This is a genomic window from Agrobacterium sp. SUL3 (genome assembly GCF_001263295.1).
In the GTDB taxonomy this organism is placed as follows: Bacteria; Pseudomonadota; Alphaproteobacteria; order Rhizobiales; family Rhizobiaceae; genus Agrobacterium; species Agrobacterium tomkonis.
Genome location: NZ_KQ414513.1, coordinates 1 through 113306 on the forward strand (window position 1 = coordinate 1; position 113306 = coordinate 113306).

The window sequence follows — 113306 nt, forward strand, 5'->3', positions numbered from 1 at the left end:
TCCGGGCTAACCGCTTCAATCCAAACAACTTCAAATTCCCTTAGCGTGTATTAATGTAGAAATGCCCACGGAGCCCCCTTTTCAACGTCATCACTGGACAGCCGGTCCACACCCGCGCGCATTCGATGCTTCGAGCGGCTCGCAGTGCGACCGCGTGATTGGCTGACTGGTTGACGATGACGTCGTGGTCGCACGCCGGCTGCGGAGCTATCTGCCCTGCTGAGAACGCGTGCACGGATGATGGAAGGTCCTCGGTGGCGGCGAACTGACCACAAGGCTAGAGGCGTTGAGGATGAAAATAGCTGCGGAAGGTCCGGATGAAGATCTGATCAGACGTTGTCTGCTACCGTCTCTGGTCTTGCAAGCGGAGGCTTAACCATGAGCTGGATGCGAAAGAAGGCGAGCGCACTGATCACCCCAACCGCAGCCACGAGCTACTGCGACGAGCCGACACGGGCCTTTGTGGCACCCGTAAGGACCGCAGCGTGAACGTCATGCCCACCTACGGGCTAGAACTTTGGCCTCACCGCCTGGTAGAGTGTGCTAGCGCCGTACTTGCTAATGGACATGACGTCGTACGAAGCGCTGGGGCTTTCTCCCATTCCCAACGACCCTGAAGGCATGCCCGGCACGGCGAGGCCCGCGATATCAGGCTTCTCCGCGAGCAGTCTCATCACCGCCTCCAGCGGAACGTGGCCCTCCAAGTAGTATCCGGCAACGACTGCGGTGTGGCAGCCCCGCAGGTCGCCAGGGACTTTAAAGCGTTCCTTCACGACAGCGGTGTCGGACACGTTTTCGGTCTTCACCGAAAACCCGGCATTCTTCATAGCGTCGGCCCAAGCATGGCAACAACCGCAGTTGGGGTCCTTGTATACGAGCATGTTTTCGCCTGTCGCCTGCGCCGATCCGGCGACGGGAAGCGCTCCTATGGCGGCCAGGGTGCAGAGGAATTCTCTTCTTTTCATCAAATTTCTCCTTCTCAAATCGATTGTCCGGCAAAGGACTCGGTGACACGTGTCTCCTCGTGCGCCGCCTTCAATCCGATGCCTTTGGCCAGTCCGTAGACGGCGGGGATCACGACCAATGTCAGCAGCGTCGATGATACCATGCCGCCAATCATTGGTACTGCGATCCGTTGCATAATCTCCGACCCCGCACCCGTACTCCAGAGGATCGGCACCAAGCCCGCCATGATCGCTACGACTGTCATCATCTTGGGACGCACCCGCTCGACAGCTCCGAACATGATGGCCCTGTTGAGGTCTTCCCGTCCGAATATCCTGCCTTCGGCCTCGCACTTTGCCTGCTCGTCCCTGAGCGCGTGGTCAAGATAGATGAGCATGATCACCCCGGTCTCGGTCGCCACTCCCGCGAGCGCGATGAAACCAACGGCGACGGCGACCGACGCGTTGAATTCAAGCCACCACATCATCCAGATGCCACCGACCAGAGCGAACGGTAACGACAGCATCACGATGAAGGTCTCGGTCAACGCCTTGAAGTTCAGATAGAGCAGCAGAAAGATCAAGGCGAGCGTCAGCGGGACGACGATCATCAGCCGAGCCTTCGCCCGTTCGAGATACTCGAATTGCCCGCTCCAAGCGACGGAATAGCCAGCGGGCATCTCGACGCTTGCCGCTACGGCAGCCTGGGCTTCTGCCACGTAACCACCGAGGTCGCGGTTGGCGATATCGACGAAGATGTAGACGGCGAGCTGGCCGTTCTCCGTCCGGATGGTCGTGGCACCGCGGGTGAGCTTGATCTCCGCGACCTCGCCGAGCGGGACCGTGCCACCTCCCGGCAATGACACCTGGACATCGCGGGCAATGGATTGCGGATCGCTTCTGAACGCTCGTGGGTAACGGATGGCGACCCCGTAGCGCTCCCTACCCTCTACCGTTGACGTCACCACCTCCGAGCCTAGAGCCATCCCGATCACGTCCTGGACGTCGTCGATGGAAAGCCCGTAGCGTCCGAGAGCCATGCGATCGGGAATGATGTCGAGGTAATATCCGCCGATGACCCGTTCGGCATAGGCGCTCGACGTTCCAGGCACCGCCTTGAGGACGGTCTCGATGTCACGCGCGACCTTTTCCACATCGTTGAGGTCGGTGCCATAGACCTTGACGCCGACGGGCGTCCTGATCCCGGTCGAGAGCATGTCGATACGGGCGCGGATGGGCATGGTCCAGGCGTTGGAGACACCGGGGAACTGCAGGGCGGCGTCCATTTCCTGCTTCAGGCTGTCAGACGTGACCCCCGCCCGCCATTCGGATTTCGGCTTCAACGTGATGATGGTCTCGAACATTTCGGTCGGAGCCGGATCGGTTGCCGTCAGCGCCCTGCCCGCTTTGCCGAATACCGTTTCGACTTCCGGGAACGATTTGATAATCCGGTCCTGCATCTGCATCAGCTCGGCGGCCTTCGTCACAGACAGGCCAGGCAGCGTTGTCGGCATGTACATCAGCGTGCCCTCGTCGAGGCTAGGCATGAATTCGCTCCCAATGTGCTGGACAGGCCACATGGTCACACCAAGGATCACGATGGCTGCCAGGATCGTCAGGCTCTTGGCCTTCAAGACGCCGGTGATGACCGGACGGTATATCCAGATCAGCAGTCGGTTGAGTGGGTTCTTGTGTTCCGGAACGATCCGGCCCCGCACGAACAGGATCATCAGCGCCGGAACAAGCGTGATCGACAGCAGCGCGGCCGCGGCCATCGCGAATGTCTTGGTGAAGGCGAGCGGCCCGAACAGGCGGCCTTCCTGTGATTCCAGGGTGAAGATCGGCAGGAACGACACGGTGATGATCAGCAGGCTGAAGAACAGCGCCGGACCGACCTCGCTTGCCGCTTCGATCAGGACTTCGGTTCGAGGTTTGTCCGGAGGCGCGCGTTCCAGGTGCTTGTGGGCGTTTTCGATCATGACGATGGCCGCGTCGATCATCGCGCCGATGGCGATGGCAATACCGCCTAGGCTCATGATGTTGGAGCCGAGGCCCAACGCCCGCATCGCCATGAATGCCATTAGGATACCGATTGGCAGCATGATGATGGCCACAAGCGCGCTGCGGACATGCAGAAGGAAGGCGATGGTCACCAGCGCGACGACGATCGATTCCTCGATCAGCGTCGTTTTAAGGGTCTCGATCGCCGCTTCGATAAGTTTTGAACGATCATAGACGGGCAGGATTTCGGTGCCAGCCGGGAGACTGCTTTGAACAGCCGCCAGGCTTTCCTTGGCGTTCTCGATGACGGTGAGCGCGTTGGCTCCGTCGCGCTGAAGGACGATCCCGCTGGCGACCTCGCCCTCGCCGTTCAGTTCGGTAATCCCGCGGCGTTCGTCCGGCACCAGTTCGACCCTTGCGACGTCCGAGAGACGCAGAGGGACGCCAGCATTCGTTTTCAGGACGATGTTCTCGATGTCCTTGATGCTCTGCAGGTAGCCTTTGCCCCGAACCATGAACTCGAACTCGGCAAGCTCGATTGTGCGGCCGCCGACGTCGCGGTTGCTGGACCGGACTGCGTCGGCGATATCCGACAGCGAAACGTTCTGCGCCTTCAGGCGGGCCGGATCGACGACAATAGAATACTGTTTTACGAAGCCACCGACGCTGGCCACCTCGGCCACGCCTTCGGACTTGGAGACGGCGAAGCGCACCACCCAGTCCTGAAGCGACCGAAGTTCAGCCAGCGACAGTTCCTTGGCGACGACGGCATACTGGTAGACCCAGCCCACGCCTGTAGCATCTGGGCCAAGACTCGGCGACACGCCGTCTGGCAGGCGGCTTGCGGCCGCGTTCAGATATTCGAGCACGCGGCTGCGCGCCCAGTAGGGATCGGTCCCGTCCTCGAAGATTACATAGACGAACGACACGCCGAAGAACGAGAAGCCACGCACGACCTTCGACTTCGGCACGGTCAGCATGGAGGTCGTCAGCGGATAGGTGACCTGGTCCTCGACGACCTGCGGAGCCTGTCCAGGATAGTCAGTGAACACGATGACCTGAACGTCGGAGAGATCGGGGATCGCATCAAGGGGCAGCGTACGAAGTGCATAGATTCCACCCGCGATGGACAGCGCCGCACCGACAAAGATCAGGACAAGGTTACGGGCCGACCAGGCGATGACGTTGGCAATCATGGTTTGACCTCGCCCGCCATCAGAGCGCTCAAGGCAGCATTCAGGTTGCTTTCGGCATCCAGAAGGAAGTTGGCGGAAACAACCACGCGATCTCCCGCAGCGATACCTTGTGTAATCTCCGTCATGTCTTCGCCTCGCACGCCCAGCCCGACATCCAATGGCTCAAACCTGCCCTCGCCCTTGTCGAGAAACACAATCTGGCGGTCGCCTGTATCGATCACAGAACTGTTGGGGACGGCGACGACCGGATTTCCCGCTCCTGCTTCGATCTCGACCTCTGCGTACATGTTGGACAGTAGCTGCCCGTCCGGGTTCGGAAGCTCTATCCTGACCTTTGTGGTCCGTGTCTTCATCTGGACCTCCGGATAAATGAGGTCGACCGTTCCGTTGAACATCGTGCCGGGCATATTGCGAACGGTGACGGAGACAGCGGCTCCCATACGGACGGCGCCAAGCTCGTATTCGGGGACGTCGGCGATCACCCAGACCTTCGAGATGTCGGCGATGCGGAAGAGAATGTCGCCAGCCTCGGCCATCATGCCGCTCACGGCCATGCGCTCCAATACGACACCGTCGCGCGGCGATGTGTAGGCGATACTTTGGGGTACTTTTCGGTCAATCGCGATGCTGGTGATCGTTGCCGTGGGCACACCCAGATTTTTCAAACGAAGTGCCGCGCCGGAGTCAGGGGTGGACTTTGTCCCATTGCGCATCTCCGCTGCATATTCCGCTCCGGCGGTGGCGATCTCCTTCGAATAAAAGTGGAAGAGGTCCTCGCCCTTGATGATCCTGTCGCCCGTCGTGACGTCCGCGACCTCTTCGACGAATGCGTCTGCCCGCATCGAGACGATACTGACCATGCGCTCGTCGAGCGTGACGGTTCCAGGCACCCTTATTTTCCGGCTGACAGTTGTATTTTCGGCCAGCGCGGTCTTCACTCCCGTCCGCTGAAGTTTACCGAGAGGGACCTTCACCGTTGAACTATCGCTGACGTCGCCGTCGTAGACGGGGAGATAGTCCATCCCCATTGAATCCTTCTTCGGAACCTTGGAGGTGTCGGGAAGACCCATGGGGTTGCGGTAGTACAAGACTTTACGTTTGAGTGAGACGGATGCCATGTCAGGCGCGACCGCGCCGGTCGCGCCGAAGCTGATATCTTCGCTTGCCCGGACGGGCGCGAACGGCCGCCCGTCGTCGGTGTTTTTCAGCTTGGCGGAATACTCAGCCAACCCGTCCGGGTGTCGGTAATAAATCACCGCTCCCGTTCCTTCGCGCCACGGCTCCGTCTTTATGGCCATACCGTGGGGATCGACGAAACGCCGCAGGAGTGCACCGACATCGTTTTTCCCGGCCCAATAGCCTCCCCCGCCGACAACTGCGGCGAGGGAGAGCGTGGCAATGATGCGTGAGACGCTCACGGGATTGCCTTCAGGACGACTTCGCCTTTGACCGTTTCAGGCTCACCTTGAACCTTGGCGGCGACCTGGAAACGCCATCCGCCTTCCATGGAAAGGTTCGTCGTGAAAGCGTATACGCCCGGCTCCTCGGAAGTAATTGACTCCACCGTCGTGGTCATCGTCTCCATGCCATCGGGAGCCATGTCCATCCGCGTCGTGAAGATGACGGCGTCGGGGACAGTCTTGCCCGTTCGCTTATCGACCAGCCGTATCGACACGGTCGAACCCGGCCCCTGCTTGATCGCGGTCTGGACGGCCTGGAATTCGTAGTCCTGCGCTCCGGCGAAGGAAGCCGTGGCGGTGCTGAACAGCAGTGCGCTGGCGAGGAGCGCGATCCTCGCGTCCAAGGTGATCTGTTTCATGGTTCAATGTCTCATCCGGACGGGTTCATCACCGCGTCCTCAGTCAAAATGGATCGCTGTCAGCTTCGCATTGACGCAGAACTGCGCTCTTGCGGAAACGACGACGTGCTTCGATGACTTGGGATCAGGCTTTGGGAGGTCGCGCCGGAGGATCGACCAGCAAGGATGCCAGTTCGGCATGAGGTGGGATCAGAAACCTATGGGCTACCCAGCCAGGGTTGAGGGACCATCCGTATTGGGGTGCCGATTGGCCGACGATGACCGTCGTGCACACCAGGGTTAGAGGACATGACTTGCTGCCGCAGTCGGGCTTGATCGGTGTTTCGTCGGGACAGCATGGCATGTCGCCTGACATGTCCATGCCGGACATCTCGTCCATTGCAGCAGGTCCCGAAGACGCCATGACGCTGTCAGCCGCCCCGATGCTGATGGGACCGACGATGATCCCGAGCATGGCGGTCACGACCAGCAGCCGATGGATGACCTTTATGAAACTCATGATATCAGTTTGGCATGCCACCGCCGTGCAGGAAAGAGGTCTCACGAAAATATGCGATCATGCCTTATCCGAGCGATCGCTTGAAAAGCGGTGCGATGGGGTCCAATCAGTAACCCGCTGTTTCCAATCATGATGTTCTACGATCCGGCAAAAGGTTACATCGGCGATGGAGGGACCGGAATTTTATACTCCACCGACAATCCTGCGTCTAACCATTCCGGAAAACCATCCTCGAGGCGGCGGACGCGATATCCCTTTTCCCGAAGCGTCGCCACGGCCTCGAAGGAAAGAACGCAGTATGGCCCACGGCAGTAGGCGACAATCTCAGTTTCGAGGGGTAGTTCGCTCAGGCGTTTCTCAATCTCGTCAAGGGGGACGTTGACCGCGCCGGGAATGCGTCCGAGGTCAAACTCCTCCTTAGGTCGGACATCCAGAACAGTGATGTTGTCTTCACGCAACCTGGCAACAAGGTCTTCGCGGGAGATCGGTTCCAGCCGATCCAGACGATGCAAGTAGTCGGAGACGATGTCACGTACTGCCGCTCGACTGTGCTCGGCGTAATGCCTGAGGGCGGTCAACAACGGAACCACTGGACCATCGCCGAGGCGGTAGAGAACGCGCTTCCCGTCTCTGCGCGACTGGACAAACCCCGAGCGCCGGAGGTGCTTGAGATGTTGGGACGTGTTGGCCATCGACTGTCCGATCAACACCGACAATCGCTCCACCGACCGCTCCCCTTGCGAAACTTGCTCGATCAACTCTAGGCGAAGGGGATGCCCGATTGTACCGGCTATCTCTGCCAGTTCCGCGAATATCAGGCTCTTTGCAGACGCCATTGACAACACTCCGGCTTCATTTAAACATTCAATGAAATAATTGAATAAATAATCGCGATTGTCAAGAAGGGGTGGAATTGGATGACTGACAGGAACATGCATCGGCAGGTCCTCATCCTTGCAAGCGCGCAGGCGCTATTCCAGACCGCGTCTGTCCTCGTCATGACCGTCGGCGGTCTAGCAGGGGGCCAGATCGCTTCGTCGCCTGAATATGCCACGATGCCGATCGCGGCCATGTTCCTCGGTACGGCAGCCGCCACGTTCCCCGCCTCGATCTGGATGTCGAAGGTTGGGCGGCGCGTCGGGTTCGTTGCTGGTGCATTGGCTGGAGCGGCAGGAGGACTGGTTGCTGCACTGGGCATTTGGCACGGCTCCTTGTTGATCCTCTGCATGGGGACGTTCCTGGTTGGCGCATATCAGGCCTTCGCCCAGTTCTACAGGTTCGCGGCGAGCGAGGTTGCCTCTGACGCCTTCCGCCCAAGGGCGATCTCGCTTGTGCTCGGCGGCGGCATTGTCGCGGCGCTGGCAGGCCCGATGCTCGGCCGTTTCGGTGGGCCGCTGCTGGAGCCGCTTTACGTCGGATCGTTCCTTCTGCTCGCCGTCGTTTCACTCATCGGCGCGAGCGTCTTGCTGGGGCTGCGGATGCCGCAGTCCCGACCGAGCATATCCGAACAGGAAGATGCCAGACCTTGGCGGACGATCGTCTCACAGCCTGCATATTTGGTGGCTTTGTTCGGCGCAGCGACGGGCTACGGCATCATGATCCTTGCAATGACGGCCACGCCTATCGCCATGGTGCATCACAATCACGGCTTGGCTGCGGCAGCGACGGTTATCCAGCTCCATGTCCTCGGCATGTTTCTGCCGTCCTTTTTCACGGGGTCGCTCATCGCGCGTTTCGGTGTCGTCCGCATCATGTTCGCGGGTGTCGGACTGTTTGTGGCGCATGTGGTGATGACGTTGACAGGTACGGGCTTCGGGTCGTTCGCGGGTGCGCTCGTTTTCCTGGGGATCGGTTGGAACTTCCTCTACATCGGCGGAACGACCCTGCTCACATCCACCTATGGCCCCGCTGAAAAGGGGCGCGCCCAGGCGACCAATGACATGACGATCTTCGCAGTCGGACTGGCCTGCTCCCTGGGTGCGGGCGCGCTGTTGCAATCGTTCGGATGGCAAACGCTGAACCTGCTTCTTCTGCCTTGGCTTGCGGTTGCGGCGGGCACAATCGCCTGGTTCGGCGTCCATCGGCAGCGTTCGCAGGCAGCCGTGACAAAGTAGAGTTCGCACTCACGGACTGCAAACCGGTACGCCGATAAAAACGGCAATCGCACACTTGACCCTCCCATCGTTGGAAGCCCCATATCAAGGCAACCACCTCGAAAGGAGACATCAAGATGTATGAGTTCGAAATCCAGAACATGACCTGCGGCCACTGCAAAGGCACCGTCGAAAAGGCCATCATGGCCGCCGATCCGGCTGCTGTTGCGACCGTTGACCTTGCTTCCAGGAAGGCGACCGTCGAAACGACGCTGGACCCGGCCGTCATCGGCCGGGCGATCGAGCACGCCGGATATCCGGTGTCTTACGCCAGACGTTAACATGCCATAACGGCCGCCGCTGCTTCCTTCGGGGCGGCCGTTATTTGGCCTCTTTATAGCCGCGCAACCTGTTGTAGGTGTCGATCTGGGGCACAGTCAAAATGTCGAGCAGCATCAGATGCGCCGACAGGTGGACAAATCGCAGCCGTGCGCGACTTTCCTCGATCTCGGCGAGGTCCGCGTTCAGTTCTCTCGCCGAGACGTCTCGTTTGCGGAACCTCGCTTCAAGGTCTTCTTCTAACGAAATGTAGCGCGCACCTTCCACGATCGCTTTGCGCTGCATGTCTTCGAATACGATGCGAACGCGGCTTTTCTGATCGTCGTCGAGTACTATTTGTTCCGCCATTTTCAAGACATGAGAGGGGCCCGGCATTCCATTGAGTTCGGCAGCCTTAGCAAAGCCCCAACCACCTCCGCGGCGTAGTTCAGAGATGTCCTCGTCGGACAGGCTCTTGATCGGCCTTGCCTCTTCCCCTGCATAGGCGGACTTGTGGTCGTGATGGGCGTCTTGTGCGCCAACGGCTGTCGACAGCAGGATGCTCAATGCGAGCAATACAGGCAGTTTCATTGGCTGATCTCCCAGACAGTTGCCGGAAAAACGTTGAACCTTCTCGCCGAGACGTGACATGATAGCGATCATGTCTGATCTCATTTATCGGCTCGCTTCGATCTCGATGTCCGAAAAGACCATCGATGCAGGCGCGTTTCTCTTCCTACAGGGAGACCCTGTGCACGTGCTGCACATCGTCAGGGCGGGGACGGTTCATCTTGTTCGCCATCAGCCCGACGGAGCAACGGCAGTGCTTCAAAGAGCCACCGAGGATAAAATTCTCGCCGAGGCATCGGTCTATTCGGACACCTACCATTGCGACGGCTTGGCGGTGTCGCCCACAACGGTATTCCTGGTTCCCGTTGTCCATGTCAAAAGGCTGCTTGAGGCCGACAGGTCTTTCGTCATCGTCTGGGCTGCCTACCTCGCACGCGAGCTTCAGGCGACCCGAAAGCGCGCAGAAATCATGTCGTTGAAGACCGTCAAGGCAAAGCTGGAGGCATGGCTCGTCTGGAACGACGGCGCTCTTCCTGCAAAAGGCGCGTGGAAACAATTGGCCGATGATATCGGGGCATCGCCAGAGGCTTTATACCGGGAGGTCGCTCGGCGGCGCAACGAGGTCAACACAAACGTAGGACGGAAATTTCCTTAGAACCGCCCTTGACCTTCCCATCATTGGAAGGACTACCTATATGAGCAGTTAAGCGAAAGGATCGCCCAATGACTGCCATGCCGAAGATCGAAACTTCCAAATCCCTGCCCGTTCCGACCGATTTCGGAATTGAAGGCATGAGCTGCGCGTCCTGCGTGGTGCGGGTCGAAGCGGCCATCGCAGCTGTTCCGGGAGTCGCATCAGCCACCGTCAACCTCGCCACTGAGCGCGCAACCATCACGTACAATGAGGTGGTGACAACCGAAGCCGTCCTCCAGGCTATCGAGAAGGCTGGCTACGAACCCAAACTTGAAACCCGCGAATTCGGCATCGAGGGAATGACCTGTGCCTCGTGCGTGTCCCGCGTCGAAAAGGCCCTGAACTCTGTTCCGGGTGTGAGGCAAGCAACGGTCAATCTGGCGACCGAGATGGTGACCGTCCGCATTGTATCCGGAACGCCGACCTCCGCTCTGGAGAACTCCGTGCTTGCCGCAGGCTATGGGGTGCGCCGTATCGCAGCAGACAGCCCCACAGACGATAACGAGTCTCGCCGTAACCGCGAGGCTAAGGGCTTGAAGATGTCCCTCGCCTTGTCGGCCGCGCTGACGCTCCCTCTGTTCGTCCTTGAGATGGGATCGCATTTCATCCCGGTCGTTCATGACTGGATCATGGCGAACATCGGTATGGAAAACAACCTTGTCATCCAGTTCGTGCTCGCCACCGTTGTCCTGTTCGGACCTGGCCTCCGCTTTTTTAGAAAGGGTATTCCAAACCTGCTCCGCTGGACACCCGACATGAATTCGCTGGTCGTGCTCGGCACCTCGGCCGCCTGGGGCTATTCGGTAGTCGCTACGTTTCTCCCGACGGTCCTGCCCTCCGGCACCGCCAACGTCTACTACGAGGCGGCCGCCGTTATCGTCACGCTGATCCTGCTCGGCCGCTACCTTGAGGCGCGCGCCAAAGGCAAGACCAGTCAGGCGATCAAGCACCTCATCGGCCTTCAGGCGAAGACCGTGCATGTCAAGCGAGGCGAAGATTTCGTCGAGATCGAAATCGGAGACGTGGTCCTGGGCGACATCGTGCGCATCCGCCCCGGCGAGAAAGTCCCGGTCGATGGTCGCGTCACCGAAGGCGGTTCTTACGTGGACGAGTCCATGATCACCGGCGAACCGGTTCCGGTGAAGAAGTCCGCTGGCGACGATGTCGTTGGCGGCACGGTCAACAAAACGGGGTCCTTCACGTTCGAGGCGACGAAGATCGGTGCGGATACGCTTCTCGCCCAAATCGTAAAGATGGTCGAGGCCGCGCAGGGCTCAAAGCTGCCGATCCAGGCGCTCGTCGACCGGATTACGGGATGGTTTGTCCCGGCTGTCATTGCTGCCGCTGCCCTCACTTTCCTGGCTTGGCTACTGTTTGGCCCCTCACCGGCACTCACCTTTGCTCTGATCAACGCCGTCGCCGTGCTGATCATCGCCTGCCCTTGCGCCATGGGCCTTGCGACTCCGACGTCCATCATGGTGGGAACTGGGCGCGCGGCCGAACTCGGTATCCTCTTTCGCAAGGGCGAAGCACTTCAGACCCTGCGCGACGTCGTCGTCGTAGCATTGGACAAGACTGGCACATTGACGAAGGGCAAACCGGAATTGACAGACTTCGTTGTCAGCGATGGCTTCGACCGCGCCGAAACGCTGCGGCTCGTGGCCAGCCTGGAGACGCAGTCCGAACACCCGATCGCCGAAGCCATCGTCGCAGCAGCGAAGGCCGACGGCCTTTCACTCTCCGACATTACCGATTTCGAGGCTTCTCCCGGCTACGGTGTAAACGGTCGGATCGACGGCCGGACAGTGCTGGTCGGCGCCGACCGATCCATGACCAAGAACGGAATCGATGTCTCGTCTTTCACCGACCAAGCAGCCAACTTGGGCGATGCCGGCAAGTCACCGCTCTATGCCGCCATTGATGGCAGACTGGCCGCGATCATCGCGGTGGCCGACCCATTAAAGGACACGACGCCACAAGCCATCAAGACCCTGCATGGCCTCGGTCTCAAAGTCGCGATGATTACGGGCGACAATAAGCGCACGGCCCAGGCCATCGCCCGCCAGCTCGGCATCGACGAGGTCATCGCCGAAGTGCTGCCGGACGGCAAAGTCGAGGCGGTTCGCAAACTGCGGAGTGGCGGGCGCAAGGTGGCGTTCATTGGTGACGGCATCAATGACGCGCCTGCCCTAACGGAAGCTGACATCGGTCTTGCTGTGGGAACCGGAACCGACATCGCCATCGAGAGCGCCGATGTCGTGTTAATGTCGGGTGATCTTAATGGGGTGCCGCGGGCGATCGCCATCAGCAAGGCAACAATCCGCAACATCCGGCAGAACCTGTTCTGGGCCTTCGCCTACAACGTCAGCCTCGTTCCGGTAGCCGCGGGCGTGCTTTATCCGGTCTACGGCACGCTTCTTTCACCGATCCTCGCCGCTGGCGCGATGGGGCTATCGAGCGTCTTCGTGCTGGCCAACGCGCTGCGTCTGCGGCGCTTCAAAACCGTTTGATGGAAGGAAACCACGATGAACATCGGTGAAGCATCCAGGGCTTCGGGCGTATCGACGAAAATGATCCGCTACTACGAGCAGATCAAATTGATCACGCCTGCGCATCGGACCGAGTCGAGCTACCGAACCTATGGCGAGAAAGACGTCCACACACTGCAATTCATCCGCCGTGCCCGTGATCTCGGGTTTTCCGTCGAGCAGATGAAGACGCTGCTGGCCCTATGGCGGGACCGTTCGCGCGCAAGTTCCGACGTCAAGGCGATCGCGCTTGAACACATCGCGGAACTCGAGCGCAAGGCTGCGGCGATTGCCGCGATGACAAAGACGTTGAAGCATCTGGCCAGCCATTGCCACGGCGATGAGCGTCCGGACTGCCCGATCATCGAAGGATTCGCTGAAACGCTTGGTAATGGTCCAGGCGTGCCGTCCAAGTTCGGCTTGGCAAACGTTGTCTGATTAGTCCGCCTCAACACGAAACCGAGCATGGCACGATGTGCACGTTTGAAGCATCAGATGAAATGAATGCTCGGCGGGGATCGATTCCACTTCTCGCGCGGCATCGATCATCTTGGCCAGGGGTCCGCCCATCATGGCCTCACCTCCCTGCATCCGCGTTTCGGGCCCGAGAGTATGCGGATTTCGATCAGCGGCCACAGACAGCGCGGATGCATAGATGCGAAGATCGTCTGCCAACTTGTCAAACTGTTGGCGCTCGGTCTCGATGCTCGGGCTGGCTTTTGAGCCAGCCTTGGTGACGGGACCGTCGAACAGCGCGGACATGGCAGCTCCCGAGTGGCCGCGAATGGTCTCTGCGGCCGCTTTGAACGTTTTGGCCTCGTAGGGAGACGTAGCCTTGAACATGGCGTTGATGGTCTTGGCGGCATTTGCCATCGCCTTCATGCCTTCCTGTCTCTGGATAACGCTTTCGGACGCGGCGGTTTGGACCGCGGCTATAGGCAGCACGATGGCGAATACGGCTATCGGAAGCATAACAGCTGCAAGTTTCGCCACGCTCGCACTCATCCTCATGCTACACTCCAGTTTCTGCAAGGCTGTGCCTCCCGGTTTTGACCGTCCAGCAGATTGGACCGGACCCCGGGTAAAACGTCCGCGTTTGATTGAGGTCAACGCACCGACTGCAATCGCACCGCACTTTGCAAGAATACGATAAATGGGTCCAAGCGAAACATGATCGCCTTAAACCGAACCATTGGGAGACACGCGAGAGAATTGCTGGCCGTTTTGGTCGCAATTATGGTCCTCGTCGCTCCGATGGCCAAGGCCGCTCCGGAAACATGCGATAGTCACTTGCGTCAAGTCGCACATGTCAAAGCGTCCATGGACGACGTAGCTGGGCGAGGTGATCGCCATGGTATCGAGCAGACGCCCTGTTGCAAAACCGAATGTAGCCTGTGCAACGCCATTCTTCCGGCTTCGAGCCCTGCCAATTTTCGCCTGGATTCAGGCGCTCAGCGATACCTTGATCCTCAGCGATCTGTTAGTAGCCTCAGCTTTCGGCCTCGCCTCGGTCCTCCCTGATCGATCTTTTGACCAATTCCGCTCGACGATGGGGTGAATTTTGGTTGCCTGCGATACCCGCACGGAGACCATTTTCGTGGCGCGTGCCGACAGCGCCGTACCGCATTCCTTTCGAAGTCTTGGGCGAGCCTGGGACCCCCCCCGGGCTAAACGAACCAACACGGAGTTCAATTCAATGGACGATCAAAAGGACCATAGAGGTCACCACCACCATCCTCACGAGCACGATGCTCAGACCTCGCTGAAAGCTGAAAAAATCCGGTCGACGATCAGACGGAGGGCGTGATTTACACATGTCCTATGCATCCGCAGGTAAGGCAGATAGGACCCGGGAACTGCCCAATCTGCGGGATGACACTGGAACCGGAAGTGGTTACAGCAGAAACCGGGCCAAGCGCCGAATATCTCGATATGAGACGCCGCTTCTGGATCGGGCTCGTACTGTCCGTGCCTGTGTTCATGCTGGAGATGGGTGGCCACCTCACCAATCTCCACATGGTGCTTGGTGCCCAGTATTCGAACTGGATTCAGCTTGTTCTTGCTACGCCTGTCGTCCTGTGGGCAGGCTTTCCATTCTTCGAGCGAGCATGGAAGTCTCTCGTCACGATGCGCCTCAACATGTTCACGTTGATCGCGATGGGGACGGGTGTTTCATGGACTTACAGCGTCGTTGCAACCCTTGCATCTGGTCTGTTTCCCACCACGTTCCGATCCGCAGACGGGTCAGTCGCCATTTATTTCGAAGCTGCAGCCGTCATCACGGTACTGGTACTACTTGGACAAGTGCTGGAGCTGCAAGCCCGTGAACAGACCGGTGGTGCCATTCGTGCACTTCTTGACCTTGCGCCTAAGATAGCACGCCGCATCCGCGATGGTGTCGATGAGGACATTGGCCTGGAAATGGTTGTCGTCGGGGATCGGCTTCGGGTTCGCCCCGGTGAAAAGGTACCGGTCGATGGCAGCCTTATCGAAGGTCGCAGTTCGGTCGATGAATCGATGATCACAGGCGAATCGATGCCCGTCACCAAAGAGGTCGGTGCAAAGCTGATCGGCGGCACGATGAACCAGACCGGTGGCTTCGTCATGGAGGCGGGAAAAGTCGGTCACGACACCATGCTGGCCCAGATCGTCCGCATGGTTGCGGACGCCCAGCGCTCGCGGGCGCCCATTCAGCGCCTGGCTGACCAAGTATCCGGTTGGTTCGTTCCCGTGGTGATCGGGATTGCCATCGCGGCGTTTGCAGTATGGATGATATGGGGTCCAGAACCGCGCTTTGCTCACGGTCTTGTAGCTGCCGTCGCGGTGCTCATCATCGCATGTCCCTGCGCATTGGGCCTTGCGACCCCAATGTCAATCATGGTTGGCGTCGGCCGGGGTGCAGGTCTTGGTGTCCTGATCAAGAATGCCGAAGCCTTGGAGCGTTTCGAGAAAGTCGACACGTTGGTGGTCGACAAGACCGGAACCCTGACCGAGGGTAAACCCAAGGTAACATCGATGGCCGCGATAAACGGGTTCACAGAATCCGAACTGCTGCGCCTGGCGGCAACACTGGAGCGGGCGAGCGAGCATCCACTGGCAACTGCCATTGTTAACGCGGCGACAGAACGGAAGCTGGTTCTCGGGGTCGCGGAAGACTTCGATAGCCCGGTTGGCAAAGGGGTCACGGGAAGTGTCGATGGACGAGGGCTCATTATTGGCAGCCACCGTATCATGGAGGAAAATCATATCGATGTCTCTGCCCTTACCAGCCAGGCGGAAATAATGAGGGGCGAAGGCGCAACAGTTATCTTCGTCGCAGTAGACGGCCGTGTTGGAGGCCTTCTGGCGATCTCAGACCCGATTAAAGGAACAACTCCGGATGCGGTTCAAGCTTTGCTAAAAGCAGGCGTGCGGGTTGTCATGCTGACCGGCGATAACAAGACGACGGCCAACGCGGTCGCGCAAAAACTCGGGATCACGGAGGTCGAGGCCGAAATCTTGCCGGAAGACAAGAGCAAGATCGTCAAGCGTTTGCGGGAAGAAGGACGGATCGTCGCCATGGCCGGAGATGGGGTAAACGACGCCCCCGCCCTGGCTGCTGCAGATGTCGGAATTGCTATGGGAACCGGCACGGATGTTGCGATTGAGAGTGCGGGCGTCACACTGCTGAAGGGCGACCTTCAGGGAATTGTGCGGGCTCGCGAACTTAGCCACGCGACCATGAGCAATATCAGGCAGAACCTCTTTTTCGCCTTCATATACAACGCGGCCGGCGTACCCATTGCCGCGGGCGTTCTGTATCCGTCATTCGGGCTTTTGCTGTCGCCCATCATAGCAGCGTCAGCCATGGGACTTTCGTCAGTCAGCGTCATTGGCAACGCGCTTAGACTGAAGCGCGTTCGACTATGAAATGGGATTATTCCTGAACTCTTACGCGCCACGCGTTTTAGCACATACACACTGTCTCAGTCGCTTGAAGCCTTCAATTCGTTCATTGCGCCTTGGACTATAATCTCGAGGACAATGAGATAATTTCAGCATAATAGGTGGCCGCGTGCTGTCTACATTTGATCCGACAAGAACTGGGAGTCTGGGGGGAGTGACGTTGAGCCAATCCCCCCAGACACTATGTAGCGCGTTTGTTAAACACTTCTATACCGTCGACACGTGCGCAATCCTTTGCATACAGGCTACGGAAAAGGCCGGTTTGCGGCGGAGATACAAGGTATCGCGTTCCTACTTCGCTTCCTTGTCGAGCCATTCGGTCATCTCCGCAATTTCCTTGGTCTGCGCATCGATGATCTTCTGAGCGGTCATTTTGGCCCATTCGTTGTCACCATATTTCAGCTCGACCTCAGACATATTGATCGCGCCCATGTGATGGGCGATCATCCCGCAGACGAATGCGACGTCGGCGTCCTTTTGCATCATGCCCTGCATCATGTTCATGTGCATCGACTTCATGCCTTCCATTGACGCCTTCTGCTCGTCCGTCATCATGTCTCCCATGCCCATATCGCCAGACATCATGCCCATTTTTGACATGTCCATCCCTGACTTGCATTTATCCGGATAGGCCATCTCCGCAAAAGAGGTGGCTGGCATTATCGTGAGCAATGACAACGCGCCTGCAGCGGCGAGCGAAATTCGTACGAAAGTTTTCATTTACAGATCTCCTGATTGGATTCGTTTTCGTAGATCGTCCACTCAGTCCAGGAGCTTTGGAGGGGGATAGTCCGGCTGCAGAGAGAGGGACTTGCCTGGTTGTTCGACAGCAACCGACACCGCAATCTTCGGTCTATCCGGAGCGACAAACACGTCGCCCAGCGTTGCGATGGGACAGCAAGCCATGCTGGAACAGCAAGCGCGTCCTATAGAACCTTCGGAATAGCGATTGGAAGACGATGAAGTAATCGTGGGGCAGGGATCGGCAGATGAGCGGGCCGCTACCGCCATTCCATGGATATTGGACAGCATGAGAATTATCGCAAGAACTCGACACGTTACGTCTATTACGTTGCGACCGCACATTGATAAGTTTCCCCTGGGCTTACGATTGAAACCGACTCTGATGCCCGGTGTATGACCTCGTGTAACACCCGAGCTCTGAATAGGTTCCCCGTCACGATCCATGCGGCAACGGCCAGATATAATGTCCGAGCAATCGCTGCGGCCCTTGACCTTACAAGCGTTGGAACCCTTAAAGTTAAATCAGGTAAAAATCATCGCCACATAAACGACGTGAATTTCCTGACATATTTGTTCTATTGAACTTTTGCTCCGCAAAAGGTAGCTGTTGAAAAATGGGCGCGATGTATCGAATCACATGCAAGAAATTGCTGATTCTGATCAGACTGGTGATCGTTGTATCACTGGCCGGGTACTCTCTGTCGACTGCCACAGCAGCCATGCACGGCCAGGCACTCACTGCTACGACGGTTATGGCGGAGAGCATGGACCATACCGACGCTCAAATGGGCGAGTACGATCATCACGGTAAAGTTTCTGCCGATGACGCTGCATCAAAAGTCGTAAAGCAGGACTGTTGTAGCGACTTCTGTGTAAGTTTCGCAATTGTCGGAAACACGGACACGCTAAACGGCCCTGTGGTTTCGTTTGTCCACGAATTCATTGACGATCGGCACTCGTTCGGCGAAATCCCGACCCTTCATCGCCCACCGAACATCTGAATAGGCTCAACCCGTCCTTGCGGGTTTGAACGTGCGTCTACGAGCATGATTGGCTCGTTGCGCCGATGACACCTCCTATTCGGATTACACCATGAACCTCAAAATTCTGGTGGCTGCCTTGCCGCTTTTCGCGAGCGGTTGTGCTGCCACGTTGCCTCCTGAAGTCATTGCTTCGGGCGACCTTGCCGACCTCCCGGTCGATGTTCGCCCCGTCCACTATCATAGCCCTGTTGCGGGCTACACACACCGCGTCCCGGTCGATCCCAAACCGTGGCGCAATCAAAATGACGCGCAGGCTCCGGACGGAGGTGCGTCATGAGGTTTTTCACTCTCAAATGTGCCGTGACTGTCGCACTTCCTCTCGTTCTCGGGGGATGCGTATCCTCTGTGGAATACTCCGCGGCGACCGCCGGGTTTTCCAATGTTGCGAACAAGACAGCCGAGGCAACAGGGAAAGAAACTGTCTGGGTGCAGAACCTCCAAGACGCGCAGATAGTCTCCAGCCGGGTAAAGACGCTCCTCACCAAAAAGAACGTCGACGTCGAGACGGCGGTGCAGATAGCCCTCCTCAATAACAAGGGTCTGCAGGCGGCCTATGCCGATCTCGGAGACTCCTCGGCCGAGGCGTGGCAGTCCACCATGATGGTTAACCCGACCGTCGGTATCGGGCTAACTGGAATCGGTACGCCCGGTCTCGAAGCCTACAAAGCCATAGAAGGCGCGATCGTCGCTAACATCGTGGCACTCGCTACCCGCAAGCGGAATATTGAGATCGCCGACGCCGGATTCCGAAAGGCACAGCTCGCGGCGGCCGTCCGGACACTTCAGCTGGCGACGGAAACCCGGCGCGCTTGGATTACCGCCGTCTCCTCCTGGGAAACGGTTACCCAGCTCAACCAGGCACAAGCCGCCGCAGACGCAGCCTCGGAATTGGCCAAGAAGCTTGGCGAAACAGGCTCCATGACGAAGGGCGGCCAGGCTCGTGAATATGTTTTCTATGCTGAACTGGCAGGCCAGACCGCTAAGGCAAGACTCGAAGCTCGCCTGGCAAAGGAAGAATTGACGCGCCTCATGGGACTTTGGGGCTCGGACATCGACTACCAGATCCCGAACCGTCTACCCCAGCTTCCCAAGGGCCTTGTCAAACGAGACCTCATCGAAGCCGAGGCTTTGCAACGTCGGGTCGATCTTCAAATGGCTAAGCTTGACCTCGCCACCACCGCGAAATCCTACAAGTTGACGGAAGCGACACGGTACGTGACCGATCTCAATCTTTTGTCTGGATTTGAGAGCGAGCGCACCAGTGAAGGTGACAAAATCGATTCCGAAGTCACAGGAAAGGTCGATCTGGAATTCGTGATCCCCATCTTCGACAGCGGCAAGGCACGAATGCGAAAGGGCGAGTTGGCCTACATGCGGGCGGCAAACCTTCTTGCAGAAAAAGCAGTTAACATCCGTTCGGAAGCCCGCTCTGCCTATCAGGCCTACCGCGCGAACTACGACATTGCACGTCACTATCGCAACAGCGTCGTTCCGCTGCGCACCAAGATCGAGGAGGAATCCTTGCTCACATATAACGGCATGATCACCAACACGTTCGAACTGCTCGCCGACAGCCGGGAAAAGGTCAATTCGACCCTTCTTGCCGTCAATGCAAAACGCGATTTCTGGTTGGCCGAAGCCAATCTCGCGCCTGCCATCTACGGCGGCGGCGCGGGGGCAGCGGGTGCGGGAACGGAAGTCGCAGCTGCTGCCGAAAGCGGCGGCGGCGGTCACTGAGAAAGGACAAAGATATGTTCAACAGAAGACAGATGCTAGGCGCAGGCGCAGCCCTCGTTTCAACGGCCGCCTGGGCGAAGACCTCCAACATGGGCCTTCCTGAAGCGGCTATCATGGAAACCGCCGAAACACAGACGCCAGTTCGTCCATCGTCTGGGCCGGACTACACCCCGGTCGTCACCCTCAACGGCTGGACCCTTCCCCATCGCATGAACAACGGCGTCAAGGAATTCCATCTTGTCGCCGAGCCCGTGGAACGCGAGATGGCCGAAGGCATGACAGCCCATCTCTGGGGCTACAACGGCCAGTCGCCAGGACCAACCATCGAGGCGGTCGAAGGCGACCGGGTCCGCATTTTCGTCACGAACAAGCTGCCGGAGCACACCACCGTCCACTGGCACGGCATGATCCTGCCGTCCGGCATGGACGGCGTCGGCGGGCTGTCGCAACCGCACATCCCCGTCGGCAAGACCTTCGTCTACGAGTTCGATCTCGTGAAGTCCGGCACCTTTATGTACCACCCGCATTCGGACGAGATGGTGCAAATGGCGATGGGCATGATGGGCTTCTTCGTCATCCATCCCAAGGACGAAAAGTTCATGCCGGTCGACCGGGACTTCGTGTTTCTGCTCAGCGGCTACGACATCGATCCGGGCACCTATGTCCCGCGCGTCATGGAGATGACGGACTTCAATCTCTGGGCCTGGAACAGCCGCATCTTTCCGGGGATCAGTCCGCTGGTCGTCTCAAAGGACGACAGGGTGCGGGTCCGTGTCGGCAATCTGACGATGACCAACCATCCGATCCACATGCACGGCTACGACTTCGAGGTCACGTGTACAGACGGCGGCTGGGTGCGGCCCGAAGCCCGCTGGCCGGAGGTCAGTATCGACATACCCGTCGGCGCGATGCGCGCCTATGAATTCGACGCCAAATATCCGGGCGACTGGGCGATCCATTGCCACAAGTCGCACCACACGATGAACGCTATGGGCCACGACGTGCCCACCTTCATTGGCGTCGACAAAAAATCCGTCACCGAAAAGATCAGGAAAATCCAACCCGAATACATGCCGATGGGCACCGCTGGCATGGCAGACATGGGTGAGATGGAAATGGAAATTCCGGAGAATACCGTTCCGATGATGACCGGATGGGGGCCGCACGGTCCCATCGAGATGGGCGGCATGTTCTCCGTCGTGAAGGTTCGCGAGGGCATGGCGGCCGACGATTACACCGATCCCGGCTGGTACGACAACCCACCCGGCACGCAGGCCTGGGAGTGGACGGGCGAGCTGCCCGACACAACCAAGGCCAAGGATGCCAAAACCCAGATCACGCCAAAACCAGTGAAGAACGGCTGATCTACTCTCCCAACCAAACAAAGGAATACATCATGAAAACTGCAATGATCGCACTGTTTCTCGTGGCGCTCGCAACTCCCGCCTTTGCCGCAGGCTCCCACGAAGGCGGCCATGACGCTGCCATGGCTGTCGGTGAACCTGGCAAGAAGGCCCAGGCCACCCAGACCATTCGCATCTCCATGAAGGAGACCGACGACGGCAAGATGATCTTTACGCCGAACACCTTCAAGGTTCGCAAGGGCCAGACGGTTGTATTCGCCATCAAGAACGCTGGAGAACTCGACCACGAGTTTGTTCTCGACCAGGAGGACAAGGTCATGGAGCACAAGGCCGTGATGGAGAAGTTCCCTGAGATGGAACATGACGACCCGAACGCTGTCCGTCTGGAACCCGGCAAGTCCGGCGAGATCATCTGGAAGTTCACCAACGACGGCACCTTCAAGATCGCCTGCCTCGTACCGGGTCACTATGACGCCGGAATGCATGGCGACGTGACCGTGGCCAAGAAATAATCCAACGCAAGGAGACATGACATGAAATCCATCATCAAATTCGCCTCGATAGCCCTTCTCGCAGTCGCTCTCGCCTCCGGTGCGTTCGCCGCCGAATTCACCAAGGGCACCGTCAAGAAGATCGACGCCAAGGCGAAAAAGGTCACTCTCATCCACGAGGAACTCAAATCCCTCGAGATGCCCGCCATGACCATGGTATTCCGCGTCAAGGACGACGCCATGCTCGAAAAACTGAAGCAGGGCGCAAATATCGAGTTCGTCGCCGAGCGCGTTGAAGGCAAACTGACCGTCACGGAAATTAAATAAAGCGATCGGGCCGAGCCTTCCAGACGCTCGGCCCGTCCGACCTCACTCTCCGGATCGAAACTCTCGATCGGGCAGGCTTGGATTAATGAAACAAAAATCGTCGCCCTTTGGCAACAGTGTGGCCACTCTGGAAATACGATCGGCCTCGCTGCGGTTCGTGGTGCTTTCGATCCTATTCGCCAACCTCGTGTTCGGTGACGGGTTCGCCAGCTTTACGACCCATGTCATCGTCAGCTCGGTCTATCTGATCATCAGCTTGGCATCTGTCGCGGCGGCAGTCTATTTCTCTAAGCAAAAGTACCTCGGCCCAATGTTCGTGATGCTCGACGCAGCTTTGGTCGTGGTCGTTCTCTATGAACACATTCTGGCAAATCCCATTACCGAGGATCACAACCTTACGACATCAAGCCTGGTCGTGTCGTTCATTCTTCTAAACCACGTAGCCTTGAAGCTTGATCGCTGTTTGATCGTCGTATTTTCGACGATCGTGGTGTCGGCATGGGTGCTTATGCTTGCCATCATGGCGTTCCGTCATCACGCCAGCACGCCCGGAACATGGCTCACAAACTTCTTTAACCAGGACCTCGGCCTTACGATGAGTTTCGCGTTTACCGCGCTGGCCGTGTATCTGCTGGCGCGCGATCACGACCGCACCGTCAGGCAGGCGTTGAGGATCGAGGAAAAGCGCATGAACCTGTCACGCTTCTTCTCGCCAACGGTCGTCGCCGATCTTCAGACTGCCAGTGCCAGCCTTGACCTCGAGCGGCGTGACGCGGCGATCATGTTTGTCGATATCCGCGACTTCACATCATACGCGGAAACCGCTTCCGCACGCGAACTTGCACGTGTCCTCGGTGAGTATCGGCACATCGTCGCCGGCACTGTGTTCGCCTATGGCGGGACGGTTGACAAGTTCATCGGCGATGGCGTGATGGCGGTATTCGGGCAGCCAAAGCCGAAGGCGGACGATGCCCAGCGGGCATTGGCCTGCGCATTGTCTTTGACTGCGGCACTCGACGAGTGGCGCAACGACAACATTGGCAGGGGCGGCCCTTGTCTGGACGCGGGGATCGGCCTTCACTATGGCACTGTTCTGGGCGGGGTCATTGAAAGCGGTTTCCATGACGAGTTCACCGTGATCGGTGACGCAGTCAATGTCGCCCAACGCCTCGAGTCTTTGGCGAGCCTTTTAAAATCGCCGCTGGTTGTTTCAGAGCAGATGATCGAAGAGGTCCCGAACATGTTCGGGGCGAATGATTGGGTGTACGCAAACAGTGTCAGCATCCCAGGCAGGAAAGCATCGCTCAACATCGCCTACATTCGTCGCGCTCCCGATTTAGCTTCGCCTGCCGGCTACGAGACCGGTAACATGCAGACCGATTTCAAAAGGTCCTCTTTCCAGTCGCTTACGGCAACACCCTTCGTTGGAACATAAACCGCACCACCGACGAAAACCTTGCCGGGACTGTCACATTTTACGCGGACGTCGTGGCTTCCCTGGTCGATGTACCTGATCGAACCCGCGCTATCGAATTCCATAAGGCCAATGGTCACATCGAAGTCGTAGTCCTGCACGGGTGATGTCTGTAGCGAGGTCACGGTCAGATTGACGGTAACGTCGTCCTGGAAATGCGAGATATGAAATGGCAGCCGTTCTGCCGACTGGGCCTGAATGACCGAAGCGGTTATTGCGAACGGAAGTATCAAGATCGTGCGGCTCCACATTGACCCCTCCCAAGGCAAGCGAGATCCCGATCATACCACCAAGACACCGATTTTTACATCGAAAGTTATTTGCATAACCAGAGCAACCGGTCACCGTTTTCAAGTCACAGCGGAGCGAGGAACACGGCCTGGCCTGCAGCTGTCAATTTTTGCGTACCGGTCAAGCCCTCGAGGTATATCCTCTCGCCAGCTTTCGTGGAGCTCTCTTGAACGGGTACTGTAGCAAACCTAAGGGGATGAACGATCTCCTCTGACAAAATTGAAACCAGGAGGACTGGTCCCTTGCCATCCACGTCTATACCACTCCTCCATCCCCGAAGAACCAAACGTAAGTTCGGTGACGAAGCAACGTGAACCATGGAGAGCACCGACGGCCGGCCTTCATGAAAAAATGGCAAAACCGGGACCTGAACTGCTAACGGATTCGCCGTCAAAAAGTTTGACGCGGTACTCAAATTCAATGGTACGGCATCGACCCAGCCGCCAACAAGGAGGCGCTGGCGCAAGTCGTCGACTGTGCCCGCCCACTGGATCAGGAACGGCTCCTCTTCTTCGCCTTCGAAATCGGTGCGATATAAGGGTAGTGCCGCCCAGCCATCAGCCAACCAAGCTGCGCGCGCAATAGAGCGATTCGAGGAAGGCGGTACAGCGTAGGCGGCAAGTCCCCGCGCATGGGTCGTAACGGCATGCCAAGTTCCAAATGTAATGATTACCGTTGCTGCAATAGCCAAAAGCCTGATCGGCTGAACCGTGGCCAATTGCGCTCGCCTGAACACCAGACCGAAAGCAGCTGCAATTCCGAAGCCGAAGAGCAAACCGCCAGCGACGTCTGACGGCCAATGGGCGGCTAGGTAAATTCGCGAAACCGCGATCATTCCGACCAATGCGCCCAAGCCGCCAAGAATCCACGGTCTCCACGGCGCGCGAACGGACATAGCCGTCATCCATCCGATTGCGCCGTAAAGCGCAGCCGACATGGTGGCATGGCCACTTGGAAAGCTGAATACCTGAACACCTTCGTAAAGCGCTATGGGCCTTGGCACACCCATCCATCCCTTCAGGAGCGACGAGAATGCACTCGCAAGTAACAGTGTCAGCGCCAGACCGCCGGCAAGCGCCCATGCACGCCGCCAGGACAGCCAGCAGAGAACGGTGAGCGCGACTGCCGTGATCATGACTGTGTCACCCAAAGACGTGATCACAACCATGATATGATCGCCCCACCCTGTCCTTAGTCCCTGGATGAAATGGCTGATCGCCGCATCGGACAGCGCAAGTGATCCACGGTCGGCAACGGCTGCAACGAGCGTCACGAACGTCACAACGGCAAGCGCGAGAAAGATGCCTAAAGGAAGAATGTTGCGGATATGCGGGGATGGCGACAAAATTTCGAGGAGCAACTTACGGGTTACTGTCGGCGGTCGAGGCTCGAGCAACATGACGGCTCGCAAACGCAGGCCGTCAATGAAGGGCAGAAGGCGAAGCAATACAAATCTCGCCAGCCAACCGATTGCCACGGCGCCCAACAGCAGGAGAATGATCGCAATCGCAAGCCGGCTGCTGATGCGATTGAGAAAGCCCAGCGATGCGCCAACGAGTGCACCCGGTAGAATATGTGCGGGCGCCCAGGCAAGCGCCGAGGCGATATTCACGATGTAAAAGCGTTTCGCCGGCATTCCGAGGGCGCCAGCGATCATCGGTATAATGGATCGCAAGACAGGCACAAAACGGCCAATCGCGACGCTTTTGCCTCCATGTCGCGAAAAGAATGCCTCCCCTTTCGCTAGCGTTTCCGGGCTGCGGGAGAATGGCCAAACCTCGTGCAATCGCCCGCGGTAGTGTCCCCCAAGCCAGTAGGAAAAGCTATCTCCTGCAATCGCTCCGAGTGTGGCCCATACGAGAATGGGCCACAATCCAAGGTGACCGAGCCCAACAACCGCTCCGACACCAATCAGAATAGCCGTTCCGGGAATGATGGCGCCGATCACGGCTATTGATTCCGATGCAGCGATCAAAAAAACAAGGACGCCGGCCAGGTTGGGATTCTGGGCGATGAGAGACGTAATCGACTGGATGTAACCACTCATTCTTGTTTTCCCTGGAATGTCATCTCGATCGTCAATCCCGGCTGATTGTCGCTAAGGTGAATATCGATGTCATGCAACTGGGCGATAGCAGCGACAAGCGCCAAACCCAGTCCGTGACCGGAAGTGCTGCGGCTATTGTCCATGCGATAGAAGCGTCGAAATACGGCATCTCGAGCTTCAGGCGGAATGCCCATCCCATTGTCGCTGACGCGTATCGATGGATATTCCCCTTGATTGCTTTTCAAATCGATTGTGATGACAGTCTGCACTGGTGTGTGCCTCAAGGCGTTTTCAACCACATTGGCCAGCATCTGCGTTAACAGTTCACTGTCGCCATCGATCCATATCTCTGGCGTAATTGTAGCAACGATGCGACGTCCACCGTCTTCGGCAACCGCTGTATAAATGTCGGAAATGTTTTCGCAAAGGCTGGACAGGTCCACTCTGGCGAATGCAGCGCGCCGTGTGCCAGCTTCAATTTGGGCGATCCGCAACAGCGCCGCAAATGTTGCAAGAATATCGTCGGTTTCAGAAATAGCCCGATCGACGGCAGCTTGCAACGCCGGGGCATTTGCGGGCTTTCGACGAGCGAGATCGAGCCCGTGTCGCAGACGCGAAAGCGGCGTGCGAAGATCGTGCGCGACGTCGTTCGACACTTGTCGCATGGACTCCATCAAGGCCTCGATCTGAGCCAGCATTTCGTTGATGTTGGTCGCGAGGCGGTCGAATTCGTCGTTTGAGCCGCGCAGCGGAACACGCTCATTGAGATGTCCCTGCGCGAAGCGCGATGTTGCTGTCGCGAAGGTTTCGACGCGACGCAAAAATGATCTGCTGACGATGAGCCCCCCCAGAAGAGATAGGACCACCGTAATTGCAGCAGCCCATGCGAATGCTGCAAGGATAGCCGCTTTGAGCTCGTCCTCCTCGCCGGAAGGGAAAGCCACCAAGATTGCGCCTTTGCCTGGAATGGCGGTGCGCTTAGCCAGAAGGGCCTCTCCATCCTCCAATGGTTGCTGAATGCTCTGCCAGTCCGGACCATCCGCAATGAAGGCCAGACCACCAGCGAGCGAGCGCCCGCTCTCGTCGAGGATCCCATAAACCGGATCGCGGTCTCCGGGAAGCGGCCGTGATCGAACAAAAGCGACGGCAGCAGGCAGGCCCGCCGATTGAACGATCTGGATCAGCCGTGCTGATTCCACGTCTATAACGCTGCGGATCTGGCTATTGGCGTAATCCGCAAGGAGAAAAAAAACGAATGCGAAGAGAACTGCGGTCAGAAGTGTAAAAAGAGCCGACACCAGGAGCGCAAAGCGGAATGCGGTGGTTTGAAAGAGCCTAAACTGGATCACGAAGACAATATCCCGCACCGCGCACCGTTTGGATGAGGCTATTGTCGCAATCCTTATCGATCTTCGTCCGCAGCCGGCTAATGTGTGTCTCTACGATATTGGTTTTCGGATCAAAGTGGAAGTCCCAGACATTCTCAAGAAGCATGGTTCTCGTGACGATTTGCCCCGCGTGGCGCATGAGATATTCCAATAACTTGAATTCGCGCGGCTGAAGCGTGATCGGGCTCAATCCCCGTCGAACGGACCTTTTGATCAGGTCCATCTCCAAATCGGAAACCGACAGCACAGTATCGATCACAGCGATCGGCGGGCGGCGGCAAAGAGCTTCCATGCGTGCGACGAGTTCAGCAAACGCAAACGGTTTTACGAGATAGTCATCGCCACCGGCCTTCAGCCCGTCTACACGATCATCGATACCGCCAAGGGTCGTCAGAAAAATCGCCGGTGTCATGACGCCTGCTCCGCGTAAAGTTTTCAAGATCCCGATGCCATCCAGGCCCGGCAGCATTCGATCCACCACGAGACAATCGTAGTTGCCGTCGGCGGCGAGAAACAATCCGTTTCGTCCAGTATCGGCGTGATCGACGACCCAGCCGGACTCCGCAAGGCCGCCTACGATATAGGCGGCCGTTTCGGCGTCATCCTCGATCAACAGCACTTTCATGGGGATTCCCTGCGTCTTTTGTTGCGGCCCGTTAGCCGGTGGTTGCCCCGCCGCATGTGCGGCGGGGCAACCCTTATGTTTAGTTGGCGCCTTCGGCACCTTCATTCGTTTCCTGCGTCTCGCCAGCTTCCTTGTTTTCGCCGGCGGCATCGTCACCTTGGTCTTCGCCGTCGGCTTCCTTGGCCATGGCCATAGCCTTGCCGGTCATCGCGTCTACCGAGATCTTCCGCTCGCCATTGGGGCTGAGAAGTTCGATTTCGTAGGCGAGCGAGCCGTTCTCGTCATCGAGCCCGGCATCCGCCGCCTTGCCACCGAACTCCTTCTCGGCGGTTGCGATCGCGTCAGCAAGCGACACTTTCGCGCCATCGACAAGCGCAAGCTCCGAGGCATCGGTCTGTCCGGCTGTCGTTGCCTGCGCGTTCGCAGTCTGGGTGAAAACCGTACCCAAAGCGCCAGCGGCAAGCAAGGCAGCGAGAGCAGCGGGAATGAGTTTGGACTTCGTCATGTCAGTCTCCGGTGTTAGACGCAACTGCACGATGCAGGGCGTTGAAGTGACCATAGCGACCCGTCCATTGGGGCTGTATTTCCTGAACTATACGGATTTGTCGTATTCAGCCCCGTTGGCTCAACAGACGATCGTCCTTGCCCCGCAACAAAACAGGCCGAACCGGGAACACCGGTCCGGCCTGTTGCGGCATTGAACCTCAGAATGGGCGACGATACAAATCGTTGATCAATCGGCGAGTTCGGCTCCGCCTGCATCTTTCTTGAACGTGATCGAAACAGGTGCTTCACCGTTGGTAGAGAGCTGCAGCTGCAGGGTCTTCGGCGACGGAGTTGTGTAGAGCATCGAGTTTTCGTTCGCGCGAAAATGAGTCTGCACGGTCGCCCAGTCGGCGACACCTTCCAGGTCAAAATGCAGCGCCGTGGTTTTTCCCGCCGCCATGGTGAACCCTGACAGGTCACGGTAGATGCTCTCCATCTTGGCGTTCGTGTCATCGGTCAGCGTCAGATACATTTTCAGACCTTTGAGATCGGTCTTGCCGTCGTTCGAGATGGCTATTTCGAGATGATCTGAAACGTCCTTCTTTGTCGACGGATCGAAGTTGTCCTCGACTTTGGCGGAGAGAATGCGGATCGTCGCTGGCCCTCCTGTCTGGACGATCGGGTTATCGAGTTCCGTTGGTTTGGCGTCGGCCTTGTCGTTCTGGCCGTCGCCGTCCGTATCCGCGATCAGCGGATCTGTCCCAAGCAGCTTCTCGGCAAGATCGGGGATGCCGTCATTGTCGGTATCGACCGAAGCCGAAACGGCAGGTGCAGCAAAGGCCGTCAGACCGAGGAGAAGGAAGCTCGATACGAAAAGGTTGGTGTGTTTGACGTGTGTCATGGTCAGTCCTTTTTAAGATTGGTGATGTTGAAGGGAAGCGTAAACAGGCCGGCGAGAAGGGCTGTGAACAGCCCGATAAGCCAAGCGGCGTCGCTCCAGCGATCCCGCATGACGGTGACAAGGGGTTGGCCAAGGTAAATTTCCTTGATGCCGAGAGCTGCAAAGCTCCAGCGTTCAAGATGTTTGGCGGGAGACAACTGTTCGATGCCGTCACGGACCGTTTCGTAGGTCGCAAAAGACGTCATGATCTGCTTTTCCTGCGGTTTGGCGATGCCCAGTGTACGAAACACGCCGGCGCCAACCTGATTATCGGGATCCAGCGTATCTCCGATCTGCGGCGCGATTAGAACCAGACTGAGCCAGATGGCGAAGGCGGCCATGATGGCATGGGCCGGCCGGCGCATGTGGAGGGCCAGAATCAAACCGAGCAGGAAGAACGATCCGACGTAGAGGGCGGCGGCTGTAAATGTGACCAGGATTCTCGCCGTATCGGCGACCGTAAGCCCAACTCCGCCGATCAGGGTTATTCCGGCCGCACCGACGATGAAGACGACGGCCAGGATGACCACCAGCGCGGCAATGTTTCCTAGGATTTTTCCGGCGAGTAGAACCCGGAGCGACAACGGACGGGTCAGGAGGAGACCGAGCGTATTGCGACCACGCTCGGAGGCCGCCGTGCGGTGCCCGAGGATGATGCCGAGGATAGCGCCGATGATCTCCAGATACTCGATAAAGCCGCGTAAAAGCGCCAACGGCTTGAAGGACGGTGGCGCCAACGCATCCACGGCTTTTCCGAGAGAGAGCAGCAGATCACGGGAAGCAGTATAATCAGCGACCTCCGCATTCATCGCCACAGCGCCAACGATAAGAGCAGTTGCACCGCAGGCGATGAGGAGCAGACTGACGAGAGCAAAGAGTTTTCCCCGCACGGCGTCGCGGATTTCCTTTGTCGCGATGGTGGTCAGTTGAAACATGGTTTCACTCATCCGTTTGGCTCCGCGTGGGATCAAGGCGCAGCACACCGAAGCAGGCGGCGGCGGCCAATGAAAAATTGGCAATGATCAAGCTCGACAGCCCAGCAGCAGTCCCGAGCGCTGCGCTATCGGCCGGTGCGAAGCCAAGGAGGGATGCGGCAATGTCCCGGTATGTCGAAGTCAACGAAACCGGTGCCAAGGCCGGCCCTGTGAGGGCGAAGAACCAGCCCCCTGGCGGTGGCACCATCGCTTTCACCGGGTTCAACGCCGCCATCGGGTTGATGTTTGAGGTGATTTGCGGAAGAACGAAAGTGAGTGTCAGCCAGAGGGTCACTGGAACGAGCAGCCCCATGGTCTCGGAGCGAAACAGACTGGCAGTCGACATGGCAAGCCATCCAAACACCATCAGGAACAGGCCCGACAACGCGTAGAATAACAAAAAGGCGATCCAGTCCTCGGTCGTGGGAGGTAGCGCCGGCAGAAGTAAAAGCGTTATAGCGTTGGTTACCGCTGCAATGAGCAGGAGACTTGTCAGCATCACCACTAGCGCAATCATCTTGCCGAGTGCATAGGTCACGCGCGATATCGGTCGACTGGCTAGAAGCGGAAACACGCCGGTTTTCCGGTCCTCGATGATGATCTGATGACCAAGAACGATGGCAACCAGTGCACCAAGCAACGAGACATAGGTAGTCATGTTTCGCAGCAGGGCCAGCGGCGACGTTTCGTTGACGGGATTGGGTGGGACCGCCAATCCATCAGCCTGAAGCGCAAGGCTTGCCTTGGTATAGATCTGATTGATCGTATCGGTCACCGACCAACCGAGATAGGCCGAGAGCAGCACCATTGCCATGAACATCAGGGCAAGCCATACGACGGTTCGGTCGCGGATAGCGTTGCGGATCGTTGCCGTCGCGATTGTCTTCGTCGCGACGGACGGCACAATAAAAGCGCTCGAGCTCATGCCGCGATCTCACTTTGAGGTGTCAAGGACAGATAGATGTTTTCCAATGCAGCGTCGTCGCCGAAGCGCTCGGTCACAGCCGCAATAGTGTCGTGTAAAACGAGTTGTCCATTGCTGAGAACGCCGATCGAGGTGCAGGTGCGCGAAACCTCGCTGATCAGGTGCGTATTCATGAAGATCGTGGTGCCCTGCTCCCGATTGAGCCTGATGATCAGGTCGCGCAAAGTCTTGATCCCTAGTGGATCAAGACCGGAGGTCGGCTCATCGAGGAAGAGTACCTTGGGGCGATGCAGCACCGCCTGGGCCAGGCCAATGCGTTGTCGCTGCCCCTTCGACATGCTGCCGACGCGCTTTGGCCCGAGGTCAACGCAATCCAGAAACGCCAACGTCTCGCGGATGCGCGGATCCGGGTCGCGCAAGCCCGACAGGCGCCCCAGAAATCGGAGATTGTCGATCGCGCTGAGCGCGCCATAGAGCTGCACATTTTCCGGCACATAGCCGATATGGCGACGGGCGCCTATCGGGTTGGCGACGACATCGATGCCGGATACGAAAGCCCGCCCCGATGTGGGCTTCAGGAGTGTTGTCAGGATGTTGAGCGTCGTGGTCTTTCCTGCGCCGTTGTGGCCGAGGAAGCCAAAAACACTTCCCTGCTCGACGGTGAGAGAGATGGATTTCAGGGCTTCGTAGTTGTCATAGCGTTTTGACAGCCTGTCGATGGTGATAGCAGGGATCATTGTTGTTCTCCTTTGGCAGCGGGGACGAGCATCGTTCTCAGAAGGCCGTCCTTGAGCCAGAATTGGTGAAAGAGCGCTGCGCCCGCATGGAGGGCGATCAGTCCAATGAACACCGGCTTGGCCCAGGCATGGATGTCGCCAAAAGGTCCGTCGGTGTAGAACCCGAGAAGGCCGGTCACGGGAACGGCAACGAGCAGGGCGTAGAAAAACCAGTGGGTGATGCGCGAAGCCACTGCCATCCAACCAGGAATGCCGTCCGGGCTCACAGGTGCGCCATGCGTCAGGCGGACGAACAATCGCAGGACGACGAGCGCAAGGATGGAAATGCCAAACCAGTAGTGAAGGTTGGCAACAGCCTGATCAAACGTTGATGCAGTTCCGCCTTCGGCCATCGCATCGACGCTTGCGGTCATGCTTTCGCCAAAGATCAGCTGAAATGCGACAAGCGCGGCAATCAGCCAGTGAAGCGCTATTTGAATGCCGGAATATCCGCGTCCGGCCGCATTCGCGTTCTTGCTTGAATAGGTCATCTGTTCCTGGTTTCTCATTTAAGGCCGCGCTTCAGAATTGATCGCGTCCGCACCGCACCTCGCCGGACGGGCGCGATCCTGTTCGGGATCAGGCCTTGAGACCACTCACGTGGTCCGCACTCCGGCGGCTGAAGGTCATGTAGACGACGATGATGACGATGGCGGCGAGGAACAGTCCGCTGGTGATGATGGTGCCAAAGCCCATTCCGCCGTATTCGAACGGCTGCGAGAGCAGGTCGCCGAAGGACGCACCCAATGGGCGGGTGAGAATATAGGCGAGCCAGAACGACAGGACTGCATCGACCTTCAGGGCAAAATGGGCAAAGGCGATGGCGGCGATCACAGCGGCAAAGATCACACCGGTGGTGAGATAGCCAAGATCGAAGTGCTCGGCGACGAGATCACCGGCCGCGGTTCCAAGCGCGAAGGTGAACAGGATGGCAAGCCAGTAAAAGGCCTCGCGACGGGTTGTGAAGACCGCATGGATCGACAGTGTGCGTTCCGAGGCGTACCAGACTATGAATGTCGCCAGCAATGCTGCGCTGAAGGCGATGGTTGTGGTGGCCAGGGGAACTGCGAAATTATCGACAAGATTGTCGGTGATCAGCGTACCGACGATACTGATGAGCACGACGGTTAGCCAGTAAGCCCAGGGCACATACTTCTTTTGTGAAAACTGAAGCACAAGAGCCACAACCAGAATACCGCTCATGATGATGGACGTAGCGGTGAGACCGAGCCCAAGATTGACGGCGAGATAGTCGGCAGCAGTTTCACCCATGGTAACTGCCATCAGTTTGATCAACCAGAAATCGACAGTGACCTCCGGAACCCGGTTTTGAGGTAGTGTCTTGGAAGTATTCGCTGCCTGCAGCATGGCGCAGTCTCCTGTTGCCTCATTGGTCATGAAGGCGCGCCCGATCGGGCGCGCTGGACGGTTTTGACGTTCAGGACTTTATTTGCCGAGCAACTTCATCGCGTCCGCGAAGAACACGTCTGCGCGTTTGTCGTCGTCGGCGTTGCACCGCTCAACACCCTTGGCTTCAAGGTCGGCCACAGCCTTGGCGTCGGCAGCATTCAATGTTGAGGCGGATGTTGCTGTGCGCAGTTCCTTCAACATGTCTTCGCAGGGCACAGGCGCTGCATAAGCCGATGACACAAAACCGGTGATCGTTGCGATCGCGGCAGCAAGAAGAATCTTTTCCATTGGATAATCCCATCAGGTTCAGACGGCGCACCGACCCGGCACGTCAAGCCTGATGAACCTTTAAGGCCTCAGACTTAGGACTGAATTAGGGGATCAATGCTGTTAGGCGGGCGCGTGTCCGTGCATTCGGGAACGTAAGTATAGCGATCAGCCCGGATCGATCCCGTCGGTTTGAGATCTGTAAATGGACGCTGTAGCGATCGGCCACTGTTCTAGCGATCGCCAGACCAAGGCCGCTGCCTTCCACTCCCGTATCTATCAAGCGATAAAAGCGATCGAAAACACGGTCCTTGAGCGCATCTGGAATGCCAGGCCCGGTGTCTGTGATCGTCAGCAGCGCAGTTTCACCGTCAAAGGACACGGAAACATCGATTTCACCGCCAGGCTGAGTATATTTAATCGCGTTGTCCACCAGGCATTCTATCATCACACGAAAATCGTTGGCGTAGCCTGCCACATTGACGGCATCCACGCGAACAAAACCCAGATCGACGCCCTTGGCGTCTGCAACGGGTGACAAAGCCCCAGCAACTTCGAGCGCCAACGTATCGAGCGCGACCCCATCGTCGTGTGCCGGGCGTTCTTCTGCCTCCTGGCGTGCAAGGCGCAGCAGCTGGTCCGTTACCATCACAGCGCGGCGAACACCGCGCTCCAGCTCACCAACGCGGTCCGCAGCTCCCCGGTCGGTCATGTGCGCCTTCAGGTTTCCTACTTGCAGGGTAACCGCCGCAAGCGGTGTCCGCAGCTCATGGGCGGCATCGGAAAGAAAAGCCCGTTGCTGGTCAAGGACGCTGCGAAGACGGGTTAGCGCACCGTTCATGGCTTCGACAAGCGGCCTTGCCTCTGTGGGAACACGCACCAGGCTGATCGGCGTCGTATCGGTCGGTGACCGGTCCTCTACTTGACGTGTGACCTCTGTCAGCCGGCGAATGACCAACCCGACCAGCCAATACACCAGCCACCAGGAAAAAGGGATTGCGACAAGGAACGGAACGGCCGCACCAAGGGCAGCATTTGTGGCCAGTTCATCACGCACGACAGTCTGCTGCGCGACTTTCGTAACATAGTCAGCACCGGCGAGCGTCAACAACCGCCAGCGCGTGTTGCCGGTATCAAATTCGCTGAAGCCCTCGGGTGAAGGGTCGGGGATGGCGATAGCTGTCGATGATCGACGTACGTCGCGCCCGTCCGCATAAACGACTTCGATGATGTAATCTTCGTCTGTCTCATGGTCCGGCAATGCCGTCTCGCTAACACTGAGCGAACTGCCGTCGCCCACGAACCGGGCAATCTGGTGCTGTTGCAGATCGAGTAGGCCCCATGTTTCCACCTGTGCCGACCAAAATGCAAAACCGGCGGCCAGAAAGCCGATCAGGGTTAATAGCAACGAAAATGCTAGAATGAGCGAGCGGCTGAGCGACATCAGATTTCTTTCCGCACCATCCATCCGGCGCCGCGCACGTTGCGGATAACATCCTTGTCGAACTTCTTCCGGACGTAGTGGATCAAAACATCGATTGCGTTACTCTCAACTTCTTGGCCCCATCCATACAAACGCTCCTCAAGTTGCGCCTTCGACAGGATCGTGCCTGGGCGTTCTGTCAGGGCTTGGAGCAGTGCGAATTCGCGCGCGGGCAGCGCTTCCGTGATCCCACGGTAAATGACGGTATGGCTCGCCAGGTCGAGCGTAATTTCACCGGCGCGTAGGGACGACTGCGACTGGCCCACATGCCGTCGCTGCACAGCGCGGATCCGCGCAAGCAGCTCACCGATTTCAAAGGGCTTGACGACGTAGTCGTCGGCGCCGATGTCGAGGCCGGCGATCCGGCTATCGAGGCTATCTCGGGCTGTAATAATGATGATGGGGGTCTGTTTCCCGGCTTTGCGCGCGCGTTCAAGCACTTTGGTGCCATCCAGTTTAGGGAGGCCAAGGTCGAGCAGAATTAATGCATGACCGCCGACGGCAATCGCCTCTGCTCCACTTTCACCGTCCCTCACCCAATCGACAGTCATGCCCGCATCAGTTAGCGCCTGGAGCAAACTTTTGCCGATCATTACATCATCTTCTATCAACAGCATCCGCATTGAGAGCCCCTCCTGATCTCCATATCGCAAATTCTTGGCTGGACGTAGTTTGACGATTGCCAGGCGGTAAGCACCTCTGGTCACCGGTGCCACTTCAGCGGCTTTAATCGACGGATATCCAGGCAGCAGTTACATCACCTGTCACGGGATCAAAATACGCGTCAGCTTCAAGACCGAGAGCCGTCAATGCTGTCACCTTGTAGCACGAGCCTTCAAGAGAGATAGCCTTGATGACAGGGTATCCAGAAGCATGCGCTATTCGCGAGATTGCTACTCCGCTCATCCAATGGTTGCGGGGGACTTTTGTGCAATCCATTCTTGCCTGTGCGATCACCGCTGTCGCCAGAAGGAACACTCCGGCAGCACAGATCGTATGCACGGCAGCCCGCAATTTCCGTGTTGTGATGGATCTTTTCATAGCTCCTTATGAGGTTCGGGAGCTGTCGGAATTCCGTCGGGTGAGAAAGATGAAGGATCGTCGCGTATTCAAGAGACCACATTATTCCGGCAAGGTAATCCGGGCTTCGAAGCCTGTCGCTCGCCCCGCGGCAGGTGAGTAGAGCTGCAAGACACCACCCATTTGTCTAACGATCCTGTCGGCGATGGGCAAACCTAGCCCGGACCCACTGGCACCGGTCTTTCCCCGTTGAAATCTCGTCTTCAACCTATCCAGGTCGCGGCTTTCGACGACCGCGCTTTCATTCAGCACGCGGATCACCCCGTCATTATCGATGAGCACCATAACGGGTTTTGATGGGTCTCCATGCACAAGAGCATTTTCTATGAGATTACGCATGACGATACCGAACGCATCGACATCCATTGCGCGCAGCAGCGGCGCTTCCGCTTCGTCGATGTAGCGTACCCGCCCCTTGATTTCGAAGCCACGTTCGTGGTCGCGGACAATCATGCTCAGGAGAGCGCGTATATCGACCCTGGCTGTCTGTGTACCGATACCTGAATCCGCACGCGCCAACTGCAAGAGTTTTTCCGCGAGATGAACCAGATTGAGCAATGCGCCCTCGATGTTTCTCGCCCGTTGCTTCCACCCGCCGGACGGCAACTCCTCCAGAAGCCGTTGGGTCTGGGCGAGTGCGCCTGCCAGCGGCGTGCGCAGTTCATGCGCACTGTTCGCGGTGAACTCTCTTTCCGCATCGAGGGCTGCCCGCAACCTCTGAAGCAGCAGATTAACGGAATGCGTGATCGGCTTTAGCTCCTTTGGCAGTCTACCGCTCTCCAGAGGTGCGAGGTTACCGCCGTCTTTCTGCGATATCGATTCTCTCAGCTGGTCGATAGGCCGCAAGGCACGGCCGACGACCAACCAGATCGCGAGAACACTCACCGGAACGAGCACTGCCAAGGGTATCAGCATCGTGACGGCACTTTCGCGCACCGCCTCCCGTCTGTTGCTGAAACGATCGGCGGCTTGAAGGTAAAGCAGGCCATCCGCACTGACGGCAGTATAGATCCGCCGGGTTTCAGCATCATGGAACCCGGCGTTCAGAGGGACATCGAAAGGCGCGCTGGGAGCATCTTTCGAACGAAGCAGTATCGTACCGCTGGCCAGGCGAACCTGATACGTCAGATATTCACGGCCACCAGAGCTCTCTGAAATCGTGATGCTCCCCTCGTCTTCTTTTGTTCGTAGCTCCATATCGTCGGTTACGAGCGCCAGAAGGCGCTCCGCTGTTTCCTGCAACGCACTATCAAAGACTTCATCCAGTTCATGACGCATAACGACAATGCTGAGGCCAATCGCCCCCAGCCAGAAAAGGATGATCGCGCCGGTCAGAGCGAGCATGAGGGGTCGGACGAGACTGGGTTCGCGCTTCATTCCCGCTCCATCGAATATCCAAGGCCGCGCACTGTTGTGATCCTGCCCTTGCCGATTTTTTTACGCAGCCGGCTCACATACACCTCCACAGTGTTGCTCTCGATCTCGGCACCAAAGGCATAAAGCGCTTCTTCTATTCGATCCTTCGGAACGATCGTGCCAGGTCGCGCGATCAGGAGATCGAGCACAGCCCACTCACGGCTAGTCAGGCCGACTTTTTCTCCCGCCACAGTGATCCGGTGTTCAGGTCGATCGATTTCGATATCGGCAAACCGGACCAGTGGCTGCGGTTTGCCATCATAGCGCCTGCCGACGGCTGCGATGCGGGCTTGCAGTTCGCCGAGGTTGAATGGCTTTACCAGATAGTCGTCCGCACCGGCATTGAGACCCTCGATACGATCCGAAATCTGATCACGTGCGGTCAGAATGATGACCGGCGTGCTGTCTTCCTGCGCGCGCAGACGCTGGAGGAATTCAATGCCGCTGCCATCGGGCAGTTGGAGGTCAAGGAGGATCAATCCATAGTGTACGGGACCAACTGCGGCGTAAGCGTCTGCAATACACAGAACCCAATCGACCGCCTGGTTGGATGCCGCGACGTGATCCTTCACGGCCTCGCCGATCATTTTGTCGTCCTCAATCAGCAATATTCGCACTTAAAGCATCTCCGCGCAGTCCTCTTATCCGATTCTATATCATGCCTGCCTGCGATGTCTGACAGTCTGCGGAAGGGGTCCACATGAGCGATGCTCAACGCAAGTCATTGTATTGAGGGTCGCAAGATTCTGCAGCTCCGTTCAGGTAGCTGTCAGCCTCGGAGTACAAATCGCGGTCGGAGTGGATCTCTGGCAGGACCTGAGATCATTGGCGTTCAATGGCTGTTGTCCAAGGTGATGCAAAACGATGATCAAGCGAACTATACGGCGGGTGCGAAACACAGGGCTGGCTTTGATCGTAACCGCCCTCAGTCTTGGTACGTATCTTGCGTTTCTCCAACTCAGCGGAAACTTTCACACGGTCATTCCTGGCGAATTCTATCGATCCGCGCAGCCCTCGGCTTCCCAGCTTGAGAACTATGCCGATCGATTCGGCATAAAGACTGTTATTAACCTTCGCGGGAAAGACGACAAAGCGGCATGGTATAACGAAGAGATCGCCGCTGCGAAACGCCTCGGTATCCAGCATGTAGACTTCAAGATGTCTGCTTCGACAATGGTGACACATGACGTGGCTCAACAACTTGTTGAGGTGATGAAGTCCGCTCCCAAACCGATCCTGATCCACTGCAAGGCGGGCGCTGACCGCAGCGGCATAGTCTCGGCCATTTACAGTCATCAAATAGCGGGTTTTGATCAAGACAAGGCAGAGAGGCAATTGTCGATTTTCTTCGGTCACATCGGGATTCCCTACCTCTCATCAACGTTTGCGATGGACGAAAGCTGGGAAAAGCTCGAGGGTCATTTCGACGCGAAGGGGTGAACCGATACAACGATATCGCGCGTCGCTCGGATGACACGCACGTTCGAGGATGGAATTGACATGGACTTTGCGATCAAAACATTCACCGACACGACGCGCGAAGTGGCAGACCCCGGTTTCAAGACGCTTCAGCGTCGGCCGGAGAACACCACGAAGCTCAATTTTCTCCGGCTCAATCGCGCTAAGGAGACGGCTGAGCGGCTGCAAACCTCCGAGAGACCACTGGAAAGTGGTGCCCAAGGTGTCTTCGCTCCCGTTCGCGAGTATTGTTAACGTGGCCGATCAACCCCAAAGTTCAAAGGGAGAGCGGAACGTCGTCAATGGCTTGCTTGGACGCCGGTCCGGAATACCGACAGGCATTTGGGTACTTGGTTTTGTTTCAATGCTTATGGATATCTCCTCCGAGATGATCCATGCCTTACTGCCGCTGTACATGGTGACAGTGCTCGGAACCTCCGCTCTAAGCGTGGGTATTATCGAGGGCATAGCAGAGGCAACGGCATCGATAACCAAGGTGTTTTCCGGCGCCCTTAGCGATTGGCTCGGCAAACGAAAATTTCTGGCAGCACTGGGATATGGTCTTGCCGCCTTCACCAAGCCGATATTCCCCTTGGCAGCATCGCTCGAATGGCTCATCGCTGCGCGATTTATCGACCGCATCGGAAAGGGAATTCGCGGGGCTCCGCGCGACGCGCTCGTTGCTGACATCGCTCCACCGCATCTTCGGGGCGCCAGCTTCGGCTTGCGACAATCTCTCGACACGATCGGCGCATTCATCGGGCCGCTTCTCGCTATAGGACTGATGTGGCTGACAATTGACAATTTTCAAGCTGTCTTTTGGTTCGCTGTCATTCCGGCATTCCTGTCGTTCGCGCTGATCGTAATCGCGGTCAAGGAACCGGACCGGCCGAGGGGAAACACTCCGCTCCGCTTCCCGTTGCATCGCGATGCACTGCGAGGGCTTGGATCAACCTTTTGGTGGGTGGTGGCCGTTGGAGCGGTCTTCACGCTGGCGCGCTTCAGCGAAGCGTTTCTGATCCTGCGGGCACAAACAATCGGCATCTCGGTCATGATGATCCCAGGGGTCTTGGTTGTCATGAGCCTCGCCTACTCCCTGTCCGCTTATCCTGTCGGCGTCCTGTCGGATCGCGTCAATCGTACGACCCTTTTGGCCATAGGTCTTGTTCTTCTCTTCGGGGCCGATCTCGCGTTGGCCTTCGCAGACAGTATCCTCTGGCTTGGATTTGGCGTCGTGCTCTGGGGGCTGCATATGGGTTTCACTCAAGGTCTGCTGGCAACGCTGATTGCTGAGAGCGCGCCTGCCGACCTGCGCGGAACCGCCTTTGGCGTGTTCAACCTGGTGGCCGGGATCGCACTCCTCGCAGCGAGCATCGTCGCTGGCGCTCTGTGGGACATGAAAGGGCCGCTGGGCACATTTCTGGCGGGTGCCGGTTTCACGGTGATCACTCTTACCGGATTATTCGTCGTGCGCACCCGGCTTCGAAATTGAGACAAACGAGTATCCACTGCAAACCGCGTAGCACGCTGCTCGAGCCGATCAGGACACTGCGATGTATGAAATCGACGCCGCTTTAACGCATGCGATCAACGGACTGGCGGGGCAGAGTTCTACGATCGATCTTTTGATGATCTGGTTCTCAAACGTCGGTGTCTACCTGATGGTTCTGGCCGTTGTCACCCAATGGTGGCGAGGGCCCGACAGAGCGCACATACGCCATAGAGTGGTCGCGGCAGGCTTCTCGTTTCTATTGGGGCTGGGGCTCAACCAACTCATTCTTCTCGTCGTTCATCGCGTTCGGCCGTATGAAGGCGGGGTAACTAACCTGCTGATCGAACCAAGTGCCGACTTTTCTTTCCCCTCCGACCATGCGACGGCGGCCTTCGCCATTGCGGCGGCCTTTCTGCTCCACGCCTCGCGACGCGCCGGATTTGCATTCCTGGTCGCGGCATGCCTGATCGCCTTCTCCCGCATCTATATCGGTACTCACTATGCCAGCGACGTCCTCGGCGGCGCGTTAACCGGCGTCGTGGCGGCGCTTATGGTCCGAGCAACATACAAAGAAGGCACGAAACCCGACCGCCTGATCACCAGCATCCTTTGAGAGAAGTAAAATGCCTTCATGCGATTGGAGAAAGCGTTTTTTCCTGAAATGGGCTCCCCACCACACGCAGTAGGATGGCAGGGACAGACACATCCGGGGAGACGCACATGCGTAGTCTTCCCGGGCTGTCTCAAACATACACGACTTCGGACATCATACCGGCGGCCATGTGGTAGAGATTATGGCAGTGGTAGAGCCAGCGGCCCGGATTGTCGGCGTCAAAGGCCACGGTTACCCTTCCCATTGCGGGGACCATCACCGTGTCGCGCACTGCACCGGTCACCGTCTGGCCGCCGATCCCGACAACCTGGAAATGATGTCCGTGCAGATGCATCGGATGGGCCATCATCGTGTGGTTCATAAATTCCAGTTCCACACGCTGCCCTCGCTTGACCTCGATCTTCCGCCGCGTCTGCCAAGGCTGGTTGTCAATCGTCCACAGATAGGGCGACATCGACCCGGTCAGCATGACGGAATGCCGGATGTCGACCGGCTTTGCAGTTAGGCCGGACAACGCGATAAGGCGCATTTCCAGCGACATATCGAAGGGCGCAGCGGGCTTAGCCGCGAGTGATCCTAATCGGGGAACCGCGGAGCCTGGCGCCGCCAGCACGATCCCGGTCCTTGCATTGTCGCCTTCGCGTACCGCAAAGACCGGCACCACTGCTCCCGCAGGCACCTCGACGATCAGATCGATGCGTTGGGCGATAGCAAGCGGGAAGCGCGTTCCGGCTACAGGCTGGACCGGATTGCCATCGACCGCAACAACGCTTGCGGTAACACCACCAAAGTCCAGCCAGAAGGCCGTGGAAGCACCACCATTTATGATCCGTAACCGGACGCGGCCGCCGCGTTCGGTCCGGATAACCTCCGGATCGTCAAGGGTCCGGTCGTTGGCCAGGAAGGCATCGTACTGGACATCGTTCAGGTCCATGCTGCCCATTGTCATAGCGGAACTATCCATGTTCATACCGGCCATCGGCTCCGTCGATGCCATGCCGCCGTGATTCATGCCAGTCCCGCCGCCCAGACCTTGCAGGATCTCATCGGGCGAGCGGAAGGAAAAGTCGTGCAGCAGCACGACCACTTCCTGCAGATCAGCCGAGACATCTTCCCTTGTGCGCACGATAAGCGGCGCGGCCATCAGGGTCTGCTCCTGCAGCCCCTGATGGGAATGCATCCAATGGGTGCCGGGGCGCGGCATGAAGTCATAGCTTGCAGCGCCGCCGTCCTCGATCGGAGGCACATAACCGGTTTCGGTAACCCCGTCCATTTCCGGCGGTGGAACTTGTCCATGCCAGTGGATGATGGTGGGAACACCCGATTGGTTCTCAAGCGTCAGATCAAAGCGTTCGTCGGGCCCAAGAATCAGGCCAGGTTGGCCGTTCTCGTCGGTAATCCTAAAGACTGAGGCCGAGCGACCATTTACGTTGATGCTGCGTGTTCCCGCAGTCAAGCGGCGCGTATTTTGGGCAATTGCTTGCCGCGTTGGCAGGATCAGGCTGGCACCCGCAAAGGCCGCAGAGCAGGCGAGGAAACTACGGCGATTGAGGGTGTTCTGCATGATCGAAGCCTTCGGTGGGTTTGTATTTTGGTTGCATTTTCTACGCTGTGGAGAACGAGAGCAATTGGAGGCCCATGGCGGTGCGTGGCTATGCCAAGGCTCAGGAAAATCGTGGATGTTAGCCCGGACAATGGATCTTTGAGAATTTTCATCAAACGGCACAGCGAATGCGCTCGGAGAGAAAGTCAAGATCGAAGGGCTTGACCAAGAAGTCGGTTGCGCCGCACTGCATGGCTTCAAGCCGATCGGACATCTGGTCAAAAGCGGTCATGACAATGACCGGTAATTGACTGCTACGCCTAACATGGCGGAGTAGTGTGAGGCCATTTCCGTCGGGCAGCCGCAGATCAAGCAGGATCATGTCGAAAGTATAGGCCATGGTAGCGCTCACCGACTCGATGAGGCCTTTCCGCCACTCCGTATCGTGCCCCATCGCTTCGAGGTGATCGCGGAGCGCTTCTCCAAGAACCCGATTGTCCTCAACCAGCAAAATTCGCATGCCGCCTCACAAACTTCTGACGCGCCACTAGGGGCAGAGGCACTTGCGATTGTTCGAAAATAGTCCCGAGGTGGCGCGGACTCATATCAGTGCCCTGCCCACGACATAAAGCAGCAGAAGCGAGTTGGCGACGATGACGCAAAATACGGCAAGGGAACCGAGGTCCTTGGCATGCCGGCCCGTTTGGGAAATCTCTGGAGAAATGCGGTCGACGATTTCCTCAACGGCGGTGTTGAGGGCTTCCACTGCAATCAGCAGAAGAAATAGAATCGTGGCTGTGAGAGCCGTTGCGAGATCGACACCCACCCAGAAGTACACCAGAGCTAAACCGCACCCGGCAGCGACCTCCTGACGGAATGCCGCTTCCTTCCATGCCCGGGAAAGTCCCCCGGCCGAGTAGGTGGCGGCGGCCAAGAAATGCGAAACTCCGGTGAGTTTTTTATATTCGGGTGCCAGGCTCATGACGATTTCCCCCCTTTGCAATTGGAGAAGATATCGAGCTTCGGATCGTAGACACTCGTAGTGACGTTCATCATGCTCAGTACGCTGTGGAACAGGTTATCGTGTGAGCGCGGCGAACCCGCATCTTTCACAAGGCAAGACTTGTCCACGCCCATTGATCGCTGAAACTCAGAATCCATCCATAGAACAAACGGCACCTTTGTTTGGACGTCAGGCGCCAGCATGTACGGGGCACCGTGAAGATAAAGACCGTTTTCGCCAAGAGACTCCCCATGGTCCGACATATAGATCAAGCTGCCTTGTAGCCGAGCGGAGCTCGCCTTGAGCTTGTCGATGACGGACGAAAGGATGAAATCGGTATAAAAGATTGTATTGTCGTATGCGTTGACGATTTCGCTATCTTTGCAACTACCGAGCTCTGCCGTCTTACATTCGGGCTGGAAGCGTCTGAAAGCATAAGGATAGCGCAGATAATAGGCCGGTCCGTGGCTACCCATTTGATGCAAAACAAGCACGCTGTCTTTTTTCACGCTGTTCAACCAGGTATCGAGCTTGTCGAGAAAAACGCCGTCCTGACATTCGTTCATCTTGCAATAGCGGGCGTCTGATGACGATGCGAGGCTCACGAACTTAACCCTGTCAGCAACACCCTTACTGCCGGTGCTATTGTCCCACCATTCAACGTCGGCACCAGCAGTTGCAATCACATCCAGCAGCGTCTCGTTTGCCAAGCCCTTTGCATGCGAATAGTCGGAACGCGTGAACCTGGAGAACATGCACGGTAGAGACGTGGCGGTCGCTGTTCCACAGCTCGATGTGTTGGGGAAATAGATAATGTCTTGTTTCGATAGGGCCGGATTGGTATCGCGACCGTAGCCACCAAGCGCGAAGTTCTGGGCGCGGGCCGTTTCACCTGCAACGATAATTGTTACGCGCGGCATTGTTGAACCATCGACTGTGGGGGTGATTTTTGCGTCCCGGCCGACAGGCTGGATGACAATCTGTGCTTCGGCGCCGGTATCCATCAAGAATTTAATGGTACCAGCCAGTGGCGTTACGGGATTGAGCGATTTGACGATGTCCTTATGTTCTCGAATTGCTGCAGTATAAACGGCGGAATAGGAGAAGCCGGCAAAGACGAACAGCGCCAGACTTGGAAAAACAACGGCGCTGTTCCAGATGATTTTTTGAAGAAGCGGACGATGAGTGACCCGGACCCAAAGAATGACGGCTATCGGGAGCACCGCGAACAGGATTAGATGAAATGCGAAAGCTGGCGTGATCAAATGCTGCGCTTCGGCAGGGGTTGTCTCGTAAGCATTCCGGATCATGTCACTATCGACGACAACGCCGAACCGATCCGTGAACCAGGATGCCACAGCCGCAGTCAGGATAAGCAGAATAAAGAGCGGCTTCGTGAGGTACTTGACCGAGAAAGCGGTTATGGCTGCGATAAACAGGACGGTCACGGCAACATAAAGGGCTGCGACTGCTCCGGGATTACTCCCCATATTGGTATGAACCTTGGACCAGAAAGTCTGGTTGGTACCCAATACCAGGAACAGCGCGACCAGGACGCTCAGCGCAATACTGCTGATTTCGGGCCGGTAGAAGGACCGACTAACCTTGTTCTTTTCTCTAAAATTCACTCGCTGCCCCGTCATCCGCTAAAGGTTGCAAGCTTTCACGATCGAGGGGCGGTCTTCAGGGCGTTGCGCGCAACGCTACTGCATCCTGTCGTCGTTAGACTTGCAGGCTACCCATGGGGCGGATTACTGACAGTAAGCTGAAGGGTGGAGAATCTAGCGAGGACGATTTTCCTCCAGCAGCGCCCCTTCGAAATGCCGATTAGCAGGAAGGCGGAGCGGTGAATGGGGTCAGGCGCGAGGTGTTTTACAACGATCGAAGTCTGCGAGTGTACAGCCGCATGCCGTCTATACCTCTGATACCTGGCGACGAACTCGCAGATTACAAATATGTATAGTGGCCGAAATATAAATTCGAACTCAGCATCGTAAGATCAGTCTTCGTGAAGATCGAATCCACGATTGAAATGACGAAAGGGGACTAAGGTGGAAAACATTGGATAATGAGATTCTGGCGCGCCCCTATCCGTTAAGACGGAACTACAACCTATTCGTACTCCCGATTTTCTTCCTGACTATTTCCGGCCTACTTATTGCCGTCTCAAACGCTCTGTCTGTTAGTGTCGAGCGTGCCTATAGTGCTCAGACGGCTTCGCTCCATGCCGCGCTGTTTGCCCCGATCTTGGGGAACGCCAGACACTCGGAGATCGGAAGTGGAGGAAAAGTCAGCGCCGCTGACCAGACAAGACAGGCTATCGAAACGGAAGCGAAGGAGCTTGACTTGCTCTGCGCGGTTGCTTTTACCGAAGACGGCAAGATACTGGCGGCAACCAACGACACATCGTGTATGGCCTCAACGATAAGTCGCATCCCCGAAATATCTGACGGACAGACAGTCTTTCTCGAAGAAGATGGGCCCCCTGTGCATTGGACCGTGCTCAGCAGGGCTCCAGGCATGACAGGGCCTCTGTCGGTCTACATCGCCACTTCCGAAAAGGCATCCGCCCGCGAAAAACTTCTCGACAACGATACGATCATTTGGATCGTTATCCTTGGCGTGCCTCTAATAGGAGCACTTTGCCTCTCCACCTATTTCGTCTCACGGGCACAAAATGAAATCGACACACGCACAAGCGCCCTGAATGAGGCGCGAAAGTAGCTCGCACATTTTGTCTCCGACAGCACAGAGAAGCGCGTTAGTTCCGGGCGCTCGACCGCCGAGCGCCTGGCTGCGTCCATCCTGGTCCTCGATATCAGAGACTTTTCCAGTTTTGTCGAACAGGCGAGCGCCGAAGAAGCCGCTGCCCTCGTGTCTGAGGTTGCAAGCTACAGCTTTGCGGCCATCCTCGAACACGGGGGCGATATCGATCGCCTTGTTGGTGACGGGCTTGTCGCCTGGTTCGAAGGATCAGAAAGAAAGGCAAACGCCCTCAGGGCGTCGGAGGCAATTCTGACAAGTGTCTCACGGGCAAAATTGCCAAGAGGGATCGGCATAGGACTGCACGACGGCACTGTGATTGAGGCCGTGATCGGCACCGAAACTCGCAAGGATGCAACGATCCTCGGTTCGCCTGTCAACGTTACCGCGCGACTGTGTGCTGCGGCACTACCAGGTGAAATCGTGGCCTCCAGTGAATTTTTCGAGGTGGCGGCAGGGCACGAGTTCAACGTTTCGGCTAGAGGCTCACTTTTGCTGAAGGGTATTGCCAATCCTATCGAGACGATTCGGCTTTCGCTGATGAACCGACACGTGCTTGTCTAACCTGGCAGTGGCTCAAGTTCGGTTCCGTCATCTTCAACGCCTAGTTTTTCCCGCAGTTCCGGCGTTTCATTCGGGCCTATTTGCTCCTCGCTATTCGAGCCGCTTACGGATGTTAAGGCGGGCATCGTATGCTTGCCTTGTCAACGGCGACCGTATCGACCACCAACGTCCTCAGATGCTCGCGATCGCCTGTTCAAGCAAAGACCGCACCTGCGCCGCGACCGTCTTCAGTTGCTGGTTTTCGATAGCCTGCATCGACGCCACGGGGTCGATGGCGCTGACCATGATGGCGCCCCCCTCCAGCGATCGTACGATCACGTTGCAAGGCAGCATCGCGCCGACCTTCGGCTCGATCTTCATCGCCTCGAGGGCCATCTTCGGGTTGCACGCACCCAGGATGAGATAGTCCGGTATATCGACGTCGAGTTTCTTATTCATGGTCGCTCGTACGTCGATTTCAGTGAGGACACCGAACCCGTTGCTCGCGAGAGCCGCCTTCGTGGCTGCGACCACCTGATCAAATGGTATTCCGTTGGTCGTCTTATCGAGAGTGTAGGTCATGTTCTTCCTCCATATTAATCGGCTCCTGCCGATCAATCCGCCGGTGTGAGGACCACACCGTAACACTTGATCAATATTCCGCACACCTAGACGGCTGTTCCCACCAAGGCGCCTATGCCTGCTGTCAGCGCCATCGCAAAGGCGCCCCAGAAGGTTACGCGTGCCGTGGCCCTCAGCACATTTGCACCGCCTGCCTTGGCACCAATCGCGCCGAGCAGGGCGAGGAACAAAAGCGAGGCCGCAGATACCAGCATCACCAGCTGGTTCGGTGGCGCCACCCATACCATTGCGAGTGGCATCATCGCGCCAACCGCGAACGTCAGAGCCGACGTCAGCGCGGCAACGATCGGTCGGGCGGTAGTGATTTCGGAGATGCCAAGTTCTTCGCGGGCATGCGCCTCAAGCGCATCCTTCTGCATTAGTTGCACTGCTACCTGTCGGGCCAGATCGATCTCGACGCCGCGCCTGGTGTAAAGCTGTGCGAGTTCCTCGCGCTCAAGATCGGGCTGGCCGTCAAGCTCAAGCCGTTCGCGGGCGAGATCAGCCTGTTCGGTATCCGCCTGCGAGCTGACCGAGACACATTCTCCAGCCGCCATCGACATCGCACCAGCCACGAGGCCGGCGACGCCGGCGATAAAGATCTCCGAGCTGCCCGCCGCGGAGGCTGCAACGCCGACGATTAAGCTCGCAGTGGATACGATACCGTCATTTGCACCGAGAACGGCGGCTCGCAGCCACCCGATCCGGGAAACGAGATGCGTTTCGCGATGAAGGCCCCTCATGACTTCCTCCGGATTACACCATCTAAGCGGGCTGCAAGAGCGACGGTGTTGGAGATTGTGCCGTATTTGCGGACATTCCTGTGTAAAAGCTCGAGCCGTTGGTCAGTCTCATCGGTATCGACCACAAGCTGGTAATTGACCGACACAATAAGCGGCGGATCATCCTGTCGAACGGCGTGAAGGACCACCTCGACACCATCAAGAGAGAAAGCGAGGGGAGGAATGACGCGCTCAATGCCCTTGATCATACAGGCAGCGATGGACGCGAGCAGAAGTTCAGCCGGATTGAAGGCATCGGCAGCGCCGGACAGTCCCGTGGCAAGCCTGACCTCGGCAGTCTTGGTGCGTGCCACACTCTCCCTAGGATCTATCCGTTGAGCCGAGACCTTGTATTCGAGCATCACTCGTCCTCCATGGCGCAGCCATGTGTAGGAGACCACAAGCCCCACACTATGCTTTGATCACAAACAAAAATTGATCGACATCAATCGAAAAGATCAATGATGGACGTCCGCGTTCGGCTGGTTTGCGCAATAACCGGCCTTTGTTAGTTGTAAAATTCTACAAGCAAGCGGATGCGGTCGCAGCGCCGTCCTCGCCATCCTTTAATCGCTTCATGCGGCGTTTCAATTCAGTCGACAAATTTGTCCGGTGATAGGGCGACATTTTGCGCCACGCCTTGATTTCATCCGCCGTCCGGCCGCAGCCCAAGCACCATTTATTGCGCGGATCGAAGCGGCACAGATCGGTGCAAGGCGACTTATTATTCATCATGAACCTTATTTGAGATAAGCGCGAATGACATCGATCAGTTCGGCCGCGCCTTCTTCACGCTCTTTCTGACTCAGACTTTCGGCGGCCAAGTGCATGCGGATATGATCTTCGATGACTTCGCCCATTAGACCGTTGATGGCACCACGCGCACCCGCGATCGTTTGCATGACTTCGACGCACCCCTTTTCCTCCTCAAGCATCCGCTCGACACCTTCCATCTGCCCGCGAATACGACGTACGCGGTTGATCAGCTTTTGCTTTTCGCGGATGGTATGGCTCATAGGAATGCTCCTTCGGTATAGACGTTTTTGTCAAGCCGCGCGGGTTTCGACCTCCACCGTCACATGCGACAGATCGTGAATGGCCGCAAGCTTTGCGCGGTAGTAGGACGGCGCATGCGGATCATTGACGACGATAGAAACGATGGCTCCGTGGTGGCCAGGCCCGAGTTGCCAGATGTGGAGATCGGCGATTTCCGCGCCTTCCTTGACGAGGATTTCCTGTATTTCCTCGGGGAGGTCTTCGCCTTCAGGAACGTAGTCGAGCAGGACGCCGCCCGTATCTCGGATTAATCCCCAGGACCAGCGAGCGATCACAATAGCGCCGACGATACCAATAGCTGGATCAAGCCAGAGCCAGTCGTAGAGGCTTCCGAGAACCAGCGCGCCGATCGCCAGAACGGAGGTCAGCGCATCAGCCAGTACGTGGATATAGGCGGCGCGAAGGTTCTGATCCTGGCCTGCATTGTGCCCGTGTCCGTGAGCATGGCCATGATCGTTTCCGTGATGGTGATCGTCCTTGAGGAGCCATGCGCAGACAAGGTTTACGATCAATCCGACCACCGCCACGATGATGGCTTCCCTGAAATTGATCGCTACAGGCGACTGGAAGCGCAGAAAACTTTCCCAGCCGATAAGCACCGCGATTAGCGCCAGGATCACGGCGCTGGCGAATCCTGCAAGGTCGCCGAGCTTGCCAGTGCCGAATGAGAAGCGGCGGTTGCTGGCGTGCTTGCGAGCATAGAGATAGGCCAATGCCGCGATGAGCATGGCCGCAGCGTGCGTGGACATATGCCAGCCATCTGCCGTCAAAGCCATAGACCCGAACATGTTTCCGGCGACGATCTCCACCACCATCATGGTGGCGGTGATACCAATCACTAGCCACGTGCGGCGTTCGTTCCGCAGGTGGTTGTCGCCAAGGAAGAAATGTTCATGGGCGGCGTTGAGCGCACGACCATGGCTGTGATCGTGCGGATGGGGATGGTCGTGCGCATGCCCTTGAGATGAACTCATAGCCTAAACTCCATTTCATATATTATAGGGGGGTATACTATTTGTAAGACGAATACAAACGTTCTGAAATCGGCGGAGTGTTTGTTCTTACAAAGTAGATGACGTCATCAATGACTGCATGGGCGGAATCCAGACACCGCCGATTCGGCGTTGGGAAGACGCTTGACGCCAACACGCGGATTAGAGAACCGCCGGCAAAAATCCGGAAACCGCGACCGATAGCATCCAGCGCTGCCGCTGCTCATCGGCGTGTTTCGGTATGCGGCAATCGAAGCTGTTATTCTCAACAAGGCAATGAGCCTCGTTGTCGTTGCATTCGCTTTGCCGTTCCGGGCAGCGACAGTTCCACTGGATCAGATCGTCGCGCACTGGACTATTGTCGTCAACCTGTTGGCAGGAAGTCTTCTTGGTGCTTGGTTTGGCGCGGGCTGGGCGACCCGCCTCAGATCTGAAAATCTGTACAAGGTGATCGCCGTTCTGCTGGTCGTCATCGCAGTGGTCCTGTTGTTCGGCCACGATGCAACCGCCGGAGCCGGCCTCCTGACTGGCACGACGCAGATTGTCGCTGGCATTTTGGCAGGTCTGGTAATCGGTGTCGTCGCCTCGCTCCTGGGCGTTGCCGGCGGCGAACTTCTCATCCCAACGCTCGTGCTGCTGTTCGGTGCAGATATTAAACTGGCAGGCAGCCTCTCCCTCGCTGTCAGCCTGCCGACGATGCTGGTCGGCTTTACGCGCTACAGCCGGGACCAGAGCTTCTCTGTCGTCGCCCGCAACAAGACATTCCTCATCGTCATGGCGCTCGGCTCGATCGCTGGCGCCTTCATTGGAGGCCAGTTGCTCGGTGTCGTGCCGACGGCGATACTCCTTCCGGCGCTTGCCGCCATTCTGCTGATCTCTGCCGTGAAGGTGTGGCGGCATGCGTGAACCTGCAATTCATGCGTCTGCAGCTTTCGCCTTTGGCATACCCATCGACAATCGCTTCAAGCCGCAGCGGCGTGTTCCTTCCGAGCGGCTTGCCAGACCTCGCGGGCGGCATCCATGTTCATTCCGGCAATCGCCAGGCCAACGATAAGGTCTGGCCAGGCGGAATGCCAAGCGTAGGCCGTGACGATACCGGCCACGATGATTGCTATATTGGCAAACGCGTCATTGCGCGCCGAAAGGAACGCGGCCCTCGTCAGGCTACCGTTCTCGTGGCGGAAAGCTGTCAGCAGAAATGCACAGGAAAGGTTGACTGCAAGCGCCCCCGTGCCTGTGACTGTCAACAGGAACGGCTGGGGCGGAACGGGCGCCATAAGGCTCTGATAGGCAGTCCACAACGTCGCGATTCCGGGAACAAGCAAGATCAGAGCCAGAGCCATGCCAACGCGCGCGCGGTTGCGAAGCGACCATCCAAGAGCAAGCAGGATCAACAGGTTCACGGAGGCATCCTCAAGGAAATCCACACTATCGGCAAAAAGCGAAACGGATCCGATCTTGAGTGCCACCGCAAATTCGATTCCAAAGTATCCGAGGTTCAGCAAGGCGACGAGAGCAACAATTCTGCGCAGTGGCGTATCGAGGTATCGGTTCAACATGAAAGTCTCCGTATCGGTTGACATGTAACCATCGTTACATTATGAATACTCCAATGGCTACAGAAACTTGGTTCCTTCTCACATATAAAGTTCCCGCAGAGCCCAATCGGCGGCGCGTCGCACTCTGGCGCAAGCTGAAGGGTCTGGGCGCGGTCTATCTTCAGAACGGGGTTTGCCTTCTGCCGAAAACCGACGATCACCGGCGAGCACTGAAGGTCATAGAAAACGAGATCGCCGATATGACGGGCGAGTCCGTGCTGCTCGAAACAGTGGCCCTCGACAAGGCTCAGGGCGACAAGGTCGTTGCCCGCTTCCGCGCCGATCGCGACGAGGAATACAAAGAATTGCTCGGTCGATGTGATGACTTCGAGGCAGAAGTCGCCAAAGAGACGGCCGCGGATCACTTCACCTATGCCGAAATCGAGGAAAATGACGAAGACCTGAAAAAACTCAAGTCCTGGTTCGACAAAATTCGCAGGCTGGATTTTTACGGCGCCACGCTGGCAACGGAAGCTGAAGCGCGCATCGCAAAGTGCGAGTCCCTGCTTGATGGATACGCCAACCAGGTATTCGCACTGCAGGAGGAGAACCGTGGCTCCTCCGGAGAGGAGTAGATCGATGCGTGTTCTGTCCTACAATACTCTGTTCGGCGGTCTGGATGGTATAGACGATCGCCGCTATCAGGCTCAGATCGAAATCATCCAAAGCCTGTCTCCGGATATCCTCCTGTTGCAGGAAGCGAAATCCTTCACTGCTGACGGCGCAAAACGGCTCTATGAAACGGAGCGACGCCTGACGATGCGCGGTTTTGTTGCCGAAGCGCCGGCGACAGGACAGCACACTGCGATCTTCGCTCGTCCGGAATTCCGGCCAATGGCGTTCATCCCGGACAGCCAGCATTTTCATCACGCGACAGCAACACTGAAGGTGGCGCTGCCTGGGGAGGACCGTGCCCTGACGGTGGTGAGTGTTCACCTCTGTCCAAATAGCCCGCATGTGCGGGCAAGAGAGGCGAGCTACCTCTATAATCTCGCTGATCCTGAGGAACTGACCCTGATTGGCGGCGACTTCAATTCCGTCGCGCCCGATGATCCTGAGCCTGACGATCTGGCATTGCTGCCTGCACGATATCGTATGCGCTACACCCGTGAGGACGGCACAGCGGACAGGACCACGATAGCCGGGTTGTTGCGGGCCGGTTTCGTGGACGTCGGTAACAGCCTTGAAGCCACTCCGACGCCGACTGTCCCGGCACGCGGTTTCACGAATACGGAGTTCATGACTTTCCGTTCCGACTACCTGTTTGCCAGCAAGCGCCTTGCTGACTGCGCTGTGGGATACGCAGTCGCCAGCAATGACGCAACCGACGTCGCTTCCGACCACTACCCGATTTGGGCGGACTTTGCGTTGGGGCCATGAAATGCAGCTCATCACGATAGCCGGCCTGTTCACAGTCCCGGTGATCGCCGCAGTCTGTCTTGCCCTATCGGCACGGGATCACTCCGATGAGCCGGATGAGGGACCTTGACTTTAGTTACTTTCCAACGGTATTTAACCTCAACGGTAATGGATTCTGCCGGGCATTACGCCGAACCGCTTCCTCGATGAAGCTGATGACTCCTACTCAACGCGCATAACGCGAAGGAGTAGAGTCGTGTCTGGAATTCATTTTCTGTGTTTTCTCATATCTGCTGACAGTTTTGGTGGAGCGTCTTTCGCATGACGCTCGCATCAATATTCGGCCTTCGTTTTCAGCAAATTCGCAGTCTCGCAAAGTGGATCGCCATTGTCATTCCGATGGCAATAGCCGTCGGATCGCTCGTTGCTCTGTTCCTCTGGAGCCTTGATCGGGCGACAGAACTACGGTTCGAGTTGCCTTGGCTGATCTTCTGCATGCCAGTGGCTGGCTTTGCTATGGTGTGGGCCTACGGAAAGTTTGGCAAGTCCGCCGAGGGCGGCAACAATCTGATCGTCGATCAAATCCACGAGCCGGGTGGCGGCGTGCCACTGCGCATGGCTCCATTCATCCTCGTCACAACCGTGCTGACCCATCTGGTCGGCGGTTCAGCTGGACGCGAGGGAACCGCCGTGCAGCTAGGCGGCAGCCTTGCGAGCGCCTTCGGTAAGGTCTTTAAACTGACATCCGCCGACATTCGTATCCTGTTGATGGCAGGCATTGCGGCCGGGTTTGGTGCAGTCTTCGGCACGCCTATTGCCGGCGCGGTCTTTGCCCTGGAAGTCCTGACAATCGGCCGGATGCAATACGAGGCATTGCTTCCTGCCTTGTTGGCCGCCATTGTCGCAGACTGGACCTGCCACGCTTGGAGCATTGGGCATACACATTATGCCATCGCCTATCTGAGCGGCGCGGGTGAAGGCATCGGCTTTCACCTCGACGCCGTGCTGATGCTGAAGGTTGTGATTGCCTCCGTGGCCTTTGGACTGGCAGCGCACTTCTTCGCGGAACTTTCTCACCTGGCATCGTCCGCCTACAAGGCAATCCTGCCCTATGCCCCGCTGCGTCCGGTTCTCGCAAGCCTGATCCTGCTTGGCTTGGTCTACGCCCTTGGAACACGAGAATATCTGGGGCTTGGGGTATGGTCCCCCAATCCCGAGGATGCAACGATCCTCGGCTTCTTCCGCCCAGATCACATCGATTACTGGAGTTGGGCCTGGAAGGGTCTGTTCACGATCATCACTCTAAGCGCTGGCTTCAAGGGTGGTGAGGTGACGCCGCTATTCTTCGTCGGTGCGGCTCTCGGCAGTGCTGTCGCGGGCGTTCTCGGTGCGCCACCGGACCTATTTGCCGCTCTCGGTTTCGTCGCCGTCTTCGCGGGCGCGACCAACACGCCGCTCGCTTGCATGATCATGGGCATCGAGCTTTTCGGGGCGACCCACTCCGTCTACATCGCGGTCGCCTGCTTCGTTGCCTACCTCTGCAGCGGCCATTCCAGCATTTATCTTTCGCAGCGCGTCGGCGTGCCGAAGACAGCTGCAGCCAACGACATTCCTCCTGACATCTCGGTTCGCCATATGCGCGACATGAACGCCAATGCGCTCGGCGACTTTGTCGGCAAGGTCCGGCTCCGGTCCCTTGCTACCACCGCAACCCTCACCGAAAGGCCCATCATCGTGACGCAACACAGGCTGCATTCCACCGAAATCGGCATGGTCCGTATCTATATGAAACCGCGGGAGAAAACCTCAGGCAAGAGTGGCTGGTTTGGTGCCAAGCCGCTCTATCGAGAACTGGTCCTGCAGGCGAAGTCCGCAGGAATTATGAATGCCGTCGCTCACCATACACATTTCGGATATTCGAACAGCGGCAAGCTTCAGGACGAGGGTTTCGAAATCCCCAATCCGGATCTGACCATGTGCGTCGAGATGATTGCGTCGCGCGACCAGCTTGAGGAATTCTGCCGGACTCATGGCGCGCTCCTGAAAAACAAGGTGATCGTCTACAAGCACCTGGAACAGTGGGACGTCGTCCATCACGACGTGGCGGCGGCAGAAGCACTCAAAGTCACGACATCCTGAAGGAGACGATCTTGGTCTATCTGATCGTTTTCCTTGGAGCGGGTTTGGGTGGTGTTTTTCGGCACGCCGTCAATATTGCTGCCGCACGCTTGCTTGGCTTCGGCTTTCCCTTCGGCACACTCACCGTGAATGTCGTTGGTTCGATCGTCATGGGGCTGCTCACTGAATTTTTCGTTTTTCGATCAGGCCTGCCGCAAGAGCTGCGTCTGTTCCTGACCACTGGCTTGCTCGGCGGGTTTACGACCTTTTCCACCTTCTCGCTTGATGCCGTGACGCTGTGGGAGCGCGGACAATGGGGTATCGCTGCCGGCTATATCACCCTGTCGCTGGTGCTTTCGATGGCTGGACTGTTTGCTGGCCTCACGTTGATACGGCTCATTGGGCAAGGACAAGCGACATGAAAAGCCTACTTACCAGCTGGCCCCTGTGGGCTCTCATGTCAGCAGGCTTTGCAGCGCTGACAGCGATCTTCGCCAAGATCGGCGTCGAGAATGTCAACTCTGACTTCGCTACCTTCATTCGTACCATCGTCATTCTGCTCGCCGCTGGCATGATGGTCTATATCACCGGCAACTGGCAGGAGCCGTCGTCGGTCTCCAGCAGGAGCTGGTTATTCCTGGTGCTTTCAGGCCTCGCCACCGGCGCATCCTGGATTTGCTATTTTCGGGCGCTGAAGCTTGGCGACGCGGCCCGCGTCGCGCCGATCGACAAGTTGTCGGTTGTCTTCGTTTCCATCTTTGCCGTCCTGTTCCTCGGCGAACGCCTCACACTTCCGAACTGGCTCGGTGTCGTGATGATCGCGGGAGGAGCCGTGCTCGTCGCGTACAGGGCTTAAGACCGAGAGATAGCAATTGGGAGGATTGGGCCATGGTGAAGGAACAATGCTTGTGGCGCGAGTGGTACGCCTGGTTTCCAGTTATACCAATTGATGATCACGTGTTCTGGCTGGAGGAGGTATGGCGACGACGAGACCCTCAAACAGGTCGGTGGGAGTACCGGTCGTTTCGATCAGATCGGGAAAAAGAAATCGAAGATGCCAATCGCCCGATCTAAGCGCGTTATAATTGCCCCAAAAAACAGCGCCGTTCCGGCAGCAGGAGCAAGTCCATGAGAGCCTTCATCGAAAACATCGCCGCCCTGGAGATCCTCGATTCGCGGGGAAATCCGACCCTTCGCGTCAGCGTTCATCTCGACAATGGCATGGTCGGCACCTCGTCCGTTCCCTCCGGCGCCTCCACTGGCGCCAACGAGGCCGTGGAATTGCGCGACGGTGACGCCAGCCGCTATGGTGGCAAGGGCGTTCGTAAAGCCGTCGACAATGTCAATCAGCGGATCGCTCCTCTTCTGAAGGGACGGGATCCTTCACATCAAGCGGCGCTCGACGCGGCAATGATCGAACTCGACGGCTCGCCGAACAAATCCGAGCTTGGGGCCAATGCCATCCTTGGGGTTTCCCAGGCGCTCTGCCGGGCCGCCGCCGCAAGCCACGACCTGCCTCTTTACGCCTATCTGGGTGGCGTTGGGGCCGTCCATCTGCCCATCCCCATGATGAACGTGCTCAATGGCGGCAAGCACGCCGATTCCGGAATGGATTTCCAGGAATTCATGCTCTACCCGCATGGTGCGCCGACATTTGCTGAAGCCCTCCGTTATGGGGCCGAGACGTTTCATGCCCTGAAATCTATCCTGTCGAAGCGCGGTCTCAGCACCAGTGTCGGCGACGAAGGTGGATTTGCACCGAAGCTCCGAAGCAACGAGGAGGCCTGCGAGGTCATTGTGGAAGCGATCGAGGCCGCAGGCTACCGGCCAGGCGACGATATCGCTATCGCGCTCGATCCGGCCGCCAGTTCGTTCTTTGAGGACGGGCTCTATCGCCTGACGCGCAGCGGGCAAGGCAACAAGACGTCCGAGGAGATGGTCAGCCTGTTCGAGACCTGGGTCGAAAAATTCCCGATCGTCTCGATCGAGGACAGCCATGATGAGAACGATTGGGACGGCTACAAGGCCATCACCAAGGCTCTCGGCGACCGGATTCAGATCGTCGGCGACGACAACCTCGTCACCAATACCCACTTCATTGCACAGGGCATCGAGGAGAAGGCCTGCAATGCGGCACTGATCAAGCTCAACCAGATCGGCACGGTGACAGAGACGATCAGCGCGATCCAGCTCTGCCGTAAGGCCGGCTGGAACTATGTCATTTCGCACCGCTCGGGCGAGACGGAAGACAGCTTCATCGCCGATTTCGCTGTCGCCATGGGTGGCGGTCAGATCAAGACGGGTTCAGCCTCGCGCTCTGACCGGATTGCGAAATACAATCGGCTGCTGGAGATCGAGGCAGAACTTGGTGGTGCTGCACGGTTCGGGAAATGATGGGAGCACTAACATGAGAATTCTGGCTGTACTGACAAAAGGCGATACAGTCGCGGGAACGATGGATGCTGCAGTTATGGCGGCAGCATCCGTGACCTGCTCGTCGATCGAAGCGTTGAATGTCATCGTCGATCCTGCACATCTCGTCTGCCCTCCCGAGGAAATCGACATGCAGGAGCTTCGCACCCATGACGAAGGCTCGCTGCAACAGCGTGCGGACGCTATCAAATCCGCGTTCGGCGAATGGAATATAGTTTTGCGACCCGAAGCGCCTTCGATAGAATTGCGCACGATTACCGGGCCGGAGGCGCAGACCGTTTTACGGGAGACGACCGCGGATATCGCCCTCGTCGTCTTGTCGCATAATAGAAACATGGATGCCGCCGATGCTTTCCACGCTGAGATCTTCACGGCGCACCGGCCGGTTCTGCTGGTTCCGCCCGGTTGGAAAGCAGGAGCGCGCGCAAGGTTTTCGCATGTCGCCGTGGGCCTCACAGACAGCGATCTAGCTCGCCGCGCAATAGAGACTGCCGGACCATGGCTCGAAGCCGCAGAACGTGTCAGCGCACTTCGCGTAACGGATGAAAGCAACGCCGATAGGACGCTAAATACTGTGATGCAAGGCTCAGGCGTCACACCAGAAGTTCATATTCTGCCCCGTTCCGACAAAACGATCGGCGCGCAGCTCGTCCGTGAAGCGGATGCCCTGAAAGCGGACGTTCTGGTCACCGGGGCTTTTAGTCATAGCGAGTGGCTGGAATGGCTCATGGGTCACGAAACGCGGGAAGTTTTGGCTGCAGCCGATCTTCCGCTGCTTCTGGTCCACTGACGGGCAAAACACTTCTTGACGTAGCCGCAACTAACTCATAATTTCAATATTAGTTGAAATATGAAAACAAGTGGGGTGTGAAATACGATCATCCCCCGCAGGTGCCGAAGCCTTGTATATCCTGGCACCTTAGAACGCTTGTACGAGGATTGGATTTTATGAACGAGCGGCAGGTCCTGGATGCGTTTCGCGCACTGTCACAGCAGACCCGACTGCAGGTCATTCGCAAGCTCGTCGTCGCCGGTCCGGGCGGATTGGCGGCGGGTATAATTGCCGAAGCTGTGAACGTCTCGCCTTCCAACATTTCCTTTCATCTCAAAGAACTGGAACATGCTGGTCTGATTAGTGCTCAGCGGGAGTCACGCTCCATCGTCTACAGCGCGAGCTTCGAGACCCTCAACGGCCTCGCTCATTTCCTGATGGAGAACTGTTGTTCGGGTCAATCTGACGGCGGTGACGTGCCCCCAGAACTTGCCGGATCAGATTCATAACGGCCCCGGAATACAAACGCCTAAATCCTACAATACGGAGTAGCCCCAATGGCCGATCTGCCAGCCGCCTCGCTTGATCTCATTTCCCAGCCCGACCTTGACGCGCTTCGCCCGGCTTATTCGCAGCACAAGCCACGGATCCTCATCCTCTACGGATCGCTGCGAAAGATTTCGTTCAGCCGTCTTTTGGCGGAAGAAGCTGCACGGCTTCTCGAGCACCTCGGATGCGAGGTAAAGATCTTCAATCCCGAGGGTCTGCCCCTTCCCGATGGAGCGCCGGATACAGACCCAAAGGTTCAGGAACTGCGCGAGCTTTCTCTGTGGTCGGAAGGCCATGTCTGGGTCAGCCCCGAGCGGCACGGCGCGATGACCGGCATCATCAAGGCCCAGATCGACTGGATCCCCCTCACGACCGGTTCGGTGCGACCGACACAGGGAAAGACGCTGGCCGTCATGCAGGTCTCCGGTGGCTCGCAGTCGTTCAACGCCGTCAATCAGTTGCGGATACTGGGCCGTTGGATGCGGATGATCACCATTCCGAACCAGTCGTCGGTCGCCAAGGCCTGGCAGGAGTTCGACACGGAGGGTCGCATGAAACCCTCTGCCTATTATGATCGCGTCGTCGATGTCTGCGAGGAACTGGTGAAGTTCACACTGCTGACCCGCGATGCCTCCGACTACCTGACCGACCGCTATAGCGAGAGGAAGGAAGAGGCCGCAAAGCTCGAACAGCGCGTGGATCTGAAATCAATATGAGCGAGCGCCCGCCGGTCGGCACTATCCTTGCCCTGGGCCTCACCCAGATCATTGGCTATGGAACCCTCTACTACAGTTTCAGCATCCTTGCACCCGATATGGCGCGAGACCTGAACTGGTCTACGGAGTGGATTTTCGCCGCACTTTCCGCGGCACTTCTTCTAGGCGGCTTGACTGCGCCCTACCTTGGCCGGGCCATTGATCATTTCGGCGCAGGACAGGTGATGACGGCCGGCTCCGCGATTGCCGCAGCCGCGCTGATCGTCTGTGCCTATGCGCCGGGCAAGAGCGGCTTCGTCGCCGCCCTGATCGTGGTCGAAATCGCCGCCAATCTCGTGCAATATGGCGCCGCCTTCGCGCTGCTGGTGCAGGCAAGCCCCCGCACCGCCCAGCGCAGCATCACCTATTTGACCCTGATCGCCGGCTTCGCCTCAACGATCTTCTGGCCCATCACAACGGCTCTGCACGCCCATCTCTCCTGGCAGAATGTCTACCTGGTGTTCGCCGCGCTCAACTTGCTCGTCTGCCTGCCGCTCCACGCCTGGCTGTCTTACGGCCTTGCCAAGGGTAGAGCACAGAAACAAGCCGGCACGGCGCAGATCGTGGAGGGAAGTCTCAGCCCGGACGTCCGGCAGTTCGGGTTCAAGCTGATGGTGGTGGGGTTCTCGCTGCAATCTCTCGTCAGTGCGGCGATCCTGGTGCATATGGTGCCGCTGCTGTCGGGGCTTGGCCTTGGGGCCACCGCCGCCATTGTCGGCACGCTGTTTGGTCCGTCGCAGGTGCTGAGCCGGTTTGCCAACATGGTGCTCGGCGGCAATCTGCCGCCGCTCGCTTTGGCAACGATTGCCGCCACATTGATCCCCGGGGGCGTACTCATCCTGACCCTCACCGCTCCGTCGGTAGCAGGAGCCATGGCTTTTGCCGTTGTCTTCGGTTTGGGCAGCGGTCTTTTCAGCATCGTCACCGGTACCTTGCCGCTGATGCTGTTTGGCAGCGATGGCTACGGCAGGCTGCAAGGCAAGGTCATGGCCGCACGGTTGATCCTGTCGGCCACCGCACCCTTTGCGCTAGCGTTTGCCATGGCCCATATCGGCACGCTGTGGTCGCTCGTCATTACCACCACGCTGGGTGCAAGTGCAATTGTCGCATTCATCGGGATTGCGCGCCTACAGCGCCGCGACAAGTCTCGGGATCATCTCGCGGGCCGTCCGGCCTGACCCCAGAAGCGTCGCCGAGGCAGCCCCGGTCCAATTCCCATACCCGGCAAGCCAAAGGCGTGGCTGCTTAATCGAGCGCCCCTCATCCACATCAACCCTGCCATCGTCCGTGATCGAGCGCTGGCCGAAACCCGGTGCACCAGATGACGGCGTCAAGATCGCTTCTAGTATCGTCCTGCCAGACGACGCCATCCCGATCAAAGTTTGAGAATGGCCGCACCGAACCCAGCACGCCGCGATCCCGTGCGTCCCGGACCGGGGGAACCATGACAATATCACCAAGGCTGCCAACTGCTGGGCCACTCTCCCCGCCAAGCACCCGTGCGGTAGCGCGCTGAAACAGCACGTGTCCATCGACTTCATCGGGCAAAAACACCGGTTCCTGAGGCGTGACCCAGATGGTTTCGGCGACCCTTGATACTTCGGCAAGTATCTGCGCCCCGGAATTTCCGCCGCCAACGATGGCGACCCGCTGGCCCACAAAGGGATCAGCCGAGACATAATCCGCCGAATGAATCTGCACGCCCTTGAAGCCAGAGGCACCGGCATAGTCCGGAACGAAAGGATGTCGCCAAGTGCCGGTCGTGCTCAGAACGGCACGCGCTCGCCACTGTCTGCTATCGGCGACGACCTCCAGAGCGCCTTCGACGTTGCGGACCGACGTCACTGCGACCGGGCGTTCTATGGGAAAATGATACCGCTCCTCGTAGCGCGCCAGATAATCGACCACCTCATTCCTTGACGGATAGGCCGCCTCGGTCTTCGCCGGCATCATCCATCCCGGCAGCGAGCTAAAGGATGCCGGTGAAAACAGATGGAGTGAATTCCACGCATGTCGCCATGCACCACCGGGCCCTTCTTCAGCATCAAGGATCACGAATCTGACGTCGGCACGCCGCAGATAGTAAGCCGATGCGAGGCCAGCCTGGCCCGCACCGATCACGACGACATCGAAAATGTCCGAAGACATTGCGCTTCCTTACTTTTTACGCAGCCGGGTTTCCGGCCGACTTTGTAAAATACTTGCGGCCCATCCAGAGTGCCAGTTGCACCAGCAAGATCAGCACCGGAACTTCGACCAAGGGGCCAATCACCGCGGCAAATGCGACCGGCGAGGCCAAACCAAAAGCAGCAATGGCAACCGCAATGGCAAGCTCGAAGTTGTTGCCGGCCGCCGTAAAGGCAACGGCTGTCGTGCGCGGATAATCCGTGCCGACGGACTTCGCCATCCAGAAGCTGACAAGAAACATGATGAGAAAGTAGATCGTCAGCGGAATGGCGATCATCACCACATCGCCCGGCAGGCGGACCACATCCCCACCCTTCAGGCTGAACATGGCGACGATCGTGAACAGAAGGGCTGCCAGCGTCATCGGGCTGATCTTCGGCAGGAAGACGTTCTCGTACCAATCCCTGCTCTTTTTCGCAGTCAGCAAGCGGCGCGTGAGGTAACCGGCGAGGAACGGAATACCGAGATAGATCAGCACCGCTTCCGCAATCGTCCAGAACGAGACGTCGATCACACTGCCTTCAAGGCCAAACAGCGGAGGCAGGAAGGACAGGAAGAACCACGCATAGACGCTGAAAAACAGGATCTGGAAGATCGAATTGAAGGCAACGAGGCCCGCGACATACTGGTTGTCGCCCCTTGCAAGCTGGTTCCAGACGAGAACCATGGCAATGCAGCGGGCGAGACCGATCAGGATCAAACCGGTCATATATTCCGGATAGTCCCGCAGAAAAATCACCGCCAGTGCAAACATCAGCACCGGACCGATTATCCAGTTCTGCAGGAGAGAAATCGCCAGAACCCGCTTGTCGGCAAACACCTGCGGCAATTCCTCGAAGCGCACTTTCGCCAGAGGCGGATACATCATCAGGATGAGGCCGATGGCAATCGGAATATTGGTGGTGCCGACGGAAAGGCTGTCGAGCGCTGCAGGCAGGCCGGTAAAGACGGTACCGAGCAGCACACCCAGTGCCATGGCGGCAAAAATCCAGACGGTCAGATAGCGGTCGAGAAACGACAGGCGCAGTGTTGGTTCTTCGGGACGCATTGGCGCTCTCCTTGGCAGATAAACATCGTCCGCAGCCTTGCAACGAAGACTGCGGTCACACGCGTTCAGCTTGAATTGACTTACGTTAGACCACGCGACGACCGGTCTGGTCGACGACGACTTCGCCATCTTCCTTGGTAAACGCAGCCTGCTGATCGGCTGGAAGGATATCCAGCACCACTTCCGATGGTCGGCACAGCTTGACACCGGCAGGCGTGACGACGATCGGGCGGTTGATGAGGATGGGATGTTCCATCATTGCATCAACCAGTTGCTCATCCGACAAGGATGTGTCGCCCAGACCGAGTTCGGAAAACGGTGTTCCCTTTTCGCGAAGAAGGTCACGCGCAGAAATTCCCATCCGGTCGATCAACTGCTCCAGCAGCGCGCGCGAAGGCGGGGTCTTGAGATACTCGACCACATGGGGTTCGATGCCGGCGTTGCGGATCATCGCAAGCGTGTTGCGCGAAGTTCCGCAGTCCGGGTTGTGGTAGATGACGATATCGACGGGGTTGGTCATGCGACGTCGGGCCTTTTGTTTGACTGGAGAGAAAGTATGGAGGTCGAGGGCCGACGAATTAACGGCGCGCGTTTCTTCACTTCGGCCGAATCCGTCATCTGGCTTTAATTGGTCGCTTCCCGAACACCGGTCGTTCCTTCCATCGTTCCGATCTGCCGTAGCCGTGTTTCGAGGGCCAGGCGATCAATGGATTCGAGCGGAAGGCTCAGGAATGCCGTGATACGATTTTTCAGAAACCGCGCCGCCTGCGCGAATGCCCGCTGAATTTCGACTTCGGTTCCGTTGACAGATGCAGGATCCTCGACGCCCCAATGGGCTGTCATCGGGTGACCGATCCATACCGGGCAAGCTTCACCCGCTGCACTGTCACAAACGGTGAAGATGAAATCCATCTGTGGCGCACCCGGCTCGGCAAACACATCCCAGCTCTTGGACGAGAAGCCTGTTGAGGCGTAACCGAGCGCCGCGAGTTCCTTGAGCGCGTGCGGATTGACTTCGCCCTTCGGCTGACTGCCAGCGGAGTAAGCCTTGAAGCGACCGCCGCCTTCCTTGTTGAGGATGGCTTCGGCAAGAATGGAGCGTGCGGAATTGCCCGTGCACAGGAAGAGCACGTTATAGGTCTTTTCGGTCATGTCTGTGATCCGTGTGTTAAGTTAGTGGTCGGGTAGATTTCATGATCGTCGCCGATGATGGGCAGAGAGGACAGCTGCCGTGTGGCAAGCACTGCGGCTGGCAGATTTTCCCGTCAAACTTCGATGAACACGAGGCAGGCAAAAAGCGGCGATGCCCTCTTGGTAGCAAGGAACATGTCGCTGCCTGATTCGAGATCGCTCCCGTCTAATCGTTCTACCCTGAGCGCACTCATGCGAGACTTTCCTGCGGGGTCGGGACACAGCACGGTGTCAGTTCAGCGATGAGTGGCGCACACAATTCAGCGGATCCACCACAGCAGTCCTTCAGAAGGAATAGCGTCATATCGCGAAGCTGTTCGAGCTCAGCGCGGTACATGATGATCCTGCTGTGCCGTTGCGAGGTTACGAGCCCGGCCCGCGACAGAATGTTCAAATGCGCCGACATGGTATTTTGCGGCACCACGAGCGCACGCGCTATATCGCCAGCCGGCAGCCCCTCCGGCGCGTGTTTTATGAGCAACCGAAAAGTCTCAAGACGGGTTGGTTGCGCGAGCGCTGCAAGAGCGAGAATTGCTTGTTCCTGTTCCATATATCCAGATTACTGGAATTATGGACGAAGTCAACACGTTTGTTCAGCAGCGCCTGCCCTCGACTTTGAATAAGAACGCACGAACTTAGACTGCAACACTGCAGACGGCCTTGCCCGGGACCCGAAAGCCTTGACGTTAAACAGGCTCACACGAGCGCCTTGCGTACAGCTGCCGAGACCCACTCGGCCAGGATAACCGTGGCCAGAATGACGATGAAGATCGTCGTTACCTGGGGCCAGGCCAACATGTTCAAAGAGGACTGAAGCTTGAGGCCGAGCCCGCCTGCACCGACGAGGCCGAGGATCGCCGATTCCCTGATGTTGATGTCCCAGCGGAACACGGTAATTCCCAGAAACGAAGGCAGGACCTGCGGCACAATCGCGTAGTCGATAACCTGTATGCGACTTGCCCCGGTGGATGAGATAGCTTCAACCTGCTTCTGGTCGATCTCCTCAATCGTTTCGTAAAGGAGCTTTCCGACGAAGCCAATTGACCGAAGGGCGATCGCAATGATGCCGGCAAGCAGTCCAGGTCCCAGGATCGAGACGAGAAGCAATGCCCAGATCAGCGAGTTGATGGACCGTGATGCAACGATCAGGAAAAGTGCGATCGGCCGAAGGACAAGCAGGCTGGGCGTGGTGTTGCGAGCGGCAAGGAAAGCAATAGGCACCGCCAGCACAGTGCCAAAAAGCGTCCCAAGCGTCGCCATGTTGAGCGTGTCCCAAAGCGGAGTGATGAGCTCGCTTACATAAAACAGGCGAGGTGGAAAGGCGCGGCTAAGAATGTCGCCGCCTTGCCGGGGCGCATCGTAAATAAACGCCCAGATCGTATCTTTTGTCATGATCTGCCAGCAGAACATGAAGAAGGCGACGAGTAGCAGCCAACCGATCCACTGAATGAGCTCGCGGCTCGGCGTGAGCTTGCGCCATGTCTTGCTGCCATCAAGGGAATGTGAAACTGGCATTATTGAACCCGCTTGCGAATTAAGCTCGAACCGTATTCGGCGAGCATGACGATGACGATAATGAGGATCAGCACAGCACCGGCGCTATCGTACTCGTATCGGTCAATCGACGTGTTGAGCGTTGCACCGATACCTCCTGCCCCGACGATGCCGATGACGGCCGATTCACGGAAATTGATGTCAAACCGGTAGAGCGAAAGCCCTATCAGTCGCGGCATTACCTGTGGTTGGACCGCATAGTTGACGAGTTGCAGCCAAGACGCGCCGGTGGCACGGATGGCCTCTGCCTGCTTTTCATCGATTTCTTCGATAGCGTCAGCGAGGAGCTTGGCGATAAAGCCAATCGTTGCGAAGGTGAGCGTCAGGAAACCCGCGAACGGGCCGAAACCGAACATTGCAACGAGCAGGATCGCAATGATGATCTCCTGGAAGGCACGCGAAATGGCAATGATTGAGCGGCACACGTAGTAGACGGGCGCTGGCGCAAGATTGCGCGCCCCTCCGATGCCAATCGGGATGGAAACGAGGATACCGACGATAGTCGAAGTCAACGTCATCGTCAGGCTCTCTTCAAGTCCCTGTGCGATATCACGCCAGCGCGTGGTAAAGTTTGGGACCAGAAAGCCTTGAAGGAAACGCCAGCCGCGATCGAGCCCTTCGTAGGCACGCGCCCAGTTTACATCGATGGTCGCAACGGCAACGATGATATAAATCAGCGCGCCCCCATAGATCAGCCAGCGCAAAACCGCCGACCTGATGAACAGTGGTGGCCGCCGCCACACCGAAGGATAGCTCGTCGAGAGTACATGGGCCATCACAAGGCTCCTGCCAAGCGCTCTTCCGCCCGTTCTCGTTCAATAACTGCAAGGAGCTCTTCTTCGGCATCATCCTGGGCTTGCTTCTGCATGGCAACCCAGTCCTCTTCGCCATAGATGCGGGTGAGTGCAGCTGTGTCGAGTTGGTCAGGCGTGCCGTCGAAGACTACCTCGCCAGCACGCAGGCCGATAATCCGTTGAACGAAAGCCTGCGCCAACAGGACGTCATGGATATTGATGACCGCCGGCAGGTTTCGTTCTTTGCAGATCTCGACGATCAGCCTCATGATTTGCCGTGAGGTTTTAGGGTCGAGCGAAGCGGTCGGCTCATCAACCAGAAGCAGTTCAGGGTCTTGCTCCAGCGCGCGTGCGATACCGACGCGCTGTCGCTGACCGCCTGAGAGAGCATCGGCGCGTTTGTCGGCATGGGCCGTCAAACCAACGCGCTCCAGAAGTGCGAATGCGTTCTGCACGTAGCCTGCGGGGTAGCGGCGTAAAAAACTGCGCCAGAAAGGCACGTAGCCGAGCCGACCGGAGAGCACGTTTTCCATTACGGTCAACCGCTCGACCAGAGCATATTCCTGGAAGATCATGCCGATACGGCGGCGCGCGACCCTGAGATCGGACCGAGACAACGCGGTCACGTCTCGCTCGCCTAGAAAGATCTTGCCTGACGTGGGTTCGGTCAGTCGATTTACGCAACGGATGAGACTGGATTTGCCGGCTCCCGAAGGACCGATCAAACCTACCACCTGGCCGGCAGGGATTTCCAATGTGATCCCGTTCAGCGCCTTGTCGCCGGTTTTGTAGGTTTTGGTGAGCCCCGTGATCCTGAGCATTCTCGTTCCCCGCCTTTAAAACATGAGTAAGCGCCGGGTCGCGTACGACCCGGCGCTTATTGGTCAAACGTGCTTATTTGCACGCGTAGGTGACGCCGTTGGCTTCATCGATCTGGCGAACGACAGACCAGTTTTCCTTGAAGGAGATCGGGATGAAACTTTCCTGCGGCGGCTCCGATGTCTGGAATTCCTTCAGGAGCGCCGAGCCTTCCCAGTTGTAGGAGAAGAAGGCACCTTTGATCTTTTCCTGCAGTTCCGGGGTCAGATTGTGGGCCACGCCATAACCTGTGGTCGGGAACGTCTGCGACTTGAAGATTGTGACAATCTGGTCCGCCTTGACGACATCACGGGCGATCATGCGCTTCATGACGGAATTGGCGACAGCCGCAGCCGGGTAGTCCTTGTTGGCAACGCCGAGGACCGAATTGTCATGTTTGCCCGAGAAAACCGGCTCAAAATCCTTGCCCGCCTCGAGCTTGTACTCGGACTTCAGCAATGCCGATGGAGCCTTGAAACCGGAGTTGGATGTCTCGGCGGTGAAGGCGAGCTTCTTGCCCTTGAGATCCTCGATCTTCTCGACCCCGGAACCTGGATAAGTAATGATTTCCATCTCGTAGCCGAAGGCGCCGTCCTTGGAGGCCATCATTGCAAACGGCCGGAAGCCGGCACAGGCGACAGCGATCGGATTGGAACCGGTATTAAAGCCGGACACGTGCAGCCGACCGGCCCGCATGGCTTCGATCTGAGCGGCGTTTTCCTGCACCGGGAAAAACTGAACCTTCTTGCCGGTCTTTTCCGCGAGGTGATCGAGAAAGCCTTTCCAGACATCGGCGTAAACAGCCGGATCTTCGACCGGTGTATAGGCGAACACCAGCGTATCAGGGTCTGCGAGCTGGCTGGCATCCGTCGGAATGTCGGCGACCATGTCACCGTCCGCATCCGTGTAGCGGGCGTCGAGTTTGAATTCTGCCTGAGCAGGCATTGCAAATGCTACGGTTATCGCCAGTGCGGCCACGAGCTTTTTCATCAGGTTCTCCATCGATCCAAAACAGACACCCGCTTATTCGGCACTTGCGCTACAGGAATATGACAGAACTGCACATTTCCAGAAATACGGATTTATTGTCGCCCGCCAAGGGAACGCAACTTGCTCAACTAAACGAAAATCTATATATCCAGACTTATGGAAAAATCGGCTATCGTAGAGGCATTTGCTGCAATCGCGCAAACCACCCGACTTGATGCACTGCGTCTTCTCCTGGATCATTCGCCGGAGGGATTGCCCTCAGGCGACATAGGAAGACTGCTCGATGTGCCTCAAAATACGATGTCGTCTCATCTTAACGTGTTGAAGCGTGCTGGACTGGTCCAGACCCAACGCGTTGGCACCACGATAATTTATCGGCCGAACACCGAACTTGTCTGGAGGCTGGTCGAGTTTTTGGCGACGGACTTTACCCCCATGGCTGGCAAAACCTCGTCGACCAGAACCAAGCCAGACCAACAGGTACCACGCATTTTCAATGTGCTTTTCCTATGCCGCGCAAATTCTGCCAGATCGATCATGGCGGAGGCCATTCTGCGCAAGATGGCGCCGATGCGGTTTGCGGCGTTCTCTGCAGGAAATCTTCCCGCAAGCGAGGTGCATCCGATGACACTCGCAACACTTCAGAAGATGGACTGTCCAATCGAGAACCTCAGGCCCAAGAGCTGGGACGAGTTCAAAGGTCTCAACCGTGTCGCTATGGATTTCGTCTTCACCGTTTGCGATACACTGACGGGGGAGCAATGCCCCTCCTGGCCCGGTCAGCCTTTTACAGCGCACTGGGCTATCGACGATCCCACGCTTGTTGAGGGAAGTGAACTGCAAAGGCTCGCCGCCTTTCGACGGGCGGCAGACGCTATCGCCAACAGGCTCTCCGTCTTCACCGCGCTTCCGATCGAGTCGATCGACAGGATGTCCCTTCAAACGCAGTTGAGGGCAATCGGAAACAGTCTACCCTGATCGCTATTACTGCAGGCCGTAACCGCAGCCGCGCACAGTACGAATTGCGTCTTCCTTGCTTCCGATGTTCAAGGACTTCCGCAATCGCTTGATGCTGACATCAACGATGCGTTCATCCCGGCTGGTGTCGTTCCACACCATCTCAAGAATCTCGCGACGCGCAAACAGTCGCGACGGTTCTGTCAGCATCGTCTGCAGGAGACGATATTCCGTCGGACCAAGGTGGATCTCCCGTCCCTTCCGCGAAACCCTGTGCGTTTCGACGTTCAGGGATATCTCGCGATGGTTCAATATCCTGGTCGTCTTCGAGCATGAACGCTCAAGGAGCGCATTGCTGCGAGCGAGAAGTTCCTGAACGGAAAAGGGGCGCGGCAAGTAATCGTCAGCTCCGGCATCAAAAAGGGGCTTGGGCAGCGCCTCTCCGCCCAAGACGATGATCGCCAACTGCCTTCTGCGCACATGGGCTCGCATTTTCATAAACGACTGACGGAGATTGGTCGCACGGCTCACTGAATCGACAACAACCAGATCTGGTTGCCTTTCTGCTACCATACGTTCGCACTGCTCGGCCAGTCCACATACCCCGGCGATATAACCTTCCTCGCGGAAGCTTGCTTCCAGGATCGAGCCAACGCCAATATCTTCCTGTACGATAACGACGCTCGGCATGAAGTCTACTCCATCGCAACGACAGTTTCGGCGCGAGGGCGATCAGTCGAAACATCATCGCCCGTCACGATGTACTCGACGGTCTCAGCAAGATTGGTAGCATGATCTCCGACCCGCTCCAGGTTCTTGGCGCAAAAAAGGAGGTGAGCGCACAATGTGATCGAGCGCTGGTCTTCCATCATGTATGTCAGGAGTTCTCGAAAGAGGCCGTTATAGAGTACATCGATGTGCTCGTCCTGGAGTCGGACTTGAGATGCCGCCTTCGCGTCGTTGTTCTGGAAAGCATCGAGCGCGCCAGCCAGCTGCGTTTTGGCGGCTTCGGCCAATGTGCTGAACCCTGCAGAGACAACACCCCTGTTAAGTGAAGCATCCATGATTGCAGCGCGCTTGGCGATGTTCTTGGCGAGATCGCCCACACGCTCCAGGTTTGAAACCATGCGCATCGCCCCGACGATCCGTCGCAGGTCGTTCGCGACGGGCTGTCTGCGAGCAATGATCTGCACAGCCGCCGTTTCGGCGGTTCTCTGCATGGCATCGAGTTGAAGGTCGGCCCTTACGACCTCATCTGCCAGTGTCTTGTCGTTGCCGATGAGAGCATTGACGGACTTGTCGAGGAGCGCTGCAGCGATTCGCCCCATATCGGATACTTGTCCGGTCAGGTCCTGCAGTTCCTCGTCGAAAGCTCGAATAGTGTGATCCATCGTCATGTTTCCCCCTTAACCGAAGCGACCGGTGATGTAGTGCTGCGTTTTTTCGTTCTGCGGATTCGTGAAGAACTCGTTCGTTGCGTTGTACTCGGTCATCTCGCCCAGGTGCATGTAGGCGGTGTATGTCGATATCCGCGCTGCCTGCTGCATGTTGTGCGTGACGATGACGATCGTGTACTGGTCTCGCAACTCCGCGATGAGCTCCTCGATTTTCGCGGTGGCGATCGGGTCCAGAGCCGATGTGGGTTCATCGAAAAGAATGATTTCGGGATTGGGGGCCAGCGTACGGGCGATGCACAAACGCTGTTGCTGCCCTCCCGAAAGGCCATAGGCTGACTGATGGAGGCGGTCCTTCACCTCATTCCAGAGTGCCGCGCCCTGAAGAGCCTGCTCAACTCGCTCATCAAGAAGGCTCTTCTTGGTGATGCCACGGATTTTCAGGCCGGCTGCAACGTTTTCATAAATCGATTTCGGAAACGGGTTTGGCTTCTGAAACACCATCCCGATGCTCAAGCGGATCAGGATCGGATCCATGCCCTGAGCCACTAAATTTTTCTTTTCCGGCAGCAGTTCAATCGCGCCCTCGTACCGGTTGCCAGGGTAAAGATCGTGCATACGGTTGAACGATCGCAAGAGCGTGCTCTTGCCGCAGCCTGACGGGCCGATCAAAGCAGTAACCTGCTTTTCCGCAACGGGAAGGTTGACCTTCTTGAGCGCGTGGAATTCTCCGTACCAGAAATCGAGATCCCTCACTTCAGCGCGCAGGCGTTCGGGATGGATCAGAATGTTGCGCGCTGAACCTGTTTGCTGGCCCACTCTGGCAGGTTTACTGACGGTCGAAGTGTCGTTCATTTTTGGTCCGATCTCAGTTAGAGGCCAAGATTGCGTCGAAGCCTGAAGCGTATCCAGATGGCGACGGCATTCATGCCCAACGTCATGAACATCAGGACAACACCAGTCGCGGCGGCATTGATGTGAAACGCTGCCTGCGGCCGTGATATCCAGTTGAACATCTGGATGGGCATCACGGTGAACGGCGCATTCAGCCAATCAAAGTTGATAAAGGGAAAGCTCGCATCCACAGGCGCAGGAGGAAGGAATGCGATGAAGGTCAGAGCGCCGATCGTGATGATCGGGGCGGTTTCCCCGATGGCTCGGGACAAGCCGACGATCGCACCGGTAAGGATACCAGGCCGCGCAGCCGGAAGAATGTAATGCCACATGGTCTGCCATTTGTCCGCACCGAGACCGAAGGCGCCTTCGCGGATTGTCTGCGGTATCGCCCTTATAGCCTCTCTCGTCGCAACGATGACGATCGGCAGGATCAGCAGCGCAAGCACCATGCCCGCGACCAGAACCGTCCGGCCAAGATCGGCGAGATAGACAAAGAAGCCGAGCGCGAGCAAACCATAGATAATCGACGGTACACCAGCGAGATTGGTGACGTTGATTTCAATGACGTCGGTCATCCAGTTCTTTCTCGCATACTCTTCGAGGTAAAGACCCGCACCGACACCAAGCGGAATGGCCAGCAAAGCCGTGACGAACATAACCAGGCAGGTTCCGACCCAGGCCGAAAGGATGCCGGCATCTGCGGGTCGCCGTGACGGAAACTCGGTCAGGAAGGCGTAATCGATCCGGCCCAGTCCGTCGTAGAAAAGGTCGGCTATCAACGCGACCAAGAAAGCCATAACCACGAACAAGATGGTGAGACCCAAGCCGGCGAATATGAAGTCGTTGCGTCGTGCTCGATTGACGAGCGAGGTCTGGGAATCGATGTCGAGAGCCACGATTGGGCTGTCTGCTGTGATAGCCATCAGTAAGCCTCCCGGAAGCGGCGGCGAAGAAAGAAGCCGATGATGTTGAAAACAAGGGTCAGCACGAAAAGTGCGAGGCCTGCAGCGAAAATCGTTTGATATGCCAGCGAGCCATGGGGCAGATCACCGAGGCTCATCTGTACGATATAGGACGTAATCGTTGCAGCGCCTTCGCGAGGATCTGCGGTGAGATTAGGGTTCTGTCCTGCGGCAATTGCAAGCACCATGGTCTCGCCTACGGCCCGTGACATTCCGAGAAGATACGCTGCGGTGATGCCCGAGAACGCACCCGGAATGATGACCCTGAACGACGTCTGCAGCCTCGTCATGCCAAGAGCGTAAGCGCCTTCCCTCAATGAGGCCGGCACGGCACGCATCGCGTCTTCGCTGATGGAGACGATGTAGGGCATGATCATGATGCCGAGCACGATACCGGGAGCCAGAAGGTTGAAGCCGGTCAGGCCGGGAATGAACGTCTGAAGCAGTGGAGTGATAAACAGGAGAGCGAAATAACCAAAGACGACGGTCGGCACGCCGCCGAGCAATTCGAGCACCGGTTTGACGGTTTCGCGGACGGCCGGGCGCGCATACTCACTGAGGTAGACGGCGAGGCTTGTTCCCAAGGGGATTGCGATCAAAATCGCGATCCCGGCGGCCCAGAGGGTTGCTGTAAGAAGTGGCAGAATGCCGTAGCGAGGCTGCGCAAAGACCGGCGTCCACTCGGTATCGGTCAGGAACGTCCAAAGGGAAACCTCGGTGAAGAAATTCCACGACTCGCTTACAAGCACGTAAACGATGGCAGCGGTGACAAGCACCGAGAGAGCGGCGGACAAGAAAAGCAACACGCGCATCGACAGGTCGATGATACGTCGCCGTTTCAGAAAAGCGTCGCTTGGAATATAGGCGTCGAGCGTTGTTGGCATCTTGAGCTCCACTGACGGCAGCCGCGAGTACTCGCGACTGCCGGGAGGGTTGGGATGTTAGTTGGCTGCGTCGGCGACCAGGTCGGTGACCGTCACGCCGACCTTGGAACCGCCTTCGAAGTGGCTCCCGGTGACACGCTTTTCGAACTTCTTCAGAGCAAGGCCAGCGGCTTCGGCAGGCAGGGCGACATAGCCGACCTCGCTGACGAGTTCTTCCTGGTTCTTGGCATCGAAAAGGAACTCCGCGAAGGCACGCACATGTTCCTTTTCTTCGGCTGACTTCTTGGAAGCGTAATAGAAAAGCGGACGGGTGAGCGGCTGGTAAGTTCCGTCGGTGGCTGTCTCGATGGACGGCGCCACGCACGATCCATCGGCCTGCTTGATTTCGACAGCCTTCACCTTGCCAGCATTCTCGGTCAGATAGGCGAGACCCAGGAAGCCGATCGCATTCTTGTCGCCGCCGACGCCCTGGATCGTGATGTTGTCGTCCTCGGTCGCGGTATAGTCGCCGCGGCTGGCATGCTCTTTGCCGTTAATGGCGAACGTGTAGTAGTCGTAGGTTCCGGAATCCGTGCCGGCACCAAAGAGGCCGAGCTTGGCGTCAGGGAATTCGCCGCGGACCTGGTTCCAGTTCGTGACCTTCCCCTGTGCTTCAGGCTCCCAAATCTTCTTCAGTTCCTCGACGGTCATGCACGTCGCCCAGTCGTTCGCCGGGTTTACGATCGTTGCGAGAGCATCGATTGCGACAGGCAGCTCGATGAATTCAACGCCGTTCTGCTTGCACAGTTCGATCTCGTCGGACTTGATCGGTCGGGAAGCGCCGGTGATGTCGGTTTCGCCGCGGCAGAACTTCTTGAAGCCACCGCCCGTGCCAGAAGAACCGACGGTCACCAGGGTTTTGCCGGCTTGAGCCTTCTGGAACTCTTCAGCCATGGCTTCGGAAATGGGGAATACGGTGCTCGAGCCGTCGATCAGCACTGTCGGTGCCTGCTGCGCAAAAGAAGGGGCAACGAGGAGGCCGAGAGTAACGATCGAAGCTGCGGAAGAGGCGAAGGCGGCGCGCGCCGGGCGAAAGGTTTTCGTGTTGTGTGTCATGACGACCCTCTGTGAATTCAGAAAAGCTGAACGCGACATCCGCGAACGCAGGGCGGTCATAGTATTGTTGGATGACAGTTTTATGTCAACCAAGTATAGTATGGTATATCTAGATAGATTGATATTTGAGTTGGAAGTTTTTTACTTGCTTAATACATGATTTGACGAAAATATTATCCGGAATTTAACCGTAGAGATGCGTCGCTCACGATGCACCCACGATGGCGAGAGGTTTGCAGGATATCCCAAAATCCTCACGATGACAATCATATTTCCAGATTTCTAGATATTTCGCGTTTGTCACAAAACTGAAGTGTCACTGTAATAAATCGCCTGACAGCCGCGAAACTAAGGAGCGAAGCTGATGTCCCCAAAGGTCATGATCGTCGAAGACGAGGAAGCGCTGAGTGTTCTGCTCCGCTACAACCTCGAGGCCGAAGGATACCTTGTCGAGACAATCGGCCACGGCGAAGAGGCTGACATAGTTCTGCAGGAAAGCGTGCCGGATCTGCTAATTCTGGATTGGATGCTTCCCGGTGTATCCGGAATCGAACTTTGCCGCCGTCTACGCGCCAGACCAAACACGGAGCGGCTCCCCGTCATTATGCTGACGGCACGGGGGGAGGAGACAGAGCGTGTGCGGGGATTGGCGACAGGTGCGGATGACTATCTGGTGAAGCCATTCTCGACTCCGGAACTTATGGCCAGGGTGAGAGCTCTGCTGAGGCGTTCCAAACCAGCATTGATCTCGTCCATTTTGCGCTATGCTGACATCGAGCTTGACCGGGAAAGCCATCGTGTCCATCGCGAGCGCCGTGAAGTCAGGCTCGGTCCGACCGAGTTCCGTCTCCTCGATTTTCTCATGGCGTCGCCGGGGCGCGTCTTCTCCCGAGCACAGCTCCTTGACGGCGTTTGGGGTCACGATCTCTATGTAGACGAAAGAACGGTCGACGTTCATGTCGGCCGGCTCAGAAAAGCCCTTAACTTTGCCAACAAGCCAGACCTGATCCGGACCGTTAGAGGCGCCGGTTATTCAATGGATACAGGTTTGAAGTAAAATTTCACCGCTCCCGGTCTGTGTCTTCACCCGTCCCGGATAGTTGCAAAAAGGTGGTAGCGGGCGAAATCCTGAGATCCATGCAACCAGCACCTCAATCCCGGAGGAGCGGTTGGACAATCTGTCTGAAGACAGTACAATTGATTTAGGCTCTGGAGGAGAGCTGAGGGAGGTCGTCGGTGTCAAATCGAGACCACACGCGCGGTCGGCACGCCGACAAGTGTCGTATATCGCGCCGGATGGCGATAGGCGGAGCTTTGTCCGCGATATGCTTCGCCGGATCGCCTGCGGGAAGCGAGTTGCTGTCCGTGCCGCCGCGACCTGGCGTGATTCGGTTTGGGTTGACACCCGTCTTTCTATCGAATGACCTGGAAGTGCTGGACGAACTACAGGCCTACCTAGTCCGCGCTATTGGTCAAGAAGTACAACTTGTCACACAGCGTACCTACCAGGAAGTCACTGCCCTCCTGGTCTCGGGGAATCTTGAGGCCGCCTGGATTTGCGGCTACCCGTTCATGAAGTTCCGGGACGAGCTGGAGCTGGTTGCCACGCCATTGTGGCGTGATAAGCCGCTTTACCAATCCTACCTCATCGTCGGTCAACATCGTGACATCCAGGCCTTTGATGACTGTCGGGGGGATATCCATGCGTTCTCCGACCCCGATTCCAATTCCGGCTACCTCGTCACGAAAACCTATCTGGCCGAACGCGGCGTCTCCGAGGAAGGCTTCTTTCGCAAGTCATTTTTTACCTACGGCCACCGCAATGTGATCCGGGCAGTGGCTTCCGGCCTTGCCGATTCCGGGAGCGTTGATGGGTACGTCTGGGAAGTCATGAAACAGACCGAACCGGAACTGCTCTCGAAAACGAGGGTACTGGTGAAGTCTGACTGGCACGGCTTCCCGCCCATCGCAGCCGCCGCACGACAGCGCGAAAGCCAGCCGGTTGCCAGAATAAGAAACGCGCTCCTGCAAATGCACAGCGACGAGCTGGGCCGAACGGTGCTTGAGCGCCTCCAGCTTGACGGGTTCACTCAGGTTCCACCCGAAAGCTACGAAAGTATCGCGGTCAACATGGAACGGGTTCGGAGGCTGGGGTGAGCCTCATCGAGCGCGTTCGCGGCATTCCCTTGACGGTTCGGGTCCCGGTAATGGTGGCATCCCTGATGATCGTCGTCAGCCTCATCATCTCCGAACGCGTATTGGCTCGCCTTCATGACATGCAGGAACAGCATCTGAACGGCGTCGTGGGAACCTATTTCGATGGCTTGTCCACCGCTCTTATCCCGGCTGTTTTGCGGCAGGATGTATGGGAAACCTATGACCTGCTCGACCGCACCCGTACGATGTTTGCGGCCGTGTCTCCGATCGAGACGGTTGTGACTGGACGTGATGGCATGGTACTGGCTTCCAGCGATCCGCACGCTATCCCGGTACTTTCCGAACTTCCCCCGGCCTTCGCTGACCGAGGCAAAGACGATGAAATCCGCATCGAATGGCAGTCGAACACCGGGTTCGGGATCAGGCAGCTCCTTTATCAGGGAAAGTCGATCGGGACCGTACACGCCTCTTTCGACATCACCCATCTTGTCGCGGAAAGGCGCCAGGTTCTCCAGACGCTTCTTGCGACGAATGCTGTCTTGGCATTCGTGTTTGCCGCAGTTGGATACGTCTTGACCAGACGTATGGTCAGGCCGGTGGCGACATTGGCACAACACATGCGCTCTGGTGCGGCCGGACAGCCCTACACCATTCCCGCTGAAGAATTTCCGTATCGCGCGGGTGAACTCGCTGATCTGTTTCATGGCTTCAACGCTTTGGTACAAGCCGAGCAGCAGCGCAGCGCACTCACGCGTCGATTGGCCGAGGAAGAGAAGCTTGCCAGTTTAGGACGGCTCGCATCCAGCATGGCCCACGAGATCAATAATCCGCTCGGAGGACTGTTCAACTCCATCGACACGTTGAAGCGACATGGGGCAAACGAAGGCGTACGGAGCACCAGTGTGTCCCTTCTGGAACGTGGTCTCGGCGGTATTCGCGATGTTGTACAGGCAGCACTGGCAACATACCGGCCGGACCGCTCCGGAAAGCCTCTCGTCCTACAGGATCTGGAAGATGTGCGCCTACTGGCCGGCCCCGTCATTATAAGCCGCAGACAAACGATGCACTGGGTGAGCAGCCCATCCAATCTCACCATATCTGCCCTGCCCGGCTCTACTGTGCGGCAAGCACTTTTGAACCTCGTGCTAAACGCAAGCGCCGCTGCGGGCGATGACGGCACGATTTTTGTGGAGACATGCCTCGAGGAAGACGGCTCGACGTTAATCCTCTCGGTTGCCGATACGGGGCCGGGCCTGCCGAAGGCCGCAACTAATGTCCTTACATCGCCAGATCCATGGCCGGCCGCTCAGTCAGCTGGAGGGCTTGGCCTGTGGATGGTCCGGAAGCTGGTGGATGAGGCCGGTGGACATATCCGTTTGTCAAGGACCGAAGCCGGCCTGACCGTCATTGAATTGCACTTGCCGATATTGATTCCTGGGGAGGAAACTAGCCATGCAGCGTGAAACAGGGCGCATCGCCATACTCGAGGACGATCCCATCATGGGAGAGTCGCTCATCCAGCGACTTTCGCTTGAGGGCCACAAGGTGAAATGGTGGACGAAGGGAGAGCAGGCCATGCGCGAGCTCGCCAGCGGATCAGAACCGTTCGACCTCGTCGTTTGCGATATCCGCCTTCCAGACATGAATGGTGAAGAGGTTTTCCGCCAGGCCAGCCGCGATACCGCAACACCCTTTTTATTCATGTCTGGCTACGCCGATATAGACCAGGCGGTGCGTCTGATGCGCAGTGGTGCGGTCGACTTCATCACCAAACCGTTCGACATGACGGCTTTCCTCGATCGCGTCTCATCAAGCTTAAGGAGCAAGCGGCAGGATGAGCTCAATAGCTCCCTCGGCATCTCCCGCGCCATGCGCGACGCCGAACAGATGTTGCGGCGTTATGCCTCTCATCCCCTCCCCGTTCTCATTCAGGGAGAGACCGGCACTGGCAAGGAAGTCAGCGCCAGGTTTCTGCATCAGTTATCAAAGCGTGCGCTCGCCCCTTTCATCGCCGTAAACTGCGCAGCCATTCCAGCCGAACTGCTGGAAAGCGAGCTTTTCGGCCACGAGAAAGGAGCATTTACGGGTGCTCACCAACTTCATCGCGGCTACGCGGAACGTGCCGGCGAAGGTATTCTCTTTCTCGACGAGATCGGTGATATGCCGCCTGTTCTGCAGGCGAAACTTCTTCGTCTCATCGAGGATGGTTGGTTTCATCGGGTCGGCAGCGAAACATCCATCCCGTTCAAGGCACGCATTGTCTGTGCCACCCATCAGGAGATTGGCAGCGACGCCAGTTCCTTTCGAAAGGACTTGTTCTTTCGTCTTTCCGCCCTTCCAGTCATGCTTGCACCGCTGCGTGAACGACAGGAAGACATCCTGTGGCTCGCTCAGCGCTTTCTCGAGGAGATCATGCAGATCAGGGAGACTCGCGTTCGGGGCATCAGTACGCTTGCCGAGGACGCAATGCTTGAACACTGTTGGCCCGGGAATGCCCGCGAGCTCCGCAATCGGCTGGAACGCGCCGCTGCTCTGTCGGAAAATCTGCTCGTGATGCCGGCGGATCTATTCCCCGACGTCGCCAAAGTATCTGATACGCCGCGGATCGGAACACTCTCCGATGCGCGGGACGCCGCGGAGCGCCGACAGATCCTGCGGGCGCTAAGCGCAACCGGCGGACAGATTTCTCAGGCCGCAGGACATCTCGGCATTTCTCGTACGACCCTTTGGGAGAAAATGACGCGTTTCGGAATAGAAGCTAGTGAACGTTCGGCCAACTGAACAACGGTGGTTACTGGCCGTTCGGAAATCCGAACCCACACACGGAAGATTCGCGAAAAAGGCGCGATAAATCAGCCCTCTACCTGTTGGCACAGCTATTGCAATTCGACCTTCGACATTCAATGGAGGAGGATCGCATGTCACGCTGTCGAAACATGGTCGATATCGGTCGACGCCAGTTCCTACGCGGAGGGGCATTGGCCGCCGCGGGCGCTAGTGTCGTCGTCACGGGCGTCGGCGCGCCACAGGCAAGAGCCGCTACCGCTGCGGCCGGCGTGGACTATCCCGCCAATCGTCTCGCCAACATCTCGGAACTCACCCTCAACGAACCTCTCGACGTCGCCTATCCCGATGAAGATGCCTCGGGCGTTCTTCTCAAACTCGGGACGCGCGTGGAAGGCGGCGTCGGTCCCGATGGCGACATCGTCGGCTTTTCTACCATCTGCCCCCACAAGGGTTTTCCGCTGAGCTATACCGCCGACAACAAGACGTTCAACTGTCCCGGCCACTTCTCGGTGTTCGATGCTGAAAAGGGAGGCCAGCAGGTCTGGGGACAGTCCACGCAGAACCTGCCTCAATACGTGCTCCGCGTCGCAGATAACGGTGACATCTTCGCCGAAGGCGTCGATGAGCTCATCTACGGCCGCCTGTCCAACGTTCTATAAGGGAAGAAGATCATGGCCTTCAAACGTCACATCGACCGTCTGCCGATCATTCCCGCGGACGCAAAGAAGCACAACGTCACCTGCCACTTCTGCATCGTCGGCTGCGGCTATCACGCCTACACCTGGCCAATCAACAAACAGGGCGGCACGGACCCGCAGAAAAACGTGTTCGGCGTCGATCTGTCCGAGCAGCAACAGGCGGAAACTGACGCCTGGTATTCGCCATCCATGTACAATGTCGTCAAACAGGATGGCCGCGACGTTCATGTCGTCATCAAGCCGGACCACGAATGCGTGGTGAACACCGGTCTCGGTTCAGTTCGCGGAGCCAGGATGGCCGAAACGAGCTTTTCCGAAGCCCGCAACACCCAGCAACAGCGCCTGACGGATCCCCTCGTCTGGCGCTATGGACAGATGCAGCCGACGAGCTGGGACGATGCGCTTGATCTTGTCGCCCGCGTGACGGCGAAGATCATCAAGGAGAAGGGTGAGGACGCTCTGATCGTTTCGGCCTTCGACCATGGCGGCGCCGGAGGCGGCTACGAAAACACCTGGGGCACGGGCAAGCTCTATTTCGAGGCCATGAAGGTCAAGAACATCCGTATCCACAACCGCCCGGCCTATAATTCGGAAGTCCACGGTACCCGCGACATGTGCGTCGGCGAGTTGAACAACTGCTATGAGGATGCCGAACTGGCCGACACGATCGTCGCGGTCGGCACCAATGCGCTGGAGACCCAGACAAACTATTTCCTCAATCACTGGATCCCGAACCTGCGCGGCGAAAGTCTCGAGAAGAAAAAGCAGATCATGCCAGACGAGCCGCATGAAGCGGGCCGGATTATCATTGTCGATCCGCGCCGCACGGTGACCGTCAATGCGAGCGAGGAAACGGCTGGCAAGGACAACGTCCTGCATCTCGCGATCAATTCCGGCAGCGACCTAGCTCTATTCAATGCGCTGTTTACATACATCGCTGATAAGGGCTGGGTTGACCGCGAATTCATCGACAAATCGACCTTGCGGGAAGGTGTAGCACGGCCGCCGCTCTATCCCGCGCGTGGCGGATCGGACAGCAAGCCTGGACATTTGTCCAATTTCGAGGATGCCGTCGAAGGGTGCCGCGTATCCATCGAGGAAGCCGCGAAAATAACGGGGCTAGACCAATCCCAGATCATCAAAGCCGCCGAATGGATTGCCATGCCGAAGGAAGGCGGCAAGCGTCGACGCGTCATGTTCGGCTACGAGAAGGGCCTGATCTGGGGCAACGACAATTACCGCACCAACGGCGCGCTGGTGAATCTGGCCCTCGCCACCGGCAATATCGGTCGTCCTGGCGGTGGCGTCGTTCGCCTCGGCGGTCACCAGGAAGGTTATGTGCGCCCGTCCGACGCCCATGTCGGCCGGCCGGCGGCCTATGTCGACCAGTTGCTGATCGGCGGCCAAGGGGGCGTGCACCACATTTGGGGCTGCGACCACTACAAGACCACCCTCAACGCCCACGAGTTCAAGCGCGTCTACAAGAAGCGCACCGACATGGTGAAGGATGCGATGAGCGTCGCTCCCTATGGCGACCGCGAGGCCATGGTGAACGCCATCGTCGCTGCGATCAACCAGGGTGGTCTGTTCGCCGTCAATATAGACATCATCCCGACAAAGATCGGCGAGGCCTGTCACGTCATCCTGCCTGCGGCCACGTCGGGCGAGATGAACCTCACTTCGATGAACGGCGAACGCCGGATGCGGTTGACCGAGCGCTACATGGACCCGCCCGGCCAATCCATGCCGGACTGCCTGATCGCCGCCCGGCTAGCCAATACCATGGAACGGGTGCTGACCGAGATGGGCGACGCTGCCTATGCCGGCAAGTTCAAGGGCTTCGACTGGCAGACCGAGGAAGACGCCTTCATGGACGGTTACAACAGACACGCTCATGGCGGTGAATTCGTCACCTATGAGCGCCTGAGCGCCATGGGCACCAACGGATTCCAGGAGCCGGCGACGGGTTTTGCCGACGGCAAGATCGCCGGCACCCAGCGGCTCTATACCGACGGCGTGTTCTCGACCGACGATGGCAAGGCGCGCTTCATGGACGCACCGTGGCGCGGACTGCAGGCACCGGGCAAGCAACAGCAGAAGGACAACCACAAATATCTGATCAACAACGGGCGCGCCAATGTGGTCTGGCAATCCGCTTATCTTGACCAGGAAAACGACTTCGTCATGGACCGGTTCCCCTATCCGTTCATCGAAATGAACCCGGAGGACATGGTGGAAGCGGGGCTCAAGGAGGGGGACCTCGTCGAGATTTACAATGATGCCGGCGCGACCCAGGCCATGGCCTATCCGACACCGACCGCACGCCGCGGCGAAACCTTCATGTTGTTCGGTTTCCCGACTGGCGTGCAGGGCAATGTGACCAGCGCCGGCACGAACGAGTTGATCATCCCAAACTACAAGCAGACCTGGGGCAATATCCGCAAGATTTCGGATGCGCCTAAAAACGTGGCTCATCTGACCTTCAAGTCGAAAGAATACCGGTCGGCTTGAGGACACAGCGAGTGGCCCCTGCCACTCTTCCCTCCAGACGTGGGCGGCCAGTAGCGCCGCCCACTCCTTCAAACATATGGACAATACAAATGCGGAAACTGTTTTCGATAGTCTCACTGTGCCTGATTGCAACATCCCCCGCCATGGCCGAGGGCGACGCGGAAAAAGGCGCGGTCGTTTTCAAGAAATGCACCGCCTGCCATGCCGTCGGCGAGGGTGCGGCCAACAAGGTCGGTCCTGAACTGAATGCCATCATCGGCCGGAAGGTCGCAGGCGTCGAGGGCTTCAACTACTCGCCCGCCTTCAAGGCAAAGGCCGAAGAGGGCTGGACCTGGGACGAAGCCCACTTGACCGAGTATCTCGCCAATCCCAAGGCCTATATCAAGGGAACCAAGATGGCCTTCGCCGGCCTGAAGAAGCCCGAGGATGTGGCCGACGTCATCGCTTACCTGAAAACAATCAGCACCCCGTGAAGCGCTGGTGTCGCGACCTCACAGAGGAGGTCGCGATCTCCACACCTGTCCCTTTAATCGTGGTTGGGAGGCCTTGATGAATTACATGCCAGCGGACCGTGCCGCGTTGTTCGACCGCGCTGCTCTCGACTGCGGGCGAGCCTTAGCTGCTCGCCCCATGTTGTCGGTTGCCGATGCGGTGGCCCGCGCCATCGGCCTGTGCCGGCCCGTGACCGCTACCGAAGACCTCGATCTGTTTTCTGCAGGCGGCCGCGTGGTGGCCGCCGACATCCGCTCGCCCTGTGCCTTGCCGCGCTTCGATCATTCGGCGATGGACGGGTTTGCGGTTCGCACGGCGGGTTTTTCCGGCAGTGGTCCCTGGACCTTTCTGGTCGCAGACAGAGTGGCAGCCGGAGATCAGGCCAGCAGCAGCAGTTTCGAAAATGCTGAGGCCGTGGAAATCTTCACCGGCGCGATGATCCCGGCCGGTTTCGACGCCGTGATCATCCGTGAAAAATGTTCGCGGCATGATCGCCAGTTCACCACCGCCTACCGTCCCCGCCCAGGCGAGAACATCCGCAGGGCGGGCGAAGATGTCGACCAAAACTCTTTGCTGTTCAAGGCCGGGACGGTTCTGACAGCACACCGGATTGCGCTGCTCGCGGCCGCAGGCTTGTCTCGGATTTCCATCGTTCGAAAGATCCGACTCGGGTTCATTACGACAGGCTCTGAACTGAAAGAGCCGGGTGAGCACTTGGCGGCTGGCCAGATCTATAATTCCAATCGCTACCTTTTCGCCTCCATGCTGTCGCATCCCTGGCTCGAAGTCCGCGATCTCGGGGCGACGCCGGACACGATTGAGGCGACCACCAATATCATTCACAGCGCTGCTACGGAGCACGATATCGTCGTGACGTCTGGCGGGATGTCCAGGGGTGGCGAGGATCATGTGCGGGACGCGCTCACACGCTGCGGCGGGTCGCTCGGCGTGCTTGATGTCGCCATGCGACCGGGCAAGCCGGTTTCCTTCGGCACGCTAGGGTCGGCGCTCTTTATCGGCTTGCCTGGGAATCCCATGGCCTCCGCCGTGACACTCGACAAGATTGCGCTGCCGGCGATCAGGGCTGTGGCCGGGATCGAGCATTTGGATCCCGTCTGGATGCCGGCGATCTCCGACTTTGGGTTGCGCAAGAAGGAGGGCCGAACGGAATTCGTCCCCGTTCGACTTCAGAGTCGCGACGCTTCTGGCACTCCCGTGCTGGCAATGCTGGGCCGCGGATCGTCGGGAAGCCTGTCGCCCATGGCCCAAGCCGCCGGTCTGGCAATCCTGCCACCGGAGCTCGTAACCCTAGAGCGGGGCATGCCCTTGCGTTTCGAGCCATTTTCCATCGGGTAATCTCTTAAAAAATCTCATCGCGCCACTCGAAGCGTGAGATTCGCCGCCTTGAGCGGAGTTGAACCGTCGACCTGCTCAACCAGGTTTTCTAAGTAATTGAAATTTCAGTCAATTCACGTGGGCGCATCGTCCGTACGGTGTAGGTTCTATTATGGAGCTACATATCTGATATCGCTATAGAAATGTCCGGTTCCTTGGGTTGAGCGCATTGTAGAAATTGACCGCTCCGTAGTCGATGATTTTGATTGCACCGTCCTTCGTTTTTCCGAAAGCACTGGGCTTCTTATCGTTGAACCAGAACGGAATGCCCTTCGCTGGGATTTCGTTCGCTTGGATCGGTCCGTCAAAGCGCTTCATCAATAGAAACTTGGCAGAGTGGCTGATCGCAATGCAAGGTGCAAATAGGTCGATCAAGTCCGGGTTGGCTTCGTTTTCCGAAATCTCTTCCCTCATCCTTTCGAGCGCGTGCCAGACTGTCCATTCGACGAAGTTGCTGTGATGGAAGGGACCCTTGCTCTCTTTGATGACGACGTCATCAAGTCCATCGACCAAGTAGACCCGCCTTTGGGTTCCTTCGCCAACAAGGGGTCGCATTCTCTCGATCACACTCTCAAATTCATGGTCAGGTCTTATGCCGATCAGTTGTCGCGTCACTGGTGAAAGCCCTTATGATTCTGGTTGCCGCGTAAATCTAGTTTGCCTTTGAAGGAAGAGGAAGGTGAACCGCGCCGGTTTTGCCGGAGACCGTTTGTTAAGTTATGCGGCCATGGCTGGCTCTTCCAGCATGGCGTAGTATCGTTCTTCGGCCTCGGCTGGCGGGATATTCCCAATGGGCTCCAGAAGGCGGCGGTGGTTGAACCAGTCGACCCATTCCAGCGTGGCGAACTCCACGGCTTCGAAGTTGCGCCATGGTCCTCGCCGATGGATGGTAGTCCCCCCTTTTTTGACGGGGTCGAGCATTAGCGCGCGGGATCGCGATGCGTTGCCTTTGTCCGCCGGAGAACTCATGCGGAAATACTCAGCCGGAGCAAACACGCTTCATCCGTACCAATTTCTAAAGCGTGGTTCCCGCAACTGGTAACCTCTTTGAAACATGTCGGAATCTACGCTCAATCTCCGATTGAACCAAAATACAAAGTATTAGCAGATGCGATTGAACCAAAATCTACTGGAATGCCAAGAGTGCGGGAATGAGATTTTCACCTGTAAATGCAAATGCTCATCCCATTTCTATCGGGACAAAGATCGGCTTGATGAGCTGCTGACCTATTGCATCTCGAAAGCGCGCAAGATGCTTATCATCTGTTCGCCATGGATCACTCAACATGCCAGCAGACCGATCATTCAGCAGCTCCGGGCCGCCAAGAATAGAAATGCCGAACTCCAGATCTTTGTTTACACCGACGACAACGATGAGAAAAACGTGCGGCCTCTCGGGGAACGGAACGACGATATCTTTGATATCTACAAGCGCGGTTTTGTAGAATCTATTCGAGAGATGGAAGGCATCGGCATTCAAGTTTACCGGATGTCACGCGTTCACAACAAATCGATTTGTGTGGATGACCGCATATTCATTGAGGGTTCTCTCAATTGGCTTTCTGCGACACGAGATCGCCAGTACCGTAACTATCGACATGACACAGGTGTCGCGATTTTTGGTAAGCGCGCCAAGAATCACATAGACGAGTTCCTCGATGCCCAAGCTGGTATCGAGTATGGCTATGAAATAATCGGCAACCAAGATGAGGCCGACGCCATGGTGCGGGACCTTATTCGCTATCCGCCGGACCCGGAACCACAGGAACAGCCGCCGCAGGTCCCGCGATATGAAGGCCAGGTGGAAGTCGACAGAGGCCAGCGACTATATTTCGCGGTTGTGGGGCATCGAGCCAACTCCGTTGTGCGTCGAGGAATCGATGCTCGCGAATTGAAACGCAACGGCGGTGAAATTTATCTGGCCCGGCTCGCTGAGCATGCCGTCGAGGGTGCTCTTCTCTTTCATAAGGAAGAGTATGACGAGGAAGCGTTCGATCAGGATGTCGTTGTTTTCGAAGTCGATCTATTGAGGATGGAAGAGGCGATCCATTTCTACGGGCGCTTTGGAAGAGGAAATCGGCTTCGCGATGAATCGACACCAATTGTGACGGACAGACCTATCCCACCTGAGGCGATCCGCCTGATGGAAGGGCACTATCAACGCTCAAGTGGCATCCCTCCAATGACGGCATCCGTGGATACGACGGAAGCATTCGCGGAAGAAGTTGCATTTCTCACGGAGATGTTTGGCGATCCGGCGCAAGGCTGATCCCTTGCCTTCACGCAAAGTAAAGACGATTTGCAGCGAGCGATGCGTTGAACTGACAGATAGGCCGATGGCACGCAGCGCCTGCGGCTTGCACTTGGCGACAGCGGGTGGCTCAGGGTCCACAAGAGGTTGAGCGGTCCCATTCGGGCCGACGCCCGACCCGCCTTCTGTCCGCCCTGTCGCTCGCCGCCCAGGGCGGCATGATCGTCCGTGACAACACGAACGTGGAGCCGCGGTTCATGGCAGGCAGCCTAACTGGAGACCCTCCGACCGGATCCTCAGTTAGCGGCATCGACCTCGATTGCTGCCGCGACCCGCGCTGAAACCTCTGCGGAGATCTCCGCATAGAGATCGACGTCCTGGCCTTCGGCAGTGATCGAAATCGCGAGGGAATAACGGCCTTTGTCGGTCATCCGTTTCTGCCCCGTATGCGATTTCCACCAGCCACTGACGGGAAAGACCGCTATATGGTCGTGGCTCGCCAGGTCGACGGCATATCCGCGCCAGAGATCGCAGTGCAGCGACCCGGCCTGTACTGCCTTTGGCCCAAGAAGCCAGTGGCTTGCCTCGAGCGCCTGCTTTTCCTTCTCCGCCGGCTGGTCTCCGTTCTCGCTATCTGGTGCCGGATCTTCCGGTCTACTAAGGCGCAGGCGGAATTCGTCATCAGTCTCCAGCCGTTTCTTGAGCTCGAAACGGAGGCCATACGAGCGATAGGTGTCCGGCCGCGTCGCGGCGCGACCGGACAGGTTTGGCTCGATGAAGTAGGAGAGAGTGACCTTCATCATCACGACAGTATTTTCCAGGCCTTGCAGTGCAGCACGCGGCCAAGGCAACTCATAGAAATGCATTTCGTTGAAGACAGCGGTTCCGCCCTGTCCGGCGGCGAAAGGCTGGATCTCTGCCTGCGCCAGGAGGGTGCTATCATTGCGAGCGGAAGCGATTGCTCTGGACAGGTTCGGAACCCCGAAGCCGACGTCGCGCAGAATGCGTTGCTTGTCGGCCTTGCTGCCGGTCCTCCAGTGCGCCCCGGTCCCGATCAGCTTCCGTCGAATCGGTGTGGGCCATTCAGCCGACTGCACGACAAGTGCCCGATACGTTTCGGGCCACAGATCGGGCAAGGCTGCCTTCAGGCGGCCGACGAAATTGCCGGCCATGGCGGTCGCAGCACTCGTCGCCCAGAACGGGACGAGCGGCTCGCCGGCGACATCCGAGCCGGTTCCAAGCAATGAAACCGCAGGGTGCCAATCGCAATAACCTGCCTGGTCGACCATCATGTTGCCGGCCTCGAACAGCACCTCGGGCTTGATGGGCGTCAGGTCGCCCAGCATGTCCTGCGACCCAGTGCTAAAGGGGCTCTTGTCATTGGCCGCCGCAAGCGGGGTGAGGTTTTGCGCAAGCTCTGCCTTGGCGGTGAAACCGCCAATCGTCAGCGCGTTCCAGCTCTGGGCAGGATCCTCGATGGCATGGTGCTGCTCGACCTGTGCCCGCAAGCCGCCAATGACATTGCCGCTGGCAACCAGCAGCAGCCGTTTCTCATGGTCTTTCGCCAAGATCTGGCTGTCCTGCTCGCCAGGCATCGATCCGGCACTGATCTGGTCCAGTGCGCCGCTCCAGGATGAGGGGGCGTCGGCAGAGAAGAGACTGGTCGAGGACGCCACACAAAAGCTGCGCGCCACGTTGGGCCGCTCGATTTCGGCGGTTGCGATCGCGGACTGGGTGACGATGCCATAAGCGGACGGTCGGTTAGCCGGGAAGCCGTTGGGCGGCAGGAACTTGACCGACTCGACATGGTGCGTGAGCGCTACCTGCTGGTTGTCGTTCATGCGCCAGAAGAGATCACCATGCAGGATCATCCCCGCCATTGGCGTCCCATGCCCGCCATGATGGTGATGGTCGTCCGTCCCCCATGCCGCGTCGATCGACCATGCGCCCGCCATGCCCGGCGCAAGTAGTGGATGCGCCGCGGCGACACCGGAATCGAGCACGCAGACGGACGGGGCCCCTTCCGGCGGTGCTTCGATCCGGGCTGCCAAGTCGGCAACCCAGTCCTGTTGGACCAGGCCCGTCCCGCCGACTTCCAAGAACGGCTCGATCGTTCCTTGCGCCTTTCGGACTTCCCAGATGGCGCCTGGAATTCGTTCGAGGAACGAAAGGACTTGGCCTGCCGAACCATGCACGAATACGACCTCGGCGTCGGGAAACGACAGACGCTCATTGTGGACGTCGAGACCTGCTGCTCCAGCTCCCCCAATGACGGCATTCGTCCGTGCTCCAGGCTTCTGTTCGGCCGGCTCCCTCACCCACAGCTCCCACCATCGGCTCTCGGGGGCTTCAAAGTCGATCGTACCGGAAAACAGGCTGCGCGCCTGCGCTGTGCGGACGGTCTCGATTGGTTCGAACTTCGGGACGTCGGGACGCTTGCGGTTGCCGAGATTTTCCGCGCCATAGGCGTTGATCCGGCCAAGTAGATAGTTCCTTGCGTCATCGGGGACGAAAAGGACGGAGCGCTCGGTGCGATCCTGCTGTCTCTCCGATCGCAGTACCACGATATCCTGTGCGGGGTAGTCCAGTGCCGGCGTTTTCGTCGCCCCCTGCTTTGGCGACGCCGGAACCATCGTCTCCACCTCGACAATTGTTCCGCGCTTCTGGTCCGCAATCGCGAGCCGCTGGTCGTTCCCGGCTGCCGGCAGTGCTCCAAGTGCGGCCGTCAGTTGGGCTGCCAGGGATTGCGCATGGGCGTGATAATCGTCGCGACGCGGCTTGCGATCCTGGGGGCGGTTAGGAAACTCGTATTGTGCCTCGACACGAAACGGCTCGAAGCGGATATGCGCAAGCTCGTGCGCCGAATAGTCGTCACCGTTCGCCATCAATCCCCCATTTGATCAGCGTTGAACGTTCAAGCGTCCCTTGAGTGCTTGGCGATCGTCCAGCGCGGCACGCAAGGCGGCCGGTGACAATGTCTTCGCGCCTTCGAGGATGGCATCCTTGACGACGGTGTCGGCGGCCCGGACGAGTTCGGCCTGGCTGAGGCCCTTTGTCGCCGGTTCCACGTCCGACCACGCCTTGTCGGGCAGCTTCAAGGGGCGGAGCCGCCGCGATAGCAGCGTGCGGGCGGCGTCACCGTTCGGCACGTCGTATTCGACGATCTCGTCAAATCGGCGCGAGAGTGCGCCGTCCAGGATCTCGGGATGATTGGTGGCAGCAATCACGACGCTGTCGGTCGCGTTCGGCTCTTCCATGAAAGTCAGGATCGAGTTCAGGACGCGGCGTATTTCGCCAACATCATTACTATCCCCGCGGACCGAGCCGACCGCGTCGAACTCGTCGAACAGATAGACGCCGCGCGTCCTAGCAACCTGGTCGAACAGCAAGCGCAGCCGGCTTGCGGTCTCTCCGAAAAACCGGCTGAAGAGCGAATCCAGGCGAACCGTGAACAGCGGGAGATGAAGCTCTGCCGCCAAGGCCGCCGCTGTCATTGTCTTCCCGGTACCCGGCGGTCCCACGAGCAGGATATGCGAGGCGGGAACCTGGCCGTGGTCGCGCAGCAACGCACGCTCTGACTGCTGCCGGACGACCCGGTCGAGGCGAGCGCGGATCCGGTCCGCCAGCACCATGCCATCGAGCCCGGTCTTCGGGTAGGCGCTCTGGACGAACTCCAGCAGCTCGCCACGCGGCCGCGCCATTGGCACGACGGACTGCGCCTTGGGCGCGTCGCTGACGCGGTCTCGCAAACGTTGGACGATCCGCTTCAGCTTTTCGGCCTCGGCCGCGTTTCCGCTGCGAGCCTCCTGGGCCGCGACCTGCAGCGCGATCGACAGAAATTGGTCCTCGTCGCCGGCGACATGGGAATTCAGGAGTGCGATAAACTGCTTTGCCGACATCTGCACCTCCTGTCATGTTGTTGGCGAGCGACTGCGCACATCAGTGCACGTTTGATCCAGAATGAATATACTCGCGACAAGGTTTCCAAGCTATTTTGTCAGAGCGGAAAATCGTATGGTTGCGTTGCGTATATAATACCGGGCACGTGAGCAATGCCGCTGGCAACCAGATCTCTCACTCAGCCTGGCTAGATGTTGAGCTTGAGGTCTTCCGGCACTTACACACCTGACACAAGTGGAAGAATTGAGATAGTTATCAGTAATAGCAATCTTGTGATCGACCGAGGGCTTGGTGCCCTACGATTGTATCTGCGTCATATGAATTGTGTTTCCCGAACTGCTCGAAAAAGTGCATAGGCGCGCCTTATAGTGGTCGCCTACGAAAATTTCTCGATAATGTTGTGGCTGGGCTTATGTTGTTGTTGAGATTTCGAAGTCAAAACAATAGGGTTAGGCTACAAAATCAGTTCGCAACGCTCGGATCAAGCAATTGATTCCAAAGCCCACTTTATCGGAACAAGATGCCCGCGATTTTTGTCCATGTTTCTGACATCCACTTTGGTCAAGAGCGCGATGAACGCGTTCACATCCATTCGGATGTCAAGGCACAGTTGGTTGCCGATGCCTCCGAGTTCGTCGGTCGTTTGCCCGGTACGGTGGCGCACGGAATTCTGGTGACCGGTGACATCGCCTTTAGCGGTGTAAAAGAGCAATACGATGATGCTGGCGCTTGGCTCGATAGCCTTGCGCAAGGTATCGGCTGTCCTATCCACAGCATACAGGTCATTCCGGGAAATCATGACGTCGATCGTAAGAAATCATCCCTGAGCGCTAGCCATTTGCTTGACGTCATTCGCAAAGGTGGCGCCTCGGATTATGAGCGCGTTCTGGAAAACGATGTAGATCGCGCGTCACTCTTTGCCCGCTTCGAAGACTTTGGCCGGTTTTGTGAGGGCTACGATTGCGCGCTTGACGTACACGGTCGTTCCTCATCCAATCTTCGCGTTGAATTGGCTCCGGGGCGAACAATCCGTTTCATCCGGATGAACTCCTCGCTTCTGTGCACGGGCGATGAAAGCGATGAAGAGCCAGAATTGATGGTGGGTCACCGCCAGTTCATCATTCGCCCCACAAAAGGAGAGGAAACAATCGTTCTCCTTCACCACCCGCTTAATTGGTACAAGGACAGCGAAGACGCCAACACTTATCTGAGGAGTCGCGCACGCGTCCTGATCACCGGGCACGAACACGATCCAAAGGTGAAGGTAGAGGAAGTCGAGGACGGAAGTGACCTGCTCCTGCTCGCAGCTGGCGCAACAGTGCCGTTTAAATCCGACGACATTTATACGTTTACCTATAATATCATTGAATTTGATTGGGACTCGGCAGCCGACGCCCTCGTTGTTACGATCCATCCTCGCGCCTGGAATCCAAACCGGGCCCGTTTCGAGGCTGATGAAAAACGTCTCGGCGGAAAATGTCCGAGGTTCGTGCTAGGATCACCCAATTTCAAGAACAATGCTAGCCCGCAAACCTTACAGATTGACCAGAATTGCGCCGGTTCCACTGCAGACATCGAAGTGGAACCAGTCGTCGAAATTGTCGCCGCACAGGATTCAGATATGGAGCTGCCCGTGCCGCCCGAAGTCGAAGGATACCGTCTGCTGCTGCTGCGCTTTTTTCGCGATCTCACTGAAGCTGATCGTCTGCGAATGCTTGTCGAGCTGGGCGCATTCGAGGACAATTCGGAGGCGCGGGTAACACAAGCCATTGAGAGGCAACTTTTCGATTGGCTGGTGCGCAAAGGACGGATCGCGGACATAGAAGCTTCTATCCAAAGCATCCTGGACAAGAAAAGGGAGGACCATGCTGAATGAGCGACATAGCAACGCACATGCGGATCACCGGCTTACAAGTGACGAATGATGATGTCGATTCGCGCAGTGCAGCCGTCGCTGCCTTGAAAACCGCCTGGGGCAAAATCACCGCTACGGAAAACATCCTCAGTAAAGCAGCCGACGTTGCTAGCGCAATATCAGGCGATGGAGTCCCGAGCGTCGCATTGGGGACGGAGGTCCAAACTGCGATACAAAAGCGCGCTTCCGCATTCCTTTATAACGAACGTCCGTTTGACGTAGGCATTGTCGCCTCCAGCGCTGCTCTCGGGATTATGTCAGACGAACCTCATTTGTCAGGGTGGGTGATAGCAGACGTCTGGGCCGCTGCCCTTTGGTCCGTTCTTGGTTTTCAGCAACCGCTTGAAGATCCGAAGCGAGAGGCCCTTCGGGTTCAAATCCTCGAAACCGCAAGGATCAGAAGCACGTCCGGGTCAGAAGTTGCGCGTCGTCGCGTCGCCGTTGGCGAGTTCAAGAAAGTTGAACTCGTCGCGGGCGAGGAGGAAAAATTCTCGTCGGCTTTTGAAAAGGCCACGGCCTCGACTATTGATGCGCTTCGCCGGAACTCTGCGCTGGACCGCGAAGAGCTCGATTTTCTTTGGTGGTCGCTCCGAGGCCGTAGCCGGCTTTTGGGCAAGGCGTTTTCGGGAGCAGACGGAGTGGTCAGCGCGGTAGCCGCCGGAATCGAGGCCGCCTCTCAGCTGCGCCGGTTGCCTTGCGAAGTCCATCACGAGCTGGTTCTCGCGAAACTTACCAATAATCCCAAAGTTGATCTCGTCGAACTGCTCGCCAGAGTCGGTGAAGATCGGAGCGCCCTGGGCGATCCTTTCGCGGATGGATTTGTCGCCAGACACCCCTCGGTCTTTCCCTTACTTCACGCCCTTGCAACGGGAAATGCGAATTCCGACTACGCCGCGGTCAAACGATCGGCGGAAGAGTGGGCCGGACGGGGTCTGCTAGAGGCGGGATTGGAGACAGTGCTGAGAAACGGGCCGGCGAAAATATGAGCAATGCCTGTCAGTATGAGGGATGCACGGTCGGAGAGACCGGTCGCTGTGCTCTCGAAAATGATCCGGAAACCTGCGCAAACCGCACAGCCGTTCGAGGGGACGGCGACGATGCTACAGCCTCCCCTGACGGTTCTGAAAGCGGTATTGGCGCCCCGGTGCTGACTACACCAGAAGAATTGCCATCATTTCCCCCAAGCTCAACGCTGAAACCGGAGGTGATCGAGGCGATGATGGCAGGTCGTTACGTGACCGTCGTTGGTATTCTGGGGGATCCGGAAGCCGGGAAGACGGCTTGCCTGGCGAGCCTCTACCTGTTGTTGTCACATGCGCTGTTGGGCCGCTGGTCGTTTGCCGACAGTCGAAGCCTCATGGCATTTGAGGAGATTTCCCGCGGTGCCCGACGCTGGAACGAGGGGCAGACGCCCGACGAAATGACGGTGCATACAGAAATGGCTGACGAACGTCAGCCCGGTTTCTTGCACCTTCGACTTCGGAGAGCAGAAGATGGCAAATGCTTCGATCTAGCGCTACCAGATTTGCCCGGTGAATGGACGAAGACACTAATTCGATCCTCCCGAACCGATCGCCTCGAATTCGTCCGCTCCGCCGACGTGGTCTGGCTCGTAGCCGACGGGAGGATTTTGTCCAATCGAGAACTACGCCAGGGTGCCATAACCCGTCTTGGGCAGTTGGCGGGTCGCCTGCGATCGCTTATGAATGGCCAGTCTCCAAAGTTGCTGCTGGTCGTGACGCACCGTGATTTGGTCGAAGTCTCCGACGCTGTGCTAACCCGAATTCAGGCTGAATTTGGAAAGCACGGGCTTGAAGCGGAAGTTATCCCGATCGCGCCGTTTTCAGACGACGCAAAAATCGCACCGGGGTTCGGACTCAGCAATCTCATCTCGTCCACCCTTGAGCGGACGGTGGACCGGCCGGATTTCTGGCCACAGTCGCCTAACTCCTCGCGGGAAAGATCCTTTCTGAGCTATAGGCGGAACTCATGAACGATAAATCAATCATCCTGCTCGGAGGGCCGGACTCAGGTAAGACGAACTATGTGGGGCGGCTTTGGCATTCGCTTGACGCGAAAAACTGCCGCCTGATCGCAGCAGAGCAACCCTCTGAAATTGGATTTGTTCTCGACACGGCGGAGCATCTGTTTCAGGGACGATTTGCCCCTCGCAGCGAACATGCTGATGACCGCCGCGACTTCGAGGTCGTCGTCTGCTCTCCCGATGGAAGCGGCCGCGCCGCGATAGTGATACCAGACATCTCCGGTGAGCTTTGGCAAAATGCCGTCGCAAGTTCCGAGATCGCCTCCGACTGGATGGACGAGCTGATCCATGGGCATGGAGCGTTGCTATTTGTACGCGTGGGTTCTGACCTGGATGTCCGACCGCTGGATTGGGTCACATCGAGAAGCCTTCTCGCGAAACTGGGGGTCGAGGAAGACCGGGGGAAGCTTCCAACCCAAGTAATGCTTTGCGAACTCGTGCGATATCTTGAGCTGACCATGGCGAATGGACAAGATGGCAAGAGGCCAAAACTCTCCGTGATCGTCGCAGCTTGGGACAGAGTGGATCCGGTCACGTTCGAGCAGGGCCCGGTTGCCTACCTTGGCCGGGAATACCCGCTGCTTGCTGGCCGTCTATCGGACACGAAAAAGCTCGACGTCCAGGTCTTCGGCCTGAGCGTGGTCGGCGGTGACCTCGCGGTAGATCCGGAATTCCGCGATCGATTTCTCGAACATGGCCTGGATGACTACGGGTGGGTTGCGGTCTACGACACGGAAACTGGCGCGTGGCGGAAAGATGTGGATTTGACCCTTCCCATAGCGTGGGCCATCGGTGCCTAGCCGATGACAGAAACGTTCACCAGTCAATTGCATGGATATAAGCACGGACACCAACTCCTGAGCTCTTCTGCGAAAATTTCCAAGGGAGATCAGGCAGTCATTGATAGGCTTTCCGATGTCGCTGGCCCGCTGAGGCCCGGCGAAGCATTCGATCCGTATCTGACAGCTTATCCTTTGCCCAGCGGCGAGTTCTTCGTCCTCGCAAGGACCTGGCAGGACCTCTCGGTACCAAGAGCTGGATGCGTCAGAACGTTAAGCCTGGTCATTCCGATCGAGACATGGTCGTCATCGCCGACACTGAATGATTTCCTCGCCAGCCTTGCACTCTCCGAGATGCCAATGACTGCTACAAGCGGGACAGTCACTCACGCGCGCCACACGCCGCTGCCATCGGTTTCCGATTTCGCCGGAAACGAGTTACTTGAGGCAATTTTCTTGGAAGAAGCCAAGCCGGTCGCTATTTTCGATGCGCCTGAACCTGAGTTGATAACCGTGAGACTGCTAACAGCGCTATGGCCGACAATGCGGAAGCGATTTGCCGTCTGCACCTTTGCGCTGTCACCACGGAAAATCGAAGGTCGAAGTTTTGACCTCGTATTCGCTCCAAAGGATGCGCGTTCCCGGTTCGCAAAGTGGGAGGGTCGGCGCATTGATGCAAAAGGAGGGACAAGCACCCGTCACCGCTGGACCCGCTCCATTATCGACCGTGTGTTTCACGAACCGATTCCAAAGCTGTTAAGCGACCAGGAACTTCGTCTCGTCGGCTCCGAAGACAGTGGTAGCTCGTCCGCGCTCCGCATTGTTCTTCTCTGGGAGGAGTTGCACCAGAATCTGGAACGAACGCCTTCAGCTGCACTGGGACTATTGGATATCGCCAACTCAAGATCGGGTGCCGACCCCGGGGTCATTGCGTCCTTGCAGCCCGCCATCGCTGAAGCCGCCCATAGAGCTGTGTCGACCTTTCCAGCGACAGAAGCTTGGGAATTCATTGGTGCGCTTACAAAAAAAATGCGGGGATCGGCGTTTGCTTCTGCCCTCCCGGCAATCGGCGATGCGGCTGGCGATCTTGCCGCAAAATCGCCAGCCGGGGCTATTGCGTTGGTCGAGCAACCTGACGCACAAGGTGCCCTTTCGGCAATTGTACCGCAAATTGCCAACGGTCTTCGTGTGGGCTTCGGCGACGCGACTGAACATGCGCTTATTCAAGCTCATCCGCTGGCTCTTTCGCGTCTCCTTTCGTCCAGCGTGGATCTCGCTGCGACGCTCGCCAGCAGCGCACCAATGATTAGACGCATCGCTGAAATATTGCCGCAACTTCCACCAGATAGTTTCGATGCCGTCAAGGAAGCGCTGCTCCCTGCTCTCGTACAGGATTTTCAACGCGAAGCCTTCCTACCACTGGTCGCATCGCTCTCAACCGAAGAACTTCTCGAGGAAGCACGCCACCTCGCAGCAGTCAGCATGTTTGCTGCAGAGAGTTTTATCCCCGTATTGAGCAATCGAGCTCATGAGCTTGGCGCCGATCGACGCTTGCGCGACTTGCTTGTCACCTTTGACGCGTCGCAAGGGCGTGACCAGCTTTTGGCCGCGGGCTTGGAGCCGACAGAAGAAGATGTCGATTGGTTGCTCGATGAGCAATCTATAGGTCCCAAGTTGAAAGAACATCTGTTTTTGGAGTTGTTGCGGCGAGCCACAACAAATGAATTTGCATCCTTGTTTCGCAATGATCACTCGGCAGAGGAATTTGTTCGCAGCATTCCAGACAGCGCTTCGGACATCCTGTTGCGGGCAGCCGGCGAGATCTGGTTGCCGCTATCGGTGCATCTGGATGTTGTTTCACGGCTTCTTCCTATGGTCTCGAAGCATCAAGCGCGCGACCTTCTATGGCGGGTCATCGAACGATGCCTTCGGGAGGAGTCTTTGGAGAATGGGCCAACCACAATCGCTCACTTACTCGACCTTCTTGGGGAAAAGCTGGACGGAAGCCGCCTGGCTAAAGCCGGGTTGGGCCAAGACCTTCCGCCTCGGCTTTTCAACCGGAATATGGTTGCCTTTGGCGCAACTGCTGAAAAGGCGCGTAATCGCCTCCTTCATGCCATTGATGATATTGCTCGCGTTCTTTCCGAGCGATATTCGCTCGATATGGATCGCGGTGCCGGGATTGCTTGCGCACAGCTATTTTCTGACGCAGAATCTCTAGATCGCGGATCCCATCTACGCGCATCTGGCAGGCTCTTGCCTACCTTGTTGAGATCCGGGGGATCGCCGGTCTCGCCCGTGATCGCTGCGACATTTCCGGCTGTGTATCGTGAGCTGGCTAAGGAAGATGACGTGCCAGATCTACTCCGGTTCATCCCGTTTTTTGATTGGGACAGATGTAAATCTGCAAGACGGGAACTTGTAGACGCTTTTCTTAGGTCTCGCACTTGGTCGCCGGGCGATCTGGCATTGACCGCCTTTCTTGCAGGAGACCTCCAGAGATTACTTAGACGCGTCGCGAAAGATGATGAAGGTGGACAGTATATCAAGCGGCTAAGCCACGAGATCCCTCGCCTCCCCTTGCATGCCCGCAGTGACATCACACGAGCTGTCTCCAATTTGTATGAAGACTGGCCGGCGAAATATGATTGGCGAGATTGATGATTTTCGGCCTTGTCGCAAATTCTTCAGGTTAACTCGATGTTGACCATGGGGAGAGAAGTTGCCGCTCCTGATATTGCGGAGCGAGCCGATGATTTTGAATACCATTGCCGAAAAGCTGAAGCGCCAGTCGAAGGATGATTTCAAGGGCAGGCATTTCGAGGCCTGGCTGATTGTACAGGCGGTTGCCTGGTACTTGCGCTACCCGCTCAGCTATCGTGACTTGGAAGAGATGTTTCGCGAGCGGGGCTTCGAGGTCGATCATAGCACGATCAACCGCTGGGTATTGGCTTATGCACCTGTCATCGAGAAACGGCGGCGGCAGTTTCGTCGACCCCATTGCGGCTCGGTCCGGATTGATGAGACCTATGTCAAGATCCGCGGCAAATGGCGCTATCCTTAAGGTGGCGGGCGCAGGGAGGATGCGAAGCTAGACGAGGATGTGATGCGGCTACTTGTGCTGGAAGATGACGAGATCCTGCTGGACGGCTTGAAGGTCGGGCTGCAGATGTGCGGCTTTACGGTGGACGCCGTGACATCGGTTGCCGACGCCGACGCGGCCATCGAGGCCGACCGCTTCGACGCGATCATACTCGACCTCATGCTCCCTGACGGATCAGGCCTCGATGTGCTGTCGCGGATGCGCCGCTCCGGCGATCGCACGCCGGTTCTCCTCCTGACGGCAAAGGACGAGGTCGCGGATCGCATCACTGGACTGGATTCGGGGGCAGACGACTATCTCGGCAAGCCATTCGATCTCGACGAGGTTGCGGCCCGTCTGCGCGCCATCGTCCGCCGTGGACACGGCCGTGCGGCCGGGCTTCTCGAGTGGAAGGACGTCAGCCTCGACCCAGCACGCATGTCCGCATCGCGTGACGAGATCACGATCTCCCTTTCCCGACGGGAGTTCGTGATCCTCCAGGCGTTGATGGAGACGCCGGGCGTCATCCTGTCGCGGTCGAACCTCGAGGAGAAGCTTTATGGGTGGCAGGAGGAAATCGAGAGCAATACCGTCGAGGTTCACATCCACAAGCTGCGATCCAAGCTCGGTGCGTCGTTCATCGAGACCGTGCGGGGCGCGGGCTACCGGTTGAGGACATCGCAATGAATTCGATACGGATCAGACTGTTTGTGATCCTGCTGGCCACGACCGGCGCCGTCTGGCTTCTCGCCGCGGCCTGGATCTACGCAAGCACACAAGCCGAAGTCGAGCGGGTGCTGGACGCCCGTTTGATGGAAGCGGCACGCATGGTGAGCTCGCTCATCACGGATCACCGGATCGAGCCGTCTGCGGCGGTAGACGCTGCAATCGCGAATGCTCCGCCTCCACCGTTCAAGCAAGCTGACGGCAGCTACAGCCGCCAGCTCTCCTGCCAGATCTGGTCGCTTCAGGGCAGCCTCGTCAGCCGCTCCGAGAGTGCGCCCGAAACTTCGCTTGCCAGCCACACGGATGGCTTCGAAGAAACTGAGATCGACGGAGAACGGTGGCGTGTCTACGCGGTCGTCAACCCGACGCTCGGCGTTCGTGTTCTGGTCGGCGACAGCCTTGAGATACGGGACCGACTCATCGGCGACGTCATCAAGGGGCTTCTTGTTCCCGGCATCGTCATCCTCCCCGTCTTGGCGGTGTTGATCTGGGTCAGCGTCGGCCGCGGTCTTGCCCCACTGACGCGCATTGCCGAGGGACTTGCCGGGCGTTCCGCATCTGAACTCCATCCGATCGATGACGGAACCGTGCCGCGGGAAGTGCGGCCGGTCATTCGAGCGCTGAACAGCCTGTTCGGCCGGGTGGCCGAAGCGCGTGACCGGGAGCAGAGCTTTACCGCCTATGCTGCGCATGAACTGAAGACGCCGCTTGCTGGTCTCAAGACCCAGGCGCAGATCGCTCTCAGGACCGACGATTCCACGATCCAGCGCGAGGCCCTCTCCCGCATCTCCACAAGTGTCGACCGAACCAGCCGGATGGTCCGTCAGCTTATCGATCTTGCCGCCGTCGATGCGTCGCAGGGCGCCGCCAAGGATGAGCCAGTCGACGTTGCAGTACTTGTTGGCGAGATCGCTTCGGAACTGGAGACGCAGCTAGCGGCCAACGAGGTTCACGTCGCGATGGAGCACGCAGATCGAACCCCGCAGCCGGCAGTTCTTGAGGCCGACAGAATCCTCCTGCGTCTGGCGATCCGAAACCTGCTCGAGAACGCAATTCAGCACTCGCCGAAGGGTGCAGTGGTCAGGTGCCGGGTCAGCGAAAGTCAAAGCGAGGTCGTTGTCGAGATCCTGGACCAGGGGCCGGGGATTCCTGTTGCCGACGAGGCGCGGGTGACGGAACGCTTTTTCAGAGGGTCGAAGGCCTCTGGTCATGGAAGCGGCCTCGGATTGTCGATCGTCCAGATGGCGCTCGATCGTCTCGGCGGCAACCTGACGTTTGAGAGAGGCGGTACATGGTTCGTCGCGAGAGCCTCCTTCCCAATCTGACCGCCTCAGACGCGCGTCCAGTTGAAGCACCCGGCTGGGAAGATGGAGTTGCTGATCAGGATCGCACCATGTTTGTAGAACAGCTTCACATCGCCTCCAGCAGACATGTCGACGGCCCAGACCATGTCGGACGCATCGGACCACAGGAGGCGCCCGCCGCTTGCTTCGAGCCCTTGCATCGCCCGTGCGGCGGTGGAGCCAGGGCCGAATACGATCATGATAGGTCCCTCATTTGGCGCGGGTAGCGCGGCGAGAGGCCCGGCGATCAGAACTGCCAAGGCCAGTCCGACCGGCCCTTTCGAAATCCGGCGCCCGTCGCCTCTCATGCCGTTCCGGCGCAAGTAGGCGCCCAGGGCGAGAGGCACTAGGCCGAAAACGACGAACCAAAGGAGATCCCAGAACATGCGGTTTTCCACGTCCATACGGATCCGGTGGATTCCGAGTATCCAGTGGGAAAGAACGCTGTCGAGAATGTGCCAGACGCCGAAGCCGATCAACGCGCTTGCGAAGAGGAGTCTGTCTGCTCCGCGGGCAGCAAAAGAGTGTCTCGACCGCCACAGCAGCCAAAGCCCCGCCGCGGCGACCACGTACATCAGCGCGTGGAAAAGTCCGTCTGTCAGGATCAGTACGCGAATGTCTTGACGTGCTTCTTCGACCCCACTTAGGAGATGATGCCATTGGAGGATCTGGTGGAGCAGTATTCCGTCGAAGAAGCCGCCCAGTCCGAAACCAAGCGCATAACCCGCCCATATTAGTGTCGCGGGGAAGCCCTGCTTGTCACTTTCGTTCGGTCTGATGGCTGCCGTCATGCCCCGCCTCACCTGATCCCGACGGCTCGCAGGACAGTATCGAGCTTGTTGCCGCCCTTGACGTCGAAATCACCTTTGAGCGCCTTCAACGCATAGCGCTCCTGATTGATCTCCTCCGCCGTTCGGAAGCCCAGCCGGCGCAGGATCGGAAGCGGAGGGCACCAGCCTTGCATGGCGTGCTGGAAGAGGAAGCCAGTCACGATCGCCGGGAGTGCAAGCCATCGCCTGTCGACCGTCGCCGCCAGCATGGTTCCCGTGAATGCCAAGGTGGAAGCATTCGCCTCGAGCGTTCGCTCGATGTCCCATTCGCGATCGAGTTCTTCCAGCCGGGTCGGGATCTGGTCGGGGTGGGTTTCGTAGTAGGCGAGCCTTTTCTCCATCTCCCAGCGAAGATGTCGGTTAATCTCAGTGGGTGTCTGGGCGCTGACTCGGTTTGCTGTCGTGGCCATGGTTTTAGCCTCCTCTGCGCGGGAACCACGAGGTGAACACAAAGTTCCGTCACCGACCTTGAACCCCAATTGTTATATAATATATTATAACGTATACCGATATAACCACGGAGCCAGTCATGCCTGTAACCAGAGTATCCGAGAAGCTTTCGGTCTCGTCCCAGCCAAGCGCCGAAGACATCCGCTCGCTGCACGAAAACGGGTTCGCAACGCTTATCAACAACCGGCCGGATGGCGAAGAGTCCGGACAGCCGGGAACAGAGGCCGAAGCTCAGGAAGCAAAGCACTGCAACCTGTCCTATGCCTTCATTCCGGTAACCGGAGCCACCATCACCGAGGCGGACGTGCGCGCATTCCAGCGCGCGGTGGATGAATCTGAAGGCCCCGTCTTCGCCCACTGCAAGACCGGCACCCGGTCGCTGATCCTCTACCTCATCGGAGAAGTCCTTGACGGTCGCATGTCTGCCGACGAGGTGGTCGAGTTCGGAGGCAGCCGCGGCTTCGACACCGGCGCCGCCGACGCATGGCTTCAGAAGCACGCCGAACGCAGGCCGCAGGTGAAGGGCTTCTTCGACAAGCGCACCTGGAGCGTCCAGTACGTGGTCTCGGATCCGGATACGGGGAAGTGCGCCATCATCGATCCTGTGCTCGATTTCGACGAGAAGGCCGGCGCGACGGCAACTATCAACGCCGACGCCATCCTCGACTACGTCCGCAAGGAGGGGCTCACCGTCGAGTGGATTCTCGACACCCATCCCCATGCCGACCACTTCTCCGCCGCTCACTATCTGAAGGAGAAGACTGGCGCGCAGACGGCGATCGGCGAGCGCGTCGTGGATGTCCAGAAGCTGTGGAAGGGCATCTACAACTGGCCTGAGCTTGCCACCGACGGCTCGCAGTGGGACCGGCTGTTCGCCCACGGCGAGACCTTCAAGGTCGGATCGATCGATGCGAAGGTGATGTTCTCGCCTGGACATACGCTCGCTTCCATCACCTATGTGATCGGCGACGCCGCCTTCGTCCACGACACGCTCTTCATGCCGGACAGCGGCACGGCACGCGCCGACTTTCCGGGCGGCGACGCCCGCATCCTTTGGAAGTCAATCCAGGACATCCTCGCGCTACCGGACGAAACGCGGATCTTCACGGGCCACGATTATCAGCCGGACGGCCGGGCACCGCGTTGGGAAAGCACGGTGGCCCAACAGAAGAATTCCAACCCGCATCTGGCCGACGTGACGGAAGAAGAGTTCGTGGCGCTGAGGACGAAGCGCGACAAGACGCTGCCGATGCCGAAGCTCATCCTCCATGCCCTGCAGGTGAATATCCGCGGCGGCCGCCTGCCGGAGCCGGAAGCGAACGGCAAGCGCTACCTCAAGTTTCCGCTCGATGCCCTGCAGGGAGCAGCATGGGAATGAGTGCCGACCTGAAAGCTATGTTGAAGGCGGGACTTTCGACAGCCGAGATGGCGAGCCGGGCGGGGGAGGTGGCAAACCTCCTGAAGACGCTGTCCCATCCGGCGCGCCTGATGATCGTCTGCACGCTCGTTGAGGGCAGCTACTCGGTGGGCGAGCTTGAAGAGAAGCTCGACCTCCACCAGCCTCATCTGTCGCAGCACCTGACGGTTTTGCGCGGCTCCGGCATTGTCGAGACCCGGCGGGACGGCAAGCAGATCTTCTATTCCCTGACGGAGGAGAAGGCCGCGCAACTGGTTGCCGCCCTCTATGACATCTTTTGCGTGAAGGAAGGCAAATGAACACCTATCTCCCATCATTGGCCGGCGGCATGCTGATCGGCGCATCTGCCGTCATGCTACTGCTCCTCACTGGGCGAATCGCTGGCATCAGCGGGATCGTCGGCCGTCTCGCCCAGGGCTTCGGCCTGACCACCAACCTCGCCTTCGTGGTTGGCCTGCTGCTCGGACCGCTCGCCTACCTGTCAATCTTCGACGGCTGGCCGACAGTGGAGATCACGGTAGGGTGGCCGCTGATCGTTATCGCCGGTCTGCTCGTCGGCTTCGGCTCGCGCATGGGATCCGGCTGCACCAGCGGCCACGGCGTCCTCGGCCTGGCGCGCCTGTCTCCGCGATCCATGGCTGCGGTCGCGACATTCCTCACTTCCGGCGCAGTGGCCGTCACAGTTCTGAGGAGTTTCGGACTATGAACAGGAACATCTACCAGTTCGGAGCCGCTCTCGCCTCCGGCATCGTCTTCGGCTTCGGCCTGTCCCTCTCCGGAATGCTGAACCCGGCCCGCGTCCAGGGCTTCCTCGACGTCTTCGGCGCCTGGGATCCGAGCCTTGCCTTCGTCCTCGGCGGCGCCGTCGTCGTCGCGTTCATCGGCGTGCAGGTGATGAAGCGGATGCGCCATCCCGCCTTCGACGACAGCTTCCATGTCCCCACGAGCCGCAGGATCGACGCACCGCTGATAATAGGGTCGGCCCTCTTCGGCCTCGGCTGGGGGATCGGCGGCTTCTGCCCCGGCCCGGCGGTCGCTTCCTTGTCGATCGGCATCCCACAGACGGCCCTGTTCGTTGTCGCCATGCTGGTCGGAATGACCTTGCATGACAGGGTGTGGAGCAGACGGACATGAGCGCCTCTATCCTTACGGCGGTCGGCTCCGGCGGGATCGTCGGCTTCATGCTCGGCCTGCTTGGTGGCGGTGGGTCAATCCTGGCGACGCCGCTGCTCCTCTACGTCGTCGGCGTCACGCAGCCGCACATTGCCATTGGAACAGGGGCGCTTGCGGTTTCGGTCAACGCCTTCGCGAACTTTACTAGCCACGCGATAAAGGGTCACGTCTGGTGGCGCTGCGCGGCGGTCTTTTCGGCGCTCGGCGTCGTCGGCGCACTTGCAGGCTCGAGCCTCGGCAAGGCCATGGATGGCGATCGGCTGATCTTCCTGTTCGGCATCCTCATGGTCGTCGTCGGCGTCCTGATGTTGAAGTCCAGGAAACCGGCATCGGCCGAATGCCGCCCGGTGGACCTCAGGATGTGCCTCGTCACAGCGGCCGTCGCGCTCGCCGCCGGTGCCGCTTCCGGCTTCTTCGGCATCGGCGGGGGCTTCCTGATCGTTCCAGGCCTGATGCTGGCGACGGGCATGCCGATGATCAACGCGATCGGCACCTCGCTCCTCTCCGTCGGCGTGTTCGGCCTCGCCACCGCCCTGAACTATGCCGCCTCCGGCTTGGTGGACTGGTTGCTTGCCGTTGAGTTCATTGGCGGCGGCATAGTCGGCGGCGTACTTGGCATGCTGCTCGCTACACGCCTGAGCGCCTACAAGAACATCCTCAACCGCCTGTTCGCGGCCCTCGTACTCGTGGTGGCGGCCTACATCCTCTATCGGAACTGGGGGACCTTCTGGACCGGCTGAGGCAGCAGCGCATCCCATAGCTGCAACTCCTGTCCTATTCACAATGGCCGCTGCCTTCAGCCTGCCTTAAGGTGAGCAGGTCAAGCGAGGGCTTTTGAAGGAACCAAAATGCGCCTCATCGTTCTCACCTACCTCAGACCTGCCCTGATGCTGTTCGCAGCGCTGCTGTTTGGTTTCGCGCCACAGATCGCCGCAGCCGAGGATAGTCCCCAGCCCAAAGAGTATCCCCGGATCCTGAAGGCGATCGAGCAACAGGGACTGACAATCCTCGGAGAGATGAAGGTACCAGGCGGTTTGAGAGCATTCGCCGCAAAAGCTGGCGCGCAACCTCTGACAATCTACCTCACCCCGGATGGCGAACATGTTGTCGTCGGCACACTTGTCGACGAGGCAGGACAGGACATGGCGGAAGCCCAGCTCAAGGAAATGGTGGAGGCGCCGATCCCGGAAGAGGGATGGGAAAAGCTGGAGGGGTCGACGTGGGTCCAAGATGGAAGGCCAGACGCGCCGAGGACCGTTTACGTGTTTACGGATCCCAACTGCCCCTATTGCCACCAGTTCTGGACGGCTGCCAGGCCCTGGGTCGAGTCGGGCAAGGTACAACTCCGACATGTCATGGTCGGCGTGATCAGACAGGATTCCCCAGCCAAGGCGGCTGCTATTCTTGAGGCCAAGTCTCCTGAGGAGGCGCTGGCTGAAAACGAACATAAGTACGGGGACGGCGGCATAGTCCCTTTGGAAACGATCAGCCCGGCAGTGGCAGAAAAGCTCGAGCACAATGCCACTCTGATGACCGAGCTTGGCTTCTCTGGGACCCCTGCGATTGTCTTCAGGAAAGCGGATGGTAGCATCGGGCAGATGGGTGGTCTGCCCCAGGATGCCGCACTCGAGATGATTCTTGGTCCGAAATAGCTCAGAATGCGATAGGCTCTTCTATGTCTGCAAAGGTGCGAGAGGCGTCTTCCGCTTCGCGCCAATAGCGGCCATCAAAGCTGAGAAACACGGGGTGCCGCTTGACTGAATGCAGTGCGAATGGCGGGCCCGCCCTACGCGGGCCCTCTATTCGTGATCGTGCCTGATTGTGGGAAGTTCAGCGAGTTCAGGCGACCTGCTTGTCAGACTCAATCTGGAGCGGCCGGGCCGCCGTCCCATTGCCTATCTCGATTCGCCGGGGCTTCATCGCCTCCGGCACTTCCTGCTTTAGGACAATTCGCAGGAGACCGTCGGAGAGCGACGCCGTCTCGACGTGAACATGGTCAGCCAGTTCGAAGCGACGCTCGAACGACTGTCCGCCAATGCCCCGATGTAGGTACTCCCCTTCCTTCTTCTCTGCTTTCGACCCTTTGATGATCAGGACGTTGCGCTCCTGGGTCACGTCGAGATCGCTCTGGCTGAAGCCTGCGACTGCCATGGTGATCGCATACTCGTCATCGCCAAGCTTGACGATGTCGTAGGGTGGCCAGAGGTCAACCGCCTGCAGGCGCTGCGCGTTATTGAGAAGGTTGAACACACGGTCGAAGCCAATGCTGGACCGGTAGAGGGGTGCGAAATCAAGTTCCGTTCTCATTACCATATCCTCCGTAAAGCAACATGGATTGGAGACGCCACCGAAAACCTGCGTCTCCGGCCTATCGGCCCCTACTAAGGCTGCCGATGCAATGAATCTGGTTGGCGAAAAATGCCTGTTCAAGAACCTGGGAGGAAATTTTTCGCCGCCGCGTAATCCCGCTCTGGTATGGGGCAATCAGCTACCCGCCAACCTGGCTTGCTGTGCAGTAAGCGCCTGCGTTCGCTCCCGTCGACATATACGGTTTCCCTATCAGATTTAGTGACCTGAGTGGTGTTCCGACTTGAACGGAAGGACGCGGCAAACCACATCGATAATCGGCGTTGGCCACAGCGCCTTCCTTGTTGATCACAAACAGAATCAGTGAGGTGGAAATGATCTCGAAGCTCTTTGATCGTCCGGTGTATCTGAAGGAACAAAAGAACCTCGTCCGCGAGATTACGGCCGTGGAGGAGGCGATTGATTATCTGGAGGATTGGCCAGAACGGGAACGGGACCTGATCCATGAGGCGGCCTTGAGGACCTGCTACATGGCACATGACGGTTTGAAACCTCTTCGGGCAGCACGCGATGCGATACGCTCTTTTGCTAAGAAGAAGGGCATCCTTGCCAAGGAACCTGCTGTGAAGCCTTGGATGATCAGGCCTGTTGGCGGTAGCGGCAGGGCATCGCTCTAACCCGTTGAGGCGAGAGGTTGGAGATGCTGCCTCTCGCCTTCATCAAGGCCACATGGGCGCAGAGTCGGCTTCGCTTCTTCCCGCCGCCGCTCTGCAACGGGCGCGGACCTCCGACCACACATCGATAAGGTAACGTGGCAGGTACACACATTCATCTGAGTGACGGCCTTGACCTTCCCACGTTGGAAGCACCAGCATCGGCAGCCTGGCAATCGATGCCAAGCGACCACCGACCATAATGGCACCCGAACATTGATAAAGATCAAGGTGCGTAATGGGAGGCGTGGCATGGTGAGATGACGGAGGATCGACAATGCGCACGTTAGCACAGAGAGCGTTGGTATGGAGGCTGCTCGCGGCACTCCTTGCTGTTGCTCTCATGTTCAGTGCGCCGGTTACGCATGCGGCTCCCCAGACCTGCCTGGACGGACACCACCAGATGGTGGACGATGATCCGGGCGACGAGAATTCCAAGGCCCAGCATTCTCCCAAACAGAACTGTTGCAGCGTCATCTGCGTCTTCTGCCTCGCAGTCGTTGCACAACCAGCAGGATCGGCGCACTCGGTCCTGCTTCTGGCTAGGGTCTTGGATGTCGCTGACGATGTCGCAGGCCACGACCCGTCTCCTAGCTTCGAACCCCCTCGATCCATTGGTTGATGAACTGCTCGCCGCTGGCGGGCCATTCCCACCATTGGGCCGATCACGGCCAAGAAGATCGAGAGAACGTCATGTTTCGTCGTCAATTTCTGAAGACGCTCGCCGTCAGTGCGGCAGCTATTTCACCCCTTGCACAGAAGTCCTGGGCGCTCACTAGCACAGGATTGCAGTCACCCATCGAACTCGCAGTCACCAAGCGCTCCATTGAAGTGAATGGCCGATCCGCCAGCGTCTTCGGTCTTGTTCAGGGCAATGGACGGAGCGGCCTCGTCCTGGATGCGGAAGACGGCTTCAATGTCATCCTGTCCAACACCACGGATGAAGCGACGCTCATTCACTGGCATGGGCTTACCCCTCCATGGGAGCTGGACGGTGTCCCCGACAATCCGGCAGCGCTCCTCACTGCAGGAGAGAAACGGCACTACCAGTTCGATCTCGCAGGCGGCGGCACCCACTGGATGCACGCCCATACACTACAGGAACAAAGCCTGTTGGCGGCACCGCTGATCGTGCGGACGGCGGAGGACCGCGCTCGTGACGAGCAGGACGTCGTCATCCTTCTTCACGACTTCTCTTTCAAGTCGCCGGAGGAATTGCTGGCGGAACTGCAGCAAGGTTCCGCAATGGGCGGCGGACACGGTGGCGGCTCGATGCCGATGGATCACGGGAGCATGATGTCCAACATGGCGCAAATGCACGGCGGCGGCATGCCCATGGGTGGCATGGCGATGGGCGGCATGGGCATGATGGACCTGAACGACATCGAGTATGATGCGTACCTCGCCAATGACCGCACGCTGGACGATCCGGAGATCGTGCAGGTCGAGAAGGGTGGCCGCGTTCGGCTACGCATCATCAATGGTGCAACGGCGACCGCCTTCACCATCGACACGGGAACCGTCGTGGGAAGTCTGGCCGCCGTCGATGGCATGGCCATCGAGCCCGTCACCGGCACCCGCTTCCCGATCAGCATGGGCCAGCGGTTGGATATCGTACTGCAACTCCCGCTGGGCACCGCGTCACTTCCGATCCTTGCCTTACGCGAAGGCTCCGAGGAGCAGACAGGCGTCATCCTCGCAACGGCGGACGCGACCATTTCGAAGGTTGCCACAAAAGCTTCTTCCGCCGGACCGGTCCTCGACCTTTCACTGGAGGCGATCCTCAAAGCGACGTCACCTCTGGACGAGCGGCCCGCAACGAAGACCTATCCTCTGATCCTCTCCGGCAGCATGACCGGCTACTCATGGGGGATCAGCGGCGATGCGATGGCCGTCAATCCTGATGACAGGGTCCGCCTCGTCATGCGCAACATGTCGATGATGACACACCCGATGCACCTTCACGGACACCATTTCCAGGTGGTCGGCATCAACGGACAAGGCATGCGGGGAGCCGTGAGGGATACGGTTCATGTTCCTCCCATGGCAGAGGTTGCTATCGAGTTCGATGCGAGCAACCCGGGCCGCTGGCCGTTCCACTGCCACCACCTCTACCACATGGCGGCAGGGATGATGTCCTTCGTGTCCTATAATCGCGCGATCTGATCGGAGAGCGGAGATGAAGCACGAACATCACGGCCATCATGCTCACGATGATCATCATAAAGAGCATGACCATGAGCACCACCATCAGGTGGCAGAGAAGCAAGTACCTCCTCCGGGCATGGTGGGGGAAGGCGTCATCTACACCTGCCCGATGCATCCGCAGGTGAGGCAGATCGGCCCCGGCAACTGCCCGATCTGCGGCATGGCACTGGAGCCGGAAGTGGCGACCCTGGGTACGGGTCCAAGTCCGGAACTGTTGGACATGAGCCGACGGTTCTGGATTGGCCTCGTCCTCAGCATCCCGGTCCTTGCCTTGGAGATGGGTGGCCATCTCACGAACCTCCACATGATACTGGGGCCACAGACGTCGAACTGGCTGCAGATGGTACTCGCGACACCGGTTGTCCTCTGGGCGGGCTGGCCGTTCTTTGAACGGGGTTGGAAGTCCCTGGTGACCCGTCATTTGAACATGTTCACCCTGATTGCGATGGGGACGGGTGCCGCCTGGATTTACAGCGTCGTTGCAACGGTTGCGCCAGGCGTCTTTCCCGACACGTTCCGCGCGGAAGAAGGTTCAGTCGCCGTCTACTTCGAGGCGGCCGCCGTCATCACCGTCCTGGTCCTGCTCGGGCAGGTTCTGGAACTGAGGGCACGCGAGCAGACAGGCGGGGCGATCCGCGCGCTTCTCGATCTGGCACCAAAAACGGCGCGTCGGGTTCTTGCGGATGGGACGGACGAGGATGTCGGTCTTGACGCCGTGGCCGTCGGCGACCGCCTCCGGGTTCGACCGGGAGAGAAAGTTCCTGTTGATGGTGTGCTTCTGGAGGGCCGCAGCTCTGTGGACGAATCCATGATCACCGGCGAGTCGATGCCGGTCACCAAGGAGGTCGGGTCGACGCTCATCGGCGGCACCATGAACCAGACCGGCGGCTTCATCATGGAGGCAGGCAAGGTCGGACGCGACACGATGCTCTCCCAGATTGTTCGCATGGTCGCGGACGCCCAACGCTCTCGCGCACCCATCCAGCGCCTCGCAGATGAGGTCTCGGGATGGTTCGTTCCGGTCGTCATCGTGGTTGCGCTCGTCGCCTTTGCCGCCTGGATGATCTATGGGCCTGAGCCTCGCTTCGCCCACGGCCTGGTGGCAGCCGTCGCCGTTCTTATCATTGCCTGCCCCTGTGCCCTGGGGCTTGCGACACCTATGTCGATCATGGTCGGTGTCGGTCGGGGAGCTAGTCTCGGCGTACTGATCAAGAACGCGGAGGCACTGGAGCGCTTCGAAAAGGTCGACACGCTCGTGGTCGACAAGACCGGAACCCTGACAGAGGGACGGCCCAAGGTCACGGCCATTGCACCAGCGGAAGGCATCTCCGAAGACGAGCTGCTGCGGCTGGCCGCGACGGTCGAACGCTCAAGCGAACATCCGCTGGCGCTCGCGATTGTCAATGCGGCGGGTGAGCGTAGCATCGCCCTGGGAGATGCCATCGATTTCGACAGCCCTGTGGGCAAGGGAGTGACGGGGACGGTCGATGGAAAGCGGCTGATCCTCGGCAGTCACCGCATCATGGGGGAAGAGGGTGTCGACGTCAGCGCCATGACCGCGAAGGCGGAAGAGCTGCGCAACGAAGGCGCTACCGTCATATTCACCGCCATCGATGGCAGGCTGGCAGGTCTGTTTGCTATCGCCGATCCCATCAAGCCGACGACACCGGATGCGGTGAAGGCGCTTGTCGAAGACGGTGTTCGGGTCGTGATGCTGACGGGCGACAACAAGACGACCGCTCATGCCGTCGCGCGTCGCCTTGGGATTACTGAGGTGGAGGCGGAAGTCCTGCCCGAGGACAAGAGCAAGATCGTCTCGCGCCTGCGCAGTGAAGGCAGGATCGTCGCCATGGCGGGCGATGGTGTGAATGATGCTCCCGCGCTTGCGGCGGCCGATGTCGGCGTGGCTATGGGAACGGGAACCGACGTCGCCATCGAAAGCGCGGGCGTCACCCTCCTGAAGGGAGACCTGCAGGGCATTGTCCGGGCACGGCAGATGAGCCGCGCCACGATGAGCAACATCAGGCAGAACCTCTTCTTCGCCTTCATCTACAATGCTGCAGGCGTGCCTGTCGCGGCGGGCGTCCTCTACCCTGTCTTTGGTCTGCTGCTCTCACCGATCATCGCGGCGGCGGCAATGGCATTGTCTTCGGTCAGTGTGATCGCCAACTCTCTCAGGTTGAGGAGCATGAAGATATGACGGTCAACCGCACGCTCCTGCTGATGGGCGCATCCCTGGCCCTGATCCTGGTGTTCTACATCCTTCGTGAGCACTGGGGGCACGTTCTGGGCTACGCCCCCTACCTGATCCTGCTGGCCTGCCCACTGATGCACCTGTTTCATCGACATGGCGGTCACGGCCACAAGGATCACCGGTCGTGACCTACCAGCGGTCGGCATCGAGCACTGTAGCCTTGTCGGCATTGGCCGAACGGGTTTTCGAGTTGCTCGACAATCCGGCCTTCCTCGGTGCGCACATGGAAGAGCCCTCGGTCATGATGCTGGGGGCTTCCATGAAGTACGACTTGGACGAAGCGGAAGGACGTTCCGTGGGCTCCGTCATTAGGATGAGGGGGTCGATACTCGGTCTGGCGCTCTCCGTGGAGGAAGTCGTGACGGAACGGCATCCTCCGCTCTCAAAGACTTGGGAGACGCGCGGAACGGTGCGTCTCCTCGTCATCGGTTCCTACCGTATGGGATTCAGGATCAGTCCCGCCAGATCGGGATGCAGCCTGAACGTCAGGATCGAGTACAACCTGCCCACCCATCTCCCCGATAGGCTGCTGGGGCGCTTGCTGGGCGGGTTCTACGCCAACTGGTGCGTGACGAAGATGACCGCCGGAGCAATTGCGCATTTCCGCTCTGTTCAGCCGACGCCGTAACTCCGGAGCCGACACTGCAGGCGATCACGAAGATGCGAGCGAGGCTTCTATTTGCGGCATCGCAAGGATGCTCCGACGGACGCAGTGTCC

Annotated in this window: 114 protein-coding genes, 4 pseudogenes and 1 riboswitch; of the genes and pseudogenes, 59 read left to right on the forward strand and 59 right to left on the reverse strand. The window is 58.0% G+C overall.

Going from position 1 to position 113306, the window contains the following annotated elements; genetic code table 11:
• Positions 1-509: 509 nt before the first annotated feature.
• The 6 genes from AKG12_RS22300 to AKG12_RS22325 all read right to left on the reverse strand — a co-directional run bounded on the left by AKG12_RS22300 (position 510) and on the right by AKG12_RS22325 (position 7295).
• Complete coding sequence (locus AKG12_RS22300) at positions 510-965, reverse strand: DUF411 domain-containing protein (protein WP_052820454.1); 456 nt, start codon at positions 963-965, stop codon at positions 510-512.
• A 14-nt stretch (positions 966-979) separates the two neighbouring features.
• Positions 980-4141, reverse strand: a complete 3162-nt coding sequence (locus tag AKG12_RS22305; protein ID WP_052820455.1) for an efflux RND transporter permease subunit — start codon at positions 4139-4141, stop codon at positions 980-982.
• Entirely contained in the window at positions 4138-5559 is a 1422-nt protein-coding gene (locus AKG12_RS22310; RefSeq protein ID WP_082179002.1) for an efflux RND transporter periplasmic adaptor subunit, read from the reverse strand. The genes AKG12_RS22305 and AKG12_RS22310 overlap by 4 nt, the downstream gene beginning before the upstream one ends.
• A complete protein-coding gene (locus AKG12_RS22315; protein ID WP_052820456.1) occupies positions 5556-5960 on the reverse strand; it encodes a FixH family protein in 405 nt (134 codons plus the stop codon). The genes AKG12_RS22310 and AKG12_RS22315 overlap by 4 nt, the downstream gene beginning before the upstream one ends.
• 124 nt (positions 5961-6084) lie before the next feature.
• Positions 6085-6459 (reverse strand): hypothetical protein, encoded by a 375-nt coding sequence (locus AKG12_RS22320; protein ID WP_052820457.1) that lies wholly within the window; start codon positions 6457-6459, stop codon positions 6085-6087.
• Positions 6460-6614: 155 nt separating this feature from the next.
• Complete coding sequence (locus tag AKG12_RS22325) at positions 6615-7295, reverse strand: ArsR/SmtB family transcription factor (protein ID WP_052820458.1); 681 nt, start codon at positions 7293-7295, stop codon at positions 6615-6617.
• A gap of 81 nt (positions 7296-7376) precedes the next feature.
• Here AKG12_RS22325 and AKG12_RS22330 point away from each other — a divergent pair, with 81 nt between their 5' ends.
• Both AKG12_RS22330 and AKG12_RS22335 read left to right on the forward strand, forming a co-directional pair.
• Positions 7377-8573, forward strand: coding sequence for an MFS transporter (locus AKG12_RS22330; protein ID WP_052820459.1), 1197 nt, complete (start codon positions 7377-7379; stop codon positions 8571-8573).
• Between the two features lie 116 nt (positions 8574-8689).
• Positions 8690-8893, forward strand: coding sequence for a heavy-metal-associated domain-containing protein (locus AKG12_RS22335; RefSeq protein WP_052820460.1), 204 nt, complete (start codon positions 8690-8692; stop codon positions 8891-8893).
• Between the two features lie 40 nt (positions 8894-8933).
• On the opposite strand, the gene AKG12_RS22340 is transcribed toward AKG12_RS22335, so the two are convergent.
• On the reverse strand, positions 8934-9533 hold the full coding sequence (locus AKG12_RS22340) for a hypothetical protein (RefSeq protein WP_318527770.1): 600 nt from the start codon (positions 9531-9533) through the stop codon (positions 8934-8936).
• Between the two features lie 34 nt (positions 9534-9567).
• Between AKG12_RS22340 and AKG12_RS22345 the strand changes: the two genes are divergently transcribed.
• From AKG12_RS22345 to cueR, 3 genes are all read left to right on the forward strand, one after another.
• Positions 9568-10095 carry a Crp/Fnr family transcriptional regulator gene (locus AKG12_RS22345; protein WP_285277781.1) on the forward strand — a complete coding sequence of 176 codons (528 nt, stop codon included), beginning with the start codon at positions 9568-9570 and terminating at the stop codon, positions 10093-10095.
• Positions 10096-10163: 68 nt separating this feature from the next.
• Entirely contained in the window at positions 10164-12644 is a 2481-nt protein-coding gene (locus tag AKG12_RS22350; RefSeq protein ID WP_052820461.1) for a heavy metal translocating P-type ATPase, read from the forward strand.
• A gap of 15 nt (positions 12645-12659) precedes the next feature.
• Positions 12660-13100 carry a Cu(I)-responsive transcriptional regulator gene (cueR, locus tag AKG12_RS22355; protein WP_052820462.1) on the forward strand — a complete coding sequence of 147 codons (441 nt, stop codon included), beginning with the start codon at positions 12660-12662 and terminating at the stop codon, positions 13098-13100.
• Here the strand turns inward: cueR and AKG12_RS22360 are convergent, their stop codons facing one another.
• A complete protein-coding gene (locus tag AKG12_RS22360; protein WP_052820463.1) occupies positions 13101-13673 on the reverse strand; it encodes a cytochrome c in 573 nt (190 codons plus the stop codon).
• Positions 13674-14483: 810 nt separating this feature from the next.
• Here AKG12_RS22360 and AKG12_RS22365 point away from each other — a divergent pair.
• On the forward strand, positions 14484-16571 hold the full coding sequence (locus tag AKG12_RS22365) for a copper-transporting P-type ATPase (protein ID WP_052820464.1): 2088 nt from the start codon (positions 14484-14486) through the stop codon (positions 16569-16571).
• Positions 16572-16898: 327 nt separating this feature from the next.
• Here the strand turns inward: AKG12_RS22365 and AKG12_RS22370 are convergent, their stop codons facing one another.
• A complete protein-coding gene (locus tag AKG12_RS22370; RefSeq protein WP_052820465.1) occupies positions 16899-17327 on the reverse strand; it encodes a DUF305 domain-containing protein in 429 nt (142 codons plus the stop codon).
• A gap of 638 nt (positions 17328-17965) precedes the next feature.
• Here AKG12_RS22370 and AKG12_RS22375 point away from each other — a divergent pair.
• From AKG12_RS22375 to AKG12_RS22400, 7 genes are all read left to right on the forward strand, one after another.
• A complete protein-coding gene (locus AKG12_RS22375) occupies positions 17966-18352 on the forward strand; it encodes a hypothetical protein (protein ID WP_137088088.1) in 387 nt (128 codons plus the stop codon).
• A 91-nt stretch (positions 18353-18443) separates the two neighbouring features.
• Positions 18444-18671, forward strand: a complete 228-nt coding sequence (locus tag AKG12_RS29600; RefSeq protein WP_082179015.1) for a hypothetical protein — start codon at positions 18444-18446, stop codon at positions 18669-18671.
• Positions 18668-20131: a TolC family protein gene (locus tag AKG12_RS22380; RefSeq protein WP_052820467.1), complete on the forward strand. Its 1464-nt coding sequence runs from the start codon at positions 18668-18670 to the stop codon at positions 20129-20131. The genes AKG12_RS29600 and AKG12_RS22380 overlap by 4 nt, the downstream gene beginning before the upstream one ends.
• Positions 20132-20145: 14 nt before the next feature.
• Complete coding sequence (locus tag AKG12_RS22385; RefSeq protein WP_052820468.1) at positions 20146-21495, forward strand: multicopper oxidase family protein; 1350 nt, start codon at positions 20146-20148, stop codon at positions 21493-21495.
• Positions 21496-21527: 32 nt separating this feature from the next.
• Positions 21528-22007 carry a cupredoxin domain-containing protein gene (locus tag AKG12_RS22390; RefSeq protein WP_052820469.1) on the forward strand — a complete coding sequence of 160 codons (480 nt, stop codon included), beginning with the start codon at positions 21528-21530 and terminating at the stop codon, positions 22005-22007.
• A 21-nt stretch (positions 22008-22028) separates the two neighbouring features.
• Complete coding sequence (locus AKG12_RS22395; RefSeq protein WP_052820470.1) at positions 22029-22313, forward strand: copper-binding protein; 285 nt, start codon at positions 22029-22031, stop codon at positions 22311-22313.
• Between the two features lie 85 nt (positions 22314-22398).
• Positions 22399-23748, forward strand: a complete 1350-nt coding sequence (locus tag AKG12_RS22400) for an adenylate/guanylate cyclase domain-containing protein (RefSeq protein ID WP_052820471.1) — start codon at positions 22399-22401, stop codon at positions 23746-23748.
• Here the strand turns inward: AKG12_RS22400 and AKG12_RS29605 are convergent.
• The 17 genes from AKG12_RS29605 to AKG12_RS22475 all read right to left on the reverse strand — a co-directional run bounded on the left by AKG12_RS29605 (position 23667) and on the right by AKG12_RS22475 (position 38512).
• Entirely contained in the window at positions 23667-24020 is a 354-nt protein-coding gene (locus AKG12_RS29605; RefSeq protein ID WP_225341557.1) for a hypothetical protein, read from the reverse strand. The two genes, AKG12_RS22400 and AKG12_RS29605, sit on opposite strands and share 82 nt — an antisense overlap.
• Before the next feature lie 122 nt (positions 24021-24142).
• A complete protein-coding gene (locus AKG12_RS22405; RefSeq protein ID WP_052820472.1) occupies positions 24143-26125 on the reverse strand; it encodes a bifunctional DedA family/phosphatase PAP2 family protein in 1983 nt (660 codons plus the stop codon).
• Positions 26122-27474, reverse strand: coding sequence for a HAMP domain-containing sensor histidine kinase (locus AKG12_RS22410; protein ID WP_137088089.1), 1353 nt, complete (start codon positions 27472-27474; stop codon positions 26122-26124). The genes AKG12_RS22405 and AKG12_RS22410 overlap by 4 nt, the downstream gene beginning before the upstream one ends.
• Positions 27461-28138 carry a winged helix-turn-helix domain-containing protein gene (locus tag AKG12_RS22415; protein WP_052820474.1) on the reverse strand — a complete coding sequence of 226 codons (678 nt, stop codon included), beginning with the start codon at positions 28136-28138 and terminating at the stop codon, positions 27461-27463. Before AKG12_RS22415 ends, AKG12_RS22410 begins: the two co-directional genes overlap by 14 nt.
• A 79-nt stretch (positions 28139-28217) precedes the next feature.
• On the reverse strand, positions 28218-28643 hold the full coding sequence (locus tag AKG12_RS22420) for a PepSY domain-containing protein (protein WP_052820475.1): 426 nt from the start codon (positions 28641-28643) through the stop codon (positions 28218-28220).
• Positions 28644-28871: 228 nt separating this feature from the next.
• Positions 28872-29525: a thrombospondin type 3 repeat-containing protein gene (locus tag AKG12_RS22425; protein ID WP_052820476.1), complete on the reverse strand. Its 654-nt coding sequence runs from the start codon at positions 29523-29525 to the stop codon at positions 28872-28874.
• Positions 29526-29527: 2 nt separating this feature from the next.
• Positions 29528-30511: an ABC transporter permease gene (locus tag AKG12_RS22430; protein ID WP_052820477.1), complete on the reverse strand. Its 984-nt coding sequence runs from the start codon at positions 30509-30511 to the stop codon at positions 29528-29530.
• A complete protein-coding gene (locus AKG12_RS22435) occupies positions 30504-31463 on the reverse strand; it encodes an ABC transporter permease (protein WP_052820478.1) in 960 nt (319 codons plus the stop codon). Before AKG12_RS22435 ends, AKG12_RS22430 begins: the two co-directional genes overlap by 8 nt.
• Positions 31460-32200: an ABC transporter ATP-binding protein gene (locus AKG12_RS22440; RefSeq protein WP_052820479.1), complete on the reverse strand. Its 741-nt coding sequence runs from the start codon at positions 32198-32200 to the stop codon at positions 31460-31462. The genes AKG12_RS22435 and AKG12_RS22440 overlap by 4 nt, the downstream gene beginning before the upstream one ends.
• Positions 32197-32748: a cytochrome b gene (locus tag AKG12_RS22445; protein ID WP_350640658.1), complete on the reverse strand. Its 552-nt coding sequence runs from the start codon at positions 32746-32748 to the stop codon at positions 32197-32199. Before AKG12_RS22445 ends, AKG12_RS22440 begins: the two co-directional genes overlap by 4 nt.
• Before the next feature lie 70 nt (positions 32749-32818).
• The gene (locus tag AKG12_RS22450) at positions 32819-33607 is read right to left on the reverse strand and encodes a COG4705 family protein (protein ID WP_052820480.1); all 789 of its coding nucleotides are present in this window, start codon (positions 33605-33607) and stop codon (positions 32819-32821) included.
• A gap of 78 nt (positions 33608-33685) precedes the next feature.
• Positions 33686-33937, reverse strand: coding sequence for a hypothetical protein (locus tag AKG12_RS22455; protein WP_052820481.1), 252 nt, complete (start codon positions 33935-33937; stop codon positions 33686-33688).
• Between the two features lie 85 nt (positions 33938-34022).
• Complete coding sequence (locus AKG12_RS22460) at positions 34023-35360, reverse strand: ATP-binding protein (RefSeq protein WP_052820482.1); 1338 nt, start codon at positions 35358-35360, stop codon at positions 34023-34025.
• Positions 35360-36022, reverse strand: a complete 663-nt coding sequence (locus AKG12_RS22465) for a response regulator (RefSeq protein ID WP_052820483.1) — start codon at positions 36020-36022, stop codon at positions 35360-35362. Before AKG12_RS22465 ends, AKG12_RS22460 begins: the two co-directional genes overlap by 1 nt.
• A 103-nt stretch (positions 36023-36125) precedes the next feature.
• Complete coding sequence (locus AKG12_RS29610) at positions 36126-36440, reverse strand: PepSY domain-containing protein (RefSeq protein WP_082179008.1); 315 nt, start codon at positions 36438-36440, stop codon at positions 36126-36128.
• Positions 36441-36521: 81 nt separating this feature from the next.
• Positions 36522-37856: a sensor histidine kinase gene (locus AKG12_RS22470; RefSeq protein ID WP_052820484.1), complete on the reverse strand. Its 1335-nt coding sequence runs from the start codon at positions 37854-37856 to the stop codon at positions 36522-36524.
• Positions 37853-38512 carry a response regulator gene (locus AKG12_RS22475; protein WP_052820485.1) on the reverse strand — a complete coding sequence of 220 codons (660 nt, stop codon included), beginning with the start codon at positions 38510-38512 and terminating at the stop codon, positions 37853-37855. The genes AKG12_RS22470 and AKG12_RS22475 overlap by 4 nt, the downstream gene beginning before the upstream one ends.
• Before the next feature lie 247 nt (positions 38513-38759).
• On the opposite strand from AKG12_RS22475, the gene AKG12_RS22480 reads away from it, so the two are divergent.
• The 4 genes from AKG12_RS22480 to AKG12_RS22495 all read left to right on the forward strand — a co-directional run bounded on the left by AKG12_RS22480 (position 38760) and on the right by AKG12_RS22495 (position 41458).
• The gene (locus tag AKG12_RS22480; RefSeq protein ID WP_052820486.1) at positions 38760-39335 is read left to right on the forward strand and encodes a dual specificity protein phosphatase family protein; all 576 of its coding nucleotides are present in this window, start codon (positions 38760-38762) and stop codon (positions 39333-39335) included.
• 60 nt (positions 39336-39395) lie between these two features.
• Positions 39396-39608 carry a hypothetical protein gene (locus tag AKG12_RS22485; RefSeq protein WP_137088092.1) on the forward strand — a complete coding sequence of 71 codons (213 nt, stop codon included), beginning with the start codon at positions 39396-39398 and terminating at the stop codon, positions 39606-39608.
• A 52-nt stretch (positions 39609-39660) separates the two neighbouring features.
• The gene (locus AKG12_RS22490) at positions 39661-40845 is read left to right on the forward strand and encodes an MFS transporter (protein ID WP_052820488.1); all 1185 of its coding nucleotides are present in this window, start codon (positions 39661-39663) and stop codon (positions 40843-40845) included.
• A 61-nt stretch (positions 40846-40906) separates the two neighbouring features.
• The gene (locus tag AKG12_RS22495; RefSeq protein ID WP_052820489.1) at positions 40907-41458 is read left to right on the forward strand and encodes a phosphatase PAP2 family protein; all 552 of its coding nucleotides are present in this window, start codon (positions 40907-40909) and stop codon (positions 41456-41458) included.
• Positions 41459-41588: 130 nt separating this feature from the next.
• Here the strand turns inward: AKG12_RS22495 and AKG12_RS22500 are convergent, their stop codons facing one another.
• The 4 genes from AKG12_RS22500 to AKG12_RS22515 all read right to left on the reverse strand — a co-directional run bounded on the left by AKG12_RS22500 (position 41589) and on the right by AKG12_RS22515 (position 45632).
• Positions 41589-43022 (reverse strand): multicopper oxidase family protein, encoded by a 1434-nt coding sequence (locus tag AKG12_RS22500; protein ID WP_052820490.1) that lies wholly within the window; start codon positions 43020-43022, stop codon positions 41589-41591.
• Between the two features lie 151 nt (positions 43023-43173).
• Complete coding sequence (locus AKG12_RS22505) at positions 43174-43521, reverse strand: response regulator transcription factor (RefSeq protein WP_052820491.1); 348 nt, start codon at positions 43519-43521, stop codon at positions 43174-43176.
• 81 nt (positions 43522-43602) lie between these two features.
• Positions 43603-43983, reverse strand: coding sequence for a diacylglycerol kinase (locus AKG12_RS22510; RefSeq protein ID WP_052820492.1), 381 nt, complete (start codon positions 43981-43983; stop codon positions 43603-43605).
• The gene (locus tag AKG12_RS22515; RefSeq protein WP_225341558.1) at positions 43980-45632 is read right to left on the reverse strand and encodes a phosphoethanolamine transferase; all 1653 of its coding nucleotides are present in this window, start codon (positions 45630-45632) and stop codon (positions 43980-43982) included. Before AKG12_RS22515 ends, AKG12_RS22510 begins: the two co-directional genes overlap by 4 nt.
• A gap of 433 nt (positions 45633-46065) precedes the next feature.
• On the opposite strand from AKG12_RS22515, the gene AKG12_RS22520 reads away from it, so the two are divergent.
• Together AKG12_RS22520 and AKG12_RS22525 are read left to right on the forward strand one after the other, a co-directional pair.
• A complete protein-coding gene (locus AKG12_RS22520; protein WP_052820494.1) occupies positions 46066-46728 on the forward strand; it encodes a hypothetical protein in 663 nt (220 codons plus the stop codon).
• A gap of 81 nt (positions 46729-46809) precedes the next feature.
• Entirely contained in the window at positions 46810-47331 is a 522-nt protein-coding gene (locus AKG12_RS22525) for an adenylate/guanylate cyclase domain-containing protein (RefSeq protein ID WP_225341563.1), read from the forward strand.
• Positions 47332-47502: 171 nt separating this feature from the next.
• On the opposite strand, the gene AKG12_RS22530 is transcribed toward AKG12_RS22525, so the two are convergent.
• From AKG12_RS22530 to dmeF, 6 genes are all read right to left on the reverse strand, one after another.
• The gene (locus AKG12_RS22530) at positions 47503-47892 is read right to left on the reverse strand and encodes a DUF302 domain-containing protein (protein WP_052820496.1); all 390 of its coding nucleotides are present in this window, start codon (positions 47890-47892) and stop codon (positions 47503-47505) included.
• An 86-nt stretch (positions 47893-47978) separates the two neighbouring features.
• Positions 47979-48674, reverse strand: coding sequence for a VIT1/CCC1 transporter family protein (locus AKG12_RS22535; RefSeq protein ID WP_052820497.1), 696 nt, complete (start codon positions 48672-48674; stop codon positions 47979-47981).
• A complete protein-coding gene (locus AKG12_RS22540) occupies positions 48671-49075 on the reverse strand; it encodes an OsmC family protein (RefSeq protein WP_052820498.1) in 405 nt (134 codons plus the stop codon). The genes AKG12_RS22535 and AKG12_RS22540 overlap by 4 nt, the downstream gene beginning before the upstream one ends.
• Positions 49076-49235: 160 nt before the next feature.
• Complete coding sequence (locus AKG12_RS29615; protein WP_165909439.1) at positions 49236-49448, reverse strand: DUF1289 domain-containing protein; 213 nt, start codon at positions 49446-49448, stop codon at positions 49236-49238.
• 5 nt (positions 49449-49453) lie between these two features.
• Positions 49454-49729, reverse strand: a complete 276-nt coding sequence (locus AKG12_RS22545; RefSeq protein ID WP_052820499.1) for a metal/formaldehyde-sensitive transcriptional repressor — start codon at positions 49727-49729, stop codon at positions 49454-49456.
• A 30-nt stretch (positions 49730-49759) separates the two neighbouring features.
• Complete coding sequence (gene dmeF, locus AKG12_RS22550; RefSeq protein WP_052820500.1) at positions 49760-50743, reverse strand: CDF family Co(II)/Ni(II) efflux transporter DmeF; 984 nt, start codon at positions 50741-50743, stop codon at positions 49760-49762.
• A 231-nt stretch (positions 50744-50974) separates the two neighbouring features.
• Between dmeF and AKG12_RS22555 the strand changes: the two are divergent.
• Positions 50975-51667, forward strand: a pseudogene (locus AKG12_RS22555) (TSUP family transporter); the annotation flags it as partial.
• A 56-nt stretch (positions 51668-51723) separates the two neighbouring features.
• Here the strand turns inward: AKG12_RS22555 and AKG12_RS22560 are convergent.
• Positions 51724-52320: a cation efflux transmembrane domain-containing protein gene (locus AKG12_RS22560; protein ID WP_052820502.1), complete on the reverse strand. Its 597-nt coding sequence runs from the start codon at positions 52318-52320 to the stop codon at positions 51724-51726.
• A gap of 53 nt (positions 52321-52373) precedes the next feature.
• On the opposite strand from AKG12_RS22560, the gene AKG12_RS22565 reads away from it, so the two are divergent.
• The 10 genes from AKG12_RS22565 to arsK all read left to right on the forward strand — a co-directional run bounded on the left by AKG12_RS22565 (position 52374) and on the right by arsK (position 61523).
• The gene (locus tag AKG12_RS22565) at positions 52374-52934 is read left to right on the forward strand and encodes a Chromate resistance protein ChrB (RefSeq protein WP_052820503.1); all 561 of its coding nucleotides are present in this window, start codon (positions 52374-52376) and stop codon (positions 52932-52934) included.
• A gap of 4 nt (positions 52935-52938) precedes the next feature.
• Positions 52939-53739, forward strand: coding sequence for an endonuclease/exonuclease/phosphatase family protein (locus AKG12_RS22570; RefSeq protein ID WP_052820504.1), 801 nt, complete (start codon positions 52939-52941; stop codon positions 53737-53739).
• 134 nt (positions 53740-53873) lie between these two features.
• Positions 53874-53950, forward strand: a riboswitch (Fluoride riboswitch).
• A gap of 89 nt (positions 53951-54039) precedes the next feature.
• The gene (locus tag AKG12_RS22575) at positions 54040-55857 is read left to right on the forward strand and encodes a voltage-gated chloride channel family protein (protein ID WP_052820505.1); all 1818 of its coding nucleotides are present in this window, start codon (positions 54040-54042) and stop codon (positions 55855-55857) included.
• 11 nt (positions 55858-55868) lie between these two features.
• Entirely contained in the window at positions 55869-56258 is a 390-nt protein-coding gene (gene crcB, locus AKG12_RS22580) for a fluoride efflux transporter CrcB (protein WP_052820506.1), read from the forward strand.
• Positions 56255-56692, forward strand: a complete 438-nt coding sequence (locus AKG12_RS22585; protein ID WP_052820507.1) for an EamA family transporter — start codon at positions 56255-56257, stop codon at positions 56690-56692. The genes crcB and AKG12_RS22585 overlap by 4 nt, the downstream gene beginning before the upstream one ends.
• A 272-nt stretch (positions 56693-56964) precedes the next feature.
• Positions 56965-58230, forward strand: a complete 1266-nt coding sequence (gene eno, locus AKG12_RS22590; RefSeq protein WP_052820508.1) for a phosphopyruvate hydratase — start codon at positions 56965-56967, stop codon at positions 58228-58230.
• A complete protein-coding gene (locus AKG12_RS22595; protein ID WP_137088094.1) occupies positions 58202-59059 on the forward strand; it encodes a universal stress protein in 858 nt (285 codons plus the stop codon). The genes eno and AKG12_RS22595 overlap by 29 nt, the downstream gene beginning before the upstream one ends.
• Before the next feature lie 158 nt (positions 59060-59217).
• The gene (locus AKG12_RS22600; RefSeq protein ID WP_015647716.1) at positions 59218-59550 is read left to right on the forward strand and encodes an ArsR/SmtB family transcription factor; all 333 of its coding nucleotides are present in this window, start codon (positions 59218-59220) and stop codon (positions 59548-59550) included.
• A 48-nt stretch (positions 59551-59598) separates the two neighbouring features.
• Positions 59599-60306, forward strand: a complete 708-nt coding sequence (gene arsH, locus AKG12_RS22605) for an arsenical resistance protein ArsH (RefSeq protein ID WP_015647715.1) — start codon at positions 59599-59601, stop codon at positions 60304-60306.
• Entirely contained in the window at positions 60303-61523 is a 1221-nt protein-coding gene (gene arsK, locus AKG12_RS22610; protein WP_015647714.1) for an arsenite efflux MFS transporter ArsK, read from the forward strand. The genes arsH and arsK overlap by 4 nt, the downstream gene beginning before the upstream one ends.
• A gap of 91 nt (positions 61524-61614) precedes the next feature.
• Here the strand turns inward: arsK and AKG12_RS22615 are convergent, their stop codons facing one another.
• The 9 genes from AKG12_RS22615 to phnD all read right to left on the reverse strand — a co-directional run bounded on the left by AKG12_RS22615 (position 61615) and on the right by phnD (position 68967).
• On the reverse strand, positions 61615-62493 hold the full coding sequence (locus AKG12_RS22615; RefSeq protein WP_285277788.1) for an ArsO family NAD(P)H-dependent flavin-containing monooxygenase: 879 nt from the start codon (positions 62491-62493) through the stop codon (positions 61615-61617).
• A gap of 16 nt (positions 62494-62509) precedes the next feature.
• The gene (arsB, locus tag AKG12_RS22620) at positions 62510-63580 is read right to left on the reverse strand and encodes an ACR3 family arsenite efflux transporter (protein WP_015647712.1); all 1071 of its coding nucleotides are present in this window, start codon (positions 63578-63580) and stop codon (positions 62510-62512) included.
• Positions 63581-63665: 85 nt separating this feature from the next.
• On the reverse strand, positions 63666-64100 hold the full coding sequence (arsC, locus tag AKG12_RS22625) for an arsenate reductase (glutaredoxin) (protein WP_015647711.1): 435 nt from the start codon (positions 64098-64100) through the stop codon (positions 63666-63668).
• 104 nt (positions 64101-64204) lie between these two features.
• The gene (locus AKG12_RS22630; RefSeq protein ID WP_015647710.1) at positions 64205-64732 is read right to left on the reverse strand and encodes an arsenate reductase ArsC; all 528 of its coding nucleotides are present in this window, start codon (positions 64730-64732) and stop codon (positions 64205-64207) included.
• A 229-nt stretch (positions 64733-64961) separates the two neighbouring features.
• Entirely contained in the window at positions 64962-65321 is a 360-nt protein-coding gene (locus AKG12_RS22635) for an ArsR/SmtB family transcription factor (RefSeq protein ID WP_052820509.1), read from the reverse strand.
• 146 nt (positions 65322-65467) lie between these two features.
• The gene (phnE, locus tag AKG12_RS22640; RefSeq protein WP_015647708.1) at positions 65468-66286 is read right to left on the reverse strand and encodes a phosphonate ABC transporter, permease protein PhnE; all 819 of its coding nucleotides are present in this window, start codon (positions 66284-66286) and stop codon (positions 65468-65470) included.
• Positions 66286-67101, reverse strand: a complete 816-nt coding sequence (phnE, locus tag AKG12_RS22645; RefSeq protein WP_015647707.1) for a phosphonate ABC transporter, permease protein PhnE — start codon at positions 67099-67101, stop codon at positions 66286-66288. The genes phnE (AKG12_RS22640) and phnE (AKG12_RS22645) overlap by 1 nt, the downstream gene beginning before the upstream one ends.
• On the reverse strand, positions 67101-67940 hold the full coding sequence (phnC, locus tag AKG12_RS22650; RefSeq protein ID WP_015647706.1) for a phosphonate ABC transporter ATP-binding protein: 840 nt from the start codon (positions 67938-67940) through the stop codon (positions 67101-67103). The genes phnE (AKG12_RS22645) and phnC overlap by 1 nt, the downstream gene beginning before the upstream one ends.
• Positions 67941-68013: 73 nt before the next feature.
• Entirely contained in the window at positions 68014-68967 is a 954-nt protein-coding gene (phnD, locus tag AKG12_RS22655; protein ID WP_052820510.1) for a phosphate/phosphite/phosphonate ABC transporter substrate-binding protein, read from the reverse strand.
• 156 nt (positions 68968-69123) lie between these two features.
• Here phnD and AKG12_RS22660 point away from each other — a divergent pair, with 156 nt between their 5' ends.
• Positions 69124-69945 (forward strand): metalloregulator ArsR/SmtB family transcription factor, encoded by an 822-nt coding sequence (locus AKG12_RS22660; RefSeq protein WP_015647704.1) that lies wholly within the window; start codon positions 69124-69126, stop codon positions 69943-69945.
• Positions 69946-69951: 6 nt separating this feature from the next.
• Here AKG12_RS22660 and AKG12_RS22665 read toward each other — a convergent pair whose 3' ends face one another.
• The 6 genes from AKG12_RS22665 to AKG12_RS22690 are packed head-to-tail and all read right to left on the reverse strand — an operon-like array spanning position 69952 to position 75156.
• On the reverse strand, positions 69952-70614 hold the full coding sequence (locus AKG12_RS22665) for a winged helix-turn-helix domain-containing protein (protein ID WP_015647703.1): 663 nt from the start codon (positions 70612-70614) through the stop codon (positions 69952-69954).
• A 5-nt stretch (positions 70615-70619) separates the two neighbouring features.
• Positions 70620-71321, reverse strand: coding sequence for a phosphate signaling complex protein PhoU (gene phoU, locus AKG12_RS22670; protein WP_052820511.1), 702 nt, complete (start codon positions 71319-71321; stop codon positions 70620-70622).
• Between the two features lie 9 nt (positions 71322-71330).
• Entirely contained in the window at positions 71331-72173 is an 843-nt protein-coding gene (pstB, locus tag AKG12_RS22675) for a phosphate ABC transporter ATP-binding protein PstB (protein ID WP_015647701.1), read from the reverse strand.
• 17 nt (positions 72174-72190) lie between these two features.
• Entirely contained in the window at positions 72191-73138 is a 948-nt protein-coding gene (gene pstA / locus AKG12_RS22680; RefSeq protein ID WP_015647700.1) for a phosphate ABC transporter permease PstA, read from the reverse strand.
• Entirely contained in the window at positions 73138-74061 is a 924-nt protein-coding gene (pstC, locus tag AKG12_RS22685; RefSeq protein ID WP_015647699.1) for a phosphate ABC transporter permease subunit PstC, read from the reverse strand. The genes pstA and pstC overlap by 1 nt, the downstream gene beginning before the upstream one ends.
• Before the next feature lie 57 nt (positions 74062-74118).
• Complete coding sequence (locus tag AKG12_RS22690) at positions 74119-75156, reverse strand: PstS family phosphate ABC transporter substrate-binding protein (protein ID WP_015647698.1); 1038 nt, start codon at positions 75154-75156, stop codon at positions 74119-74121.
• Positions 75157-75520: 364 nt separating this feature from the next.
• Between AKG12_RS22690 and phoB the strand changes: the two genes are divergently transcribed.
• From phoB to AKG12_RS22730, 8 genes are all read left to right on the forward strand, one after another.
• Positions 75521-76213 carry a phosphate regulon transcriptional regulator PhoB gene (phoB, locus tag AKG12_RS22695; protein WP_015647697.1) on the forward strand — a complete coding sequence of 231 codons (693 nt, stop codon included), beginning with the start codon at positions 75521-75523 and terminating at the stop codon, positions 76211-76213.
• A gap of 239 nt (positions 76214-76452) precedes the next feature.
• A complete protein-coding gene (gene aioX / locus AKG12_RS22700; protein WP_052820512.1) occupies positions 76453-77313 on the forward strand; it encodes a periplasmic arsenite-binding protein AioX in 861 nt (286 codons plus the stop codon).
• Positions 77310-78776, forward strand: coding sequence for an arsenic sensor histidine kinase AioS (gene aioS / locus AKG12_RS22705; protein ID WP_015647695.1), 1467 nt, complete (start codon positions 77310-77312; stop codon positions 78774-78776). Before aioX ends, aioS begins: the two co-directional genes overlap by 4 nt.
• A complete protein-coding gene (gene aioR / locus AKG12_RS22710) occupies positions 78766-80094 on the forward strand; it encodes an arsenic response regulator transcription factor AioR (protein WP_015647694.1) in 1329 nt (442 codons plus the stop codon). Before aioS ends, aioR begins: the two co-directional genes overlap by 11 nt.
• Positions 80095-80231: 137 nt before the next feature.
• Positions 80232-80759 carry an arsenate reductase (azurin) small subunit gene (locus tag AKG12_RS22715; protein ID WP_015647693.1) on the forward strand — a complete coding sequence of 176 codons (528 nt, stop codon included), beginning with the start codon at positions 80232-80234 and terminating at the stop codon, positions 80757-80759.
• A gap of 12 nt (positions 80760-80771) precedes the next feature.
• Complete coding sequence (locus AKG12_RS22720) at positions 80772-83309, forward strand: arsenate reductase (azurin) large subunit (protein ID WP_052820514.1); 2538 nt, start codon at positions 80772-80774, stop codon at positions 83307-83309.
• Between the two features lie 89 nt (positions 83310-83398).
• Positions 83399-83782 carry a c-type cytochrome gene (locus AKG12_RS22725; protein WP_015647691.1) on the forward strand — a complete coding sequence of 128 codons (384 nt, stop codon included), beginning with the start codon at positions 83399-83401 and terminating at the stop codon, positions 83780-83782.
• 76 nt (positions 83783-83858) lie between these two features.
• The gene (locus AKG12_RS22730; RefSeq protein WP_082179013.1) at positions 83859-85157 is read left to right on the forward strand and encodes a molybdopterin molybdotransferase MoeA; all 1299 of its coding nucleotides are present in this window, start codon (positions 83859-83861) and stop codon (positions 85155-85157) included.
• A gap of 174 nt (positions 85158-85331) precedes the next feature.
• Here AKG12_RS22730 and AKG12_RS22735 read toward each other — a convergent pair whose 3' ends face one another.
• Both AKG12_RS22735 and AKG12_RS22740 read right to left on the reverse strand, forming a co-directional pair.
• Positions 85332-85709: a hypothetical protein gene (locus AKG12_RS22735; RefSeq protein WP_175414673.1), complete on the reverse strand. Its 378-nt coding sequence runs from the start codon at positions 85707-85709 to the stop codon at positions 85332-85334.
• Positions 85710-85913: 204 nt separating this feature from the next.
• Positions 85914-86084 (reverse strand): annotated as a pseudogene (locus tag AKG12_RS22740) (IS3 family transposase); the annotation flags it as partial.
• 226 nt (positions 86085-86310) lie between these two features.
• On the opposite strand from AKG12_RS22740, the gene AKG12_RS22745 reads away from it, so the two are divergent.
• Positions 86311-87465, forward strand: a complete 1155-nt coding sequence (locus AKG12_RS22745; protein ID WP_175414674.1) for a phospholipase D-like domain-containing protein — start codon at positions 86311-86313, stop codon at positions 87463-87465.
• 278 nt (positions 87466-87743) lie between these two features.
• Here the strand turns inward: AKG12_RS22745 and AKG12_RS22750 are convergent, their stop codons facing one another.
• Positions 87744-90332 (reverse strand): S8 family peptidase, encoded by a 2589-nt coding sequence (locus AKG12_RS22750; protein WP_052820518.1) that lies wholly within the window; start codon positions 90330-90332, stop codon positions 87744-87746.
• Positions 90333-90347: 15 nt separating this feature from the next.
• On the reverse strand, positions 90348-91346 hold the full coding sequence (locus tag AKG12_RS22755; RefSeq protein ID WP_052820519.1) for an AAA family ATPase: 999 nt from the start codon (positions 91344-91346) through the stop codon (positions 90348-90350).
• A 521-nt stretch (positions 91347-91867) separates the two neighbouring features.
• Here AKG12_RS22755 and AKG12_RS22760 point away from each other — a divergent pair.
• From AKG12_RS22760 to AKG12_RS22795, 8 genes and pseudogenes are all read left to right on the forward strand, one after another.
• The gene (locus AKG12_RS22760; protein WP_052820520.1) at positions 91868-93223 is read left to right on the forward strand and encodes a metallophosphoesterase; all 1356 of its coding nucleotides are present in this window, start codon (positions 91868-91870) and stop codon (positions 93221-93223) included.
• Complete coding sequence (locus AKG12_RS22765) at positions 93220-94248, forward strand: GTPase-associated system all-helical protein GASH (RefSeq protein WP_052820521.1); 1029 nt, start codon at positions 93220-93222, stop codon at positions 94246-94248. Before AKG12_RS22760 ends, AKG12_RS22765 begins: the two co-directional genes overlap by 4 nt.
• Positions 94245-95255, forward strand: coding sequence for a TRAFAC clade GTPase domain-containing protein (locus tag AKG12_RS22770; protein ID WP_052820522.1), 1011 nt, complete (start codon positions 94245-94247; stop codon positions 95253-95255). Before AKG12_RS22765 ends, AKG12_RS22770 begins: the two co-directional genes overlap by 4 nt.
• The gene (locus tag AKG12_RS22775) at positions 95252-96106 is read left to right on the forward strand and encodes a TRAFAC clade GTPase domain-containing protein (RefSeq protein WP_052820523.1); all 855 of its coding nucleotides are present in this window, start codon (positions 95252-95254) and stop codon (positions 96104-96106) included. Before AKG12_RS22770 ends, AKG12_RS22775 begins: the two co-directional genes overlap by 4 nt.
• A 3-nt stretch (positions 96107-96109) precedes the next feature.
• Positions 96110-96412, forward strand: a pseudogene (locus AKG12_RS31425) (GAP1-N1 domain-containing protein); the annotation flags it as partial.
• Between the two features lie 2425 nt (positions 96413-98837).
• A pseudogene (locus tag AKG12_RS22785) lies at positions 98838-99143 on the forward strand (transposase domain-containing protein); the annotation flags it as partial.
• 48 nt (positions 99144-99191) lie between these two features.
• Positions 99192-99854 (forward strand): response regulator, encoded by a 663-nt coding sequence (locus AKG12_RS22790; protein WP_052820525.1) that lies wholly within the window; start codon positions 99192-99194, stop codon positions 99852-99854.
• Positions 99851-101218, forward strand: coding sequence for an ATP-binding protein (locus AKG12_RS22795; RefSeq protein WP_052820526.1), 1368 nt, complete (start codon positions 99851-99853; stop codon positions 101216-101218). Before AKG12_RS22790 ends, AKG12_RS22795 begins: the two co-directional genes overlap by 4 nt.
• A 5-nt stretch (positions 101219-101223) precedes the next feature.
• Here the strand turns inward: AKG12_RS22795 and AKG12_RS22800 are convergent, their stop codons facing one another.
• Positions 101224-102027 (reverse strand): DUF2243 domain-containing protein, encoded by an 804-nt coding sequence (locus AKG12_RS22800; protein ID WP_052820527.1) that lies wholly within the window; start codon positions 102025-102027, stop codon positions 101224-101226.
• Between the two features lie 8 nt (positions 102028-102035).
• Positions 102036-102476 carry a hypothetical protein gene (locus AKG12_RS22805; RefSeq protein WP_052820528.1) on the reverse strand — a complete coding sequence of 147 codons (441 nt, stop codon included), beginning with the start codon at positions 102474-102476 and terminating at the stop codon, positions 102036-102038.
• A 119-nt stretch (positions 102477-102595) separates the two neighbouring features.
• Here AKG12_RS22805 and blh point away from each other — a divergent pair, with 119 nt between their 5' ends.
• The 6 genes from blh to dsbG all read left to right on the forward strand — a co-directional run bounded on the left by blh (position 102596) and on the right by dsbG (position 106758).
• The gene (blh, locus tag AKG12_RS22810) at positions 102596-103894 is read left to right on the forward strand and encodes a bifunctional sulfur transferase/dioxygenase Blh (RefSeq protein WP_052820529.1); all 1299 of its coding nucleotides are present in this window, start codon (positions 102596-102598) and stop codon (positions 103892-103894) included.
• Positions 103885-104232, forward strand: a complete 348-nt coding sequence (gene bigR / locus AKG12_RS22815; RefSeq protein WP_107341307.1) for a sulfite-sensing transcriptional repressor BigR — start codon at positions 103885-103887, stop codon at positions 104230-104232. The genes blh and bigR overlap by 10 nt, the downstream gene beginning before the upstream one ends.
• Entirely contained in the window at positions 104229-104639 is a 411-nt protein-coding gene (locus AKG12_RS22820; protein ID WP_052820531.1) for a YeeE/YedE family protein, read from the forward strand. Before bigR ends, AKG12_RS22820 begins: the two co-directional genes overlap by 4 nt.
• Positions 104636-105067, forward strand: coding sequence for a YeeE/YedE family protein (locus AKG12_RS22825; protein WP_052820532.1), 432 nt, complete (start codon positions 104636-104638; stop codon positions 105065-105067). The genes AKG12_RS22820 and AKG12_RS22825 overlap by 4 nt, the downstream gene beginning before the upstream one ends.
• Positions 105064-105846 carry a sulfite exporter TauE/SafE family protein gene (locus AKG12_RS22830; RefSeq protein ID WP_153423400.1) on the forward strand — a complete coding sequence of 261 codons (783 nt, stop codon included), beginning with the start codon at positions 105064-105066 and terminating at the stop codon, positions 105844-105846. The genes AKG12_RS22825 and AKG12_RS22830 overlap by 4 nt, the downstream gene beginning before the upstream one ends.
• Positions 105847-105954: 108 nt before the next feature.
• Positions 105955-106758, forward strand: coding sequence for a thiol:disulfide interchange protein DsbG (gene dsbG / locus AKG12_RS22835; protein ID WP_197283341.1), 804 nt, complete (start codon positions 105955-105957; stop codon positions 106756-106758).
• Between the two features lie 187 nt (positions 106759-106945).
• Here dsbG and AKG12_RS22840 read toward each other — a convergent pair whose 3' ends face one another.
• A complete protein-coding gene (locus AKG12_RS22840; RefSeq protein ID WP_052820534.1) occupies positions 106946-107413 on the reverse strand; it encodes an Hsp20 family protein in 468 nt (155 codons plus the stop codon).
• A gap of 374 nt (positions 107414-107787) precedes the next feature.
• On the opposite strand from AKG12_RS22840, the gene AKG12_RS22845 reads away from it, so the two are divergent.
• From AKG12_RS22845 to AKG12_RS22870, 5 genes are all read left to right on the forward strand, one after another.
• Complete coding sequence (locus AKG12_RS22845) at positions 107788-108090, forward strand: DUF982 domain-containing protein (protein WP_052820535.1); 303 nt, start codon at positions 107788-107790, stop codon at positions 108088-108090.
• A gap of 729 nt (positions 108091-108819) precedes the next feature.
• On the forward strand, positions 108820-110292 hold the full coding sequence (locus tag AKG12_RS22855; protein ID WP_052820537.1) for a multicopper oxidase family protein: 1473 nt from the start codon (positions 108820-108822) through the stop codon (positions 110290-110292).
• Between the two features lie 118 nt (positions 110293-110410).
• Positions 110411-112534 (forward strand): copper-transporting P-type ATPase, encoded by a 2124-nt coding sequence (locus AKG12_RS22860; RefSeq protein WP_225341565.1) that lies wholly within the window; start codon positions 110411-110413, stop codon positions 112532-112534.
• Positions 112531-112716 carry a DUF2933 domain-containing protein gene (locus tag AKG12_RS22865; protein WP_052820539.1) on the forward strand — a complete coding sequence of 62 codons (186 nt, stop codon included), beginning with the start codon at positions 112531-112533 and terminating at the stop codon, positions 112714-112716. The genes AKG12_RS22860 and AKG12_RS22865 overlap by 4 nt, the downstream gene beginning before the upstream one ends.
• On the forward strand, positions 112713-113216 hold the full coding sequence (locus AKG12_RS22870) for a polyketide cyclase (RefSeq protein WP_052820540.1): 504 nt from the start codon (positions 112713-112715) through the stop codon (positions 113214-113216). Before AKG12_RS22865 ends, AKG12_RS22870 begins: the two co-directional genes overlap by 4 nt.
• Positions 113217-113306: the final 90 nt, after the last annotated feature.

Bases quoted from the DNA above. Each gene is read 5' to 3' on its own strand.
- AKG12_RS22300 (WP_052820454.1), bottom strand. From the start codon at position 965: ATGAAAAGAAGAGAATTCCTCTGCACCCTGGCCGCCATAGGAGCGCTT.
- AKG12_RS22305 (WP_052820455.1), bottom strand. From the start codon at position 4,141: ATGATTGCCAACGTCATCGCCTGGTCGGCCCGTAACCTTGTCCTGATC.
- AKG12_RS22315 (WP_052820456.1), bottom strand. From the start codon at position 5,960: ATGAAACAGATCACCTTGGACGCGAGGATCGCGCTCCTCGCCAGCGCA.
- AKG12_RS22320 (WP_052820457.1), bottom strand. From the start codon at position 6,459: ATGAGTTTCATAAAGGTCATCCATCGGCTGCTGGTCGTGACCGCCATG.
- AKG12_RS22325 (WP_052820458.1), bottom strand. From the start codon at position 7,295: ATGGCGTCTGCAAAGAGCCTGATATTCGCGGAACTGGCAGAGATAGCC.
- AKG12_RS22330 (WP_052820459.1), top strand. From the start codon at position 7,377: ATGACTGACAGGAACATGCATCGGCAGGTCCTCATCCTTGCAAGCGCG.
- AKG12_RS22335 (WP_052820460.1), top strand. From the start codon at position 8,690: ATGTATGAGTTCGAAATCCAGAACATGACCTGCGGCCACTGCAAAGGC.
- AKG12_RS22340 (WP_318527770.1), bottom strand. From the start codon at position 9,533: ATGATCGCTATCATGTCACGTCTCGGCGAGAAGGTTCAACGTTTTTCC.
- AKG12_RS22345 (WP_285277781.1), top strand. From the start codon at position 9,568: ATGTCCGAAAAGACCATCGATGCAGGCGCGTTTCTCTTCCTACAGGGA.
- AKG12_RS22350 (WP_052820461.1), top strand. From the start codon at position 10,164: ATGACTGCCATGCCGAAGATCGAAACTTCCAAATCCCTGCCCGTTCCG.
- cueR (WP_052820462.1), top strand. From the start codon at position 12,660: ATGAACATCGGTGAAGCATCCAGGGCTTCGGGCGTATCGACGAAAATG.
- AKG12_RS22360 (WP_052820463.1), bottom strand. From the start codon at position 13,673: ATGAGGATGAGTGCGAGCGTGGCGAAACTTGCAGCTGTTATGCTTCCG.
- AKG12_RS22365 (WP_052820464.1), top strand. From the start codon at position 14,484: ATGCATCCGCAGGTAAGGCAGATAGGACCCGGGAACTGCCCAATCTGC.
- AKG12_RS22370 (WP_052820465.1), bottom strand. From the start codon at position 17,327: ATGAAAACTTTCGTACGAATTTCGCTCGCCGCTGCAGGCGCGTTGTCA.
- AKG12_RS22375 (WP_137088088.1), top strand. From the start codon at position 17,966: ATGGGCGCGATGTATCGAATCACATGCAAGAAATTGCTGATTCTGATC.
- AKG12_RS29600 (WP_082179015.1), top strand. From the start codon at position 18,444: ATGAACCTCAAAATTCTGGTGGCTGCCTTGCCGCTTTTCGCGAGCGGT.
- AKG12_RS22380 (WP_052820467.1), top strand. From the start codon at position 18,668: ATGAGGTTTTTCACTCTCAAATGTGCCGTGACTGTCGCACTTCCTCTC.
- AKG12_RS22385 (WP_052820468.1), top strand. From the start codon at position 20,146: ATGTTCAACAGAAGACAGATGCTAGGCGCAGGCGCAGCCCTCGTTTCA.
- AKG12_RS22390 (WP_052820469.1), top strand. From the start codon at position 21,528: ATGAAAACTGCAATGATCGCACTGTTTCTCGTGGCGCTCGCAACTCCC.
- AKG12_RS22395 (WP_052820470.1), top strand. From the start codon at position 22,029: ATGAAATCCATCATCAAATTCGCCTCGATAGCCCTTCTCGCAGTCGCT.
- AKG12_RS22400 (WP_052820471.1), top strand. From the start codon at position 22,399: ATGAAACAAAAATCGTCGCCCTTTGGCAACAGTGTGGCCACTCTGGAA.
- AKG12_RS22405 (WP_052820472.1), bottom strand. From the start codon at position 26,125: ATGAGTGGTTACATCCAGTCGATTACGTCTCTCATCGCCCAGAATCCC.
- AKG12_RS22415 (WP_052820474.1), bottom strand. From the start codon at position 28,138: ATGAAAGTGCTGTTGATCGAGGATGACGCCGAAACGGCCGCCTATATC.
- AKG12_RS22420 (WP_052820475.1), bottom strand. From the start codon at position 28,643: ATGACGAAGTCCAAACTCATTCCCGCTGCTCTCGCTGCCTTGCTTGCC.
- AKG12_RS22425 (WP_052820476.1), bottom strand. From the start codon at position 29,525: ATGACACACGTCAAACACACCAACCTTTTCGTATCGAGCTTCCTTCTC.
- AKG12_RS22430 (WP_052820477.1), bottom strand. From the start codon at position 30,511: ATGAGTGAAACCATGTTTCAACTGACCACCATCGCGACAAAGGAAATC.
- AKG12_RS22435 (WP_052820478.1), bottom strand. From the start codon at position 31,463: ATGAGCTCGAGCGCTTTTATTGTGCCGTCCGTCGCGACGAAGACAATC.
- AKG12_RS22440 (WP_052820479.1), bottom strand. From the start codon at position 32,200: ATGATCCCTGCTATCACCATCGACAGGCTGTCAAAACGCTATGACAAC.
- AKG12_RS22445 (WP_350640658.1), bottom strand. From the start codon at position 32,748: ATGAGAAACCAGGAACAGATGACCTATTCAAGCAAGAACGCGAATGCG.
- AKG12_RS22450 (WP_052820480.1), bottom strand. From the start codon at position 33,607: ATGCTGCAGGCAGCGAATACTTCCAAGACACTACCTCAAAACCGGGTT.
- AKG12_RS22455 (WP_052820481.1), bottom strand. From the start codon at position 33,937: ATGGAAAAGATTCTTCTTGCTGCCGCGATCGCAACGATCACCGGTTTT.
- AKG12_RS22460 (WP_052820482.1), bottom strand. From the start codon at position 35,360: ATGTCGCTCAGCCGCTCGCTCATTCTAGCATTTTCGTTGCTATTAACC.
- AKG12_RS22465 (WP_052820483.1), bottom strand. From the start codon at position 36,022: ATGCGGATGCTGTTGATAGAAGATGATGTAATGATCGGCAAAAGTTTG.
- AKG12_RS29610 (WP_082179008.1), bottom strand. From the start codon at position 36,440: ATGAAAAGATCCATCACAACACGGAAATTGCGGGCTGCCGTGCATACG.
- AKG12_RS22470 (WP_052820484.1), bottom strand. From the start codon at position 37,856: ATGAAGCGCGAACCCAGTCTCGTCCGACCCCTCATGCTCGCTCTGACC.
- AKG12_RS22480 (WP_052820486.1), top strand. From the start codon at position 38,760: ATGATCAAGCGAACTATACGGCGGGTGCGAAACACAGGGCTGGCTTTG.
- AKG12_RS22485 (WP_137088092.1), top strand. From the start codon at position 39,396: ATGGACTTTGCGATCAAAACATTCACCGACACGACGCGCGAAGTGGCA.
- AKG12_RS22495 (WP_052820489.1), top strand. From the start codon at position 40,907: ATGTATGAAATCGACGCCGCTTTAACGCATGCGATCAACGGACTGGCG.
- AKG12_RS22500 (WP_052820490.1), bottom strand. From the start codon at position 43,022: ATGCAGAACACCCTCAATCGCCGTAGTTTCCTCGCCTGCTCTGCGGCC.
- AKG12_RS22505 (WP_052820491.1), bottom strand. From the start codon at position 43,521: ATGCGAATTTTGCTGGTTGAGGACAATCGGGTTCTTGGAGAAGCGCTC.
- AKG12_RS22510 (WP_052820492.1), bottom strand. From the start codon at position 43,983: ATGAGCCTGGCACCCGAATATAAAAAACTCACCGGAGTTTCGCATTTC.
- AKG12_RS22530 (WP_052820496.1), bottom strand. From the start codon at position 47,892: ATGACCTACACTCTCGATAAGACGACCAACGGAATACCATTTGATCAG.
- AKG12_RS22535 (WP_052820497.1), bottom strand. From the start codon at position 48,674: ATGAGGGGCCTTCATCGCGAAACGCATCTCGTTTCCCGGATCGGGTGG.
- AKG12_RS22540 (WP_052820498.1), bottom strand. From the start codon at position 49,075: ATGCTCGAATACAAGGTCTCGGCTCAACGGATAGATCCTAGGGAGAGT.
- AKG12_RS29615 (WP_165909439.1), bottom strand. From the start codon at position 49,448: ATGATGAATAATAAGTCGCCTTGCACCGATCTGTGCCGCTTCGATCCG.
- AKG12_RS22545 (WP_052820499.1), bottom strand. From the start codon at position 49,729: ATGAGCCATACCATCCGCGAAAAGCAAAAGCTGATCAACCGCGTACGT.
- dmeF (WP_052820500.1), bottom strand. From the start codon at position 50,743: ATGAGTTCATCTCAAGGGCATGCGCACGACCATCCCCATCCGCACGAT.
- AKG12_RS22560 (WP_052820502.1), bottom strand. From the start codon at position 52,320: ATGTTGAACCGATACCTCGATACGCCACTGCGCAGAATTGTTGCTCTC.
- AKG12_RS22565 (WP_052820503.1), top strand. From the start codon at position 52,374: ATGGCTACAGAAACTTGGTTCCTTCTCACATATAAAGTTCCCGCAGAG.
- AKG12_RS22570 (WP_052820504.1), top strand. From the start codon at position 52,939: ATGCGTGTTCTGTCCTACAATACTCTGTTCGGCGGTCTGGATGGTATA.
- AKG12_RS22575 (WP_052820505.1), top strand. From the start codon at position 54,040: ATGACGCTCGCATCAATATTCGGCCTTCGTTTTCAGCAAATTCGCAGT.
- AKG12_RS22585 (WP_052820507.1), top strand. From the start codon at position 56,255: ATGAAAAGCCTACTTACCAGCTGGCCCCTGTGGGCTCTCATGTCAGCA.
- eno (WP_052820508.1), top strand. From the start codon at position 56,965: ATGAGAGCCTTCATCGAAAACATCGCCGCCCTGGAGATCCTCGATTCG.
- AKG12_RS22600 (WP_015647716.1), top strand. From the start codon at position 59,218: ATGAACGAGCGGCAGGTCCTGGATGCGTTTCGCGCACTGTCACAGCAG.
- arsH (WP_015647715.1), top strand. From the start codon at position 59,599: ATGGCCGATCTGCCAGCCGCCTCGCTTGATCTCATTTCCCAGCCCGAC.
- arsK (WP_015647714.1), top strand. From the start codon at position 60,303: ATGAGCGAGCGCCCGCCGGTCGGCACTATCCTTGCCCTGGGCCTCACC.
- AKG12_RS22615 (WP_285277788.1), bottom strand. From the start codon at position 62,493: ATGTCTTCGGACATTTTCGATGTCGTCGTGATCGGTGCGGGCCAGGCT.
- arsB (WP_015647712.1), bottom strand. From the start codon at position 63,580: ATGCGTCCCGAAGAACCAACACTGCGCCTGTCGTTTCTCGACCGCTAT.
- arsC (WP_015647711.1), bottom strand. From the start codon at position 64,100: ATGACCAACCCCGTCGATATCGTCATCTACCACAACCCGGACTGCGGA.
- AKG12_RS22630 (WP_015647710.1), bottom strand. From the start codon at position 64,732: ATGACCGAAAAGACCTATAACGTGCTCTTCCTGTGCACGGGCAATTCC.
- AKG12_RS22635 (WP_052820509.1), bottom strand. From the start codon at position 65,321: ATGGAACAGGAACAAGCAATTCTCGCTCTTGCAGCGCTCGCGCAACCA.
- phnE (WP_015647708.1), bottom strand. From the start codon at position 66,286: ATGCCAGTTTCACATTCCCTTGATGGCAGCAAGACATGGCGCAAGCTC.
- phnE (WP_015647707.1), bottom strand. From the start codon at position 67,101: ATGGCCCATGTACTCTCGACGAGCTATCCTTCGGTGTGGCGGCGGCCA.
- phnC (WP_015647706.1), bottom strand. From the start codon at position 67,940: ATGCTCAGGATCACGGGGCTCACCAAAACCTACAAAACCGGCGACAAG.
- phnD (WP_052820510.1), bottom strand. From the start codon at position 68,967: ATGAAAAAGCTCGTGGCCGCACTGGCGATAACCGTAGCATTTGCAATG.
- AKG12_RS22660 (WP_015647704.1), top strand. From the start codon at position 69,124: ATGGAAAAATCGGCTATCGTAGAGGCATTTGCTGCAATCGCGCAAACC.
- AKG12_RS22665 (WP_015647703.1), bottom strand. From the start codon at position 70,614: ATGCCGAGCGTCGTTATCGTACAGGAAGATATTGGCGTTGGCTCGATC.
- phoU (WP_052820511.1), bottom strand. From the start codon at position 71,321: ATGACGATGGATCACACTATTCGAGCTTTCGACGAGGAACTGCAGGAC.
- pstB (WP_015647701.1), bottom strand. From the start codon at position 72,173: ATGAACGACACTTCGACCGTCAGTAAACCTGCCAGAGTGGGCCAGCAA.
- pstA (WP_015647700.1), bottom strand. From the start codon at position 73,138: ATGGCTATCACAGCAGACAGCCCAATCGTGGCTCTCGACATCGATTCC.
- pstC (WP_015647699.1), bottom strand. From the start codon at position 74,061: ATGCCAACAACGCTCGACGCCTATATTCCAAGCGACGCTTTTCTGAAA.
- AKG12_RS22690 (WP_015647698.1), bottom strand. From the start codon at position 75,156: ATGACACACAACACGAAAACCTTTCGCCCGGCGCGCGCCGCCTTCGCC.
- phoB (WP_015647697.1), top strand. From the start codon at position 75,521: ATGTCCCCAAAGGTCATGATCGTCGAAGACGAGGAAGCGCTGAGTGTT.
- aioX (WP_052820512.1), top strand. From the start codon at position 76,453: ATGGCGATAGGCGGAGCTTTGTCCGCGATATGCTTCGCCGGATCGCCT.
- aioR (WP_015647694.1), top strand. From the start codon at position 78,766: ATGCAGCGTGAAACAGGGCGCATCGCCATACTCGAGGACGATCCCATC.
- AKG12_RS22715 (WP_015647693.1), top strand. From the start codon at position 80,232: ATGTCACGCTGTCGAAACATGGTCGATATCGGTCGACGCCAGTTCCTA.
- AKG12_RS22720 (WP_052820514.1), top strand. From the start codon at position 80,772: ATGGCCTTCAAACGTCACATCGACCGTCTGCCGATCATTCCCGCGGAC.
- AKG12_RS22725 (WP_015647691.1), top strand. From the start codon at position 83,399: ATGCGGAAACTGTTTTCGATAGTCTCACTGTGCCTGATTGCAACATCC.
- AKG12_RS22730 (WP_082179013.1), top strand. From the start codon at position 83,859: ATGAATTACATGCCAGCGGACCGTGCCGCGTTGTTCGACCGCGCTGCT.
- AKG12_RS22750 (WP_052820518.1), bottom strand. From the start codon at position 90,332: ATGGCGAACGGTGACGACTATTCGGCGCACGAGCTTGCGCATATCCGC.
- AKG12_RS22755 (WP_052820519.1), bottom strand. From the start codon at position 91,346: ATGTCGGCAAAGCAGTTTATCGCACTCCTGAATTCCCATGTCGCCGGC.
- AKG12_RS22760 (WP_052820520.1), top strand. From the start codon at position 91,868: ATGCCCGCGATTTTTGTCCATGTTTCTGACATCCACTTTGGTCAAGAG.
- AKG12_RS22765 (WP_052820521.1), top strand. From the start codon at position 93,220: ATGAGCGACATAGCAACGCACATGCGGATCACCGGCTTACAAGTGACG.
- AKG12_RS22770 (WP_052820522.1), top strand. From the start codon at position 94,245: ATGAGCAATGCCTGTCAGTATGAGGGATGCACGGTCGGAGAGACCGGT.
- AKG12_RS22775 (WP_052820523.1), top strand. From the start codon at position 95,252: ATGAACGATAAATCAATCATCCTGCTCGGAGGGCCGGACTCAGGTAAG.
- AKG12_RS22790 (WP_052820525.1), top strand. From the start codon at position 99,192: ATGCGGCTACTTGTGCTGGAAGATGACGAGATCCTGCTGGACGGCTTG.
- AKG12_RS22795 (WP_052820526.1), top strand. From the start codon at position 99,851: ATGAATTCGATACGGATCAGACTGTTTGTGATCCTGCTGGCCACGACC.
- AKG12_RS22800 (WP_052820527.1), bottom strand. From the start codon at position 102,027: ATGACGGCAGCCATCAGACCGAACGAAAGTGACAAGCAGGGCTTCCCC.
- AKG12_RS22805 (WP_052820528.1), bottom strand. From the start codon at position 102,476: ATGGCCACGACAGCAAACCGAGTCAGCGCCCAGACACCCACTGAGATT.
- blh (WP_052820529.1), top strand. From the start codon at position 102,596: ATGCCTGTAACCAGAGTATCCGAGAAGCTTTCGGTCTCGTCCCAGCCA.
- bigR (WP_107341307.1), top strand. From the start codon at position 103,885: ATGGGAATGAGTGCCGACCTGAAAGCTATGTTGAAGGCGGGACTTTCG.
- AKG12_RS22820 (WP_052820531.1), top strand. From the start codon at position 104,229: ATGAACACCTATCTCCCATCATTGGCCGGCGGCATGCTGATCGGCGCA.
- AKG12_RS22825 (WP_052820532.1), top strand. From the start codon at position 104,636: ATGAACAGGAACATCTACCAGTTCGGAGCCGCTCTCGCCTCCGGCATC.
- AKG12_RS22830 (WP_153423400.1), top strand. From the start codon at position 105,064: ATGAGCGCCTCTATCCTTACGGCGGTCGGCTCCGGCGGGATCGTCGGC.
- dsbG (WP_197283341.1), top strand. From the start codon at position 105,955: ATGCGCCTCATCGTTCTCACCTACCTCAGACCTGCCCTGATGCTGTTC.
- AKG12_RS22840 (WP_052820534.1), bottom strand. From the start codon at position 107,413: ATGAGAACGGAACTTGATTTCGCACCCCTCTACCGGTCCAGCATTGGC.
- AKG12_RS22845 (WP_052820535.1), top strand. From the start codon at position 107,788: ATGATCTCGAAGCTCTTTGATCGTCCGGTGTATCTGAAGGAACAAAAG.
- AKG12_RS22855 (WP_052820537.1), top strand. From the start codon at position 108,820: ATGTTTCGTCGTCAATTTCTGAAGACGCTCGCCGTCAGTGCGGCAGCT.
- AKG12_RS22860 (WP_225341565.1), top strand. From the start codon at position 110,411: ATGGTGGGGGAAGGCGTCATCTACACCTGCCCGATGCATCCGCAGGTG.
- AKG12_RS22865 (WP_052820539.1), top strand. From the start codon at position 112,531: ATGACGGTCAACCGCACGCTCCTGCTGATGGGCGCATCCCTGGCCCTG.